This window comes from Microbacterium sp. M4A5_1d, assembly GCF_053345465.1.
On sequence record NZ_JBKFAD010000003.1, the window covers coordinates 615187 to 730153 of the forward strand.

Annotated in this window: 103 protein-coding genes, 1 tRNA gene, 1 pseudogene and 1 riboswitch (1 of these 106 cut by a window edge); of the genes and pseudogenes, 37 read left to right on the forward strand and 68 right to left on the reverse strand. The window is 70.8% G+C overall.

Annotated elements, in window-relative coordinates:
• Positions 1 to 109: 109 nt before the first annotated feature.
• Positions 110 to 1384: a serine hydroxymethyltransferase gene (gene glyA / locus ACLBWJ_RS14805; protein ID WP_447660635.1), complete on the reverse strand. Its 1275-nt coding sequence runs from the start codon at positions 1382 to 1384 to the stop codon at positions 110 to 112.
• Positions 1385 to 1437: 53 nt separating this feature from the next.
• Positions 1438 to 1521, reverse strand: a riboswitch (ZMP/ZTP riboswitch).
• Between the two features lie 68 nt (positions 1522 to 1589).
• Here glyA and ACLBWJ_RS14810 point away from each other — a divergent pair.
• From ACLBWJ_RS14810 to ACLBWJ_RS14830, 5 genes are all read left to right on the forward strand, one after another.
• Positions 1590 to 3173, forward strand: a complete 1584-nt coding sequence (locus tag ACLBWJ_RS14810) for a family 20 glycosylhydrolase (RefSeq protein WP_447660636.1) — start codon at positions 1590 to 1592, stop codon at positions 3171 to 3173.
• Positions 3161 to 4321 carry an N-acetylglucosamine-6-phosphate deacetylase gene (gene nagA / locus ACLBWJ_RS14815; RefSeq protein ID WP_282501410.1) on the forward strand — a complete coding sequence of 387 codons (1161 nt, stop codon included), beginning with the start codon at positions 3161 to 3163 and terminating at the stop codon, positions 4319 to 4321. The genes ACLBWJ_RS14810 and nagA overlap by 13 nt, the downstream gene beginning before the upstream one ends.
• A 62-nt stretch (positions 4322 to 4383) precedes the next feature.
• Positions 4384 to 4782 carry a YrdB family protein gene (locus tag ACLBWJ_RS14820; protein WP_274178943.1) on the forward strand — a complete coding sequence of 133 codons (399 nt, stop codon included), beginning with the start codon at positions 4384 to 4386 and terminating at the stop codon, positions 4780 to 4782.
• Positions 4779 to 6146 carry an FAD-binding oxidoreductase gene (locus tag ACLBWJ_RS14825; protein WP_274178944.1) on the forward strand — a complete coding sequence of 456 codons (1368 nt, stop codon included), beginning with the start codon at positions 4779 to 4781 and terminating at the stop codon, positions 6144 to 6146. Before ACLBWJ_RS14820 ends, ACLBWJ_RS14825 begins: the two co-directional genes overlap by 4 nt.
• Positions 6143 to 6556, forward strand: coding sequence for an NUDIX hydrolase (locus ACLBWJ_RS14830; RefSeq protein WP_162815470.1), 414 nt, complete (start codon positions 6143 to 6145; stop codon positions 6554 to 6556). The genes ACLBWJ_RS14825 and ACLBWJ_RS14830 overlap by 4 nt, the downstream gene beginning before the upstream one ends.
• Positions 6557 to 6663: 107 nt before the next feature.
• Here ACLBWJ_RS14830 and ACLBWJ_RS14835 read toward each other — a convergent pair.
• From ACLBWJ_RS14835 to ACLBWJ_RS14855, 5 genes and pseudogenes are all read right to left on the reverse strand, one after another.
• A pseudogene (locus ACLBWJ_RS14835) lies at positions 6664 to 7428 on the reverse strand (ROK family protein); the annotation flags it as partial.
• Positions 7425 to 8390, reverse strand: coding sequence for a carbohydrate ABC transporter permease (locus ACLBWJ_RS14840; protein WP_282501411.1), 966 nt, complete (start codon positions 8388 to 8390; stop codon positions 7425 to 7427). The gene ACLBWJ_RS14840 and the pseudogene ACLBWJ_RS14835, both read right to left, overlap by 4 nt.
• Entirely contained in the window at positions 8387 to 9364 is a 978-nt protein-coding gene (locus ACLBWJ_RS14845) for a carbohydrate ABC transporter permease (RefSeq protein ID WP_274178946.1), read from the reverse strand. The genes ACLBWJ_RS14840 and ACLBWJ_RS14845 overlap by 4 nt, the downstream gene beginning before the upstream one ends.
• A 59-nt stretch (positions 9365 to 9423) precedes the next feature.
• Positions 9424 to 10683, reverse strand: coding sequence for a sugar ABC transporter substrate-binding protein (locus ACLBWJ_RS14850; RefSeq protein WP_274178947.1), 1260 nt, complete (start codon positions 10681 to 10683; stop codon positions 9424 to 9426).
• A gap of 94 nt (positions 10684 to 10777) precedes the next feature.
• On the reverse strand, positions 10778 to 11926 hold the full coding sequence (locus tag ACLBWJ_RS14855; protein ID WP_274178948.1) for an ROK family transcriptional regulator: 1149 nt from the start codon (positions 11924 to 11926) through the stop codon (positions 10778 to 10780).
• A 172-nt stretch (positions 11927 to 12098) separates the two neighbouring features.
• On the opposite strand from ACLBWJ_RS14855, the gene ACLBWJ_RS14860 reads away from it, so the two are divergent.
• The 3 genes from ACLBWJ_RS14860 (at position 12099) to ACLBWJ_RS14870 (ending at position 14620) form a co-directional block, all read left to right on the forward strand.
• Complete coding sequence (locus ACLBWJ_RS14860) at positions 12099 to 12536, forward strand: hypothetical protein (RefSeq protein WP_269267931.1); 438 nt, start codon at positions 12099 to 12101, stop codon at positions 12534 to 12536.
• Between the two features lie 123 nt (positions 12537 to 12659).
• Positions 12660 to 14099 (forward strand): L,D-transpeptidase family protein, encoded by a 1440-nt coding sequence (locus tag ACLBWJ_RS14865; RefSeq protein WP_447660637.1) that lies wholly within the window; start codon positions 12660 to 12662, stop codon positions 14097 to 14099.
• Between the two features lie 68 nt (positions 14100 to 14167).
• On the forward strand, positions 14168 to 14620 hold the full coding sequence (locus ACLBWJ_RS14870) for a GNAT family N-acetyltransferase (protein ID WP_274178950.1): 453 nt from the start codon (positions 14168 to 14170) through the stop codon (positions 14618 to 14620).
• Positions 14621 to 14695: 75 nt separating this feature from the next.
• Here the strand turns inward: ACLBWJ_RS14870 and ACLBWJ_RS14875 are convergent, their stop codons facing one another.
• Positions 14696 to 16912: an NADP-dependent isocitrate dehydrogenase gene (locus ACLBWJ_RS14875; protein ID WP_447660638.1), complete on the reverse strand. Its 2217-nt coding sequence runs from the start codon at positions 16910 to 16912 to the stop codon at positions 14696 to 14698.
• Positions 16913 to 17027: 115 nt separating this feature from the next.
• Between ACLBWJ_RS14875 and ACLBWJ_RS14880 the strand changes: the two genes are divergently transcribed.
• Together ACLBWJ_RS14880 and ACLBWJ_RS14885 are read left to right on the forward strand one after the other, a co-directional pair.
• Positions 17028 to 18008: an acetylxylan esterase gene (locus ACLBWJ_RS14880; protein WP_354449981.1), complete on the forward strand. Its 981-nt coding sequence runs from the start codon at positions 17028 to 17030 to the stop codon at positions 18006 to 18008.
• Positions 18005 to 18931: an N-acetylglucosamine kinase gene (locus ACLBWJ_RS14885; protein ID WP_282501414.1), complete on the forward strand. Its 927-nt coding sequence runs from the start codon at positions 18005 to 18007 to the stop codon at positions 18929 to 18931. The genes ACLBWJ_RS14880 and ACLBWJ_RS14885 overlap by 4 nt, the downstream gene beginning before the upstream one ends.
• An 83-nt stretch (positions 18932 to 19014) precedes the next feature.
• On the opposite strand, the gene ACLBWJ_RS14890 is transcribed toward ACLBWJ_RS14885, so the two are convergent.
• From ACLBWJ_RS14890 to ACLBWJ_RS14925, 8 genes are all read right to left on the reverse strand, one after another.
• Positions 19015 to 20826 carry an ABC transporter ATP-binding protein gene (locus tag ACLBWJ_RS14890; protein ID WP_274178954.1) on the reverse strand — a complete coding sequence of 604 codons (1812 nt, stop codon included), beginning with the start codon at positions 20824 to 20826 and terminating at the stop codon, positions 19015 to 19017.
• Positions 20823 to 22658, reverse strand: a complete 1836-nt coding sequence (locus ACLBWJ_RS14895) for an ABC transporter ATP-binding protein (protein WP_274178955.1) — start codon at positions 22656 to 22658, stop codon at positions 20823 to 20825. Before ACLBWJ_RS14895 ends, ACLBWJ_RS14890 begins: the two co-directional genes overlap by 4 nt.
• 308 nt (positions 22659 to 22966) lie before the next feature.
• On the reverse strand, positions 22967 to 23512 hold the full coding sequence (locus ACLBWJ_RS14900; protein ID WP_282501416.1) for a methylated-DNA--[protein]-cysteine S-methyltransferase: 546 nt from the start codon (positions 23510 to 23512) through the stop codon (positions 22967 to 22969).
• Positions 23509 to 25023, reverse strand: a complete 1515-nt coding sequence (locus tag ACLBWJ_RS14905; RefSeq protein ID WP_274178957.1) for an AlkA N-terminal domain-containing protein — start codon at positions 25021 to 25023, stop codon at positions 23509 to 23511. Before ACLBWJ_RS14905 ends, ACLBWJ_RS14900 begins: the two co-directional genes overlap by 4 nt.
• Before the next feature lie 141 nt (positions 25024 to 25164).
• Positions 25165 to 25821, reverse strand: coding sequence for a hypothetical protein (locus ACLBWJ_RS14910; RefSeq protein WP_274178958.1), 657 nt, complete (start codon positions 25819 to 25821; stop codon positions 25165 to 25167).
• Between the two features lie 4 nt (positions 25822 to 25825).
• Entirely contained in the window at positions 25826 to 26527 is a 702-nt protein-coding gene (locus ACLBWJ_RS14915; protein WP_274178959.1) for a hypothetical protein, read from the reverse strand.
• A gap of 3 nt (positions 26528 to 26530) precedes the next feature.
• Positions 26531 to 28222, reverse strand: a complete 1692-nt coding sequence (locus ACLBWJ_RS14920) for an alpha/beta hydrolase (protein WP_447660639.1) — start codon at positions 28220 to 28222, stop codon at positions 26531 to 26533.
• The gene (locus tag ACLBWJ_RS14925) at positions 28219 to 28512 is read right to left on the reverse strand and encodes a hypothetical protein (RefSeq protein ID WP_112617461.1); all 294 of its coding nucleotides are present in this window, start codon (positions 28510 to 28512) and stop codon (positions 28219 to 28221) included. The genes ACLBWJ_RS14920 and ACLBWJ_RS14925 overlap by 4 nt, the downstream gene beginning before the upstream one ends.
• 251 nt (positions 28513 to 28763) lie before the next feature.
• Between ACLBWJ_RS14925 and ACLBWJ_RS14930 the strand changes: the two genes are divergently transcribed.
• Positions 28764 to 30191, forward strand: a complete 1428-nt coding sequence (locus ACLBWJ_RS14930; RefSeq protein WP_447660640.1) for a dihydrolipoyl dehydrogenase family protein — start codon at positions 28764 to 28766, stop codon at positions 30189 to 30191.
• A gap of 27 nt (positions 30192 to 30218) precedes the next feature.
• Here ACLBWJ_RS14930 and ACLBWJ_RS14935 read toward each other — a convergent pair whose 3' ends face one another.
• From ACLBWJ_RS14935 to ACLBWJ_RS14970, 8 genes are all read right to left on the reverse strand, one after another.
• Entirely contained in the window at positions 30219 to 30944 is a 726-nt protein-coding gene (locus ACLBWJ_RS14935) for a hypothetical protein (protein WP_274178963.1), read from the reverse strand.
• Between the two features lie 80 nt (positions 30945 to 31024).
• On the reverse strand, positions 31025 to 31675 hold the full coding sequence (locus ACLBWJ_RS14940) for a hypothetical protein (protein ID WP_274178964.1): 651 nt from the start codon (positions 31673 to 31675) through the stop codon (positions 31025 to 31027).
• Between the two features lie 107 nt (positions 31676 to 31782).
• Entirely contained in the window at positions 31783 to 32331 is a 549-nt protein-coding gene (locus tag ACLBWJ_RS14945) for a hypothetical protein (RefSeq protein WP_447660641.1), read from the reverse strand.
• A complete protein-coding gene (locus tag ACLBWJ_RS14950) occupies positions 32301 to 32975 on the reverse strand; it encodes a hypothetical protein (protein ID WP_274178966.1) in 675 nt (224 codons plus the stop codon). Before ACLBWJ_RS14950 ends, ACLBWJ_RS14945 begins: the two co-directional genes overlap by 31 nt.
• Before the next feature lie 10 nt (positions 32976 to 32985).
• A complete protein-coding gene (locus ACLBWJ_RS14955; protein ID WP_274178967.1) occupies positions 32986 to 33627 on the reverse strand; it encodes a hypothetical protein in 642 nt (213 codons plus the stop codon).
• Complete coding sequence (locus tag ACLBWJ_RS14960; protein WP_088380581.1) at positions 33627 to 34754, reverse strand: hypothetical protein; 1128 nt, start codon at positions 34752 to 34754, stop codon at positions 33627 to 33629. The genes ACLBWJ_RS14955 and ACLBWJ_RS14960 overlap by 1 nt, the downstream gene beginning before the upstream one ends.
• Positions 34751 to 35053, reverse strand: a complete 303-nt coding sequence (locus tag ACLBWJ_RS14965; protein WP_447660642.1) for a hypothetical protein — start codon at positions 35051 to 35053, stop codon at positions 34751 to 34753. Before ACLBWJ_RS14965 ends, ACLBWJ_RS14960 begins: the two co-directional genes overlap by 4 nt.
• A gap of 64 nt (positions 35054 to 35117) precedes the next feature.
• The gene (locus ACLBWJ_RS14970) at positions 35118 to 35405 is read right to left on the reverse strand and encodes a WXG100 family type VII secretion target (protein WP_112617469.1); all 288 of its coding nucleotides are present in this window, start codon (positions 35403 to 35405) and stop codon (positions 35118 to 35120) included.
• 589 nt (positions 35406 to 35994) lie between these two features.
• Between ACLBWJ_RS14970 and ACLBWJ_RS14975 the strand changes: the two genes are divergently transcribed.
• Positions 35995 to 37494, forward strand: a complete 1500-nt coding sequence (locus ACLBWJ_RS14975; RefSeq protein WP_354449966.1) for an HNH endonuclease signature motif containing protein — start codon at positions 35995 to 35997, stop codon at positions 37492 to 37494.
• A 240-nt stretch (positions 37495 to 37734) separates the two neighbouring features.
• On the opposite strand, the gene ACLBWJ_RS14980 is transcribed toward ACLBWJ_RS14975, so the two are convergent.
• The 7 genes from ACLBWJ_RS14980 to ACLBWJ_RS15010 form a co-directional block, all read right to left on the reverse strand.
• Positions 37735 to 37974: a hypothetical protein gene (locus tag ACLBWJ_RS14980; protein WP_274178969.1), complete on the reverse strand. Its 240-nt coding sequence runs from the start codon at positions 37972 to 37974 to the stop codon at positions 37735 to 37737.
• Positions 37975 to 38178: 204 nt separating this feature from the next.
• Positions 38179 to 38619, reverse strand: coding sequence for a hypothetical protein (locus tag ACLBWJ_RS14985; RefSeq protein WP_447660643.1), 441 nt, complete (start codon positions 38617 to 38619; stop codon positions 38179 to 38181).
• Positions 38620 to 38624: 5 nt separating this feature from the next.
• A complete protein-coding gene (locus ACLBWJ_RS14990; RefSeq protein WP_447660644.1) occupies positions 38625 to 43202 on the reverse strand; it encodes an FtsK/SpoIIIE domain-containing protein in 4578 nt (1525 codons plus the stop codon).
• Positions 43203 to 43243: 41 nt separating this feature from the next.
• Positions 43244 to 44668 (reverse strand): RDD family protein, encoded by a 1425-nt coding sequence (locus ACLBWJ_RS14995; RefSeq protein WP_447660645.1) that lies wholly within the window; start codon positions 44666 to 44668, stop codon positions 43244 to 43246.
• Between the two features lie 94 nt (positions 44669 to 44762).
• Entirely contained in the window at positions 44763 to 46367 is a 1605-nt protein-coding gene (purH, locus tag ACLBWJ_RS15000) for a bifunctional phosphoribosylaminoimidazolecarboxamide formyltransferase/IMP cyclohydrolase (RefSeq protein WP_112617475.1), read from the reverse strand.
• A 39-nt stretch (positions 46368 to 46406) separates the two neighbouring features.
• A complete protein-coding gene (purN, locus tag ACLBWJ_RS15005) occupies positions 46407 to 47021 on the reverse strand; it encodes a phosphoribosylglycinamide formyltransferase (RefSeq protein ID WP_354449960.1) in 615 nt (204 codons plus the stop codon).
• 4 nt (positions 47022 to 47025) lie between these two features.
• Positions 47026 to 48312, reverse strand: coding sequence for a cell division protein PerM (locus ACLBWJ_RS15010; protein ID WP_447660646.1), 1287 nt, complete (start codon positions 48310 to 48312; stop codon positions 47026 to 47028).
• Between the two features lie 79 nt (positions 48313 to 48391).
• On the opposite strand from ACLBWJ_RS15010, the gene ACLBWJ_RS15015 reads away from it, so the two are divergent.
• Complete coding sequence (locus ACLBWJ_RS15015; protein ID WP_269267966.1) at positions 48392 to 49828, forward strand: NCS2 family permease; 1437 nt, start codon at positions 48392 to 48394, stop codon at positions 49826 to 49828.
• A 93-nt stretch (positions 49829 to 49921) separates the two neighbouring features.
• Here ACLBWJ_RS15015 and sucD read toward each other — a convergent pair whose 3' ends face one another.
• The 4 genes from sucD to ACLBWJ_RS15035 all read right to left on the reverse strand — a co-directional run bounded on the left by sucD (position 49922) and on the right by ACLBWJ_RS15035 (position 53995).
• Positions 49922 to 50824: a succinate--CoA ligase subunit alpha gene (gene sucD, locus ACLBWJ_RS15020; protein WP_447660647.1), complete on the reverse strand. Its 903-nt coding sequence runs from the start codon at positions 50822 to 50824 to the stop codon at positions 49922 to 49924.
• A 27-nt stretch (positions 50825 to 50851) separates the two neighbouring features.
• Positions 50852 to 52018: an ADP-forming succinate--CoA ligase subunit beta gene (gene sucC / locus ACLBWJ_RS15025; protein WP_269267968.1), complete on the reverse strand. Its 1167-nt coding sequence runs from the start codon at positions 52016 to 52018 to the stop codon at positions 50852 to 50854.
• Between the two features lie 133 nt (positions 52019 to 52151).
• A complete protein-coding gene (locus tag ACLBWJ_RS15030; protein ID WP_274178975.1) occupies positions 52152 to 52754 on the reverse strand; it encodes a response regulator transcription factor in 603 nt (200 codons plus the stop codon).
• Complete coding sequence (locus ACLBWJ_RS15035) at positions 52751 to 53995, reverse strand: sensor histidine kinase (RefSeq protein WP_274178976.1); 1245 nt, start codon at positions 53993 to 53995, stop codon at positions 52751 to 52753. Before ACLBWJ_RS15035 ends, ACLBWJ_RS15030 begins: the two co-directional genes overlap by 4 nt.
• Positions 53996 to 54107: 112 nt before the next feature.
• Between ACLBWJ_RS15035 and ACLBWJ_RS15040 the strand changes: the two genes are divergently transcribed.
• Together ACLBWJ_RS15040 and ACLBWJ_RS15045 are read left to right on the forward strand one after the other, a co-directional pair.
• Positions 54108 to 54608 carry a small multidrug efflux protein gene (locus ACLBWJ_RS15040; protein ID WP_274178977.1) on the forward strand — a complete coding sequence of 167 codons (501 nt, stop codon included), beginning with the start codon at positions 54108 to 54110 and terminating at the stop codon, positions 54606 to 54608.
• A 62-nt stretch (positions 54609 to 54670) separates the two neighbouring features.
• On the forward strand, positions 54671 to 56365 hold the full coding sequence (locus ACLBWJ_RS15045; RefSeq protein WP_447660648.1) for a long-chain-fatty-acid--CoA ligase: 1695 nt from the start codon (positions 54671 to 54673) through the stop codon (positions 56363 to 56365).
• A 9-nt stretch (positions 56366 to 56374) separates the two neighbouring features.
• Here the strand turns inward: ACLBWJ_RS15045 and ACLBWJ_RS15050 are convergent, their stop codons facing one another.
• The gene (locus ACLBWJ_RS15050; protein ID WP_323986479.1) at positions 56375 to 57895 is read right to left on the reverse strand and encodes an FAD-dependent oxidoreductase; all 1521 of its coding nucleotides are present in this window, start codon (positions 57893 to 57895) and stop codon (positions 56375 to 56377) included.
• Between the two features lie 61 nt (positions 57896 to 57956).
• On the opposite strand from ACLBWJ_RS15050, the gene ACLBWJ_RS15055 reads away from it, so the two are divergent.
• The gene (locus ACLBWJ_RS15055) at positions 57957 to 58622 is read left to right on the forward strand and encodes a TetR/AcrR family transcriptional regulator (RefSeq protein WP_447660649.1); all 666 of its coding nucleotides are present in this window, start codon (positions 57957 to 57959) and stop codon (positions 58620 to 58622) included.
• Positions 58623 to 58668: 46 nt separating this feature from the next.
• Positions 58669 to 59916, forward strand: coding sequence for an acyl-CoA dehydrogenase family protein (locus ACLBWJ_RS15060; RefSeq protein WP_447660650.1), 1248 nt, complete (start codon positions 58669 to 58671; stop codon positions 59914 to 59916).
• Positions 59917 to 59934: 18 nt separating this feature from the next.
• On the opposite strand, the gene ACLBWJ_RS15065 is transcribed toward ACLBWJ_RS15060, so the two are convergent.
• The gene (locus ACLBWJ_RS15065; RefSeq protein ID WP_404568828.1) at positions 59935 to 60915 is read right to left on the reverse strand and encodes a COG1470 family protein; all 981 of its coding nucleotides are present in this window, start codon (positions 60913 to 60915) and stop codon (positions 59935 to 59937) included.
• A gap of 74 nt (positions 60916 to 60989) precedes the next feature.
• Positions 60990 to 62861, reverse strand: coding sequence for an alkaline phosphatase (locus tag ACLBWJ_RS15070; protein ID WP_404568829.1), 1872 nt, complete (start codon positions 62859 to 62861; stop codon positions 60990 to 60992).
• Positions 62862 to 63080: 219 nt separating this feature from the next.
• On the opposite strand from ACLBWJ_RS15070, the gene ACLBWJ_RS15075 reads away from it, so the two are divergent.
• From ACLBWJ_RS15075 to ACLBWJ_RS15090, 4 genes are all read left to right on the forward strand, one after another.
• On the forward strand, positions 63081 to 64238 hold the full coding sequence (locus ACLBWJ_RS15075; protein WP_447660670.1) for an AI-2E family transporter: 1158 nt from the start codon (positions 63081 to 63083) through the stop codon (positions 64236 to 64238).
• A gap of 9 nt (positions 64239 to 64247) precedes the next feature.
• Complete coding sequence (locus ACLBWJ_RS15080) at positions 64248 to 65291, forward strand: ATP-dependent DNA ligase (protein ID WP_112617487.1); 1044 nt, start codon at positions 64248 to 64250, stop codon at positions 65289 to 65291.
• A 143-nt stretch (positions 65292 to 65434) separates the two neighbouring features.
• A complete protein-coding gene (locus tag ACLBWJ_RS15085) occupies positions 65435 to 67534 on the forward strand; it encodes a phosphatase PAP2 family protein (protein ID WP_274178984.1) in 2100 nt (699 codons plus the stop codon).
• Positions 67535 to 67614: 80 nt separating this feature from the next.
• Positions 67615 to 68913, forward strand: a complete 1299-nt coding sequence (locus ACLBWJ_RS15090) for a threonine/serine exporter family protein (RefSeq protein WP_274178985.1) — start codon at positions 67615 to 67617, stop codon at positions 68911 to 68913.
• A 15-nt stretch (positions 68914 to 68928) separates the two neighbouring features.
• On the opposite strand, the gene ligD is transcribed toward ACLBWJ_RS15090, so the two are convergent.
• From ligD to ACLBWJ_RS15115, 5 genes are all read right to left on the reverse strand, one after another.
• A complete protein-coding gene (gene ligD, locus ACLBWJ_RS15095; RefSeq protein ID WP_447660651.1) occupies positions 68929 to 69960 on the reverse strand; it encodes a non-homologous end-joining DNA ligase in 1032 nt (343 codons plus the stop codon).
• Between the two features lie 186 nt (positions 69961 to 70146).
• On the reverse strand, positions 70147 to 71229 hold the full coding sequence (locus tag ACLBWJ_RS15100; RefSeq protein ID WP_274178987.1) for an SseB family protein: 1083 nt from the start codon (positions 71227 to 71229) through the stop codon (positions 70147 to 70149).
• Positions 71230 to 71274: 45 nt separating this feature from the next.
• Positions 71275 to 73743 carry an ATP-dependent helicase gene (locus ACLBWJ_RS15105; RefSeq protein WP_274178988.1) on the reverse strand — a complete coding sequence of 823 codons (2469 nt, stop codon included), beginning with the start codon at positions 73741 to 73743 and terminating at the stop codon, positions 71275 to 71277.
• A 44-nt stretch (positions 73744 to 73787) separates the two neighbouring features.
• A complete protein-coding gene (locus tag ACLBWJ_RS15110; RefSeq protein WP_274178989.1) occupies positions 73788 to 74471 on the reverse strand; it encodes a LuxR C-terminal-related transcriptional regulator in 684 nt (227 codons plus the stop codon).
• Positions 74440 to 75681 carry an ATP-binding protein gene (locus ACLBWJ_RS15115; RefSeq protein WP_274178990.1) on the reverse strand — a complete coding sequence of 414 codons (1242 nt, stop codon included), beginning with the start codon at positions 75679 to 75681 and terminating at the stop codon, positions 74440 to 74442. Before ACLBWJ_RS15115 ends, ACLBWJ_RS15110 begins: the two co-directional genes overlap by 32 nt.
• A gap of 114 nt (positions 75682 to 75795) precedes the next feature.
• Between ACLBWJ_RS15115 and ACLBWJ_RS15120 the strand changes: the two genes are divergently transcribed.
• From ACLBWJ_RS15120 to ACLBWJ_RS15130, 3 genes are all read left to right on the forward strand, one after another.
• Entirely contained in the window at positions 75796 to 77295 is a 1500-nt protein-coding gene (locus ACLBWJ_RS15120; RefSeq protein WP_274178991.1) for a PspC domain-containing protein, read from the forward strand.
• Positions 77292 to 77636, forward strand: a complete 345-nt coding sequence (locus tag ACLBWJ_RS15125; RefSeq protein ID WP_274178992.1) for a hypothetical protein — start codon at positions 77292 to 77294, stop codon at positions 77634 to 77636. The genes ACLBWJ_RS15120 and ACLBWJ_RS15125 overlap by 4 nt, the downstream gene beginning before the upstream one ends.
• Positions 77637 to 77699: 63 nt before the next feature.
• Positions 77700 to 77775 (forward strand) — tRNA-Met (locus tag ACLBWJ_RS15130).
• Positions 77776 to 77783: 8 nt separating this feature from the next.
• Here ACLBWJ_RS15130 and ACLBWJ_RS15135 read toward each other — a convergent pair.
• The 3 genes from ACLBWJ_RS15135 to ACLBWJ_RS15145 all read right to left on the reverse strand — a co-directional run bounded on the left by ACLBWJ_RS15135 (position 77784) and on the right by ACLBWJ_RS15145 (position 79738).
• Entirely contained in the window at positions 77784 to 78089 is a 306-nt protein-coding gene (locus ACLBWJ_RS15135) for a biopolymer transporter Tol (protein WP_274178993.1), read from the reverse strand.
• A gap of 43 nt (positions 78090 to 78132) precedes the next feature.
• Positions 78133 to 79239, reverse strand: a complete 1107-nt coding sequence (locus ACLBWJ_RS15140) for a fatty acid desaturase family protein (protein WP_269268047.1) — start codon at positions 79237 to 79239, stop codon at positions 78133 to 78135.
• A gap of 163 nt (positions 79240 to 79402) precedes the next feature.
• Entirely contained in the window at positions 79403 to 79738 is a 336-nt protein-coding gene (locus ACLBWJ_RS15145; protein ID WP_269267985.1) for a DUF7882 family protein, read from the reverse strand.
• A gap of 134 nt (positions 79739 to 79872) precedes the next feature.
• Between ACLBWJ_RS15145 and ACLBWJ_RS15150 the strand changes: the two genes are divergently transcribed.
• From ACLBWJ_RS15150 to ACLBWJ_RS15160, 3 genes are all read left to right on the forward strand, one after another.
• On the forward strand, positions 79873 to 80082 hold the full coding sequence (locus tag ACLBWJ_RS15150) for a hypothetical protein (RefSeq protein WP_274178994.1): 210 nt from the start codon (positions 79873 to 79875) through the stop codon (positions 80080 to 80082).
• Between the two features lie 187 nt (positions 80083 to 80269).
• A complete protein-coding gene (locus ACLBWJ_RS15155) occupies positions 80270 to 80596 on the forward strand; it encodes a DUF7882 family protein (protein ID WP_112617498.1) in 327 nt (108 codons plus the stop codon).
• A 19-nt stretch (positions 80597 to 80615) separates the two neighbouring features.
• A complete protein-coding gene (locus ACLBWJ_RS15160) occupies positions 80616 to 81533 on the forward strand; it encodes a helix-turn-helix domain-containing protein (protein WP_274178995.1) in 918 nt (305 codons plus the stop codon).
• A 10-nt stretch (positions 81534 to 81543) separates the two neighbouring features.
• Here ACLBWJ_RS15160 and ACLBWJ_RS15165 read toward each other — a convergent pair whose 3' ends face one another.
• From ACLBWJ_RS15165 to ACLBWJ_RS15185, 5 genes are read right to left on the reverse strand one after another with little or no spacing between them, the layout of a single operon-like run.
• Positions 81544 to 82728, reverse strand: a complete 1185-nt coding sequence (locus tag ACLBWJ_RS15165; protein ID WP_274178996.1) for a sensor histidine kinase — start codon at positions 82726 to 82728, stop codon at positions 81544 to 81546.
• A gap of 7 nt (positions 82729 to 82735) precedes the next feature.
• A complete protein-coding gene (locus tag ACLBWJ_RS15170) occupies positions 82736 to 83827 on the reverse strand; it encodes an ABC transporter permease (RefSeq protein ID WP_112617501.1) in 1092 nt (363 codons plus the stop codon).
• Positions 83824 to 84783: an ABC transporter ATP-binding protein gene (locus ACLBWJ_RS15175; RefSeq protein WP_404568834.1), complete on the reverse strand. Its 960-nt coding sequence runs from the start codon at positions 84781 to 84783 to the stop codon at positions 83824 to 83826. The genes ACLBWJ_RS15170 and ACLBWJ_RS15175 overlap by 4 nt, the downstream gene beginning before the upstream one ends.
• Positions 84784 to 84793: 10 nt before the next feature.
• On the reverse strand, positions 84794 to 86416 hold the full coding sequence (locus ACLBWJ_RS15180; protein WP_447660652.1) for a sensor histidine kinase: 1623 nt from the start codon (positions 86414 to 86416) through the stop codon (positions 84794 to 84796).
• 6 nt (positions 86417 to 86422) lie between these two features.
• On the reverse strand, positions 86423 to 87421 hold the full coding sequence (locus ACLBWJ_RS15185) for a glycerophosphodiester phosphodiesterase family protein (RefSeq protein WP_447660653.1): 999 nt from the start codon (positions 87419 to 87421) through the stop codon (positions 86423 to 86425).
• A 158-nt stretch (positions 87422 to 87579) separates the two neighbouring features.
• Here ACLBWJ_RS15185 and ACLBWJ_RS15190 point away from each other — a divergent pair, with 158 nt between their 5' ends.
• The 8 genes from ACLBWJ_RS15190 (at position 87580) to ACLBWJ_RS15225 (ending at position 98767) form a co-directional block, all read left to right on the forward strand.
• A complete protein-coding gene (locus tag ACLBWJ_RS15190) occupies positions 87580 to 88476 on the forward strand; it encodes a Bax inhibitor-1/YccA family protein (protein WP_282502596.1) in 897 nt (298 codons plus the stop codon).
• 88 nt (positions 88477 to 88564) lie between these two features.
• Positions 88565 to 89794 (forward strand): ROK family transcriptional regulator, encoded by a 1230-nt coding sequence (locus ACLBWJ_RS15195; RefSeq protein WP_323986492.1) that lies wholly within the window; start codon positions 88565 to 88567, stop codon positions 89792 to 89794.
• A gap of 107 nt (positions 89795 to 89901) precedes the next feature.
• Positions 89902 to 91263 (forward strand): extracellular solute-binding protein, encoded by a 1362-nt coding sequence (locus ACLBWJ_RS15200; protein ID WP_282501453.1) that lies wholly within the window; start codon positions 89902 to 89904, stop codon positions 91261 to 91263.
• 7 nt (positions 91264 to 91270) lie between these two features.
• Entirely contained in the window at positions 91271 to 92215 is a 945-nt protein-coding gene (locus tag ACLBWJ_RS15205; RefSeq protein ID WP_112617506.1) for a carbohydrate ABC transporter permease, read from the forward strand.
• A gap of 1 nt (position 92216) precedes the next feature.
• Entirely contained in the window at positions 92217 to 93068 is an 852-nt protein-coding gene (locus ACLBWJ_RS15210; protein ID WP_112617507.1) for a carbohydrate ABC transporter permease, read from the forward strand.
• 27 nt (positions 93069 to 93095) lie between these two features.
• Positions 93096 to 96122 (forward strand): alpha-mannosidase, encoded by a 3027-nt coding sequence (locus tag ACLBWJ_RS15215; protein WP_447660654.1) that lies wholly within the window; start codon positions 93096 to 93098, stop codon positions 96120 to 96122.
• Positions 96123 to 96243: 121 nt separating this feature from the next.
• Positions 96244 to 98040 (forward strand): ribonucleoside triphosphate reductase, encoded by a 1797-nt coding sequence (locus ACLBWJ_RS15220; RefSeq protein WP_447660655.1) that lies wholly within the window; start codon positions 96244 to 96246, stop codon positions 98038 to 98040.
• Positions 98041 to 98050: 10 nt separating this feature from the next.
• A complete protein-coding gene (locus ACLBWJ_RS15225; RefSeq protein ID WP_274179004.1) occupies positions 98051 to 98767 on the forward strand; it encodes an anaerobic ribonucleoside-triphosphate reductase activating protein in 717 nt (238 codons plus the stop codon).
• A 30-nt stretch (positions 98768 to 98797) separates the two neighbouring features.
• Here the strand turns inward: ACLBWJ_RS15225 and ACLBWJ_RS15230 are convergent, their stop codons facing one another.
• Genes ACLBWJ_RS15230 through ACLBWJ_RS15240 form a run of 3 tightly spaced genes read right to left on the reverse strand, consistent with a single transcriptional unit; the run spans position 98798 to position 100744 of the window.
• Positions 98798 to 99394: a CbiQ family ECF transporter T component gene (locus ACLBWJ_RS15230; RefSeq protein WP_274179005.1), complete on the reverse strand. Its 597-nt coding sequence runs from the start codon at positions 99392 to 99394 to the stop codon at positions 98798 to 98800.
• A 25-nt stretch (positions 99395 to 99419) separates the two neighbouring features.
• Complete coding sequence (locus tag ACLBWJ_RS15235) at positions 99420 to 100106, reverse strand: energy-coupling factor ABC transporter ATP-binding protein (RefSeq protein WP_274179006.1); 687 nt, start codon at positions 100104 to 100106, stop codon at positions 99420 to 99422.
• On the reverse strand, positions 100103 to 100744 hold the full coding sequence (locus tag ACLBWJ_RS15240) for a biotin transporter BioY (RefSeq protein WP_274179007.1): 642 nt from the start codon (positions 100742 to 100744) through the stop codon (positions 100103 to 100105). Before ACLBWJ_RS15240 ends, ACLBWJ_RS15235 begins: the two co-directional genes overlap by 4 nt.
• 51 nt (positions 100745 to 100795) lie before the next feature.
• Between ACLBWJ_RS15240 and ACLBWJ_RS15245 the strand changes: the two genes are divergently transcribed.
• Complete coding sequence (locus ACLBWJ_RS15245) at positions 100796 to 101443, forward strand: TetR family transcriptional regulator (protein ID WP_447660656.1); 648 nt, start codon at positions 100796 to 100798, stop codon at positions 101441 to 101443.
• Here ACLBWJ_RS15245 and ACLBWJ_RS15250 read toward each other — a convergent pair.
• A complete protein-coding gene (locus tag ACLBWJ_RS15250) occupies positions 101382 to 101789 on the reverse strand; it encodes a DUF2809 domain-containing protein (RefSeq protein WP_447660657.1) in 408 nt (135 codons plus the stop codon). The genes ACLBWJ_RS15245 and ACLBWJ_RS15250 overlap by 62 nt on opposite strands.
• Positions 101786 to 102676 (reverse strand): NUDIX domain-containing protein, encoded by an 891-nt coding sequence (locus ACLBWJ_RS15255; RefSeq protein WP_447660658.1) that lies wholly within the window; start codon positions 102674 to 102676, stop codon positions 101786 to 101788. Before ACLBWJ_RS15255 ends, ACLBWJ_RS15250 begins: the two co-directional genes overlap by 4 nt.
• A gap of 93 nt (positions 102677 to 102769) precedes the next feature.
• On the opposite strand from ACLBWJ_RS15255, the gene ACLBWJ_RS15260 reads away from it, so the two are divergent.
• Positions 102770 to 103249, forward strand: coding sequence for a GNAT family N-acetyltransferase (locus tag ACLBWJ_RS15260; RefSeq protein WP_274179011.1), 480 nt, complete (start codon positions 102770 to 102772; stop codon positions 103247 to 103249).
• A gap of 15 nt (positions 103250 to 103264) precedes the next feature.
• Here the strand turns inward: ACLBWJ_RS15260 and der are convergent, their stop codons facing one another.
• The 13 genes from der to recN all read right to left on the reverse strand — a co-directional run.
• Complete coding sequence (der, locus tag ACLBWJ_RS15265; protein ID WP_112617517.1) at positions 103265 to 104791, reverse strand: ribosome biogenesis GTPase Der; 1527 nt, start codon at positions 104789 to 104791, stop codon at positions 103265 to 103267.
• Positions 104791 to 105489, reverse strand: coding sequence for a (d)CMP kinase (gene cmk / locus ACLBWJ_RS15270; RefSeq protein WP_447660659.1), 699 nt, complete (start codon positions 105487 to 105489; stop codon positions 104791 to 104793). Before cmk ends, der begins: the two co-directional genes overlap by 1 nt.
• Positions 105482 to 106609, reverse strand: a complete 1128-nt coding sequence (locus tag ACLBWJ_RS15275; protein WP_378719890.1) for a prephenate dehydrogenase — start codon at positions 106607 to 106609, stop codon at positions 105482 to 105484. Before ACLBWJ_RS15275 ends, cmk begins: the two co-directional genes overlap by 8 nt.
• Positions 106606 to 107382: a pseudouridine synthase gene (locus tag ACLBWJ_RS15280; RefSeq protein WP_274179014.1), complete on the reverse strand. Its 777-nt coding sequence runs from the start codon at positions 107380 to 107382 to the stop codon at positions 106606 to 106608. Before ACLBWJ_RS15280 ends, ACLBWJ_RS15275 begins: the two co-directional genes overlap by 4 nt.
• Positions 107379 to 107972, reverse strand: coding sequence for an SMC-Scp complex subunit ScpB (gene scpB / locus ACLBWJ_RS15285; RefSeq protein WP_112617521.1), 594 nt, complete (start codon positions 107970 to 107972; stop codon positions 107379 to 107381). The genes ACLBWJ_RS15280 and scpB overlap by 4 nt, the downstream gene beginning before the upstream one ends.
• The gene (locus ACLBWJ_RS15290) at positions 107962 to 108810 is read right to left on the reverse strand and encodes a segregation and condensation protein A (RefSeq protein WP_269268015.1); all 849 of its coding nucleotides are present in this window, start codon (positions 108808 to 108810) and stop codon (positions 107962 to 107964) included. The genes scpB and ACLBWJ_RS15290 overlap by 11 nt, the downstream gene beginning before the upstream one ends.
• The gene (locus ACLBWJ_RS15295; protein WP_404568840.1) at positions 108794 to 109678 is read right to left on the reverse strand and encodes a ParA family protein; all 885 of its coding nucleotides are present in this window, start codon (positions 109676 to 109678) and stop codon (positions 108794 to 108796) included. The genes ACLBWJ_RS15290 and ACLBWJ_RS15295 overlap by 17 nt, the downstream gene beginning before the upstream one ends.
• A 161-nt stretch (positions 109679 to 109839) precedes the next feature.
• A complete protein-coding gene (locus ACLBWJ_RS15300; RefSeq protein WP_447660660.1) occupies positions 109840 to 110463 on the reverse strand; it encodes a vitamin K epoxide reductase family protein in 624 nt (207 codons plus the stop codon).
• 93 nt (positions 110464 to 110556) lie between these two features.
• Positions 110557 to 111633: a hypothetical protein gene (locus tag ACLBWJ_RS15305; RefSeq protein ID WP_447660661.1), complete on the reverse strand. Its 1077-nt coding sequence runs from the start codon at positions 111631 to 111633 to the stop codon at positions 110557 to 110559.
• 51 nt (positions 111634 to 111684) lie between these two features.
• Positions 111685 to 112608: a site-specific tyrosine recombinase XerD gene (xerD, locus tag ACLBWJ_RS15310; protein ID WP_274179017.1), complete on the reverse strand. Its 924-nt coding sequence runs from the start codon at positions 112606 to 112608 to the stop codon at positions 111685 to 111687.
• 5 nt (positions 112609 to 112613) lie between these two features.
• A complete protein-coding gene (locus ACLBWJ_RS15315) occupies positions 112614 to 113180 on the reverse strand; it encodes an NUDIX domain-containing protein (protein WP_112617526.1) in 567 nt (188 codons plus the stop codon).
• On the reverse strand, positions 113173 to 114867 hold the full coding sequence (locus ACLBWJ_RS15320) for a CTP synthase (protein ID WP_094262415.1): 1695 nt from the start codon (positions 114865 to 114867) through the stop codon (positions 113173 to 113175). The genes ACLBWJ_RS15315 and ACLBWJ_RS15320 overlap by 8 nt, the downstream gene beginning before the upstream one ends.
• Before the next feature lie 18 nt (positions 114868 to 114885).
• A protein-coding gene (gene recN / locus ACLBWJ_RS15325; RefSeq protein WP_447660662.1) for a DNA repair protein RecN crosses the window boundary here: on the reverse strand, positions 114886 to 114967 show its 3' portion. The gene runs 1610 nt beyond the window's last position; only the last 82 of its 1692 coding nucleotides appear in the window; its start codon lies off the right edge, out of view; its stop codon occupies positions 114886 to 114888.

A 114967-nucleotide genomic window follows, 5' to 3' on the forward strand; every position in this document is an offset into this window, starting at 1 on the left:
GGGCGCGGTCGCCGAGAACATACGCTCCGGGCGAGAACGTACCGTGCGGGGTGCGTTCTCGCGGGGAGGGTGCGTTCTCGGCGACCGGCCGGCGACCGGCGACGCCGGGTTACTGCTGCAGGCCGGGGTACAGCGGGAAGGCGTCGGCGAGCGTCGCCACGCGAGCACGCAGGGCCTCGAGTTCAGCGCCGGGCTGCAGCGCGAGCGCGATGATGTCGGCGACCTCGGTGAACTCGGCGTCGCCGAAGCCGCGGGTCGCGAGAGCCGGCGTTCCGATTCGCAGGCCCGAGGTCACCATCGGCGGGCGCGGGTCGTTGGGCACCGCGTTGCGGTTGACGGTGATGTGGATCTCGTGCAGCAGGTCTTCGGCCTGCTTGCCGTCGATCGCCGCGTCGCGCAGGTCGACGAGCACGAGGTGCACGTCGGTGCCGCCCGAGCGGACGGCGATGCCGGCACCCGCGACATCCTGCTGCGTCAGACGGTCGGCGATGATCGCGGCGCCGCGCACGGTGCGCTCCTGGCGCTCCTTGAACTCCGGCGTCGCGGCGAGCTTGAACGCCGTCGCCTTCGCGGCGATGACGTGCATGAGCGGGCCGCCCTGCTGGCCCGGGAAGACCGCGGTGTTGATCTTCTTCGCCAGGTCGGCGTCGTTGGTGAGGATGATGCCCGAGCGGGGGCCGCCGATGGTCTTGTGCACCGTCGACGAGACGACGTGGGCGTGCGGCACCGGCGACGGGTGCACACCGGCGGCGACGAGACCGGCGAAGTGCGCCATGTCGACCCAGAGGTACGCGCCGACCTCGTCCGCGATCGCACGGAAGGCGGCGAAGTCGAGCTGGCGGGGGTAGGCCGACCAGCCGGCGATGATCACCTTCGGCTTGTGCTCGAGGGCGAGGCGACGGACCTCGTCCATGTCGATCAGCGAGGTGTCGGGGTTCACGCCGTAGGCGACGATGTCGTAGAGCCGGCCCGAGAAGTTGATCTTCATGCCGTGGGTGAGGTGGCCGCCGTGGTCGAGCGAGAGGCCGAGGAGCGTGTCACCGGGGCGCGCGATCGCGTGCAGGACGGCGGCGTTGGCCGTCGCGCCCGAGTGGGGCTGGACGTTGGCGAACTCGGCGCCGAAGAGCGCCTTGGCCCGCTCGATCGCGAGCTCTTCGGCGACGTCGACCTCTTCGCAGCCGCCGTAGTAGCGGCGACCCGGGTAACCCTCGGCGTACTTGTTGGTGAGCACGGAACCCTGCGACTGCAGCACCGAGACGGGCACGAAGTTCTCGGACGCGATCATCTCGAGGTAGCCGCGCTGGCGGTCGAGCTCGCGCTCGAGCACCTGGGCGATCTCGGGGTCGACCTCGGCGAGCGGGGCGTTGAAGTACGAATCGGTCATGACGATCTCCAGACGACGGCTTTCGGGACGGAGCTTACGAGCAGTGAAGGTTCCACATCGGCCCAGGCGTGCGGTCGAATGCCGTGTCGGTCGCTCCCCGGTGGTGGCCCACCTCAACGCCAGTCGCGACGCGTCGAGCATAACGGATGCCGCGCTGATACGCTGGCTCGAAAGTTTGTTAGGCACCCTTACAGATAGGGGCGCGATGACGTCGCTGCCGCTGGTCCCGTTGCCCTCCTCCGTCACGCCCGCGGCGGGGGTGATGTTCGCCCTGACCGGCGCCGTCTCCGTGACGGGAGAGCCGGATGCCGCGGGCGTCCTGCACCGGCTCGTCCTGACCCGGACCGGCGTGCACCTCACCGCGGCCGCCGGCACCGCGGAGCCCGACAGCACCGCGGAGCCCGACAGCGCCGCGGAGCCCGACAGCGCCGCGGAGCCCGACAGCGCCGCGGAGCTCGACGGCGCCGCCATCGACGTCGCCGTCGACGGGGACGGGCCGCCCGAGTCGTACCGGCTGTCGGTCGACCACCGCCGCATCTCGATCCGGGGCGCCGACTCCGCGGGCCTCTTCTACGGCGTGCAGACTCTCGGCCAGCTGATCACCCGCTCCTCCGACGGCTGGGTGATTCCGGGGGTCGACATCGACGACGCCCCCCGCTTCGGGTATCGCGGCGTGATGCTCGATGTCGCCCGCCACTTCCACGACGTCGCGACCGTCACCGCCTACCTCGAGCGGGCGGCGAGCCTCAAGTTCAACGTCCTGCACCTGCACCTCAGCGACGACCAGGGATGGCGGCTCGCGCTGACCCGCCGCCCGGAGCTCACCGCCCGTGCGGCGGCGAGCGCGGTGGGCGGCGGTGCCGGCGGCTTCTTCACGGCCGACGACTACCGCGCGATCATCGCCCATGCCGCGGCGAACCACATGACCGTCGTGCCCGAGTTCGACATGCCCGGCCACACCCACGCCGTCGGGCTCGCCTACCTCGAGGTCGCCGCGCCACCGGCGCTGGCCGGGTGGGATGCCGCGGGCGGCCCCGCTCCCGTCGCCGGCGAGGCGTACACGGGCATGGGCGTCGGCTTCTCGTCGCTGCGCATCGGCGCACCCGAGACCGATGCCTTCGTCGACGACGTCCTGACGGAGCTGGCGGAGCTGACCCCCGGCCCCTACCTGCACTTCGGCGGTGACGAGGCGCACGGCACCCCGGCGGAGGACTTCGCGGCCTTCGTGGCCCGCACCTCGCGGGTCATCGCCGACCTCGGCAAGACGCCGATCGCCTGGCACGAGGCCGGCGCCGCCGCGGATCTCGCGCCCGGCACGATCGGCCAGTACTGGGGCCTCGTCTCGCCGACCGACGGTGCCGACGAACGTGCGCGGGCCTTCGTCGCGCGCGGCGGCCGCGTCATCCTCTCGCCCGCCGACGCCGTGTACCTCGACATGAAACCGACGGCCGATGCTCCCCTCGGCCTGACCTGGGCGAACGGTCCGACGAGCCTCGAACGGGCCTACTCGTGGGAGCCCGGCGAGGTCGTGTCCGGCATCTCGGACGACGACATCCTCGGGGTCGAAGCGCCGCTGTGGACCGAGACCGTCCGCGACCTGGACGACATCGATGCACTCACCTTCCCTCGCATCGCGGCGGCCGCTGAAGCCGCCTGGTCGGCTGCGACCGGCAGCGCAGACAACCGCACGTGGGAGTCCTTCCGCGAACGCGTCGGCGCGCTCGGACCGCTGTGGACGACCCTCGGCATCCGCTTCCCCGCTTCCCCGGAGGTCGCATGGACGGTCTGAACCGCGTCATCCATTCCGTTCGGCTCGTCGACGGGGGCCGCGAGATGCCCGACTCCTGGCTCGTCGTGCGCGACGGGCGGGTCGCCGCGCAGGGCACCGGCGGCGCGTGGCGCGATGCCGTCGCCGAAGAACCGGTCGACGAGGTCGTCGATGCCACCGATGCCGCCGGCCCCGGCGCGATCCTCACTCCCGGCTTCATCGACATCCACGGCCACGGCGGCGGCGGCGCGGCATACGACGACGGTGCCGAGGCGATCCGCACCGCGCGCGCGCTGCACCGGGCGCACGGCACGACCCGAGCGGTCATCTCGCTCGTCACGGCATCCGTCGACGACCTCGTCCGACGGGTCGCCGCCATCGCCGACCTCGCCGAGACGGATGCCACGGTGCTCGGCTCGCACCTCGAGGGGCCGTTCCTCGATCCCGGACACCACGGCGCCCACGATCCGGATCTGCTGATCGGACCCGCCGCCGACGCCGTGGCGCGGCTGCTCGAGGCCGGCCGCGGCACCGTCCGCCAGGTCACGATCGCTCCGGAGCTGCCGGGCGCGCTCACCGCGATCGAGCGCATCGTCGCCGCGGGCGCGGCCGCCGCCGTCGGTCACACCGACGCCGACGCCGAGACCGCTCGACGGGCCTTCGACGCCGGCGCCACGATCCTCACCCACGCCTTCAACGCCATGCCGGGCCTCCACCACCGTGAGCCCGGTCCGATCGGCGCGGCCACCGCCGACCCACGCGTCACGCTCGAGGTCATCGCCGACGGCGTGCACCTCGCCCCCGAGGTGGTGCGGATCGCCTTCGCCGCCGCACCGGGGCGCATCGCGCTCGTCACCGACGCGATGGCGGCCGCCGGATCGGCCGACGGAGACTACGTGCTCGGGGCGCTCGCGGTGCGCGTCGAGAACTCCGTGGCGCGGCTCGCCGACGACACGATCGCCGGATCCACCCTGACGCAGGATGCCGCGCTGCGGACGGCCGTCGCCGCGGGCGTGGCGCTGCCGACAGCTGTGACGGCGCTGACGGCTACTCCGGCCCGCGCGATCGGACGTCCCGACCTCGGCAGGCTCGAGATCGGGAGCCCGGCCGATGCCGTCCTGCTCGACGCCGACCTGCGCGTCCGCCGCGTCTGGACCGGGCGCGCGTGACCCGTTCGCCCGAGGTCCCTCCCGAGGTCGGCGACGTGAGGCCGGCGCCTAGAATCGGAGGCATGTCCGAACTGCCGAACGTCCGTCCCGCCACCCCCGAGGCGCCGCAGCAGGCGGCCGGCACGCGACGGGCTCTCTCGGCGATCGACCTCCTCGCCTTCGCCTGCCAGCTCTTCGCCTTCGTCACCTTCGCGATCTGGGGCTTCGCGGCGTGGGACTTCCCCCTCAACCTGGTCTTCGGCATCGGCGCTCCGGTCGCCGCGATCCTCCTGTGGGCCCTGTTCGTCTCGCCGCGTGCCGTGCTCATGGTGCACCCGTTCGTGCGCGCCCTCGTCGAGCTGTTCGTCTACGCCTCGGCCACCATCGCGTGGTGGAGCATGGACCAGGCCTGGGTCGGTCTCGTCTTCGGGGTCATCGCGGTGACCTGCGGTGTGATCGCCGGTCGCCGGCGCCTGTCATGACCGCTCCCGACGTCGTCGCCCGGCTCGTCGCCGAGCTCGGCGACCGCGTCGACGTCTCGGATGCCGGTCGGGCCGCCGCTCGGGCGGACAAGTCGGGCCAGGCGGCATCCGGATCGCCCCTCGCCGTCGTTCACGCCCGCACCGTCGAGGACGTCCAGGCGACGATGCGCATCGCCTCCGCGACCGGCACCCCGGTCGTGCCGCGGGGCGCCGGCACCGGCCTCGCGGGCGGCGCCAACACGGGCGCGGGTGAGATCGGGCTCTCGCTGCGTTCGATGGACCGCATCCTCGAGGTCCGCCCCGACGACCTCATCGCCGTCGTCGAGCCCGGCATCCTCAACGGGCAGCTGAACACGGCGCTCGCGGAGCACGGCCTCTGGTGGGCGCCCGATCCCGCGAGCCGCGACATCTCGACCGTCGGCGGCAACATCGCCACCGGCGCGGGCGGCCTGCTCTGCGCGAAGTACGGGGTGGTGCGAGACGCGGTCCTCGGCCTCGATCTCGTGCTGGCAGACGGTCGCCTGATGCGTCTCGGACATCGCACCGTCAAAGGCGTGACCGGCCTCGACCTGACCTCGCTCGTCATCGGGTCGGAGGGCATCCTGGGCGTCGTCGTCGCGGCGACGCTGAAGCTCCGCCGCCTCGTCCCCGGCCAGGCCCGGACGATCGCCGCGACGTTCTCCGATGTGCGTTCCGCCGCGGTCGCGGCATCGGCGGTCACGGCGGCCGGGATCCAGCCGGCGATCATGGAGCTGATGGACGCGACCTCCCTCGCCGCCTCGCACCGCCTGCTCGGGCTTCCCGCCCCCACGCCCGGTGCCTCGCAGCTGACGGTCCAGACCGACGGCCCGGGCGCGACGGCCGAGGCGGAGGCCGTCGTCGCGGTGCTCGCGGCCGCCGGCGGCACCGTGCGCCTTGCCGCCGATGACGCCGAGGCCCAGCAACTGTGGACGGTGCGGCGGTCGATGCATCCCGCGATGGAGACCCTCGGAACCGCGCTCATCGAGGACGTCTCGGTGCCGCGCAGCGCCCTGCCCGCGATGTTCGACGAGATCGCCCGCATCGAGGAGCGCTTCGGTCTGACGATCCCGACCGTGTGCCACGCGGGCGACGGCAACCTGCACCCGAACTTCATCTTCGACGGCGACGAGGTCCCGGAGGTCATCTGGGAGGCGGCGGAAGACCTCTTCCAGTCGGCGCTGCGCCTCGGCGGAACGCTCACCGGCGAGCACGGCGTCGGCGTCCTCAAGCGGCGCTGGCTCGCGGACGAGCTCGGCGACGACCAGTGGGAGCTCCAGCGGCGCATCGCGCGGGTCTTCGACCCCGCCGGCATCCTGAACCCCGGAAAGGTGTTCGCGCCGTGAGCGACTCCGTCCCGGCCGGGGAGGTCCACGTGAGTGCGGCGGTCGTGACCGACGGCGACGGGCGTACCCTGCTCGTCCGGAAGCGCGGCACCGAGCGGTTCATGGCGCCCGGTGGCAAGCCCGAGCCGGGCGAGTCCGCCGGCGCGGCCCTCGTCCGCGAGCTGCACGAGGAGCTCGGCGTCGTCGTGGCCGAGCCCGACCTCGTCTACCTCGGCCGGTTCGAGTCGGATGCCGCGAACGAGCCGGGCTTCCGCGTCGTCGCCGAGGCGTTCGCGATCACGCTCGACCCCGCGTCGGTCAGCGCCGCCGCCGAGATCGCGGAGGCGCGCTGGCTCACCGCTCCCGAAGCCGCGGCGTTGCCGCTCGCACCGCTCAGCACCGAGCACCTGCTTCCGCTCGCCTGGGCCTGAACGGCGGCACCCAGCGCCCCCACGGGCACGTCCCGGGGCGCGAGCTCGACCCGCTCGTCCAACCGCAGCGACCGCAGGAACGGCGACGCGCCGGCGGATGCGGCGAGAGCGGCCCGCACCGGGACGAGCAGCCGATCGGAGAGCGCGGCGACGCCCCCGCCCAAGACGACCACGTCGACGTCGGTCGTGAGCACCAGCAGCCGGACCGCCGCCTCGACGCCGCGCACCACGTCCGCTCTGATGCCGTCGGCGCGCTCGTCCCCCGCATCCGCAGCATCGAAGACCGCGAGCACGGGCAGCGGCGAGGAACCGCCCCAGCGCTCGGCGACGGCTCCCCCGCCGGCGAACGCCTCGATGCATCCGCGCTGTCCGCAGCGGCAACGGGGCCCATTCGGGTCGATGGGGATGTGCCCGACCTCACCGGCCGCGCCGCGCCCGCCGCGGCGCGGGCCCGTCTCGTCGACGATGCCCGCGGCGATGCCGGTTCCGAGGTTCAGGAAAGCGAGCGATCCTCCCCCGGCACGGAGTGCCCGGGCACCCACCGCCGCGTACCGCACGTCGTTGTCGATCACCGGTCGAATGCCGATCCGCGCCGCGACGGCTCCCGCGAGGTCGTACCGGTCGATTCCGAGGTTCAGGGCATGCTCGACGACGCCGCTGCCCGGCAGGATCTGCCCGGGCACGCCCACGCCGACCGCGACGACCGATTCAGCCCCCGCGAGGTCGGCGACGACCGCCGCGACGCCGTCGGCGACGACATCGCCGCCCCACCCGGTCGGCCGACGCAGCCGGGCGATCTCGTTGCCGTCGCCATCCACGGACACGGCGAGGATCTTCGTGCCGCCCACGTCGACACCGATGCGCAGCGTCATCCCTTCACGGCCCCCGACACGAGCCCGCCCGACATCCGCCCCTGCACGATGAGGAAGAAAATCACGACGGGGATCGAGATGAGGGTGGATGCCGCCATCACGGCGCCCCAGTTGGTCGCTGCCGTCGCCGACTGGAACGACAGCAGCCACGGCGGGAGCGTCAGGTTGTAGCCCTTCATGAGCAGCAACGCCATGGTGAACTCGTTCCACGACTGGATGAAGGCGAAGATGCCCGTGGCGACGAGTCCGGGCGCCAGCAGGGGGAACGTCACCTTCCAGAACGCCTGGGTGCGGGTGCACCCGTCGATCATGGCCGCCTCTTCGAGATCGGCCGGAACACCCGCGACGAATCCGCGCAGTGTCCAGATCGTGAAGGGGATGACGGCGGCGACGTAGACGATGCCGAGGCCGACGAGGGTGTTCATCAGGCGCCAGTCGTCGATCATGCCGTAGATCGTGAACATCATCGCCTCGCCCGGGATCATCTGCACGATGAGGACGGCGACGATGAACGAGCGCCGCCCACGGAAGCGGATGCGGGCCACGGCGATCGAGGCGAGGAAGGCCAGCACCAGCGTGATGACGAGCACGCCGACCGTCACCAGGGTCGACGAGAGGAGCCCGTGCACGAAGTCGGTCTGCCCCGGGGCCGCCTCGCGCGTCCATGCCGTGGCGTAGTTGCCGAGCGTGAAGTCGAAGGGGAGGAAGCTCGGGGTGCGGCTGATGATGCTCTCGCCGCGCGTGAACGACATGTTCAGCATCCAGTAGACGGGGAACACCGAGCACACGAACACGACGAGCGCGGCGAGGTTCAGTCCTGCGCGCGAGAGGATGCGGCGGCGCGGCGGTCGTCGCACGGCGAGCGAGCGCGGCCGGGGGCGCTTCGCCCGGCCCACCTCGCCGACGACCTCATCGACCCCGATCGTGCCGAGCTGGGTCGCCGGGGTGACCTGGGTGCTCACAGCTCCTCCTCCTTGAGCGTGGTGCGGATGTATCCCCACGAGAGGGTGAGGAGCAGCACGACCATGAGCACGCCGATCGCGCTCGTGACGCCGAACTCCCCCGGGCCCTGCCGGAAGATGTAGGTGCCGAGCACGTTGGTCTCGGAGATGAGGCCGCCACGCTGCTGCAGCGCGTAGACCTGCGTGAAGATACGGAGGTTCCAGATGACCTGCAGCACCACGACGACCGTCACGACGTTGCGCAGATACGGGAACACGACGAGTCGGAAGCGCTGCCACCCGACCGCGCCGTCGAGGGATGCCGCCTCGAGCACCTCGGCGGGGACCTGCCCGAGCGCCGCGTACAGGGTGAAGGCCGCGAAGGGCACGCCCTGCCAGACCACGATCACCGTCAGGACGAAGAAGAACGACCACGGGTTCGCCAGCCACGAGTGGTTGGTCCAGTCGGTCGAGCCGGTCATCGTGTTCAGCGCCCAGTTGACGATGCCGTACTGCGAGTCGAAGATCCATCCCCAGACCGTGGTCGCCGCCAGCGGCGGCATCGCCCAGGCGAGGAGGAGACCGAGCGAGACGAGGATGCGCCACCCGCGCCGCAGGCGCGTCATGAGCACCGCCACGAGGGCGCCGAGCCCCACGATCAGCACGGTCATGGCCACCATCAGCCCGAGACTGCGGACGAGGACGGCCGGGAAGTCGGACTGCGTGAAGACCTCGAGGTAGTTCTCGAACCCGATGAAGTCGGGAAGCGTGCCCTGCACCTTGTTGCGGATGGCGTAGTCGGTGAACGACTGCACGAGCATCAGTACGGCGGGGTACCCGACCATCACCCCGAGGATGATGAGCGAGGGGCCGAGGAGCGTCAGCGCGCCGACGTTGTCGCGGCGACGCCGAGACCGTTGCCGCGCGGTAGGCGGCGGCCCGTGCTTCGCCCGCGGCTCGGGCCGTCGCGGCGTTCGGGTGAGCACGTTAGTCATCGTGCTGTCCTCTCTGCGGTGTTCGTGGGGCGCGGACTCCCGCGCCCCACGACTCACGACTACTTGTTGAGGATGGCTTCGATCTGACCGTCGAGCTCGGTCGCGATCGCCGTGACGTCGCCGCCCTGCGCGATCTTGACGAGAGCGTCCTTGATCACACCGGAAGACTCGACCTCGGACCAGTTGGGGCTCGCCGGAACGGCCTTCGACGATGCGACGGCCTTCGCCGCCTCGACCGTGATCTCGTCATCGGGCAGGAAGTCGGCGAACGAGGTCAGCGCGGGGATGAGCCCGTTCTCGGCGAGGATCTTCTGGTACCCCTCCGAGAGGATGATCTTGAGTGCGGCCTCGGCCTTGTCGGGAGCGTCCGACTTCGCCGCGATAGCGATGTTCGAGCCTCCGGCGAAGACCGGAGCGACCTCACCGGCGGTCATGCCCGGAAGAGCGAACGCCTTCAGATCGGCGCCGACCGTCTCGGGGCAGCCCGGGGCCTTCGCGTCGTCGGCGGGCGCGAGGATCGACCACTTCACCCACGCCGGAGCCGAGAGGAAGCCGATCTCGCCGGCGCAGAACGGAACCTGCGGATCGGTCTCGTCCGCGTCAGCCGGCGCGGTCGTCGCGTTCTGGTAGACGTCCTGGAGCATCGTCAGACCGGCGATGCCGCCCGAGCTGGAGAAGCCGCCCTTCCAGGTGTCGCCGTCCTGCGTCGCGATCTCGCCGCCGTTCGCCCAGACGTAGGGCAGCGCGTTGTACCAGTCCTTGCCGGGGGCGTAGATGCCCGACTTGGTGGCGGTCGTCGCAGCGATGCCGTCGGCGACGTACTCCTCGAGCGTCGTCGGCACCTCGCCGCTGTACGAAGAGGGCGAGTAGAAGACGATGCGCGACCCCGCGTAGTAGGGAGCGGCGTACAGGCTGCCGTCCGCCGACCCGAGCTCGACGAAGCTCTGCAGCAGTTCGTCGCCGCCGAGGTCCGCCTGGAGGTCGGAGATGTCGAGGAACAGACCCTGATCGATGAAGCCGGGCGACTGCGTGTTGCCGACCTCGACGAGATCGGGCGCGTCGTTCGACGACAGCGCGGCGACGTAGTTGTCCGCGGTGTCGGCCCAGGTCTTCTCCTCGATCGTCAGCGTCCAGCCCTCGTTCTCTGCTTCGAACGTCTTCTTGAGGTAGTCGCGGGCGTCCTGAGGCGTGTCGGTGCCGACCAGCCATACGGTCAGGTCGCCGGTCTCGGCGCTCTGTCCCGCGTCGCCGCTCGCGCAACCGGCGAGCAGCAGGGCGGAGACACCGAGGAGCGACAGTGCTCCGAGGCTCTTCTTCATGGTGATTCCTTCTTCTCTGGTGTCGACGAGTCGGATGGCTCGCCCGGGTGTGGAGCTGGTGGTGCAGGTGGGGCTATGGAGCTGTGGAGCGAAGTCAGGAGACGCCGAGACGCCCTGACAGGACCATGACGGCAGCACCGCGCAGGACGATGTCCTGGCCCTGCTCCGTCATCCGCACCTGCAGCTCGTCGTGGAACGTGGCGAGCGTGCGTGTGCGCACCGTCTCGGCGGCGGCGCTCGCAAGCGTGCCGTCGAGAAGTTCCGCGGGGCCGGAGAGGACGATCTCCGACAGGTCGAGAGCACCCACGATGGGGGCCAGGGCGATGCCGAGACGTTCGCCCGCGTCTCGCAGCAGACCGTCGCGGTCGCTCGCGGCGCCGGCAGCGATACGCGCGGAGAGCGACGGAACCGAGATCCAGGCCTCGAGACATCCCACCTTCCCGCACGCGCAATCGGGGCCGCCGTCGGTGCCCACCGTCACGTGGCCGATCTCGCCGGCGGCCGAGCGCGCGCCGCGCAGCGGTTCGCCACCCGTGAGCAGGCCCGCACCGACACCGCGGCCGACCTTCACGAGGATGATGTCGTCGCCGGCACCGCCGAACGTGTGCTCGGCGAGCACTGCGGCGTTGGCGTCGTTGGCAACGAGCACCGGGGCGCCGACCGCCTCGCTCAGGATGCCGGTGAGGTCGAGGCGATCCCAGCCGAGGCCGGGTGCCGCGAGGACGACTCCGGTGTCATCGACGACACCGGGGGTGCCGACGCCGACGCCGAGCACCGGCGCGTGCGCGTCGTCCACCAGTGTTCGCGCGAGGTGCACGACCGCCGGCAGGATGTCGTCGCGGCCTCGGGGCACGGCGACCTCGTGACGAGCGACGATCTCGCCGTCGAGGGTCATCACCGCACCGAGGAAACGGTCGCTCCCCGAGAGGTCGAGGCCGACGATGCGGTGGCCGTCGCGAGCGAGGTCGACGAGGATCGCGGGCTTGCCCGGTCCGGCGGCCTCGCGGGTGCCTCGCTCACTGACGAAGCCGTCGCCGATGAGCTCGGCGACGAGGTCGGAGATCGTCACCCGGGTCAAGCCGGTCTGGCGAGCGAGGTCAGCACGGCTCATCGCTCCGCCGTGGAAGAGCCGTTCGAGCACGAGCGCGCGGTTATGCGCCCGAGCGTGCTCGGGCAGGATCTTCGCGCCCGGGCGCCGGGTGCGCGTCGTGCGCCGCGGGGCCTCGGTATCGGTGCTCGCCATGTTTGTTAGTAGACCTTACGAATGTGGCGGACACAAGAGTTGCGTCCAGGTTTGCTAGCGATGTTTACAAACCCGTTACATCCGCACATTGCCTCCCCTGCAGATGTCAAGGGGAACGTTCGATCGTCGCGCCTCCGTAGGGTGGAGAGATCGCTGCATCGAGGAGAACCCCATGAACCGTCGCCTGACCGCCCTCACCGTCACCGCGCTGGCGCTCGTCGCCCTGACCGGGTGCACCGGCGGAGACGGCTCCGCTGCTGGGGGCTCGACCCCCGCAAGCACCCAGTCGGTCGAGGAGGCGTGCACCCAGGTCAACGACGTCATGACCGAGGCGACGCAGGGAATCCAGGAGATCGACCCCTCCGATCCCGCCGCCGCCGCCGGCGCGCTGCGCACGATCTCGGACGGCATGGGCGACGCCGCCGCCCAAGTGACGAACGAAGAGGTGTCCGGCATCCTGCCCGACCTGCAGACGGCGTTCTCCTCGGCCGCCGAATCGATGGAGGCTGTGGCCGCCGGTGACACCGATCGTGCGACGGAGCTCACCACGGCGCTGAGCGACGTGCAGGGCAGCATCGACACCTACACCGAGCTCTGCGGCACGGAATGACGCATCGGCGCGATCCGGATCGCGCCGCCAGATAACGCTCTGGTTTCACTCAGGCCGCTCTCCGAGTGCCTTCGCGTACCATAAGAACCGAGTGCGCTTTCACGCGCAGACGGGGGTACAGCGGTGACGGATGTCGCGTCGAAGCATGATCACGAGAGCACGGCCGAGCGAGGCACGCCCTCGGACGATGCCGGGCAGCGCGTCGAATGGGCGCCCGTGGAGCCGGCGCCCAAGAAGCGGCACCTCGGCTTGTGGATCGGCATTCCCGTCGGCGTCGTCGCGCTCGGCGGCGCCGCCGCATCGCTCTTCTTGATCGCCCCCGGCACCTCGATCGGCGGTGTTCCCGTCGGTTTCATGACGCCGGGCGCCGCTGCGGCCGCCGTACAGGACCGCCTCGATCAGACCACTGTCACGCTCGGCGAGGGCGGAGACAGCGTCTCCGGTGCGGATCTCGGAGCACAGGTCGACGGCACGCAGCTCGCTTCCTCCGCCTTCGACGCGCGGCCCGCCTGGAACATCACCCAGTGGTTCGGCGAGCCCATCGCTGCTCCCGTGGCCCTCGATGAAGCGACGGCCACCACCGCCCTGCGAGGCGCCGCGGGCGACCTGTACGTCGAGCCTACGGCGGCATCCGTCTCCTTCGACGGCTCGTCGTATGTCGTCAGTCCCGACGTCCCCGGTGCGGGCGTCGACCCCGAGGCGGCCCGTGCGGGCCTGCAGAGCGCCTTCGACTCCGGCACGACCGACGCGGTCATCGACCCCGAGCTCACGCCCGTGACGGCGCTGACCACCACCGCCGCGGCGGAGGAGGCCGCCGCTTCGCTGAACAGCATGCTCGACGGCGTCGGCTTCTACGTCGGCGACGAGCGCACGGTCCCCGTCGACCGCGCGACGGCCGCGAGCTGGCTCACGGTCAGCACGAAAGACGACGGCTCGTTCGAGATCACGGCCGACCCCGCCGCCATCCAGCCCGTGGTCGACACCCTTCCGGGGCTCGTCGATCGGGCGCCCGTCAACGGCGTGGTGTTCGCCAACGCCGCGGGTGAGGTCATCGACGACTCCGACGCCGGCCTCGACGGTCGCACGCTGAGCTCGACGGACGGCATCGCCGCCGGATTCGCGGAGCAGCTCGCGACGGGTGATGCCGCCTACCGCCTGCCCGTCGAGGTCGTCCCCGTCACGACGGAGACCATCACACGGCTGCTCGAGGTCGACCTGAGCGAACAGCGCCTCTACCTCAAGGAGAACGGCGCCGTGGTCGACTCGTGGCTCGTCTCCACCGGCCGCCCCGGCGCTGACACCCAGACCGGCTACTACACGATCGGGTGGAAGACTCCGCGCCAGGACATGCGCGGCACCGCGGCCGACTCGGGCGTGAGCTACGTCCAGCCCGATGTGAAGTGGGCGATGTACTTCAACGGCGACCAGGCGTTCCACGGCGTCTACTGGCACAGCAACTGGGGCAACCGGATGAGCGCCGGCTGCGTCGGGATGCCCGACTCGCGCGCCGCCCAGATCTACGAGTGGGCTGTCGCCGGAACCGACGTCTACGTCCACGCCTGATCGACGCATCCGGGCCCATCCCCCGATCGACCGATGCGCGGTCGATCGATCACCGTTAGCCTGTGACCATGGCTGACCTCCGAGTGGAAGAACTGTCGGCGTCGACGATCGTCGCGGTGAACAACCTGTCGCTGAAGCCCGGGCAGGAGCGATTCGTCGTGCCCGAGAGCTACGCGATCGCGGCGACCGTGGTCGACCCGGCGACCTCGTGGCAGCGCGTGATCCTGGACGGTGACGAGGTCGTCGGCTTCGTCAGCGCGGGCTTCGACCCCGACGCGCCGCACGAGCACTTCCGCTCGGTGCTGTGGCGCATCAACGTCGACGCCGACGACCAGGGCCGCGGTGTCGGACGGTTCGCCGTCGAACAGCTCGTCGACGAGGCGCGCAAGCGAGGCTTCGACTGCCTCAACGTGATCTACGAGGCCGGAGAGGGCGGGCCCGAAGCGTTCTTCACCCGTGTCGGCTTCACGCCGGTCAACGAGACCGAGTACGGCGAGGTCGTCGCCGAGATCCGCTTCTGACGGACTCCCCCACGCACGACGCGAAACGCCCCGGGCGCCGAAGCGGCCGGGGCGTTTCGCTGTGTCAGAGCGGAGTCAAAGCCCGTCGATGATGCCGTTCAGCGTCGCCGAAGGCCGCATGACGGCCGCGACCAGCTCGGCGTCGGGACGGTAGTAGCCACCGATCTCGGCCGGCGAACCCTGCACCGCGATCAGCTCCTCCACGATCGCCGTTTCGTTCGCGGCGAGGGTCTCGGCGACCGGCGCGAAGGCGGCGGCGAGTTCGGCGTCGACCGTCTGAGCCGCCAGCTCCTGCGCCCAGTACAGCGCGAGGTAGAAGTGGCTGCCGCGGTTGTCGATCGTGCCGAGTGCGCGACCCGGCGACTTGTCCTGCTCGAGGAACGTGCCGGTGGCGGCATCCAGCGTGTCGGCGAGCACCTTCGCGTGAGCGTTGCCGGTGTACTCGGCGAGGTGCTCGAACGACGCCGCGAGGGCGAAGAACTCACCCAGCGAGTCCCACCGGAGGTAGTTCTCGGCGACGAGCTGCTGCACGTGCTTCGGAGCCGAACCGCCCGCGCCGGTCTCGAACAGACCACCGCCGGCCAGCAGCGGGACGATCGAGAGCATCTTGGCGCTCGTGCCCACCTCGAGGATCGGGAAGAGGTCGGTCAGGTAGTCGCGGAGCACATTGCCGGTGACCGAGATGGTGTCCTCGCCGCGGCGGATGCGTTCGAGCGAGTAGCGCGTCGCGTCGGCGGGAGCGAGGATCTCGATCGTGAGCCCGTCCGTGTCGTGCTCGGCGAGGTAGGTCTTCACCTTCGCGATGAGGTTCGCGTCGTGGGCACGGTTCTCGTCGAGCCAGAACACGGCGGGCACGCCCGTCGCACGCGCGCGGGTGACGGCGAGCTTGACCCAGTCGCGCACCGCGACATCCTTCGTCTGCGTCGCGCGCCAGATGTCGCCCGCCTGAACCTCGTGCGACAGCAGGACCGACCCGGACGAGTCGACGACCTCGACGGTTCCGGCGGCCGGGATCTCGAAGGTCTTGTCGTGCGAGCCGTACTCTTCGGCCGCCTGCGCCATCAGGCCGACATTGGGCACCGAGCCGATCGTGGCCGGGTCGAGCGGGCCGTGTTCGATGACGTCCTCGATCGTCGCCTGGTAGACGCCGGCGTAGGAGGAGTCGGGGATGACGGCGATCGTGTCGTCCTCGCCGCCGTCGGCGCCCCAGAGCTTGCCGCCGTTGCGGATGAGGGCCGGCATCGAGGCGTCGACGATCACGTCGGAGGGCACGTGCAGGTTCGTGATGCCCTTGTCGGAGTTGACGTACGACAGACGGGGCCCGGAGGCGATGGCGGCCTCGAAGGCGGCACGGATCTCGTCGCCGTTCGCGAGCTGCGAGAGGCCCGCGAGGATGGCGCCGAGGCCGTCGTTGGGGGTGAGGCCGGCAGCGGCGAGGTCATCGCCGTAGCGAGCGAACACGTCGGCGAAGAAGGCGCGGACGACGTGGCCGAAGATGATCGGGTCGCTGACCTTCATCATCGTCGCCTTCAGGTGCACCGAGTACAGCACGTCGTCCGACGCGGCCTGCGCGACCGTGTCGGCGAGGAAGGCGTCGAGGGCTGCGGCCGAGAGGAAGGTCGCGTCGACGACCTCGCCCGGCAGCACCTTCAGGCCCGACTTCAGCTCGGTGACGGTGCCGTCCTGAGCCGTGAAGCGGATGGCGAGGACGTCGTCGCCCTCGATGACCGTCGAGGTCTCGTTCGACTTGAAGTCGTCGTGGCCCAGCGTCGCGACGCGAGTCTTCGACCCGTCGGCGATCGGCTTGTTGCGGTGCGGGTGCTTGCGGGCGTAGTTCTTGACCGAGAGCGGGGCCCGGCGGTCGCTGTTGCCCTCGCGCAGCACGGGGTTCACGGCGGAGCCCTTGATGCGGTCGTAGCGTGCGCGCACGTCCTTCTCGTCGACGTTCTGCGGCTCGTCCGGGTAGTTCGGGATGTCGTATCCCGCGGCCTGAAGCTCGGCGATGGCCGCCTTCAGCTGCGGGATCGAGGCCGAGATGTTCGGCAGCTTGATGATGTTGGCCTCGGGCAGCGTCGCCAGGCCGCCGAGCTCGGCGAGGGCGTCGCCGACCTGCTGCTCGGGCGTGAGGTTCTGCGGGAAGGCGGCGAGGATGCGACCCGCGAGCGAGATGTCGCGGGTTTCGATGGCCACGCCGGCCGCACCGGCGAAGGCCTCGACGATGGGCAGGAAGGAGGCGGTGGCCAGTGCCGGCGCCTCGTCGGTGTACGTGTAGATGATGGTCGAGTCGGGCACGTGTCGTCTCTCCAAAAAGCGCGTCGAGGGTCGTTCCTCAGCGTATCGCACGGGGGTGGTTCTCTCGATGTCGAGATATCTCTCACGGCTCCGGGCTTCGCGCTAGGGTGAGCGCGTGCCGCGCTTCGATCTCTCGCTCGCCGAACTCCAGGACTACCGCCCGGAGGTGAGCGAGCCCAGCGATTTCGACGATTTCTGGTCGGCGACGCTCGCGGGCTCGCGTGAGGCCGGCGGTGAGGTGACCGTGTCCGCGGCATCCGAGCTGTACGCGACGGTCGACGTGCACGACGTCACCTTCCCCGGGTACGGCGGTGATCCCGTGAAGGCCTGGCTGATCCTCCCCGCGCATCGCGAGGGCCCGCTGCCGGCGGTCGTGGAGTTCGTCGGCTACGGCGGCGGACGCGGCCTGCCGACCGAGCGGCTCGCCTGGGCCACTGCCGGGTACGCCTCGTTCGTCATGGACACCCGCGGACAGGGCAGTGTGTGGGGCAGCGGCGGCGAGACTCCCGACCCCCACGGCTCCGGCCCCGCCGTGCCCGGCTTCATGACGCGCGGCATCGAGTCGCCCGAGACCTACTACTACCGGCGCGTGTTCACCGACGCCGTGCGCGCGGTCGACGCGGTGCGGTCGCTGCCGGAGGTCGACGCCTCACGGGTGTCGGTCACGGGCGGCAGCCAGGGCGGCGGCATCGCCATCGCGGCCGCCGGCCTGAGCGACGGACTCGTCGCGGCGATGCCCGACGTTCCCTTCCTCTGCCACTTCGAGCGCGCCATCGGTTTCACCGGCAGCGACCCCTACCAGGAGGTCGGGCGCTGGCTCGCCGTGCACCGCGGCGCCGAGGCGCGGGTCTTCGAGACGCTGTCGTACTTCGACGGCGTGAACTTCGCCCGCCGCGCCGACGCGGCGACCCTATTCTCGGTCGGACTGCTCGATCCGGTGTGCCCGCCCTCGACGGTCTACGCCGCGTTCAACGCCTACGGCGGCGCGCACAAGGAGATGTCGGTCTTCCCCTTCAACGAGCACGAGGGCGGCCAGGGATACCAGTGGGAGGCGCAGGCGGGCTTCCTGCGCCGCGTGCTCGGGGGCACCCCGTGAGCGAACGACGCGTGCTCGCGATCGACGCGGGGCAGAGCGGCATCAAGGTGCGCGCGACTGCGGCATCCGGTGAAGACCTGCTCTTCCCCGGCATCCGGACCGGTGAGCCGCTGCTCCCCCAGCTCGCCGCCGTCGTCGCCGAGACCGCGGCGCGCACAGGCTCGCCCGCTGACATCGTGGTCGCGGGCATCTCGGGGCTGACCGACGCGAACGCCGACGCCGACGCGATGCTCGCGCTCACGGCGGCGCAGGGCGTGCGCGGCGTCGTGCTCGCCCACGACTCGACGACCTCGTTCCTCGGCGCGCTCGGTGACCGACGCGGAGCCGTCGTCGCGGCCGGAACCGGAGTCGTCACGCTCGCCGTCGGCGCGGAGACCACTGCGCGCGTCGACGGGTGGGGGTGGATCATGGGCGACGCCGGCAGCGGCTACTGGATCGGCCGCCAGGCCCTGGATGCCGTGATGCGCGCCTACGACGGCCGGGGGCCGACGACCGAGCTGACGGCGACGGTGTCGGACCGGTGGCCTGACCTGTCGCAGGCGTACATGAGCCTGCAGGCCGATCCCGATCGGGTCCGCGTCGTCGCGAGCTTCGCCGCCGTCGTCGCGCGCGCCGCCGTCGCCGGTGACACCGTCGCGCAGGACATCTCGGTCCGCGCCGCGCACGAGCTCGCGCAGAGCGTGCGCGCGGCGATCGCCCAGGTGCGCACCGACGAGGAGACCTTCCCGGTGTGCGCGATCGGCGGCGTCTTCGGTTCGATCCCGCTGCTCGAGGCCTTCACCGCCGACCTGCACACGGGCGACGCATCGGTGCGCCTGGTGGCGCCCGTCGGTGTCGGCATCGACGGCGTGATGGCCCTCGCCGATCTCGACACCTCTCACCCCCTCGCCGCGGTCACCCACCGCGCTGGCGACATCCGCTGACCGGCACCGAAAACGCACCGTTACGCCGAGAACGCACCACCCCCGGTACGTTCTCGCGGGGGCGGTGCGTTCTCGGCGTGAGCTCAGACGAGCGACTCGCGCCAGGCGCTGTGCAGCTGGGCGAACTTGCCCGTGCCGGCGATGAGCGCGGCGGGGGTGTCGTCCTCGATGATGCGGCCGTGCTCCATCACGAGCACCCGGTCGGCGATGGCCACCGTCGACAGGCGGTGCGCGATGATGATCGCCGTACGGTCGGCCAGCAGCGTGCCCAGGGCCTCCTGGATCTGCCGCTCGCTCGGGATGTCGAGCGACGCCGTCGCCTCGTCGAGGATTAGCACCGCCGGGTCGGCGAGGAAGGCTCGCGCGAACGAGATCAGCTGACGCTGCCCGGCCGACACGCGCCCGCCGCGCTTGTTGACGTCGGTTGCGTATCCGTCGGGCAGCCGCTCGATGAACTCGTGCGCCCCGACGGCCTTCGCCGCCGCCTGGATCTCATCCATCGTCGCGTCGGGCTTGCCGAGCGCGATGTTGTCGGCGACCGTCCCGCTGAACAGGTAGGCCTCCTGCGTGACCATGACGATCGCGCGGCGCAGATCTTTCGGATGCAGCCGGCGCAGGTCGACGCCGTCGAGCGTGACCCGCCCCTTCGTGGGGTCGTAGAACCGCGCGACGAGCTTGGCGAGCGTCGACTTGCCCGCACCGGTCGTGCCGACGAGCGCGATCGTCTGCCCCGCGGGCATGTCGAGCGCGAAGTCGGGCAGGATAGTCACGGCATCCGAGTAGCCGAACGTCACGTCCTCGAACCGCAGGTGCCCGCGGGCCTCCCGCAGCTCGACGGGATCGGTCGGGTCGGGGACCGTCGGGTCCTCCTCGAGCACACCCGAGACCTTCTCGAGCGCCGCCGTCGCCGACTGGTACGAGTTGAGGAAGAAGGCGACCTCCTGCATGGGCGCGAAGAAGTTCCGCACGTACAGCACGGCCGACAGCAGGAACCCGAGACTCAGCGTGCCGTCGACGACCCGGAATCCTCCCCAGGCGAGCACGAGGGCGAGCGAGACGGATGCCACGGCCATGAGCGCCGGCTCGAACGTTCCGAACAGGCGGATCGAGCGCATGTTGACATCGCGGTAGTCGCTCGAGAGCCCCCCGAACTCTGCGTCGTTCGCGGGCTCCTTGCGGAAGGCCTTGACGGCCCGGATGCCGGTCATCGACTCGACGAACTTCACGATCACCTTCGCGCTGATGACGCGCGACTCGCGGTAGACGACCTGCGACCGCAGGTAGAACCAGCGCATGAGCAGGAACAGCGGGATGCCCATGACCGCGAGGATGACGCCCGATTGCCAGTCGAGCAGCAGCAGCGCAATGAGCGTGAACCCGCCGTAGAGCAGACCCGAGACGAGCTCATTCAGGCCGCCGTCGAGCAGCTCACGGATGGTGTCGAGGTCGCTCGTCTGGCGCGAGATGATGCGCCCCGACGTGTACGACTCGTGGAACTCGAGGCTGAGGCGCTGCGTGTGGCGGAAGATGCGCTTGCGCAGGTCGATCATGACCGCCTGGGTCAGACGTGCCGCGACCACGGCGTACCAGCCGATGAGCGCTGCGCCGCCGACGGCGGTGATGAGGAAGACGACGACGACCGCGATGGTCGGCATCCAGTCAGCCTGCTCCTGCACGGCCGGCAGCGCGTTGGCGATGCCCCAGCCGACGAGCGCGGGGCCCGCGACGCGCAGCGCGGTCGAGATGACGAGCACGACCGCCGCCAGCGCCAGCTGCATGCGCAGCGGGGAGACCAGCGACCCGAGCAGACGCAGCGAGCGTCGCCGGATCTCTCGGCTCTCCTCGCGGGTGTAATCGGAGCGGTCCTCGCCGCTCGTCCCGGTGACGGTGCTCACAGGGTCACCTCCGTTTCATCCTGTCGTTCCTGCTCGTGTCGGTCCTGCTCGTCCTCGAGGCTCGAGATCACGTGCCGGTAGTGCTCGCTCGTGCGCAGCAGCTCGGAGTGGGTGCCGACCGCGGTCACCCGCCCCTCCTCGAGCAGCGCCACACGATCGGCAAGGGTCACGGTCGAGGGGCGGTGCGCGACGATGAGTGCCGTCGTGTCGGCCAGCACCTCGCGCAGCGCATCTTCGACGAGCGCCTCGGTGTCGACGTCGAGCGCCGACAGCGGGTCGTCGAGCACGAGCACGGCCGGGCGCGCGGCCACGGCTCGGGCGAGCGCCAGGCGCTGCCGCTGTCCGCCCGACAGGCTCAGCCCCTCTTCGCCGATGACCGTGTCGACGCCGTTCGGAAGGGAGTCGACGAAGTTCGCCTGCGCGACCGAGAGAGCCTCGCGCATGACGCGCTCGGCCTCCTCGCTGCCGCGTTCGAGGTCCTCGCGACCGAGCAGCACGTTCTCTCGGACGGTCTGCGAGAACAGCGTCGCGTCCTCGAACGCCATGCCGACGTGACGGCGCAGCTCGTCGAGCCGCAGGTCGCGCACGTCGACGCCGTCGAGCAGCACGCGGCCTCCCGTGACGTCGTACAGGCGCCCCGGCAGGGTCGTGAGCGTCGTCTTGCCCGAGCCGGTGAGTCCGACGAGCGCCATCGTCTCCCCCGGCCGCAGCGCGAGGTCGATGCCGTCGAGCAGGTCGCGCTCGCTCTCGGGGGCGTCCTGGTACCGGAAATGAGCGCCCTCGAAGACGAGCTCGCCGCGCGGCTGCGCGATGGTCGCGGGGTTCTCGGGGTCGACGATGGTGTTCTGCTCGTCGAACACCTCGAAGATGCGGTCGGTGGCCGTCCGTGCGTCGACGAGGAACGAAAAGAGGAACCCGATCGACTCGACGGGCCAGCGCAGGATCGTCGCCATCGCGAAGAACGCGATCAGCGAGTCGACGCCGAGCTCGCCCGCCTGCACGAGGTAGATGCCCGCGCCGAGGCACAGGGCGAAGGCGATGTCGGGCAGCAGCACGAGCCAGAACCAGATCCAGCCGACCGCCTTGGCCTTCTTGACCTCGGTCTCGCGCAGGGTCTCGGCCTGGCGCGTGAACTTCTGCAGGGCGTGTCCGCCGCGGCCGAACGCCTTCAGCACGCGGATGCCGTGGACCGACTCCTCGACGGCTGTGGCGAGGTCGCCCGCCTGGTCCTGGCTCTGCCGGGAGAGCAGGCCGTAGCGGTTCTCGAAGATGAATCCCGCGATCCACAGCGGCGCCGAGACCACGACGAAGATCGTGCCGAGCAGCCAGTGCCACCGGAACAGGATGATCGAGCCGACGACGATCGTGAGCATGTTCACGACGAGCAGGACGATGCCGAAGGCGAGCCAGCGACGGATGAGGCTGATGTCCTGCATCATCCGGCTGAGCAGCTGACCCGACTGCCAGCGGTCGTGGAAGGCGACCGGCAGCCGCTGCAGGCGCGCGAAGAAGTCGGTGCGCAGTTCGTACTCGACCTTGGTCGCCGGGGCGAGGACGAACCAGCGGCGCGCCCAGACCATGAGGGCCTCGAGCAGACCGAGGGCGAGCACGGCGCCGGCGCCGAGGACGATGAGCCACGGGTCGCCCGAGTTGATCGGGCCGTCAGGGCCGACGATCACCTCGAGGACGAGCGGGATGCCGAGAGCCAGCAGGCTCGCGATGAGCGCGCTGGCGAAGCCGAGGCTCAGCCGGGGCAGCACCGGTTTGGCGAAGGGGAGCAGACGCGCGAGCGCGCGCGGCGTGGACAGACGAGGGGGCGTCGAGGAAGTCATGATCCTGAGGTGTGTCGAGCGGATGCCGAAGACGGCGAGGGGCGCGCGCGAGCGCGGCGAAGCGGGACCGGGGCCCCGCGGGAGGAAACGTCGGAAGCGGCGAAGCGCTTCCCGGAGCTACCGGGCGATTCCTCCGCGTGCGGGGCGTCCGTCAACCATGATGAGGAGAGCGACGGACTTCGTGATGACGATGGCCGGGGACATGGCTTCCTCCTGAGGTCGAGCGGACAGAGCACCCGCTGCACACACGGGAGCCCTCCAGGCTATACCTGAGTATTCGCTGAGTGCAAGGAAAAACTGGCGCCGGCTCAGCCGCTCAGCCGCGCCTCGCGCGTCAGGAGACTCTGCTTGACCTCGACGCCCCAGGCGAACCCGCCGAGCGCCCCACCGGTGCGGAGTACGCGGTGGCACGGCACGAAGAGGGCCGCGGCGTTGCGCGCGCAGACGGATGCCGCGGCACGCACGGCTCCGGGAGAACCGAGCGCCGCCGCGAAGCCGGTGTAGGTCAGCGGCTCGCCCGGCGTGATCCGCCGGAGCGCCTGCCAGCCGGCGCTTTGCATCGCCGTGCCCGACTGGCGCACCGGCACCGCGTCGATCGCCGCGAGGTCGCCGGCGTAGTACGCGGCGACCGCGGCGGCGGCATCCGTGCGGGCCTCGACGACCCGCATGGGGCGGGCGGCGGGCCGGAGCCGATCGACGATCGCGACCGGGTCGGCCGTCCACCCCGACGCGAGCACCTCGCCGCGCGCCTCGAGGATCGTGAAGGGACCGTCGGGCGTCTCGACCGTCTGGATCGAAGCGGTCTCGACCCGGGTGGCGTCGATCGGGGCGGGGGCGTGGGAGACGGCGGTCATGCTCGGGCCTTTCGGGACGGCGGGAGGGTCGGCTCGGTCGCGCTTTCGCGCCACGCCTGCGTGACGGGGGCGGCGTACCAGAGGTGGGCCATGAGGTAGCTGCGCCAGGGGGCGGCGCGTTCGGCCCAGGCGACCAGCTCGGACGGGCCGGCGGGGATACCGGCGGCGGCCGCCCCCGCGCGTGCCGCGACGTCGCCGGGCAGCAGGATGTCGGGGTCGCCGAGCACCCGCATCCGCACATAGTCGGCGGTCCAGGGGCCGATGCCGGGCAAGGCGAGGAGCGCCGCGCGCTGCTCGTGCGTGTCGTCACCGGGAGACAGCCGCAGCGAGCCGTCGGCGAGCGCGGTGGCGGCGCCGACGATCGCCCGGATGCGCGCCCCGGGCCCGCGCAGCACCTCAGCGCCGCGCTCGGCGATCGCCGCCATCGTCGGGAAGAGTGTCGCGGGGCCGGCGGCGGTCTGGACGGGCTCGCCGAGCTCGGCGGTCAGGCGCCCCTGCACGGTGCGGGCGGAGGCGACGCTGATCTGCTGGCCGATCATCGCGCGGATGAGCATCTCGTCGGGGTCCATCGCCGCGGGCAGGCGGACGCCCGGGATCCTCGCCACGAGAGGCGCGAGTGCGGGATGCCGCGCGAGGGCCTCGTCGATCGCCGTCGGATCGGCGTCGAGGTCGAACAGCCGCCGGACCCGCGCGATGAGGGTGGACAGGTCGGCCAGCGAGGCCAGCTCGGCGCGCAGGCGCACGCGCCCCGCGTCATCCTGGCGCACCTCGAACCACGCCGGTCCCCCGGCGAGACGGATCACGCGGGCGAACGAGCGTTCGTCGCCCGACTCGACCCCGGGGATGGCGTGGGCCCGCATCCATCCGAAGAGGCCCGCGGCGTCGAACGGCTCGCGCACCGGGAGGACGAGGTCGATGCGGCCCGGCATCCGCTCCCCCGCCTGCCGGCGCGCGCGCAGCTGGCCGGGAGGCATTGCGAAGACCTCACCGACCGTCTCGTTGAACTGCCGCACGCTCGCGAACCCCGCGGCGAAGGCGACATCGGCGATGGCGAGGTCGGTGTCGACGAGCAGGGCACGTGCGGTGTGGGCACGGTGCGCGCGGGCCAGCGCGAGCGGGCCGGCCCCCAGCTCCGCGGTGAGCAGTCGGGTGAGGTGACGCGACGAGTAACCGAGGCGCGATGCGAGCCCCGGAACGCCCTCGCGGTCGACGACCCCGTCGGCGATGAGACGCATCGCTCGCGCGGCGAGGTCGCCGCGCAGGTTCCACTGCGGCGACCCGGGCGTGGCCTCGGGCAGGCAGCGTTTGCACGCGCGGTATCCGGCCTCGTGAGCGGCGGCGCTCGTCGGGTAGAAGGTCACGTTGGCGGGCTGAGGTGTGCGCGCGGGGCAGCTCGGGCGGCAGTAGATGCCCGTCGAGCGCACCGCCGTGACGAACTGGCCGTCGAAGCGGCGGTCGCGCGCGTCGATGGCGCGATACCGCTCGTCGAAGGTCATCCCGTCACTGGTCATGCCCCCAGCCTGACACGCTCCGCCGACACCGGCTCGCGGAAATCGGACACGACCGTTCCGAGGTTTTGCTGCGTCGACTCGCCACAGAATGCGGATGCCGCCCCTCCCGCACCCGCACTTTCTGGCGAGTCGACGAGGAGGTCAGCGGGGCGGGGGCAGGATGGGCGCGCCGGTGGCGTCGTAGTGGAGGGGGCTGCCGGGCGGAAAGGAGAACTGCGGCACCGATGACGGCCCCTCCGTCGCGGGAAGCCGACGCCAGACGTCGTCGGGATACTGCTCCTCCCCGAAGATCGCAGTGAGGATCTCCGAGCTCGACCCGGGCGTGCAGGCGGTCTCGCTGGAGACGAGCACACGGCCATCGACCGGACGGATCACCACCACGGTGCGCGCGGCATCGCTCTCGCCCACCACCGTCACTTCCCGCGCATCCCCTGAACCCCGCTCGACGGTCTCCGCGTCGACACCGAGCTCGGCGAAGCCCTCGGATGCCGCCGCCGCGATCTCCGCGGCTTCCCGGCCCGGCAGATCGAGCGCGCGCACCGCCGTGAACGAATATCCCGTGTCCGAGCTGACGCCCAGCTGACATCCGCTCGGGCGGGCTCCGTACTGTCCCTGGTCGACTCGCCAATCGGTCGGCTCGATGGCCATGATCACCGTATGCAGCTCGTCGGCCATCGCCGTGAACTGCTCGCGCGCCCGGGGGTACGGATCCGCGTCGGGCGTACCGGCGCACGCACCGGTCAGGCCCGCAACGGCGACGATCGTCGCGACGACGGCGAGACGCTGACGAGCGCGCACGCGATCAGTCGCCGCTGGGCTGCGGCTGCACGGGGTTGCCGGACTCGTCGTAGTACAGCGGCCCGTCGGGCGGGAACGAGAACGACGGCTCGGATGTCGGACCGTCGAAGGCCGGGAGCCGGCGCCAGACATCCGCGGGCAGCCGTTCTTCGCCGAAGACCTGCGTCGCGAGGTCGTGCGCTGATCCGGGCGCGCACTCCGTCTCGGCCGACACCCTCACCTGGCCCGTTGCCGGGCGAATGGTGACCACAGTCCGCTCGGCGATGCCGCCTGTCGCGACGACGGTCACCTCGCGCGCATCTCCCTGCCCACGGTCGGCGGTGTCGCTGTCGATACCGAGAGCATCGAAAGCTCCCGTGGCCGCCTGAGCGACCTCCAGCGGGTCACGGCCGGGAAGCTCGATCCCGCGGACCGCCACGAGACGATACCCGCCCTCTTCGCTGAGGCCCGACTGGCACCCGGTCGGGTGAGCACCATACGCGCCGTCGACCACACTCCACTCGGTCGGCTCGATGGCCATGATGACCGAGTGCACGCCGGTCGCGAGCGCCGTGAACCGCTGCTCGGCTTGGGCGTACGTCTCACCGGACTCGCCGCCACCGGCGCCTCCGGTCGATCCGGGATCGCCCTGCCCACCGCATCCGGTCATCGTCAACACCAATCCGACGGCGAGCGCCGTCATCGTCATCCGCGAGGTCGATCTCATCAGTCACGTCCGGTAAGGGTCAACGGGCAGCCACTCCAGCCAGTCGGGCAGATCCCAGAAGCCGCTCTCGCTGCCTTCGCCGTCCATCTCCGTCCCGGGCTCACCGGTCAGGATGATCTGCTGGATGTTGTAGAACGACTCCGATCCTTCCACGAGGTATCCCTCGCCGTCCCCGGAGGGAAGCGGCCCGTTCCCACCCGAATGCGCGGCATGCCCAGGTGTCGGGGCGAGGTCCTCGCCGTCGGCGCGGCCACCGTCGCTGCCGAACTCCGTCATTCCCGGAAGAGTCTCCGGTACGGTGCCGTGCGCGCCAGCCCAGCTCGTGTCGCGGCCGATCCGCGCCCAGGCGTCGTTCTCGGACAGCGTCGCGTACATCCTCAGGCCCTCGGCGTTCTGAAGGTTCGACAAGATCTGCGGGTCGCTCGGGAATCCGGCCGATCCCACGGCGATGAACTGGTCGACGCCGAGAGCGTCCGGGCGTGACCCGATCGCGAGGGCGGCGGTGGTGCTGCCATAAGAGTGCGCGATGACGGCCTTCTCTGCCGCGGGGTGCACTGCGTCAAGACCGAGCAGAAAGGCACGAAGAGCCGGAGCGCCGTCGTTCGCCCGCTGCATGGACGGCTCCTCTGCGACGGTGGGCGAGTCGTACCCGAACCACACGACACTCGCGATGTTCGACCCGGCGGCGTTGAGCGCACGCGCAGAATCGCCCCATTCGCCCATCCCCGTCACGTTCGACAGCATCCCGGGCACGAGCACGTTGATGTCGGTCGCGGTCGCGAGGTCGCCGTACGCGAGAGCGGCCGTCACCTGAGCCGAGCCGTCCGGATCGAACGAAACCAGAAGTGGCGGCGGTGCACCTTGCACGAGGGTGTTCCAGAGCGCGTCGATCTGGTCGCCGAACTCTCCGGTCAGGTTGGAGTTGTACAACGCCTCCAGGCGCTCTCGGTTGACCCGCCCGCGGACGTCGTACGGGATGCCGTCGAGGTTGCCGATGATGTCGGGATGCGCTCGGGCGATCTCGTCCTGCAGCTCGGGGTGTGCGAGCCACAGCTCGAGCACCGCCTGCGGGGTGTCCGCCGCGAGCAGCTGGTCGAGCAGGTTCTGCGCCTGCGACGTCATCGCCGGCCCCGCACCGCCGGCGAGCTCGGCGAGCGCCGCGTCGTAGGCCGCATCCCAGGCGGAGTAGTGGCTCTCGAACTGCTCCCACAGATCGGCCAGATCGCGCGCCGCGGCATCCCGGGCGGCGACGGCATCCTGCGCCGCATCGTTCGCGCGCCGGACGTCGGCCGGCTCGCCGGAGCGCGAGGTCCACAGCGCGTTCAGCCCCGCTTCATCGGCTGCGGCTGATGCCGATGCCAACGAAGCGTGGGCGGACTCGATGTCGTCGATGAGCCGGTTCGCCGCCTCCGCCGACGACGAGAACGCGTCCGCGTACCGCTGCAGCACCCCCGCGAGAAGCTCCGCCTCGGCGATCTCCGCGGCCAAGGCGCTGGCGACCTCCTGCGCTTTGGAGCGAGCCGACCGGATCGATGCACCGACACCGTCGAGATCGGTCGCGGACTGGACGGTCGTACGGAGTTCACCGAGCGAGCCGGCGACACGGCTGAACGCGCTGCTCCACCAGCTCATCGACCCGGGATTGCCCTCGAGGCGTTCGAGCGGGTAGCCGCGGTTCGGAGAGGTGAGGGTCACGGCTGCTCCTGCCCGGTGAGCTCGACGTCGAGGTCGGAGTAGCGCGTCGCGATCGCGGTCAGCAACGCGCCGACCTCGGATGCCGCGGTCGTGCGCTCGAGCACGGCGCGATTCAGTCCGCTCAGCCGCCGGTTCATCTCGAGACGGAGCGCGACCCGGTGCGCGGGGTTCTCGACACCGGTGTCGTCGCCTTGGATGTCGGCGTTGTCCATCACCGCGCTCGAGACCCGCGTCTGGATCGCATCCGCGGCGCTCGTGAGCGCGTGATAGTAGATCTCGACGTCTGACATCGGGCCCCCTCCGCCGGCTCGGTCCGGCCGACGCTCACACGCTATCGGGGGCCTGGACGCCGCGTCGATGGGGAGAACTCCCCTGCGTCGCCGGCCGACGAATCGCCGCCCGACCGGACCGCGCACAGGCTCAACCCCCTGCCATCCCCGCTCACGGGTCGGATCGAGCCGCTCAGCCCGTTGGCGGCACGCGCGACCCCGCTGAGCGCAAGTGCTGGCGCACAGCCCGCAACCGGGGTTAGCGTCGCGACATGAGCGAACGCACCTACGACCTCGTCGTCATCGGAGCCGGTCCCGTCGGAGAGAACGTCGCCGACCGCGCCGTGCAGGGCGGCCTGAGCGTCGCCATCGTCGAGAGCGAACTCGTCGGCGGCGAGTGCTCGTACTGGGCGTGCATGCCGTCGAAAGGTCTGCTGCGAGCCGGCGCCGCCCTCCGCGCGGCGCGCGCGGTCGACGGTGCGAAGCAGGCTGTGACGGGCGAGATCGACGTCGCCGGGGTGCTTCGCCGCCGCGACTCGCTGACCTCCGACTGGAACGACGCGTCGCAGGTCGAGTGGCTCCAGGGGGCCGGCGTCGACCTCGTCCGCGGGCACGGCCGCCTCTCCGGCGAGAAGCGCGTCGAGGTCGCCGGACCCGACGGCTCGCTCACCACCCTCATCGCACGTCACGCCGTCGCGGTGTGCACCGGTTCGGCGGCTCTCCTCCCCGATATCCCCGGCCTGGCCGATGTCTCTCCGTGGACGAGTCGCGAAGCGACCGCCGTGCAGGAGATCCCGGGCTCGCTCGCGATCGTCGGCGGCGGTGTCGTCGCCGCGGAGATGGCCACGGCGTTCGTCGACCTCGGCAGCGAGGTGACGCTCATCGCGCGCAGCCGGCTGCTCGGACCGATGGAGCCCTTCGCGGGCGACCTCGTCGCGCAGTCGCTGACCGACCGCGGCGCGCGGGTGCTGCTGCACACCGACCTCGTCTCCGCCCAGCGCGTCGACGACGGTCAGGTCGAGCTCGAGCTGTCGAACGGCACGCGCGTCCGCGCCGACGAGGTGCTCGTCGCGACCGGTCGCGTCCCGCGTACCGACGATCTCGGGCTGGATGCCGTCGACCTCCAGCCCGGCTCGTGGCTGGAGGTCGACGACACGATGCTCGTCCGCGGATCCGACTGGCTCTACGCGGTCGGCGACGTCAACCACCGCGCCCTCCTCACCCACCAGGGCAAGTACCAGGCCCGCGCCGCGGGCGACGTGATCGTCGCGCGGGCGACCGGGGGCACCATCGACGACGCCCCATGGGGCGCGCACGTCGCGACCGCCGACCACGGCGCCGTGCCGCAGGTGACGTTCACCGACCCCGAGGTGGCATCGATCGGCGAGACCGAGGCATCCGCGCGTGCTGCGGGACGCAACATCCGTGTGCTGGACTACGACCTCTCGTGGATCGCGGGCGCGTCGACGCGGTCTGACGCCTACTCCGGTCAGGCACGGGCGATCGTCGACGAGGACCGCGGCGTTCTCATCGGAGCGACGTTCGTCGGGGCGGATGTCGGCGAGCTGCTGCAGGCTGCGACGATCGCGGTCGTCGGCGAGGTTCCGCTCGCGCGATTGTGGCACGCCGTGCCGGCGTACCCGACGCTCAGCGAGGTGTGGCTGCGCTTCCTCGAGACCTACGGTCGCCCGAACATCTGACCCGGTCGGCCCGCCGCAGCCACCGGCTCACGCGGGCCGCTCGGCGTCGAGGAGGAACAGCGTTCCCGGCTCGCACCCGAGGGCCCGCTCGAGGGTTTCGGCATCGATCAGGCCACGCTCGTGCAGCACGGCGAGCGCGGCGTTCCGGTCGTCGACGATGGCCTGACGCTCACCCGCCGGCAGCGCCGCGATGCGGGCGCGGATGTCGCCGACGCTGAGGCCTGTCTCGGGCGCGCCCTCGCCGTCGCCATCGGGCTCGCGGACGCGGAAGCGCACCAGCATCACGAGGGCTGCCAGCCCGGCGACGCCGAGCGCGATGAGGACCGGAACCCGCCACTGCTGCCACCCCGTGTAGTCGTCGAGCTCGGCGACGCCGGGCATCGTGCCCAGCGCGAGAAGTGCCATCGCCGCCGCCACGAGGTGGATGGAGAACTCCGGCCACGAGAACCGGGCGCCCCGGACCAGCCAGATGACCAGGAGGGTGGCCTGGCTGACCGCCGCGACGGTGAACATCGCGCCCGCGATCGGCATCGCCCGCTGGGCCTCGATGCGGTGGAAGTCGAAGCGGTCGCCCATGAGCACGGCGAGGCCCGCGATCGGTGCGAAGAACGCGCCGATCACGAGGGCCCACAGCACGACGTCGAGGATGCGATGTAACGATGACCTCTTCGCGTTCGCGTGCAGGCGGTGCGCCATCGCGGCGCCGTCGGCGCCGAAGTGCTGGAAGATCTCCGGATGCCGCTGGTAGGCCACAGCCTCGAGTTGCGCGAATCGGACGTCAGCGGCGAGCGAGTGGCCTTCTGCCCAGCCGCGAGCCGTGGTGTGGAGGAAGCCTATGAGTCACCACCGTACGGGGCGACGGGAAAGTCGGTGGACGCGGGCGGAGGTTCGATCGGCGTTCCGTCCTCGTTCCAGTACACCGGGCTGCCGTCCTCGGGGAAATAGAACCGGGGTTGCCAATCGGGCCCCTCGAAGGCCGGCACGCGCAGGGCGAGTCCGGGGTAGGAGATGCCGGCGAAAACCATGTCATACAGCTTCGCGGCGTCACCGGGGAAGCACCCGGGTTCCGCGGTCACTCGGATCGTACCCAGGGCAGGGCGGATGGTCACGACGCCACGAACGACGGGACCACCCGTCGCGATCACGTTGACTTCCTGGCGGTCTCCCTCGCCGTAGGTCGTGGTGGTCGCCGACATGTCTGCGGCCTCGAAGGCAGCGGATGATGCCGCCACGATCGCGTCGACATCCGGGGCATCCTGCTCCAGCAGTCGGGCCCACGAGAAGGCATACCCGTCGGAGCCGCCCTCTGTCCGGCACGGGATAGGCGAGGCGCCCCACGACCCCTGATCCACCTTCCACTCACCATCGTGGATCGCCATGATCACCGAATGCATGGTCGTCGCGTACGAGAGGTATCGATCCTCGCCGTCGCGGTAGAGCGCATCTCCCGTCGGTGCTTCGGCTGCGGAACTGCATCCCGTCATGATCACTACCATTCCCGTGGCCAGGGCCATGGCAAACGTGCGTCGCGCTCGCCCTGTCGCGCGGTGGCGGTATGAGCTGCTCCGCGAGTGCCTCAGCCGGCCCGCCGTCATCGCTCACCAATCGAGGAACGTCGGGAGAGCACGGCGATGCCCACGACCAGGATGACGACCGCGAGAGCCGAGATCGGGGCCGCGGTCCATTGGGCACCCCACACCATGTCCCCCGCACGCACGCCGCGCTCCGGCGTCATACCGGCGAACAGGACCGCAGCGATCGCGGCGGCAATGCCAGGCCCGATAAGTCCGCGCAGACCCGGCACATCGTCGCGACGCGCGGTCGCCACCGAGACGACGGCCAAGACCACGAATGCACCGGCTAGCGCGATCAGGACTCCGGCGGGCATGACGAAGAGCGGATACGGCGCCGCGACGGCCCACTTGGCCCTTGTGGACTCGCTGACCTGCCCGCCCGAGAGGATCAGCGACCCCACGAGGAATACGATCAGCGCAACGGACGGAATCACGGCAACGATCGCAAAGGCACGTGTGGCGAACGCGTGCACGCGGCTCGGCGGCGACGACGGCAGGATCACGGGGCCAGCGTACGCGGCAGGTGAAGCGTGCCTCAGCGCGCGCGCACCGAGCGCGTCAGCCACGCCCACAGCGGGTCGCCCGCACTCAGGCCGTTGACGATACGCAATACGCCGCTGATCTGACCGATGCCGCTGAGGGCGCCGCAGATGCCGACCAGCAGGACCGGCACCGTGAAAACCGAGACGCCGGCGCCGAGGTCACGCACGAAGACCGCGACACCGCCGATGGCGACGAGCAGCGCCAAGGTCGCCGTGCTCAGACGGACCAGGATGCGCGGCTCGAGGTTGACGGTACGCGCCTGTACCCATCCGGCGGCGCGCGGCGCGCGCTGGCCGTTCACGTACGGCGCACGCAGCCAATACGAGGCTGCGCGAGTAAGTGCACGGCCGCTGCGCCACAGCGCCACGAGCAGCGCTGCCCCGGCGAGGGCGACCCCGGCTGAGATCGCGATGGCGATGACGGTGTCCGGTGTCACGACGCCCATGGCCACGACGGTCGCGACCAGCCCGCCCGCGAAGAACACGCCGCCCGCGGCAGCGACGAATCCGACGATTCCGAGCGCCCAGCGCGACCATCGCTCGTAGTCGGCACGCAGGACGGCGACAGCACGATCGGCTTCGGACGGCCCCGCGGATGCCGCAGGCTCCCCCGCCTCGCCTGTCTCGAGGAGCGGGCGGGATGCTGCCTGGATGAAAGCGAACGCCATGGACAGAATGCTACGTGGCGACGGGCTCGGGCTCCGCGGGCTCGGCGCCCTCGGGCAGAGCCTGCGTCGTCGTGAGCGCGAACGCGACGTGCAGCGCCAGCTCGGCCGACTGCTGCGGGTCGGAGCACAACCCCATGACGACGGCTGTGCCCGCGCCGCCGGGAAGACGGATCTCGCCGACCGCGGTGAGGTGCGGCATCCCGCCGTCCGTCGACGCACCGAGGGTGATCGTGCCGACGCGACCGTCCGGGGTGGTGAAGCTCTCGCTGCGCCCGCCCTCGCCGAACCGCGCGAGCGGGAGCAGCCGGTGGAAGGCCGTCGCGGCGGCGTCGGTCTCGGCCGCCCCCGGCACCACATTCGTGCAGAGGAAGAACGCCGCCGGGCGCTCGCCCAACGTCAGGGAGACACCGGCGAAGGCGAAGGCGGTGTCGGCGAACAGCTCGACGCCGGCGCGGAAGCCGGCGACGATCGCCTCACGCGCGGCATCCGGGAGCCAGCCCTCGGCACTCACGAGGTACCAGTCGAGCCACTCCTGCGGCGAACGATCGCCGAACGAGCGGAACTCGATCCACCCCTGGGGCACGCGCTGCCAGACCCGCAGCGGCGCACCCTCAGCCGCGATCGGGTCGAGCGTCGCCTCCTGCTCGGTCATCAGACCTCCTCGTCGGTGCGCGGACCGTTGCCACGCAGGGTGTTGTTGAACCGCTCGGAGAGGTTCTGCCACGGCCCGGTCAGACTGTCGACGAAGTCCGTCCCCTTGCTGTGGGCGTCCATCGCACTGTTCACGGTCCAGTAGGTGTTCGCGACCATGTTGGGCAGATTGACGTTGAGCGCCACGGCGACGCTTCCCGCCGCGGCTCCACCGCCGGCCATGGCCGGCGTCATGCCCTGGATCGACGGGATGAGCACCTGTCCACCGGGGCCGATCAGCGCCTTTGCAGCCTGCCCGAGCGCACCACCCGCCAGCAGTCCGAGGGCGCCGGTGGCGAACTCGGCGAACGTTCCGCGACCGGTCGCCCATTGCAGGCCGTCGATCGCGACGAGCGCGATGGACATGATGAGCGCCACCGTGCCGAGGACGGGGATGAAGAGCGAGAGGATCGCGATGATCGGCAGCGCCGCCCGGAGGATGTCCTCCAGGATCGGCACCACGTTGTCCATGAGCCAGTTGCCTGCGTCGGCGAGCCAGTCGCCGGCCGAGCCAAGGAAGTTCATGACCGGGTTGCCGGCGTAGGAGTTCAGCGTGTCGCTCGCGGACAGCAGCGCTCCGGCCGCGGCGGCGGCATCGGCGTCGACCTCGTCCTTGAGCTGACGAGCACGCGCGCGGATCGACTCCAGCTCGCCCTGCGCGTTCGCCAGCGCCGTCGACGCGTTCGACACGGCATCCGGGTCGGCGTCCTCGGCGTCCTTGTTCGCCTGCGCCTGCGCATGGGCCGATTCCGATGAGGCGACGCTCGCGGATGCCGCTGAGGCCTCCTCCGCGAGCGCTGCGGCACGCCGCTGGTAGTTGGTGAGCTGATCGGTCCAGGTCGCGAGGGCCGTCCGCGATGTGCGCAACGCCTCGCCGGTGTCACTGAGGTGCGGTCGGAAGTCCTCGCTGAGTGCGGCGCGGAACGCCGTCGCCGACTTCCCGATCCAGGCGGCGTCGTCGGAGCCGTCCATCATCGACAGCGCGTCATCGACGCCGTCGCAGCTGGTGGTGAGCGCATCCACATATCCGGAGAGCGTCGCGACATCGCCAGGGGCGGGGTCGAAGCCGAGAGCGGAGAAGTCGGTCACGACGCCGATCCTTCCTGCGGAACCATGCTGTTGCCGAGCTCGGTGTCGAGCTGCTGGAATGCCTCGAGAATGCCCTCGAGTCCCGTGCCCGCGTCTTCCGCATAGCGGGCGAGTTTGTCGATACCGCCACCCCACGAATCGTGGAGATCCTCGAGACGCCGCCGCAGCACGTCTTGGGGCACGGCCGCGCCCGACACGTTCGACATCGCCCGTGTCGCCCCGTCGAGAACATCCCGCATGTTCGCGTAAGCGTTGCGGCTGGTGCGCATCGCGCCGTAGTCGATCCGCACGTCGACCATGGTCACCTCCGAGAATCGAGCGGAGCCGAGGCGCCCAGGACGCCTCGGCTCCGAGAAGACGAGATCAGCTGCCGGCGAGCTGCTGGTCGAGGTCCTGGATCGCGCGCATCATGCCCAGCAGCGACTCGGACATGTCGTTGATGCCATCGACCGCGTTCTTCAGACCCGTGGTGAGCTCCGAGTAGCCCTCACCGAACTTGCCCGACGCGTGCTGCGTCTTGAAGTCATCGCCCAGAAGCGTGTCGACCTGCGACTTCAGGGTGTCCAGCTGACCCTGAATGTCATCACGAGCCTGCGCCAGCGAACTCGCAACCTGCTCCATCTCGCCATAAGACGCACCGAAATCAGCCATGACGGCCCTCCTGAAAGTAGATGTCCCGACCCCCCTCCGGAGCCGACACCCAAAACCTATCGGCAGCCCAGGCCCGAGGTCGATGGGGAGAACTCCCCATCTCGGAATGTGCTAGGCAATCGCTTTCCTCTGACAGCCCGTGGCGCAGTTCCGCCCTTCATGCCGAGAGGACGCGCCGTGATACCGCGGTCTTTTCCATCCCGCCCGTCGGTGGGCTCAGGTGAGGTGGCCGACACCCGCGAGCGCGGCCTTCGTGCGAGGCGACATGGCCTCCGGCGCCATCGTCATCTCGAGCTTCTCGACATCGGACCACCCCCGCGGAATCGGACGACGCGCGAGAGGAAGACGTGCAGGGCGATGTGAGCCGCGGCCGCGGCCAGCCAGAACGATCGCGGCGGGAACGATGTTGACGACGGCGATGATGATGAGCGGAACCCAGGCGCTCGGGAGGCTCCACCGCGGTCCGAACGTGCGTGACGCGTCAGGTTCGGACGGCTGCGCTGCGGCATGTTCCGACGGTCGATCGCGCGGATGCCGCAGCCTGTGGACAGTTCGGATGAATGTCGGAGGTCGGTGCCATGATTAGAACATGCATTCGAACCACGCATCCGACAGCGGGATGGGCAGCGACGCCGACGTCGCCGCGCTCGCGGCGCTGGTCGCGGATGCCGAGGCGGCTGCGGATGTGGTGCGGGCCGGGCAGGTCCGGGAGGTGCGGGTTCTGGCGGCGGCGGGGGTGCTGGCTGAGCAGCAGTCGGCGGGCGCGTCCGAGCGGGTGAAGGCGCGGGAGATGGCACTGCGTGGGATCGCCGCCGAGCTTGCCGGGGTGTTCGTCGCGACCGACCGGACGTTGCAGCGTCGCATCGACGAAGCCCGAGACCTCGTCGACAACTACCCGTTGACGATGGCGGCATGGGAGGCCGGGCGGATCGTCCGCGGGCACGTGCGGGTCATCCAGGACGTCGGATGCGTCATCCCGGCGGGTGACCGTGCGGAGTTCGAACGCCTCGCGATCGAGAAGTGCGAACGCGACGCCCCGAACCGGGTGCGCGACGCGCTCCAGATGGTCGCCGAACGGGTGCACCCGCGATCGTTCACGGAACGCCACGAGGAGGTCGCGGCGGGGAGGTGCGTCTCGGTCAAGCCCGGCCCGGACGGGATGTCGGATTTGATCGCGACGCTGCCGACCGTGATCGCCGACGGAATCATCGACCGACTTACGCGACAGGCGCGGGAGATCATCAACGCACGACCTGCGCGCGACGCCGCGGGCGTTCCTGACGAGCGAGCCGACGCGAATGGCCGCGCACCCGACGCCGAAACGACGCTTGATGTCGGGTCGTCGTTCATCGACGACGGCCGGAGCATCGACCAGGTTCGAGCCGACGTGTTCTCCGACCTCCTGCTGGCCGGAACACCGACCCTCGATCCCACCGCGACCGGTGACGGCAACGGAACCCTCGGCGCGATCCGCGCACACGTGCAGGTCGCGGTATCCGCGCTGACGCTGATGGGTCAGGACGAGGGGCCGGCCGATCTAGCCGGGCGCTCCCCCATCGACGCCGCCACCGCCCGCGAGCTCGCGGGCAACGCCACCTCGTGGGACCGGCTGCTCACCCACCCCGTCACCGGAACCGTGCTGGAATGCGACGCGTACCGGCCCACCGCGGCGATGATCCGGTTGCTGCGAGCCCGGGACCGGCACTGCCGGTTCCCCGGATGCCGACAACCCGCCATCCGATGCGAACTCGACCACACCATCGCCGCATCCGACGGCGGCAAGACACACGTGTGCAACCTCGCCGACCTCTGCAAGCGCCACCACGACGTCAAACACCACACCAGATGGCACGTGGTACAACTCGCGGGTGGAACCCTCGTCTGGACCTCACCGACCGGGCGGGTCTATCGCGAAGACGCACCACCACCACTGGTCACCTTCACGATCCCAGAACCACACGGCACGGCTGAGCCACCACCCGACGTACCACCACCGTTCTGGCGCGCATCTCCGCCGTTCCGACGCGCAGCGCCAGGGTATGAAAGATCTCGGAATGCCGCTGGAAAGCGACCGTTTCGAGGCGACTGAACCGCGTCTCCGCGCTCAAGGAATGATCGTCGGCCCAGTCGGTGGCACTGTCGTTGAAGAACGTCATCCCACGTTCACGCTCTGCGGGCGGTCATCGTCCAGGTGCGCGGCGGACGGGCTCATGCGTCTGCGCCTCGGCGACGACGACTCTTCGCGGACGAGGCAGCCACGCCGAAGAGCAGCACGACGAACGCGCCGGCGCAAACGGCTGCTGCCACCCATTGCTCACCGAAGACGGTGTCACCCCACCGGGTGCCCCGTCGGGGACGAGGAGGAGAAAGCGAAAGCACTGACCATGGCCGGCGCCGTGGGGCCCAGTGGACCCCGCTGCCCTGACTCGTCGCCGGCTCGCGCACTGAGGGCGACCACCAGCGCGAGAACCCCGGAGAGGGCAGCGAGGCCGACCAGGATCGCCGTCGGCGCGAGGAAGAGCGGATAGGGGATGACGGGGTCCCACTTCGTGTCCATCGGTGCGCTCACTTGGCCACCCGATCGGTGAGACGACGGTGATCACCACATGGAGCGTTCGGCTCGCGGAGTGCGCTCGTCGTGGTGAGGCGGTCGCTGCGGCACGGCGCCCGGAGCGACAGAGACGCTCAGTGCGTCACCGTGACGACCGACGCGAACAGCTGCTCGAGGTCGGCCTGGACGTAGGCGATGACCGCCGCATCGTCGCTCGCATGCTCAACGCCGCACCTCATCGGCGCGCCGGGTGCGGGGCGATTGCACCGCGATGATGACGAGGAGCACGACCTGCGCCACGGCGAGTGCGAACCACAGCCGCAGTTGCGCTTCCGAGAACGACGTGCCCGCAGACGTTCCCACCACAGCGCGGTATCCGATCGCCGCGACCATTGCCACCGCGACGATCGTGGCGATGATCGCGGCATCCGTTCGCCTTGCCGCGGGCCGGACGACGGCCGCCGCGCCGAGAGCGAGAACCGCGACCACGGATGCCGTCACCATGATCGGAAGGGCGAGGCCGGGGTCGAGCCGGATACGCCGGAGCGGTGGATACATCACGGCAGCCGAGACGACCGCGGACGTCATCCCGGCGCCCGCGATCCACGCCCACCACCGCCCGCCCGCAGTGGCTGGCGACGCGCGGACCCGCCCCGACGACATCCGACTCAGCGGATGGTCTCGGTGACGGTGTCGGTCGACACGGCCTCCCCCGCGCCCGCCGCGACCGGACGAGACGCCGCGACGGTCTCGGACTCCACCAGCGGCATCTGCACCGTGACGGCACGACCGGCCTGCACGAAGATGCCGCGGCCCTCGGGGAAGTCGCTGCGCTTGACCTTCGGGAACGGCACCTTGAACACGGCGTCGCCGTCGAAGGCATCCGGTTTGAGGATGACGCCCTTGCGCCCGCCCTTGAAGTCGCCGACGAGGCCGAATCCGCTGGTCACCTGCGTGACGTCGGCGTCGCCGATGAGCAGGTGGTCGCTGCGGTTGACCGCCTGGAACAGGGCCTTCAGCGGGCGCTCCGCCGGCGAGTCGGCGAACTGCGGCACGTCTTCGACGACGATGAGGATGCGGCGCCCGAGGGTCTCGTCGGCGACGAGCTCGGCCAGCTCGGTGGCGAGCTCCTTCGCGTCGTCGGGCGTCGTGGCACTGCGCACCCACGGCGCGAAGTCGCGCAGCTGCGAGCGCCGGCCGCCGAAGTGGAACAGCGTCACCTCGGGGTCGAGGCGCGTCATCGACGTGATGATGGCCTTCATCGCGGTCGTCTTGCCCGCCATCGGCGGGCCGGCCACGACGAACGTTCCCACGGGGTCGAACTCGCGCGCAGCCAGGGTGTCTTCCGCGACGCCGAGCACCGGGAACTCGCCGATGCGGTCGGGAAGGTCCGCGGGCGCGAGACGCGTCGGCAGCGACCCGATCTCCGCGACCTCGCGCACGCCGCGCGATCGCAGCTCGTCGGCGAGCTGACCGAGCAGCTTCGTCTGCTCCGCGACGTTCGGCGTGCCGCCGAGGACGGCGATCTGCGTCTCGAAGCCGTCGACGATCGCCCGCCCGGGCGCGGAGCGCTCGTCGAGGACGTCCTTCGGCGCGTTCAGCAGCGCGTAGGCGTTCTCGTCCGAGAGTCGCAGCACGACGCGGCGCGAGATGTTCGAGCTGACCGCCGTCGGCACCGAGCCGGAACGGTCGGCGGTGGCCACGACGTGGACGCCGAGCGGACGTCCCTCGCCGAGGATCCGCATGAACGCCTGGTAGAACGGCATCCGCGCCGTGGTGGACTCCCACTCCGCCCGGAACTGCGGCAGCCCGTCGAGGAGCAGCACGATGCGCGCCTCGTCACGGCCGGTGAGCTCGCGGTACTCCGCGATGGTCGACGCGTTGGCGGCGCTGAACCGCTTGCCGCGATCGTCGAGCACCTTCCCGAGCGAGCGCATGATGCGCTGCACACGCTCGGCGTCGTCGCCGGGGATCACCGACCCGACATGGGGCAGAATCTCGAGGCTCTTGAGCGACCCCGAGCCGAAGTCGAGACCGTAGACCTCGATGTTCTCGGCACGGCGGCCCGTCGTCGCGGCGGCGATGGCGATCGTGCGGAGGACCGTCGACTTGCCCGAGCCGCTGGTGCCGTACACGAGCATCGAGCCGTCGCGGTCGGGATCGAAGTACACCGCCTCTTGCAGCTGGCGTTCGGGGATGTCGCTCTTGCCGATCAGGATCGACCCGGCGCGACCCGCGGGCAGCGAACGGATGTCGACGGTGGTCTCGAGGTCGTCGAGCCAGGGCCGACGGGGTGCCGGGATCGCCGCTCGGTTCGCGGCGGCGACGAGGGTGGCGACGATGCGCTTCTGGTCGTTGGGTCCGGGATCGACCTCGGCGGCCGGGTCTTCGGGCTTCTCGTCGACCTCCCAGCGCTGCACCGACCCGAAGCGGAGCTCCGCGACGCTGACGTCGGCGGCGACGACCTCATCGGTGCTCCAGCCACCGGCATAGGCCGACTGGAAGGGAACGAGACGGCCGGGGCCGGTCTTGGCGATACCGCGGCCGGGGATGCTGGGGTCGAATCGGGCCGCCACGGGGTCGTCGACGACGTCCTTGGAATCCGACTCGTCGGCCATGCGCAGGGCGACGCGGAGGTTCGTGTTGGCGCGGAGGTTGTCCTTGATGACGCCGGCGGGACGCTGCGTCGCCATGATGAGGTGGATGCCGAGCGAGCGACCGCGCTGGGCGATGTCGACGACGCCGTCGACGAACTCCGGCACCTCGCCCGCGAGCGCGGCGAACTCGTCGATCACGAGCACGAGTGCGGGCGGCGTCTCGGGGTCGCGACGCTTCTCGAGCTCGAGCAGGTCCTTCGCCTTCTTGCGGTTGAACAGGTGCTCGCGGTGGTGCAGCTCGGCCCGGAGGCTCGTCAGGGCGCGACGGACCAGGTGCGGGCTCAGGTCGGTGACGAGGCCGACGGTGTGCGGCAGCTCGACGCAGTCGGCGAAGGCCGATCCGCCCTTGTAGTCGACGAAGAGGAAGGTGACGCGGTCGGGGCTGTGGGCCGCGGCCATGCCGAGCACCCACGCCTGCAGGAACTCCGACTTGCCGGCGCCCGTCGTACCGCCGACGAGGGCGTGCGGCCCCTGCGTCCGCAGGTCGAGCGTCATGGCGTCGGTCGCACCCTGGCCCACGATGGCGCGCAGGTTGCCGGCCTTCTTCAGCCGCGGCAGCGCTCCCCCGCTGCGGTCGAGGATCGTGTTGTTCTCGCGCCAGCGCTCGACAGCGAATGTCGGGTCGGAGGCGAGCTCGGAACCGACGAGCGAGAGGAACATCACCGAGTTCGGGATGTCGGAGGAGTCCTCGATGATCGTGCTGGCATCGGCCACCGGAGCGAGTCGCTTCGCGAGCACCGTCATGAGCTCGTTCGAGACGCCCTCGACCTCTGTGACGGGGTACTCGACGCCGCTGCGGACGGTTCCCACACGCGCCGCGCCGAGTCCCGCCGACACGTCGACGAACGTGCGGCACACGGCGGGCAGTGCGTCGACGACGGGCGCGACGAAGATGCCGTAGACACCGACGTCGGCGCCGCGCTCCAGCACCTGCGTGAGACGGGCACGATCGACCGGCGCGTCGGAGGTGACGATGACGAGCACCGCGGTCTGCCCCGGGAAGGTCGCCTCTTCGGCGGCGCGACGGACATCGGTGCCGTAACGCATCGGGTCCCAGTCGTCGTCGAACGGCAGACGGGGCGCGGCTGCCGCCTTCGATCGCCGCATCACGAGCTCCTCGAGCCCGGACAGCAGTGCGGCGCCGGTGGAGGCGGAATCCGACAGCGGCATGTCGCGGAACGGGCTGCGCTCGCTCGAGGTGTGCGGCAGCCACTTGAGCCACTCGAGCTCCTTCGCCCACTCGGGCTCGGTCAGCGCGACGGCGGCGAGATCGTTCGGGGAGTGCAGCCCGAACAGCTGCACGGCCAGCCCGCGGAGGGCATCCGCGGCCTCGCGTGCGCCGCCGGCGACGCCGAGCACGCCGACGCTCTGCAGCGACTCAAGGACGGGGACGCCGTCGATCATCCGGTAGCGCTCGCGCAGCCGGTCGACGCGCTCGACGTACTCCTGCAGCGCATCGGGGTTCTCAGCACGCTTGACGCTCGTGCGTGAAGGAGCCTCGGAGGTGCCCATCCGCACCGAGAGGAAGTTCCAGTGCTCGGGGCGCCGCGTCCACAGCATCGGGCCGAGCTGCATCGACTGCTCGAAGACCACGGCGACGGGCGGGACCTCGGCGTTGCGCACCTCGCGCTCACGCGGCCGCAGCCGGTACAGCTTCTCCTCGAGCTCCTCGAAGGTGCGCTCGAAGATCTCGACCTCTTTGCGCTGACGCTGGCCCAGCTGCGTCCGCTGCGAGATGAAGTTTCCGAGCAGCATCATCGGCGTCATGAAGACGATGAGCAGCGTGCGCGGCTGGTTGGTGATCGAGAACATCGCGATGCCCAGGATGAGGGGCGCGATGAGCATCGGCCATGGGAAGAGGCGCGACACCGGATCTTTCGGCATCCGCGGCTCTTCGAGCTCTTCGCCGACGTAGCGCGCCTCGACCCGCGGGCTGCGGTTGAACAGGAGGCTGCCGCCCCGCTCGAGCACGGGATCCTGCTCGACGGGGGCGAAGCTCTCGACCATCGAGATGACGAGCTCGGTGTCGCCGAGCTGGAACCGCTGGCCGGGGATCACGCGCAGGCGCTGCACGAGACCGCCGTCGATGACGATTCCATTGGCGGAGTTCAGATCGACGAGCTCGACGGATGCCCCGATCTCGATGCGCGCGTGACGCTTGGACACCAGCCGGTCATCGAGCACGATGTCGTTGCCCTGCGAGCGGCCGATCGTGAAGTGGCCCTGCGGGAGCGAGAACTCGCGTCCCGCAAGCGGCCCGCCGACCACGTGGAGGATCGCGGCGACGGGGCCGCCGGCACCGCGGGTGGCGACGTAGTCCGCTCCGAGGTTCGTCACGGTGGCAACGAACCCCGAGCCGATCGGAGCATCGCTGACGAGCATGTTCGGGTCGAGCATGACGAAATCGGGCGACGTCGGCGGCGCCACCGTCAACGTCAGGACATCCGAGTCGCCCGCAACGACTTCACGTCGCGGGTCGCTGTCGACGATCCGACGCGCGACGTCGTGCACGGTGGCGGTCGAGTCGGACGTGACGACGATGTCCGTCCCGGTGTGATCGCGGCGCTGCAGAGTCAGCTTGAGTCTCATCGAGGTTTCCTGTCAGCCGTGCGACGTCGGTCGGCGGGGAGTCAGCGGATCGCGACGACCGCGGAGCGGTCGCCGAAGCGGATGGTGTCGCCGTCGCGCAGCTCGACGGGCTGGCCGGGGACGAGGACCTGCTCTCGGGCGCCGCGCACGAGAACGCTTCCGTTGGTCGAGCCGCGCTCGACAGCCACGACTCGGCCGCCGGAGCGAAGGAGCGCCCAATGGGTCTTCGAGATCGAACGCGTGTGGTCCACGACCGGAACGGGTGAGACGTCCACATCGTCGGGACCGGTTGCCGGGGCCCGGCCCAGAACGACGCCCCCGCCCGGCACCGCGATCGTGTCGCCCGAGTCGAGCGTGAGCTCGACGACCGCGGACGGCGCGGCGACCCGCTCGGCGGCGGGAACGGGTGCCGGGGCCGACACAGCGGGCGCAGCCGGGGCAGGGGCAGCCGGGGCAGGCGGCGCAACGGGCTCTTCGAGCAGCGACGGCGGCGTCCACGGCGCCGCACCGGCGGCGGGAGCGACGATCGCCCCCGGAGCAATAGCACCGGGCGTGGGTGCGCCGGCAGGCACTCCCGGCGCTGCGGGTGGCGGCGACGCCGCGGGCATGCCCGGTGCGGGTGCAACGAACGGCGCCGGCGCGACCGTGGTGGGGATGCCGGGGCGTTCCTCCTCCTCGACGGCATCCGTCTCGCCGATGATTCCGCTGCCGGGTGCGGAGCGAACGGCTCCGAGCACACCGCCCTTGTTTCGCGCGAGCGGAACGTACGACCCGGTGCCCGCCGAGGCGACGGGTGTCGCGAGCGACGGCAGCTCCGTCTTCACATCGAGCAGGTCCGTCGCGACCGTCTTCCTCGCGATGCGCATGCGCTTGTCGTCGTACGGGTTGAGCCCGCGCTTGATGTCGACGAGCCAGACGGCGGCCGCGAGATCGGGCCAGCTGCGGCCTCGCCGGTTGGGGTCGAACAAGGGCGAGAGCGCGATGACGAGCAGGGGGCCGAGAATCGGGACGATCATGCTCGCGCAGAGGACGAGGTAGCGCACGACAGCGCCTCGCCAGAAGCCGGGACGCTCCAGCGTGCGGACGTTCACGGCGCGCAAGCCCGTCAGCGCCTTGCCCAGAGTGACTCCACGGCGGCCGAGCAGGATGAGCTGGGTGAGGACGAAAGCCGTCGACAGACCCGAGCTCACGGCCGCGAGGATGATCAGCAGCAGCAGATCGTCACGGGCGGCGAGCGCCTCGACCGGCTCGGCCGTCAGAGCGATGCCGCTCAGCGCCGGAACCACGAAGACGAGCAGCGGCGACTGGATCAGGAGCAGGACCAGCGCTTCGATGGCCGTGGCCAGCACGCGCCGGCCGAACGGTGCTCGGCGCAGTCCGAGAGACGCGGCGTACTCCGGCCTCGGTCGGCCGTCCGCATCGAGCCCCTCGATCGTCCGAGCGCGCTCATCGATCTCCCAGATCACTCGTTCCTCCCCGAAACGATCCACACCCGAAGCGACCCTATCGCCCGTTCCGGGCCTGCCGATCACCTCTTGACTCGGCCGGCCCCGCTCGGCGTCAGTGGAAGAAGTGGCGCTCGCCCGTGAAGAACATCGTCACGCCCGCGGCCTGGGCCGCATCGATGACCTCCTGGTCGCGCACCGAACCGCCGGGCTGGATGATCGTCTTGATCCCCGCGTCGATGAGGACCTGCGGGCCGTCGGCGAAGGGGAAGAAGGCATCGGATGCCGCGACCGAGCCGGCCGCCCGCTCTCCGGCGCGCTCGACGGCGAGGCGGCACGAGTCCACGCGGTTGACCTGTCCCATGCCGATGCCGACCGTCGCAGACCCCTGAGCGAGCACGATGGCGTTCGACTTGACGGCACGGCACGCCTTCCACGCGAAGATCATCCCCTCGAGCTCGGAGGGGTCGGGACGCTCCCCCGACACCAGCTGCCAGTCCGTGGCGACCGACTCGATGTCATCGGGGAAGCGGTCGGCGTCCTGCAGCAGCAGCCCGCCCGAGACGAGCCGGACGTCCATGCGCTCCTGACGCCAGTCGGCGGGGAGCCGCAGCACGCGGAGATTCTTCTTCAGCTTGAACACCTCGAGCGCGGCGGGCTCGAAGTCGGGAGCGACGATCACCTCGGTGAAGATGTCGCGCAGGTTCTCGGCCATCTTGAGCGTGACGGTCCGGTTGGCGGCGATCACCCCGCCGAATGCGGACACGGGGTCGCACTCGTGCGCGCGCAAGTGCGCGGATGCGATGGGGTCGAGCGCCTGCGGTGCGGTGACGGCGATGCCGCACGGGTTCGCGTGCTTGATGATCGCGACGGCGGGCTTGACCATGTCGAACGCGGCGCGCAGTGCGGCATCCGCGTCGACGTAGTTGTTGTACGACATCTCCTTGCCCTGCAGCTGCTCGGCCTGAGCGATGCCGTGGCCTCCCGCGCGCGTGTAGATGGCGGCGCGCTGATGCGAGTTCTCTCCGTAGCGCAACGTGGCCAGACGCTCGGCGCGGATCGTGAGGTGCTGCGGCAGCTCGTCGCCCTCGAGGGTCGACTCGGCGAACCACGTCGCGACGGCCCGGTCGTACTCCGCCGTGTGCGCGAAAGCGCGGGCAGCCAGGTCGCGGCGCTGCGCGAGGCTCGTGCCGCCGGCGGAGACCGACTCGATGATGGCCGGGTACGACGAGGGCGAGACGACGATCGCGACGTTGGCGAAGTTCTTCGCCGACGCGCGCACCATCGCGGGCCCGCCGATGTCGATCTGCTCGACGACGTCGTCGGGCGCAGCGCCCGAGGCCACCGTCTCGACGAAGGGGTACAGGTTCACGACGACGAGGTCGAACGCCGAGATGCCGAGCTCTCCGAGCTGGGCCTCATGGCTCTCGAGTCGCAGGTCGGCGAGAAGACCGGCGTGAACGCCCGGGTGCAGCGTCTTCACTCGCCCGTCGAGCGACTCCGGGAACCCGGTGACCTCGGCGACATCGGTCACGGTCAGGCCCGCATCGCGGAGCAGCGCGGCCGATCCACCGGTTGAGACGATCTCGACACCGGCATCGGCGAGAGCCTGTGCGAGCGGCAGAAGATCGGTCTTGTCGCTCACCGAGATGAGCGCTCGGCGGACGGCGACGAGGTCGCGCGCGCGGTAGAGGGCGGGGTCGTGGCTCGGTCCGGCCATGGCGGTTCTCCTCGGGTGCGGTGTGGGGCCTGCGGTGCGTCAGGCGGTCGGAGCGGTCGGGTTCGGGGATGCGGGCGCGGCGAGGTCGATCTCGCCGGTGGCGATGCGCCGCACGACGTCGATGAGCAGTCGGCGTTCGACGGGCTTGATGCGCTCGTGCAGCGACGACTCGTCGTCGGAGGGGAGCACGGGCACGCGCTCCTGGGCCAGGATCGGCCCGGTGTCGACGCCCGCATCGACGACGATGACGCTTGCCCCCGTCAGCTCGGCACCGGCTGCGAGCGCATCGCGTACGCCGTGAGCGCCCGGGAACTCGGGCAGATACGCCGGGTGGGTGTTGATGATGCGGGGCGACCACGCGTCGACGACCGCGGCAGGCAGCAGTCGCATCAGCCCGCTGAGCACGATGAGGTCGGGGGCCCAGGCCGCCAGCTGGCGAGCGAGCTCGTCACCCCACTCCTCACGCGTCGCGTACTCGCGGAACGGGACCGCGAAGGTCGGGATGTTGTACGCGTCGGCATGAGCGAGACCGTCGGCGGGCCGGTCGGCTCCGACGACCACCACGCGGGCGGGGAAGTCGGGCTCGGCCGCGGCGTCCAGGAGGGCCCGCAGGTTCGACCCGCCACCGGAGATGAGGACCGCGACCGTCAGCACCGTCCTACTCTACCCACGCCTTTCCGGCGGTCTGAGCCGGGTGTTCGGCATCGGCTGCCGAGGGGGCGTCGCGCCCGGGTTCGCGATGCGATGACCGCGGGCCGAGGAGGGCGATCGCGGCACCGATGCCGACCTCAACCGCGAAGGCGAGGCCGACGGCGCCCGCGGACGGGCCGATCTGGTCGAGCCGGTCAGGACCGAACGCGCCGGATGCCGACATCGACAGCACCGCGACGGCGAGACCGCCTCCGACCGCCAGGATCGCGGCGGCGATGAGCCGGGGCGCGACGGGCTCGGCGGCGAGAGCGGATGCCGGCGCCGGAAGCCTGCGCCGTGCCGCCGCCCCGGCGACGAATCCCACCGCGACGAACAGCAGCGCCGCGAGCAGCAGCATCGGCGGCGTCGCCGGCGGGACGGCTCCCAGCACGGGGATACCGGGGATCACACCCAGCTGCGTGCCGGAGGCGGCGACCGTCGAGCCGGCGCCGAGCGAGAACCCGGGGCCGGCCGCGAACGCGCCGCCCCACACGAAGAAGGTCGGCAGGTACGCCGCCTGGCCGATGGTGATGACCGTCGCGCCGATCGCGTCGACGTTGGCCGCCTGGAAGAGCGCCACGATGTCGCCGCCGCGGACGAGCATGGCGACGCCGACGAGGAGGGCACCGACCGCGACGAAGCCGAGAACGGCGATCGCGAGGCCGCGAGCCCCCGCCGATACCGCGGCGGCATGACCGCTGCGGTCGAGCCGCACGAAGAGCGAATCGACGGGGCCGTCGTCGCCGTCGCGCCACGCGCGGGTCACGGAGCCGACCAGGGCCGGCACCGCGAAGACGGCGGTGGGCAGCAGGACGGCCTGCCAGGTCTCGACGACGGCGTACGGAGTCGAGGCTGTCGCGGCGAGGATGGCCGAAACGACGGCGACGGTCGATGCCCCCGTGAGCACGCCCGTGAACCCAGCTCCCGCGCCGGCAGCGCGCGATCCCGACCGCGCGGCGAAAAGCGCGATGAGCAGCGCCACGGCGAGGGGCGCGAGCGAGAGCGAGAACGACATCGCGTCGGCGCCGATACCGGTTCCCACCGTGTACTCCTGCGGCAGCGTCACCTGCAGCGGCACCAGGTTCCCGAACTGCCAGAGGCGCACCGACGCGGGCCAGAGCGACGACCAGTCGGCTCCACCACCGAAAGCGACGGCCCAGAGGACGGTCAGCGGCGCCAGGGCCGCGGCAACGCCGACGGCCACCGCGACGAGGGCGTCGAAGGCGGAGAGGAGGGCGACGAGCAGGCGATTCATGCCTGATCGACCCTACCCAGCGAGCCTGTGCGTGTCGGGCGGACGCGCGCGGGGCGCTACCGTCTTCTCGGAGGATTTTGTGAACACTACGCAATCGCGCGCGCCCCAGGGTGCCATCGACCGCTTCTTCGACATCAGCCGACGCGGCTCGACGATCGGCACGGAGGTCCGCGGCGGCCTCGTGACCTTCGTCACGATGGCCTACATCGTGATCCTGAACCCGATCATCCTGTCGGGCAAGCCGGATGTCGCGGGGACCACCCTCGACTTCGCGGCGGTCAGTGCCGCGACCGCTCTGACCGCGGGTGTCATGACCATCCTGTTCGGTCTCATCACGCGTCTGCCCTTCGCCTTCGCCGCCGGCCTGGGCATCAACGCCTTCGTCGCGTTCGGGGTCGTCGGCGAGGTCACGTGGGCAGAGGCGATGGCGCTCGTCATGATCAACGGCGTCATCATCGTGCTGCTGGCGGCCACCGGCCTGCGCAAGCTCATCTTCGACGCGGTGCCCGTGCAGCTGAAGCTCGCGATCACGGTGGCCATCGGCCTGTTCATCGCGTTCATCGGCTTCGTCAACTCCGGGTTCGTGACCTCGACCGGACAGGCCTCTCCCCCGGTCGGTCTCGGCGTCGGCGGGTCCGTCGCGTCGGTGCCGACCCTGATGTTCGTCATCACCCTCCTGCTGACCGGCATCCTCGTCGCTCGCAAGGTCAAGGGCGGCATGCTCATCGGCATCGTCACGGGCACGGTCCTGTCGATCGTCGTCGAGGCGATCTGGCACCTCGGCGCGGCCACCGAGAACCCCGGCGGGTGGGGACTGACCGTCCCGGCCCTCTCCGGCTCGCCCGTCAGCGTCCCCGACCTGAGCCTCATCGGCGCAGTCGACTTCGGGTTCGACCTCGGCAAGGTGAGCATCGTGACCCTCGTCATGCTCGTCTTCACCCTCGTCTTCTCCAACTTCTTCGACGCGATGGGCACCATGACCGGACTCGCGAAGGAGGCGAACCTCGCCGACGCGAAGGGCGACTTCCCGCGCATCAAGTCGGCGCTGATCGTCGAGGGCGTCGGTGCGATCGCGGGTGGCGCGACGAGCTCGTCGTCGGCCACGGTCTTCGTCGAGTCCGGCTCGGGCATCGGCGAGGGCGCGCGCACGGGCCTCGCCAACGTCGTGACGGGCCTCGTCTTCCTGCTGGCGATGTTCTTCACGCCGCTGACCTCGATCGTGCCCACCGAGGTCGCCGCGGCGGCACTGGTCATCGTCGGAGCCATGATGCTGTCGCAGATCGCGCACATCGACCTGACCGACTTCCGCGTCCTGCTGCCGGTGTTCCTCACGGCGACCGTCATGCCGCTCACCTACTCGATCGCCAACGGCATCGGTGCGGGCTTCATCTCGTGGGTGCTCGTCAACGCTCTCTCGGGCCGCGTCAAGCAGATCAGCCCGCTGCTGTGGGTCGTCGCCGGCGGATTCGTGATCTTCTTCGCCCGCGGGCCCCTCGAGGCGCTCCTCGGAGTCTGACCCGACCGCGGCACGCCGCCGCCGGGCGCAGCTCCGGAGAACAGCGAAGGGGCGGATGCCGCAGCATCCGCCCCTTCGTCGTATCCCGAAGCGTCAGAGCTTCTCGATGATCTCCCGCATGAGCGCGGCGGTCTCGGAAGGCGTCTTGCCGACCTTGACTCCGGCGGCCTCGAGGGCCTCCTTCTTCGCCTGCGCCGTGCCCGCGGAGCCGGAGACGATGGCGCCGGCGTGGCCCATGGTCTTGCCCTCGGGCGCGGTGAAGCCCGCGACATAGCCGACGACCGGCTTGGAGACGTGCGCCTTGATGTACTCGGCCGCGCGCTCTTCGGCGTCGCCGCCGATCTCGCCGATCATGACGATGGCCTTCGTCTCGGGGTCGGCTTCGAACGCCGCGAGGGCGTCGATGTGCGTGGTGCCGATGATCGGGTCGCCGCCGATGCCGATGGCGGTCGAGAAGCCGAGGTCGCGCAGCTCGAACATCATCTGGTAGGTCAGGGTGCCCGACTTCGACACGAGACCGATCGGGCCCTTGCCCGTGATGTTCGCCGGCGTGATGCCCGCGAGAGCCTCGCCGGGCGTGATGATGCCGGGGCAGTTCGGCCCGATGATGCGGGTCTTGTTGCCCTTCGACTTCACGTAGGCCCAGGCCTCGGCCGACTCGCCGACGGGCACGCCCTCGGTGATGACGACGAGGAGGGGGATCTCGGCGTCGATGGCCTCGACCATGGCGTCCTTGGTGAACGCGGGCGGCACGAACGCGACCGAGACGTCGGCGCCGGTCTTCTCGATCGCCTCGGCGACCGATCCGAACACGGGCAGCTCGACGGCGTTTCCGTCGGCATCGGTGTGCGAGACGGTGGTGCCGGCCTTGCGGGCGTTGACGCCGCCGACGATGTTGGTGCCCGCCTTGAGCATCAGCGCGGTGTGCTTGGTGCCCTCACCGCCCGTGATGCCCTGGACGATGACCTTGGAGTCCTTGTTGAGGTAGATAGACATGTCGTTGGTCCTTTTCGCGTCCGGAGCTCAGGCGTTCGCCAGCTCGGCGGCCTTGTCGGCGCCCTCGTCCATACCGGCGGCGAGGGTCACGAGCGGGTGGTTCGCGTCGGCGAGGATCGCGCGGCCCTCGTCGACCTGGTTGCCGTCGAGACGCACGACGAGCGGCTTGGTCGCCGAGTCGCCCAGGATCTCGAGGGCCTTGACGATGCCCTCCGCGACGGCGACGCACGACGTGATGCCGCCGAAGACGTTGACGAAGACGCTCTTGACCTGCTCGTCGCCGAGGATGACGTCGAGACCCGAGGCCATGACCTGGGCGTTCGCGCCGCCGCCGATGTCGAGGAAGTTCGCGGGCTTGACGCCGCCGTGCTTCTCGCCGGCGTAGGCGACGACGTCGAGGGTCGACATGACCAGACCCGCACCGTTGCCGATGACCCCGACCTGACCATCGAGCTTGACGTAGTTCAGGCCCGATTCCTTGGCCTTGGCCTCGAGCGGGTCTGCGGCGCCCTTGTCCTCGAGCTCCTCGTGCTCGGGGTGGCGCACTTCGCTGGCGTTCTCGTCGAGCGAGACCTTGCCGTCGAGGGCGACGATGTCACCGGCGCCCGTGCGGACGAGCGGGTTCACCTCGACGAGGGTCGCGCCCTCGCCCTTATAGACGTCGTAGAGCTTGACGAACACGTCCGAGACCTTCTCGACGAGGTCGTCGGGGAAGTTCGCGGCCCGGGCGATCTCGACCGCCTTGTCCTTGTCGATGCCCTGCAGCGGGTCGACCTCGATGCGCGCGAGCGCCTCGGGACGCTCGACGGCGAGCTCCTCGATCTCCATGCCGCCCTCGACCGAGCACAGGCTCAGGTACGAGCGGTTGGCGCGGTCGAGCAGCACCGAGAAGTAGAACTCCTCGGCGATGTCGGCGCCCTGCGCGATCATGACGCGCTGGACCACGTGGCCCTTGATGTCGAGGCCCAGGATGGCCTCGGCTGCGGCGTATGCCTCGTCGGGGGTCTTGGCGACCTTGACGCCGCCGGCCTTGCCGCGACCTCCGGTCTTGACCTGAGCCTTGACGACGACGACACCGCCGATCTTCTCGGCCGCCGCCTTCGCCTCCTCAGGGGTGTCGGCGATGATGCCGGCGAGCACCGGCACCTCGTACTTCTCGAACAGGTCTCGGGCCTGGTACTCGTAAAGGTCCACTGCAATCCTTCGCTGGGCGACGGTGGGTGATGGGCGTGAAGAATCTCGATGTCGAGAGATCGCCCGATCGGAAAGCCTACTACCCGCGCCTGACGGCCCCGTGCCCGCGCCCCGCCGAACGGAGGGGGCTGTGTCAGATCCAGCCGCGCTCGCGCGCCATGATCGCCGCCTGCTGCCGGGTGGCGAGATGGAGCTTGCCCAGCACCGACGAGACGTGGTTGCGGACCGTGCCCGCCGACAGATGCAGCGTCGCCGCGATCTCGGCGATCGTCTCGCCTCGGGCGCCTGCCCGCAGCACGTCGAGTTCCCGATCGGTGAGGGGGCTCCGCTCGTCACTGAGGGCGTCGGCGGCGATCTCGGGGTCGACGTAGCGTCGCCCCGCAGCGACCTCGCGGATGACGGCGGCGACGTCGTCGGCGCGGCGGGATTTCGGCACGAAGCCGTCGACGCCGGCGCTCAGCGCGCGCCGCAGCACACCCGGCCGCGCGTGCCGGGTGACGACGACGCAGCGCGCCGGAACCCGCTGCCGGATGCGGGCCGCCGCCTCGACCCCGTCGATGCCGGGCATCTCGAGGTCGAGCAGGCAGACGTCGGGACGCAGCTCCAGCGCCTGTTCGACCGCGCTCTCGCCGTCGCGGCATTCGGCGATCACCTCGAGGTCGTCCTCGAGCCGGAGCAGCGCGGCGAGGGCCGAACGGATCATGTCCTCGTCGTCGGCGATGAGCACCCGGATCACCGCGGCATCCCCTCGCCCGCTTGCTCCCGCCTCGCGGCGGCCGCGGGGGCTTCCGCGGGTACCGAGACGACGACCTCGAAGCGGTCGTGCTCGCGGCGGGTCCGCAGATCGCCGCCGGCCACCCCGACCCGGTGCGAGATGCCCGCGAGGCCCGAACCAGCGCCGAGCGACGACGTCGGGCCCGGGTCGTTGGCGAAGACGACACGCCAGAATCCGCCGTCGCGATCGAGCCGCACCTCCGCCCATCGCCCACCGCCGTGCTTGAGCACGTTCGTCGTGCACTCCCGGACCACCGGCCCCAGGAGGTCAGCGGGGGCGAGGACGGCGTCGGCGGCCACGTCCGACCGCACCGCGAGTCCGGCCGCGCGCAGCAGATCGGCGGCGTTGGCCAGCTCATCGGGCAGGGGCACGCCGCGGAAGCGTCCGGCGAGCTCTCGGGTGCCCGTTCGCGCCGCGTCGACGGAGGCGCGGGCCAGGCGGATCTGTTCCCCCGCGGCATCCGGATCCCGGGCGAGCATCCGCTCGGCGAGCTCCAGCTGCAGCGCGATCACCTGCAGGTGGTGCCCCTGCAGGTCGTGCAGCTCCCCCGCCAGGCGCAGCCGCTCCTGCGTCGCGGCGAGGCGCGACTCGGTCGCACGCGCACGATCGAGCTCGAGCACCACGTCCCAGGACCACAGCGACAGAGCGATGGATGCCGGCAGAGCGACACCGAAGACGAGGAGAGCGAATGTCAGCGAGCCCGCACCCTCGAGACGGGCACGCTCGGCGAACCAGAGCGCCACGAGCGCCGCCTCCACCAGGATCACTCCACGCCATCGGATGCCGGGCCCCCAGCGCACCAGGCACAGGATCGTCGCCAGGACCGAGGCGCCGAACAGCACCGACACGGTCGCCGCGCCGAGCAGCACCGATCCACCCACACCCAGCAGAACCGGCCACGACAGGAAGCGGCGCAGGCGAGGCGGGCGATCGGCCTCCCCCACATCGCCGTCGGTGCGGTATCGAACGAGCAGCACGACCGTCGAGACCAGGACGGCGATCGAGCCGACCGCGTACCCGACGATCACTGCCGGATCCTCCAAGCGGGTGCGGACCAGCAGCGCCCAGAGGCTCCAGATGCCGAGCGCCGAGATCATGAAGAAGACGATGGACACGGCGATGTACCACGAGGTGGCCACGACCTCGCGGGCGAGCGTCGTGCTGCGCGGCGCGGCTGCCGGGCGAGGGTCGCGGTCGTTCACGAGGCCCACAGTACGGCCATGACGTTTGTCACGGTCCGGGTCGCGGAACCTCCCGGACTCCGGTGACGCCCCGGCACTCCCGTGAGCGTCGGGCCGCCGCTGGGATGGATCCATGACCAATCCCTTCGCAGACCTCATCCTCGGCTTCCAGGACCTCGTGGCCCGGATGCCCGACATCCTTCAGCCCGTCATCGTCGCCCTCGCGGGCGCTGTGCCCTTCATCGAGGGCGAAGGCGCCGCGGGCATCGGCATCATCGGCGGCATCCACCCCGTCGTCGCCGCGCTGGCCGGCACCATCGGCAACTTCGTCTGCGTCGCGGTCGTCGTGCTCGTGGCCGCTCGTGTCCGCACGGCCGTGACGACGCGCGGCGGGGCACCCGAGAAGCCGAAGTCGGCCCGAAGCGAGAAGTTCCAGAAGGCGTACCACCGCTACGGCACCCCGGGCGTGAGCCTGCTCGGTCCGCTTCTGCTGCCCACGCAGTTCACCGCCGCCGCCCTGACCGCCACCGGAGTGCCCCCGCGCACCGTCCTGCTCTGGCAGGGAGCGGCGATCGTGATGTGGACGACGATCATCACGCTGTTCATCACCGGAGTGCTCTACGTCGCCACCTGACGCGCACGCAACCCCCAGGCCGTATTCAGCGGCGGGCATGCCGCGGAATGCAGGATGGGGACATGACCGCCCTCGAGTCCCGCCCGTGGCTGTCGGCCTACGCCGACGGCGTCCCCGCCGAGATCGACGAGGTGACGCAGACCCTGCCGGAGATGCTCGCCGCGACCGTCGAACGGCACGGCAACCGGACCGCTCTGGAGTTCTTCGGCGCCACCATGACGTATCGCGAGCTCGGCGCGAACGTCGACCGGGCCGCCGAGGGGCTGCGCCGGCTCGGGGTGACCGCGGGCGACCGGGTGGCGATCGTGCTGCCCAACTGCCCGCAGCACGTCGTCGCGTTCTACGCGGCGCTGCGCCTCGGCGCGATCGTCGTCGAGCACAACCCGCTCTACACGGCCCGCGAGCTGCGCCACCAGTTCGAGGACCACGGCGCGCGCTTCGCCATCGTGTGGGACAAGACCGTCGACACCATCGCCGACTTCCCGACCGATCTGCGCGTCGAGCGCATCATCAGCGTCGACGTCACCGAGGCGCTCCCCCGCGGCAAGCGGATGCTGCTCCGACTGCCGATCGCGAAAGCACGGGAGTCGCGCGCCCAGCTGACCGCGAAGCCGCGGACCAAGGATGCACTGCCCTGGTCGAAGCTCGTCGACCACCGCCCCCTGTCGCGTCGTGTGGCGGGACCGACCCTCGACGACACGGCGTTGCTGCAGTACACCAGCGGCACGACCGGCATCCCCAAGGGCGCCGTCCTGAGCCACCGCAACCTGCGGGCCAACGCGATGCAGGGGCGCGCGTGGGTTCCCGGGCTCGTCGAGGGCGAGGAGACGTTCTACGGCGTCCTGCCGCTCTTCCACGCCTACGGCATGACGCTCTGCCTGACCTTCGCGATGAGCATCGGAGCGAAGCTCGTGCTCTTTCCGAAGTTCGACGTCGGCCTCATGGCGGATGCCGCGAAGAAGAGCCCGCCGACGTTCCTCCCCGCCGTGCCGCCGATCTACGACCAGCTCGCCCGCGCAGCATCCCGCGGCACCATCGACCTCTCGCGCGTGCGGTTCGCGATCTCGGGAGCGATGAGCCTGCCGGTCGCCACCGTCCGCCGCTGGGAGGACACCACGGGCGGGCTCCTCGTCGAGGGCTACGGCATGACCGAGTCCTCCCCCGTCGCGCTCGGCAATCCCATGGGTCCCTCGCGCCGCCCCGGCACGGTGGGGGTGCCGTTCCCGAGCACGGACATCCGCATCGTCGACCCCGACGACCCGTCGGTCGACCGCGAACCGGGCGAGGAGGGCGAGCTGCTCCTGCGCGGTCCCCAGGTGTTCTCGGGCTACTGGCGCCGCCCCGCCGAGACCGCCGACGCGCTGCTGCCCGGCGGCTGGCTGCGCACCGGAGACATCGCCGTCGTCTCGCCCGACGGTTTCGTCACGATCGTCGACCGGCTCAAGGAGCTGATCATCACCGGCGGGTTCAACGTCTCGCCCAGCGAGGTCGAAGACACCCTGCACGCGCACCCCGACGTGGAGGCGGCGGCCGTCGTCGCGGCTCCCCGCTCATCCGGTGGCGAGGAGGTGGTGGCCGCGGTCGTGTTGCGCGAGGGCGCTTCGCTGGACGTCGAGGGGCTCCGCGACTTCTGCCGGACGCGTCTGGCCGCGTACAAGGTCCCGCGCCGCATCGTCGCGGTCGACGACCTGCCCCGGTCGCTCATCGGCAAGGTGCTGCGACGTCAGGTGCGCGAACAGCTGCTCGCGCGGGACTGACCTCTCGGGTCAGCGCAGACGTCGCAGGCCCGTCGAGGCGGGACCCTCGATGCGCTCGCCGTCGGGGGTGAAGCGCGACGCGTGCAGCGGGCAGTCCCACGTGCACTCGAGGTCGTTCCACTCGAGCACACCGCCCATGTGCGGGCAGATCGCGCTGACCGCCCGCGTCTGACCGTCGACCGTCGAGACGCCCACCGGCCGGGCGTGGTGCTGCGCGACGGTCCCTTCGCCTTCCGCAGGCTGCGCGACCGGGGTGGACCGGGCCAGCGCCGCGGTCCAGCCCTGCGCGGCGACGGCTCCGACCTTCGCGTTCTCGGAGACCCCGCGCGCCAGGTCTGCGGGCACCGTCAATCGCGTTCCGATGACCGTCATCCAGGTCGGCCGCTCGCGCATCTTCTCGCCGCGCAGTTCGCTGGCGATCCGCAGGGCCGCTGCCGGCGCGTTCGTGAGCCCCCACTTGGCGTAGCCGGTCGCGAAGCGCACGCGACCGAGCGAGCGCGGCATCGAGCCGATGAACGGCACGAGGTTGTGCGAGGTGTAGTCCTGCGCCGACCAGCGGTGGGTCTCCGCGCCCACCGGGAACGTGTCCCGGGCCCACGCGATGAGCTCGTCGAGTTTCGCGAGCTCGCTGTCGGTCCGGCCGACCGGGTGTCCGGCGCCGCCGACGATGAGCTGCGGTGACCGCTCCGGGCCGGCACCGTCGGCGGCCGTCGCGGTGCGCACCGACCGGGTGGGGCTGTCGGCCGACAGGTACATGCCGTCGGGCACCTCGCCCTCGAGGTCGAACGACACGCACGCCGACCGCATCCCGCTCACCTTGGCGAAGTAGAGCCCCCGATCGGTGATGGGGGCACCCGTGGCGAGCACGATCTTCCCGGCGAACAGCGGGCCCGCCTCGGTGTCGACCCGCGGCCTCGGCACGACCCGCACCCGGCTCACCGCCGTGCCCAGGTGGAGCCGACCTCCGGCCGCGACGAACGCGGTCGCCAGTGCCGCCAACAGGCTCATGGGGTCGATCGCGCGCTGACCATCCAGAGCGACGGCGCTGGCCATGTGGACGGGACTGGCTGCGAGCTCGTCGGCGCCCGCGAGCCGCACGTCGAGGCCCGCCTCCCGGGCCGCCCGGTACTCCTCGGTCACGGCCGCCACGCCTTCGGCCCCCTGCGCATGCGTGTACGCGGTTCGGGTCGTGGTCGAGACCCCGAGCTCGTCCGCGGCGCGGGTGATCCACTCGAAGCCGTCGCGGTTCGCGTCGAGATAGGCCCGGACGAGGGATGCCGGGTGGTGCCGGCGGAGCGATGACAGCGTCGTGCCCTGCAGAAGCGAGATCTTGCCGGTGTTCGAGCCCGAGGCGAGCTCGCCGATGCCGCCGCGCTCGACGATCGCGACATCCATGCCGCTCCGGACCAGCTCGAGGGCGGTGGCGAGGCCGGTCAGCCCCGCGCCCACGATGATCACGTCGTGGCGTCGACCGGGTTCGAACGGCGTTCCGGCGGGCACGGTGACGTCGGACTTCCAGAGCGCGGTCATCTTCGCAGTCAACGCCGAGCGCCGGACGGCGGCAAGCGACTTGACACTAGGCTCGGTGCCCATGACCGAGGCCTCCCGCACCCCCGGCGACCCTCTGGTGGCCGCGGCCGTCGCGATGTTCGACGAGCAGGGGTACGAGCGCACCTCGGTCGACGACATCGCGCGGGCGGCGGGTCTGTCGCGGTCGACGTTCTTCCGGCAGTACGGCGGCAAGGACGATGTGGTCTTCGCCGACCACGACGTGGCGATCACGACGCTGCGCGAGCTGCTCGAGACGCCGCACGAGAGCCCCTGGCGGGCCGTGTGCGACGCCGCCCTCGCGGCCTTCGACCATTTCGCCGCCGATGTCGAGCTGGCGCGACGCCGGTATCGCGTGGTGCGGGGTGTCCCGGCGCTGCGCGAGCGCGAGATCGTCATGGTCTTCCGTTACGAGCGGCTCTTCGGCGACCACCTGCGCGAACGCCTGCCCGACCTCGATGCCGCTGAGGCCGTCGCCTTCAGCGCTGCCGTGACCGCGGTGCACAACCATGTCCTGCGCCGCCTCCTGCGCGGCGACGACGCCGTCACGCGAGCCACGGTGGAAGCCGCGCTGGACGACCTGCTGCATCGCTTCGGCGTGCACCCCGACGGTCAGGCGCCCGCCGCCGACGACGTCGTGGTGGCCGTCTTCCCCCGCCGCATGCCGCTCGCCGAGGTCACCCGCCGTCTCCGCGCCGATCTCTCCTGAGTGCAACCGGTGACACTCAGTGCCATTCGGGGCGATACTGGATGTCATGTGCGATGAAGCCGACCGTGATCTCGACGCGCTCCCCGGCGAGCGCGTCGCCTCGTATGTCCTGACGGGACGCCGCGACACCGACTACTACGGCGTCTTCGCCGACGTCGACGACGAGGACCGGGCCGCCTGGAACCGCGCCCGCGCCTTCGTCGACGAGGTGGGCGACCGGATGCAGCAGGCCTGGGACTCCGCGATCTACCCGCTCGACCTCGTCCGGCGGATGGGTGAGCTCGATCTCTTCGTCGACGGCATCGAGCATGCGGACCTGACGCGCATCACACCGCTCGGGGCGGGCTTGGTGACGATGGAGATCTCACGCGGCGACGGCTCGCTCGGCACGGCGCACGCGGTGCAGGGCGGGCTCGCGCTGCGCACCCTCGCGCTGTTCGGCTCGCCCGCCCAGCAGGAACGCTGGCTGCGCCCCCTCGCGACGGGCGAGGTGCTGGGCAGCTTCGCCCTCACCGAGCCCGACCACGGCTCCGACTCGGTCTCGCTCGAGACCGTCGCCCGCCGCGAGGGCGACGAGTGGGTGCTCCGCGGCGCCAAGAAGTGGATCGGCAACGGCGCCTCGGGCGGCATCACGTTCGTGTGGGCACGCGTCGACGATGAGGGCGATGATCTGCACGGCTCGGTGCGCTGCTTCCTGGTCGAGCAGGACCGCCCGGGCTACACCGGCACCGTCATCGCGGGCAAGGCTTCACTGCGCGGCATCCACCAGGCTCACGTGGCCCTGCGCGACGTGCGGGTTCCGGCCGACGCGGTGCTGGAGGGCACGAGGTCGTTCCGGGATGCCTCGACCGTCCTCTACGCCACCCGTTCGGGGGTCGCGTGGTCGGCGCTCGGCCACGCGACCGCCTGCTACGAGGCTGCGGTCACCTATGCCGGGGAGCGCATCCAGTTCGGGCGGCCGCTCGCCCGCTCGCAGATGGTGCAGGAGCGCCTCGCGCAGATGCTCGACGAGCTCACCGCGATGCAGCTCTACTGCCGCCGCCTCGCCGACCTCGAGACCGCCGGCGGCCTGCGCCCGACCCAGGCCTCCCTGGCGAAGTACCACAACACCCGCGCCGCACGGCGGATCGCCCAGGTCGCGCGCGACCTGCTCGGCGGCAACGGCATCCTGCTCGAGAACGGGGTCATGCAGCACATGGCCGACATCGAGGCGATCCACACCTACGAGGGGACCGAGAGCGTGCAAGCGCTGTTGCTCGGCCGCGACATCACCGGCGTCGGCGCGTTCACCTGATCCGCGGTGGGCGGCGGCTCAGCGCGCGCGCCGGCGCAACACGATGACCGCCACGAGCGCGATGATTCCCGCGCCCAGCGCGACGACCGCGATCGACGACCAGGGCACGGCCGGCGTCGAGAACCCCGAGGATGCCGCTTCGGGCAGCGGCACGCGATCGTCGCCGAGCGAGATCGGGGTCACCGCGACCTCGCCGGCGGCGAAGAACAGCGGCGTAATCGGCAGCTCGATGCGCTGCGTCGCCGATCCGCCGGGCAGCACCTCGAGCGCTTCACCGGCACCCCTGCCCGGCATGAGCCCCAGCGGCCCCGCGGCCTCGGCGGCGGCGCTCGCCCCGAACCGGACGTTGCCGGTATTGGTCACCTGATACTCGACCGTCAGGGTCCCGGGCGCGAACGGAATCCACGACGGTGTGAAGCTCGCCGTGGCGGCGTCGATCCGCAGCGCGGGGGCGATCTCGCCGGCAACCTGCAGGTGCACGCGCACGCCGACGCGGTGCGTCACCGTCACACCCGTCTCGTCGGTGCTGAGTCCGACGACGATCCCCGCGGGATGATCGCCCGGCGTCGCGTCCGCCGGAACGGTGATCGTCACCGGCAGCACCCGAGTCTCGCCCGCCGCCAGGGCCAGCGACCCGCCGTCGAGCCCGCCGACATCGATCCACGCGCCGCCCGCCTCCGGCTCATCGGTGCGGACGTCGTAAGCACCGTCGGTGCCGACGAGCCCGTCACCGGCGGAGACGGCGAAGACGGCGGGTTCGGCGGAGTGGTTGGTGACCGCGACGGCGTCGGTGATCGCGGCGCCCGGGTCGATGGTGTGCCGCAGCGACACCCGGCCGTCGGGTCCCGCAGCGTCGGCGGGGACGACCCCCCACTCGATCGCGGGGGACTCCGGCGCGGCAGCCGATGCCGGGACGACGGTGAGCGAAGCGGACGCCGTGAGCGCGACGAGGACGCCGGTCGCCAGCAGCACGGCACGGACGAGAGGAATGCGGGGCATGGTGTCTCCGGTGAGCGTGGGCGGGGACGGGCGGGAGCCCGCCCCCGCCGATGGGGGTGTGCTGCGCGGGACGCTCAGTCCTGCGCGAACAGGGTGAGCGTGATCTCGCTGCCGTACCGACCGCCCGCTGCCTCGGCGGGGATCGACAGGTCGAGATCAGCGCCCACGACCGTCGCGCCCAGGCGCGAGGTGCGGTCCGCAGCCGCCAGAGTCGCGGGAGCCTCGAGGGTCGCGCGCCCGCCCGCGGCGGCGCCCGACTCCGACCGGATCACGCGCGGCGTCCAGGCGAGGTTCTCCGCCGCGAGCGTGCGGTTGCCCGCGACGAAATCGGTCGCGGAGCCCGCGAGCGTCCAACCGCGTCCCTGAGCGCGGACCTCATTGCGCGTATCGGCGACCGTCACGAGCGGCAGAGTGGCGTCGAGCCCCTCCCCCGAACCGCTGAACGACACCCGCTCGCCGTGGCCGGCGACGCTCAGGCTCAGGGCCCCCTCCGCCTGACGCCCCGCGACCGTGGCCTCGAGCGCCACCGCATCCGCCGAGCTGCGCTCGCCGTGTCCGAGGAAGTCGAAGATCGTCTCGCCGATCGCGGTGTTGTCGAGATAGGCGCCGCGGACGACGTCCCACTGATCGGCGCGCGCCTCGAGCACCTCGGCCCCGGCGCCCTTGGCGAAGAGCGGAACGAGCGCGTTGGTGTGTCCACCCGAGTGCCAGGTGAGGTCCGGCAGCTGACCCGCCGTTCCCGTCATCGGCGTCCATCCGGCCTCGGGACCGGCGCCCGCACCCGCGAGGTAGCCGGTCTCGTGGTCTGCGGTGACGACGACGAGCGTCTCGTCCCAGCTGCTGTTCTCCTCGACCCACGCCTCGACGGCCTCGACGGCGTCGTTGAAGGCGATCTGCTCCTCGATCAGGCGCGTGGTCTGGTTCGCGTGGCCGGCCCAGTCGACCGCCCCGCCCTCGACCATGAGGAAGAAGCCCTCGTCGCCCGTGTCGAGCACGTTGAGCGCGCCGCGAGCGAGCGTGTCCAGGTCGGGGACGTCGTTCGCGGGATCGGTGTACGGCAGCACGGCATCGTTGGCGAGACCGGGACGGTTGTACTGCAGCGTCTCGGCCACCTGCGCGAGGCCGAACACCTTCTCGGGGACGGCGGTGCCTGCGGCGAGAGCTTCGAAGTCGGCTCTGTCGTCGATGAAGCTGTAGGGCGTGGCGCCCGTCGACACCCGCTCGTAGTCGTTCTGCGCGATCCAGGTCCAGTCGGCCGCACGCGACTGGTGTCCGTCGGTGTACATCGGGTGTCCGCCGCCCATGAGGACGTCCACGCCGCTGTCGATCATCTCCGCCGCCAGGCCCTGGTAGTCGTTGCGGTCGGCGTTATGGGCGATGAAGCCCGCGGGGGTGGCGTGGTTGAAGGGCACGGAGGTGACGAGCCCGACCTTCTTGCCGACCTCCTGCGCCTGCTCGCCGACGGTGAGCAGGCGGTCCCCGCCCGGCTCGAAGCCGAGGGTCCCGTTGTTCGTCTTCACACCGGTTCCGAGCGCCGTGCCCGCTGCCGCGGAGTCGGTGGCGCCCGAAGCGACCCAGTCGAAGTCCCCCCAGGCCTTCTCGGTGACGTACTCCGCCCGACCCGAGGCCGAGTAGTGCGACTGGGCGACCTGAACGGGCCAGGTCTCGTAGGCCTGACCGGGCGTGGCCGCCTCGTGCGCGATCGCGCCGGTCGCGGGATCGACGGTGACCTGGTGCGCGCTCGTTCCGTGCTCGTAGAGGCTCGCGGCGTCGAACTGGTTGTAGCCCGCGCCGTCCGAGATCATCAGGATGACGTTCTTCGGAAGGGATGCCGGGTCGGCCTCGGTCGCGCCCGCGGCGATGGCGGGTGCCGACGCGAGGGCGAGGCCGGTGACGATGCTCGTCGCCGTCAATGTGCAGGCGCGCGTGTGCGCTCTCCGTTGCATGGAGATCCTCTTTCGTATCTGGGGGGAGGTGCGAAAGCCGCCGCGTGCGGGCGGCCCTTCAACGGTGGTCGGCGCAGGTGTCCACCCGCCGACACCTGAGCGACGGGTCGGTGAACGGGAGGAGCCGCGGACGTGACCGCCGTCGCCGCTGCCCTGCCCCGCGAGCGCCTCGAGCGCAACCCCGCGTCAGGGGCGTCGCGGTCCGCTAGCGTCGTCGTCATGAGCCTGTTCCGACGGAGACCGCGGCCCGAGATCGTGCTGGCGGATGCCATCGACTGCGACGCCGAGCGACCTCCCGCAGGCCTGTGGGCCGACGGCTTCGGGCGGCTGGCCATCCGCGGAGTGCAGATCATCGTCCTGGTGATCCTCGCGATCGGCGTCGTCTACGTGCTGCGCCAGGTGTCGGTCGTCGCGATCCCCCTGATCCTCGCGCTCATCTTCGCGTGCGCGTTCGCGCCGGCCATGAGCTGGATGCGTCGTCACGGGGTGCCGTCGCTGCTGGCGACGATCATCACCCTGCTCACGATCGTGCTGCTGCTCAGCGGCCTCTCGTGGCTCATCGTGTGGGCCGTCCGCGACCAGTGGGACGACCTGTACTCCCAGGCCGAGGAAGGATTCCAGCAGCTCGTCGCGTGGGCGCAGACCCTTCCCTTCTCGATCGATCAGAAGCAGATCGACGAGTGGCTGGGCGCCCTCGGCGACTTCGTCACCAGCGCTCAGTTCGGCTCGGGCGCCATCGCCGGCGTGAGCGCGGTCGCGACCTTCATCACCGGCGCGGTGCTGATGGTGGTGATCCTGTTCTTCTTCCTCAAGGACGGCCCGCGCATGTGGGAGTTCCTGCTGCGCCCGTTCCGCGGGGCGAACGAGCAGCGGGCTCGCCGTATCGGCGACAAGACGGTCGTGGTGCTCGGCTCCTACATCCGCGGCACCGCCGCCGTCGCCTTCGTCGACGCGGTCGGCATCTTCATCGCGCTGCTCGCCCTCCAGGTTCCGCTCGCCATCCCCCTGGCCGTGCTCGTCTTCCTCCTGGCCTTCATCCCGATCGTCGGTGCGACGCTCGCCGGCATCCTGGCCGCGCTCGTCGCACTCGTCGCGAACGGCCCGCTCAACGCGGTCCTCGTCGTCGGTGCCGTCGTGCTCGTCAACCAGCTCGAGGGCAACTTCCTGCAGCCGGTCCTCATGGGCCGCACGATGAAGCTGCACTCGTTCGTCGTGCTCGTCGCTCTGACCGCCGGCACCGCGATCGGCGGCATCCTGGGCACCCTGCTCGCCGTGCCCATCACCGCCGTCGTCTGGGGGATCGTGCAGGTGTGGGACGGGCCGAACCTGCCCGCCCGCTGGGCCCGACCGAAGCCGCGCGAGCAGCTGCGCGCCTGAGGAACCGCGATGACCTACGACATCCCCGCGCCGATGCTGGCCAAAGCGGTGCCCGCCATTCCGGATGCCGGGCCCCGCGGCGCGGGGCTGTCGTTCGAGCCGAAGTGGGACGGGTTCCGCGCGATCGTCTCCTGGGACGGCGAGAGGGTCGAGATCGGAAGCCGCGGTTCGAAGCCGCTCACCCGGTACTTCCCCGAGCTCGTCGACGCCTTCTCGAGGCTGCTCCCCGAGCCGTGCCTCATCGACGGTGAGATCGTCGTGGCCACCGACACCGGTGCCGGCCGGCGGCTGCAGTGGGAGGCTCTGTCCCAGCGGATCCACCCCGCTGCCTCGCGCGTGGCGCTGCTGAGCGAGCAGACACCTGCCATGTTCATCGCGTTCGATCTCCTGGCCCGCGGCGAGCGAGACCTGCAGGCCGAGCCCTTCTCGCGGCGGCGTGAGGAACTCGTCGAGCTGCTGCGCGACGTGCCCGATCCGATCCACGTGACGCGCGCGACCGACGACGTGCGCACCGCGCGTCGCTGGCTCGCGGAGTTCGAAGGCGCCGGCCTCGACGGCGTCGTCGCCAAGCCCGTGGATCAGCCCTACGCCCCGGGCAAGCGCACGATGCTCAAGATCAAGCATGCCCGCACGGCGGACGTCGTCGCGATCGGATACCGCATCCACAAGTCCGGCACCGGGGTCGGCTCACTGCTCGTCGGGCTGTACGGCGATGACGGCGAGCTGCACGGGGTCGGCGGGGTGTCCGCGTGGAGCGACAAGCGGCGCCGTGAGCTGATCGACGAGCTCGAGCCGCTGGTCGAGCGGGATGCCGCCGGGGCGGCGGTCACCGGCGAATCCGACCGCTCGCGCTTCGCATCGTCGAAGGATGTCTCATTCGTGAGGCTGCGACCCGAGCTCGTGCTCGAGGTGCGCTACGACCAGCTCGAGGGTCGGCGGTTCCGGCACACGGTCCAGTTCGAGCGCTGGCGCCACGACCGGGACGCCCGCTCGTGCACGTTCGACCAGCTCGAGACCGTCGCCGCCTACGACCTTGCCGACGTTCTGGACTGACGGCGGGCGAGGGGGCGACACCGGCCGTTCACGCCGCGGCCACCGATCGTTGCGCGCCGCTTCCTAGCGTGCGAGAGTCGCCCGCAACCCCCGCCCGCCCGGGCTGGGGGCGCGATTCTCCCCCCGCATCCGAAGGACGCTGCATGCACCTCGCTCCCTCTGCTTCCGATCCATCCCGGCGCCGCACGGGCATCCCCCTGGCCGTGGCGGCGCTCGCCGTCACGACCCTCGCTCTCGGCGTCGCCGCGCCCGCGAACGCGGCCGCCGGCGATCTGCTCGACGAGAACGCGATCGCACCGCACGCCGCTCCCTACGGCACGTTCGTCGACGTCTACACCGCGAACAGCTCCGCCAACACCACGCCCGAGACGAACCCCGCGATCGGTGTGCTCTCGGGAATGCTCGACCTCTGGCAGCCGGGAGCCACCTGGGACACCGGCCGGGCGACGGATGCCGGCGCGGCGGTGCTCGACGCCAACATCGCGCGCAACGTGGAGGTCGCGCGCACCCGTACCGCAGCGGACGAGACCGCCGCGTGGATCTTCGACCGCCGTCATCAGAGCTACAGCGCCATCGACGGACTCGGCCCGGCAGCCTCCGCGTTCCGCCAGGCGATGAATGCCGGCACCACGATCCCCGACGCCATCCCCGCCGACGCCACGACGGTGCGCTACGACGACGCCGGCAACGCGTCGGGCCGCTGGGCAGACCCGAACTCCGAGCTCGGCTCGGTCGTCGCGCTCGTCGACACGGTGCGCGGTCCCTCGGCCTCGTCGAACCCGTCGAAGAACTTCTTCAGCTACAAGCGACCCTTCCGCTGGGTGGACGACTCGATCATCGTCCCCGCGCTGATGCCGGTGCGAAAGCCCGACAGCGAGGCGGCGAGCGACGGCGGCTTTCCGAGCGGTCACACCAACGCCGCCTACCTCGCCTCGTTCGCCCTCGCCGACGCGGCGCCGCAGTACCAGGACCTCCTGATCGCGAACGCCGCCGAGATCGGCGACAGCCGCATCGTTGCCGGGATGCACTCCTCGCTCGACGTCATCGGCGGTCGCGTGCTGGCGACCGCCCTCGCCGCCGCAAGCCTGAACGATCCCGCGAACGCCGAGCTGCGCGCCGCCGCGTCGGCCGAGGCGCAGGGTCTGATCGACACGCTGCCCGCCCCGGCATCCACATCCACGCTCGACGATGCCGACTACGACGCGCTCGCGCAGCAGTACCGCGATCGCATGACCTACGGGCTGCCGAGCACGGGCATCGCCGGCCTGCCCGCACGCGTCCCGGCCGGCGCCGAAGTGCTGCTCGAGCACCGGCTGCCCTACCTCGACGCCGAGCAGCGCCGCTGGGTGCTCCACTCCACCGCCATCGACTCCGGCCACGCCGTGCTCGACGACCCCGAGGGCTGGGGACGACTCAACCTGTTCGAGGCGTCGAACGGCTACGGCGCCTTCGACACCGATGTCACGGTGACGATGGATGCCGGCTCCGGCGGCTTCGCCGCAGCCGACGAGTGGCGCAACGACATCGACGGTGCCGGGTCGCTGACGAAGGACGGCTCCGGCACCCTCGTCCTGTCGGGCGAGAACACCTACACCGGCGGCACCATCGTCGACGACGGCATCGTGCAGGCGACCTCCCCGACGGCCCTCGGCACGGGCGACCTCTCGGTCACCGGCGGATCGCTCGTCGAGGCGACCTCCGGGCTCGCCGTGGGCGGCGACTTCACGCAGGCGAAGGATGCCGCGCTCGAGCTGTCGGTCGAGAACGCAGCGCCGGCCCTCTCGATCGCGGGCACCGCCACGCTCGGAGGCACCCTGCGCGTCGACCTTCCCGCGGAGGCTCCGACCTCTCCCCTGCGGCTGATCGCGTACGGCGCGCGTGCCGCCGACACGACGTTCGACGCGGTGGAGCTCACCGGCGCCGGGGCGGGATTCGACGGCGCACTCGACTACCGTGCCGACGGGGTGTACCTCGTCGACGTCGCCGCTCCCGGGGAGACGCCCGGCACCCCGGCGCCCGGCATCCCGGCGCCCGGCGTTCCGATGCCCGGAGCTTCCGACACCGCTGCCGGAGGCGACTCCGCTGCGGCCATCGGAACGAGCGCGGCGCGGCCCACCACCGACCGCATCGCGCGGACCGGCGGCGAGGGCTCGCCGATCGGTCTCCTGATCGGCGGAGTCCTCCTGGTCTCCGCCGGAGGCGTCGTGCTGCTCTCGCGGCTCCGTCGCCTCGCGCGCCGCTGACAGCGCGGCGACCCGATCGACCCGATTGGTCCGGCCGATCCTCCCACCCGAGCAGCCTCCTCGGGTGGGAGGATCGAACCATGCGGGATGACCAGCGCGACGACGTCCCCGACGGCACCGCCGAACTGCACCTCGAGCCCCTGCGGTTCATCGCGCGGACGGATGCGGTCCTCCGCCTCGGCACGCTGATGCTCGGCGCGGGCGCTTCCTCGGCCCGTGTGCGCGACACGATGGACCGCACCGCTCACGGACTCGGCCTCGATCGCCTCGAGTCGCGCGTCGGGATGACCGACATCGTCATCACCGCGCAGCGGGGACAGCTCTTCCGCACGAGGGTGGCCGACGTGCGGCATCCGGTCGTCAACTCCGAGCGGATCGCCGAGGTCATGCACCTCTCCCATCGCGTCGCCGGCGGCGTCACCGCGGACGACCTGCAGCGCGAGCTCGACCGGATCGAACGGATGCCGCCGCGTTACCCGACCGCGGTGCGGGTGCTGGCCGCCGCGGCGGCCTGCACGGCCTTCGCGTTCCTCAACAACGGCGGATGGGCCGAGTGCCTGAGCGTGGCGCTGGCCGTCGCGCTCGGCCAGTACGTGCGCGTTCGCGGAGCCCGGCTGCAGGTCAACGAGTTCTTGCTGGTGTTCCTGTCGGCTTCGGCCGCGCTGCTCACCTTCCTGGGCGTCTCGCATCTGATCGAGCTGCTCGGTGCGCCCTCGCCGCAGTACGGCGCCGCGCTGACGAGCGCCGTGCTCTACCTGGTGCCCGGATTCCCCCTTGTCACGGGCGCGCTCGATCTCGCCCGCCTCGATCTCAACGCGGGAGTGAACCGCGTCGTGTACGCCTGCCTCGTGCTGCTCTCGACAGGGTGCGCCGTGTGGGCCGTGGCCGCCGTGTTCCAGACGAGTGCCGTCGCCATCGCCGCCCCGGAACTGGGCGAGCCGCTGCTGTCGCTGGGACGCCTCGTCGCGGGGTTCGTCGGCGTCATGGGCTTCGCGCTGCTGTTCTCGACGCCCTGGCGCATCGCTCTCGCGGCGGCGGCGATCGGCACGGTCGCCAACGTGGGCCGCCTCCTCATGATCGACCACGGCACGATGCAGCCGGTCGCGGCCGCCGCAGCCGGTGTCGCGGTCGGATTCGGAGCGTTCGCCGTGTCGCGCTTCGTCCGGGCGCCGCGCATCACCCTCACCGTGCCCGCCGTGCTGATCATGGTGCCGGGGGCCTCCGCCTACCGGGCCATCGTCGGGACCATCGAGAGCGACACCATCAGCGCGGTGCAGTACGGGGTGACGGCGGTGTTCGTCGTCGTCGCTCTGGCGGTGGGCCTCACCGTTGCGCGCGTGGTCACCGAGCGCGAATGGCAGCGACCCTCCGCACGGTGAGCGGCGCGATCCCGGCTAGTCGGCGCCGGGCTGTCGAGCACGGCTCGGCTGCACGCGCGGCGGCTCTCCCGGCATCTTGGGGAACTCCGGCGGGAAGGGCAGCTCGCCGAGACCGGCGTCGAGGTCGCGCTGCCACCACTCCAGCAGGGTGTCGATGCGGCCGGGGTCGGCCTGCAGCTCGGCCCAGGGATCGCCGATGTCCGCCAGCCGCTGCGGCACGGTGCGGACCGTGAACGAGGACGGTTCGACTCCGGCCTCGAGCTCCTCCCAGGTGATCGGGGTCGCCACCGTCGCCGCCGGCAGCGCCCGTGCGCTGTAGGCGCCCGCCATCGTGCGGTCGCGGTTCGCCTGGTTGAAGTCGACGAAGACGCGCTCGCCTCGCTCCTCCTTCCACCAGTTGGTGGTCACCCGGTCGGGCATCCGGCGTTCGAGCTCGCGCCCGGCGGCGATGACCGCGTGCCGCACATCGAGGAACTCGTGCGTCGGCTCGATCGGACAGAAGACGTGCAGGCCGCGATTGCCGCTCGTTTTGAGGAACGCCGTCAGGCCGGCCTCGGCGAGGACTTCACGCAGAGCCGGCGCGACGGATGCGGCATCCGCGAAGTCCGTGCCCGGCTGCGGGTCGAGGTCGATCCGCAGCTCGACCGGGTTGTCCGTGTCGGCGGCGAGCGAGGCCCACGGATGGAAGACGACCGTGTTCATCTGCACCGCCCACACGACGGCGGCGGTCTCGTTCAGCACGACCTGCCGATGCCGCCGCCCGCTGTTGTAGGTGCACACGACCTGATCGACGTAGCCCGGGGCGCCTTTCGGCGGATTCTTCGAGAAGAATCGCTCGCCGCCGATCGAGTCGGGGAAGCGCTCGAGCGAGACGGGCCGATGACCGTTCGCACGGAGGAACGGCTCGGAGACGGCGATCGCGTACTCGGCGTACTCGTGCTTGGTGATGCCGAGCTCGGGCCACAGCACGCGATTGGGGCTCGAGAGGCCGACCTCACGGTCGCCCTCGGGGCCGGGCACGGTCAGGGTGATGCGCTCGCTCGCCATGGCCCGACCCTAGGGCGTCGGGAACGGATGACGTAGCCCCTGGACAATCCCGTCGGCGAAATGCTCGGCGACGGAGCGAGCGGATTGATACACCTGCCGGACCGGCGGTGCTGGTGAGCCCTCGCACGCGGCGTGTGGGCTCACCTGCACCGGCGGCCCGACGGATGTATCAGCGCGACGGCGTCGTCAGGACGCCGGCGGCTCGGGGGCCGGCTCAGCCGGCGCGCCCGGAGCGGGCTCGGGGTCGGGCTCGTCGGCCCGCGCGAGGACGGGACCGAGGTCGGCGCGGTCGACATGGATCCAAGGCCCACCCGGGTCGACGATCACGCCGTTGAGCGCGGGGTTGGACTGGAGGGCACGCGCCAGCTGGGGCGCGGTCACCGGCACGGGGCGGTCGCCGCGCTGGAGCACGAGCACCTCGAGCGGGTGCGAGTAGACCTCGAGGCGCCGCTCGCCCGATACGGTGCGCGACTCGGCGAGACCGAGCTGGCCGCTGTCGCCCGCGGGACCCGCGGCCACCCACAACGGTGCCTGCGCGAGAGCCTCGCCGACCGCAGCCGCCGTCTCGGCGCTGCGCGGTCCGGCGAGCAGGTTCTTGATCGTGAAGGCGGGATCGCCCTCTTCGAACGCCTTCGTGATGAGCTGCACGGGCAGGACGATGCGCGATCCGGCGACCGCGTGATCGATGATGAGGCCCTCGTACGGACCCTCGATCGCGTTGCGGAACACGTTCGCGACGGGAAGCCCCAGCGCCGAGGTGTCGCGGTCGCCGTCGGCCTCGACGCTCGCCCGCAGCGATGCGCCGCCGGTGAAGGCGAGGAGGAAGCGGGCACCGTCGATCTGCGAGACCGCGAGCGTGATCGGCTTGCCTTCGGCCGTCAGGGCCCGCGCGTCTCCGCGCACGCGAACGTACATCGTGCCCTGCATGCTCTGACGCATGACGTTCATGACGTCGACGTTGCCGGGCTTCTCCGGCAGCGACGCCAGGGCCGCCTGCACGAGGGTGTTGTCGGGCATGCCCGTCACCGTCTCGGTGCGGGCGGGGGCCTCAGCCGGCGGGCGCGTGACCGTCCGCTCGGGCTGCGCCGGGGCTGCGGCCTGAGCGGGAGCACCGAAAGTCGACACCGAGATGCCCACGTGGGGCACCACCTCGGCAGGTGTCTCGGCGTCGGGGGTGACGGCGGAGTCGCCGTCGACGTCGGCAGCGACCTCGTCGGCGTTCGCGGGCTGGCTCGTGGTGTCTCGCGCGGAGCGCTTGAAGATCGCCATGTCCCCGAGCCTAACCCGCGCCCCCGCGCCGCGCGGGGGGTTGCGTCACAGCTTGACGATCGGTGCGATCTTGATGAGCAGCTTCTTCGGGCCGGCCGAATCGAAGCGGACGTGCGCGACGCGCTTCGCCCCCTCGCCCGTGACCGCGTCGACCCGCCCCTCGCCGAAGTCGTCGTGTCTGATGCGGTCGCCGGGGCCGAGCTCGAGGTCGCCGTTGTCACGGACCTTGGCCGGGATGCGGTTGGCGAACTTCGCGATATCGCCGCTCTTCTCCTTGCGCGGAAGCGGCACGAGGTCGTCGCCGTATCGCTTGCCCGATCCGCCGAAGCCGCCGCCGGATCCGCCGGAACGCCGACCATTGAGGGCTCGTGACTGCATGCCCCCGCGCGAGTTGACGTCACCGGGCGACTGCCGCCAGTCGATCAGGTCGTGCGGGATCTCCTGCAGGAACCGGCTCGGCATCGCGGCGGACACCTCGCCGAACTGCGCACGCGTCATGGCGAGCGAGAGATGCAGGCGCTTGCGGGCACGGGTGAGCGCGACGTAGAAGAGCCGCCGCTCTTCCTGCGGGCCGCCGGGCTCGTTCGCCGAGATGCGGTGCGGGATGAGGTCCTCTTCCACGCCCGTGACGAACACGGCGTCGTACTCGAGACCCTTCGCCGTGTGCATGGTCATGAGCGACACCGTGCCGGATGCGTCGTCGAGGTCGTCGGCATCGGCGACGAGGGCGACCTCGGTGAGGAAGTCGAGGATGGTTCCCTCGGGGTTGTTACGGGCGAACTCGCGAGTCACCGCGATGAGCTCGTCGAGGTTCTCGAGGCGCGCTTCGTCTTGCGGGTCGCGACTCGCCCGGAGGGCGTCCATGTACCCCGACTTGTTCAGCAGCACCGTCAGGCCCTCGGTCACGGACGTCGGCGGGGCGATCTCGCCCGAGCTCGGCAGCATGATCTCGGACGCTTCGGCGAGAACGGCATCGAGCTGCGCGATCGCGGCCTGGATCTTCGGACCCACGCCGAGCGCCGAGGCGTTGGCGAGCGCATCGCGGAAGGTGATCTGGTGGTCGGCCGCGTACCGGGCGATGGACGTCTCGGTGACGTCGCCGATGCCGCGGCGCGGGCGGTTCAGGATGCGGCGCACCGCGAGCTCGTCGGCGGGGTTCGCCACCGCGACGACGTAGGCCAGCGCATCCTTGATCTCGGCACGGTCGTAGAACTTCGTGCCGCCCATGATCTTGTACGGGATCGCCGCGCGGATGAAGATCTCCTCCAGCGCTCGCGACTGCGAGTTCGTGCGATAGAAGACCGCCATCTGCGAGTAAGGCACCGACGAGCGGTGCAGCGCTTCGATCTCGTCGGCGACGAACTGCGCCTCGTCGTGCTGCGAGTAGCCGGTGAAGCCGACGATCGCGTCGCCCGCGCCGACATCCGTCCAGAGCTTCTTGTCTTTGCGGTCGAAGTTATGGGAGATGACGGCGTTGGCGGCAGAGAGGATGTTCTGCGTCGAGCGGTAGTTCTGTTCGAGCAGCACGACCTTCGCGCCGGGATAGTCGCGCTCGAACTCGGTGATGTTGCGGATGTCGGCGCCGCGGAACGCGTAGATGGACTGGTCGGAGTCGCCGACGACGGTCAGCGACGCAGCCTCGACCTCGGGGGCCGACTCGGGCTCGAAGATCATCATGCCGCCCGACGAGAACGCGTCGCCGCCCTGCCCCTGGACGGGGCGCGTGAGCTCGTGGATCAGCGCGTACTGGGCGTGGTTGGTGTCCTGGTACTCGTCGACGAGGATGTGCCGGAACCGCTTGCGGTACACGTCGGCCACATGCGGGAACGCCCGGAACAGGTAGACCGTCTGGGCGATGAGGTCGTCGAAGTCGAAGGCGTTGGCCCGCTGCAGGGCGGACTGGTAGGCGCCGAAGAGCTCGACGAAGACGCGCTCGGCGGGATCGGACATGTTCGCCTGGCGCGCGTACGAGTCGGCGTCGGCGAGCTCGTTCTTGAGCTTCGAGATGCGGCTCTGGACAGCCGCCGGCGTGAGTCCGAAGGCGTCGGCCTCGTGCTCTTTCACGAGACGCTTGATGAGCGCGCGCGAATCGCCCGAGTCGTAGATCGTGAAGTTCTTGGTGAAGCCGAACTGCTGCGCCTCGCGCCGGAGGATCCGCACGCACGCCGAGTGGAACGTCGAGATCCACATGCCCTGTGCGCTGTCGCCGATCAGCTGCTGCACGCGCTCGCGCATCTCGCCGGCGGCCTTGTTGGTGAAGGTGATGGCGAGGATCTGGCTCGGCCACGCCTCGCGGCCTCGGAGCAGCGACGCGATGCGATGTGTGAGCACCCGGGTCTTGCCCGAGCCGGCGCCCGCGACGATCAGCAGCGCCGGACCGCGATAGGTCACCGCCTCGCGCTGGGGCGGGTTGAGTCCCTCGAGGAGGTCGGCGTCGGGACGCTCGCCCGAGGAGGCGCCGGGGCGCACGGATGCGGCGGACCCGACGATGACGGGCTTGATGGGCTCTGGCATGACCACTCGATTCTACGTTCGGCCACCGACACCCGCCCGGCGACTCAGAGCAGGCGTCGGGCCGTCGCCCAGGCGGTCAGCTCGTGCCGCGACGACAGCTGCAGTTTGCGCAGCACCGCCGAGACGTGCGTCTCGACCGTCTTCACGGAGATGAACAGGTCGGCCGCGACCTCCTTGTATGCGTAGCCGCGGGCGATGAGCCGCATGACCTCCTGCTCGCGCGAAGACAGCCGGTCGAGCTCCTCCACCGCCGTCGCCGTCTCACCGGCCACGGCCCCGAACGCGTCGAGGACGAATCCCGCGAGCCTCGGCGAGAAGACGGCGTCTCCGCCCGCCACCGCAGCGACGGCGCGGCTCACCTCGTCGCCCGATGAGCCCTTGGTGATGTATCCGCGTGCGCCAGCGCGGATGACCCGCACGACGTCGTCGGCGGCATCCGAGACGCTCAGCGCGAGGAACCGCGCCGGTGTCGGGGCGGCCCGGGCGATCACCTCCGCTCCCCCGGCACGGTCCTCGCCCGCTCCGCCGGGCAGGTGCACGTCCAGCAGCACGACGTCGGGCTCCGTTCGCGCGATGACCTCGACGGCGGATTCGACGTCCGCGGCCTCCCCGACGACGGCGATCCCCGTGCCCAGATCAGCCCGGAGCCCCGACCGGAAGATGGAGTGGTCGTCGACGATGACGACGCGCAGCGCGTCAGCCACGTGCGTCCCCGGGGCCGCCGACATGGAGGTGGACCTCGGTGCCGCCCGAGGCCGCCGTGCGGACCGATGCCGATCCCCCGGCGCGCCGCATCCGGCCGATGACCGACTCCCGGACGCCCAGCCGGTCATCCGGGATCGCGGTCACGTCGAACCCGGGCCCTCGGTCGCGCACATAGACGTCGACCCCGTGGGCTCCACCTTCGATGTAGACCGAGACGTCGCCGCCGGCGTGCCGGGCGGCGTTGAGCATCGCCTCGCGCGCCGCCGCCGCCAGTTCACCGCTGGCCTGCTCGGCCGACAGCCCGGCGGAGACCACGTCGATCCGCACCGCATAATCGAGCTCGAGCGCGGCGGCGTAGTCGCGCAGGTCGCTGACGAGGTCGCTGTCGGGGTGCGCCTCGCCGTCGAAGAGCCAGGCGCGAAGCTCGCGCTCCTGTGCCCGAGCGATGCGCGCGGCCTCGCTCGAGGCGCCCGCCGTGTTCTGGATGAGCGCGAGAGTCTGCAGCACCGAATCGTGCAGATGCGCTGCCATCGCGCTTCGCTGCTCCTCGCGGATGCGCCGGACGCGTTCCCCCGACAGGTCGCGCCACCGACCGGCGAGGAATGCCCCGCCGAGCGCGAGCACCCCCGCGACGGGAAGGGCCAGGTCAGGAAGCGCCACGAGACCGTCGGAGTCGACGCGCGGCAGCATCGCGAGGAGCACCACGATCAGGATGCCGGCCGCGACCGTCCGAACGGTGACGGTATGCCGGCCCCCGCGATCGATGTCTCGGCGGTCGACGAGCTCGGCCCAACACCCTGCGGTCGTCGCGAGGACGGTCACGAACGCGACGACCGCCAGGAGAGTGGGCGAGAAGGATCGCGACATCCAGGCATCACGGGCCTCGATGGCGAGGACCGCGAACAGGATCGGCAGCGCGGCGGTCGCGGCTGCGGCGAGGATCCAGGCGACCGGCGCCTGCCGGGTCGGCGCCGCAGGCCCGGGTCGGCGGGGCACGAGGGCCCAGAACCAGAGGTACAGGAGCGGACCGGCTCCCGCGACGAGCGTCAGGACGACGAACAGCGCACGGATGCTGCCCACCCCGACGCCGAGGTGCTGGGCGAGCCCCGCGCTGACGCCCGAGACCACGCTGTCGCGAGCGCGATCGAGCGGCGGTCGCGTGCCCGGGCCGATGACCGGTCGCGGAGGCGGAGGTCCCGGGTGCGCGGCGGGAGTCGCGAGAGCGGAGGACATGGCCACATCCAATCACTCCGGACGCGGCCGCACACCAGCGCCGGCGCAGGATCAGGGAAGCCTCAGGGCGATCCCCCATATCGCCCGCTGCCGCGCACCGCGGAGGATCGGATCATGACTTCCGCACCGCCTCTCGCCGCCCCACCGCGACCCGATCCCGCGTCACCGACGGAGGGCCGGTTCTTCCGCTGGGTCGACGCCCTCGGCGCCGCCCGCCGAGACGGGTGGATCGGCGGCGTGTGTGCGGGAGTGGCCGCGCGCTGGGGTGTCGACCCGGTCATCGTGCGCGGGCTCGCCGTCGTCGCGACCGTGATCGGCCTCCCCGCCATCGTCGCCTACGCCACCGCCTGGGCGATCCTGCCCGATGCCTCGGGGCGGTCGCACGCCGCCGACCTCGAGCGCGGCCGGTTCTCGTACGCCCAGGGTGCGATCCTCGCCGTCGCGATCATCGGGGTCGTGCAGATCCTCGGTCTCCTGATCACTCTCGCCGGCCTCGCGACGAATTCGAGCGCTGCAGCGGTCACGGCTGTCCTCGGGGCACTCGCTCTCATGGGCGGGGTGGTGGTGGCGGCCGGCGTGATCGCGCTGCTGGTCCGAGCAGCGCGTCGGGTCCCGGGCGCCGTGGAGGACGAGCGGCGATGGGCTTCCGCAGCGTCCGAGACGGTCCCGGCCGCATCCGCCGACGGCTCCGACTCGGGTACCGGCGCGGGCGGAGCGGAGGGCGCCCCTGCGCCTACCCCGCCCCCACCCCCGAGCAACGACGCCGACGCCGACGCCGACGAGCTAACCGCCTGGCGCGCTCAGCACTCGGCCTGGAGGGAGCGAGATCGCGCCTGGCGTCGCGAGCAGGGCGACGCTGATCGCGCGGCTCGAACCGCCGCGCGGGAAGAGCGCCGCGCCGCAGCGGCGGCGTTCGCGCGCGAGGCGGCGGAGCGCCGACGCGTACGGCGCGCTGCGCACCCCCGCACGAGCATCGCTTTCGTCGCCGTGACCGCGGGGGCCGCCGCCATCGCCGGCACGATCGCCGGCCTGGCCGCTCCAGGCCCCCTCTCCGTCGCGCTCGGTGTCTTCATCGCTGCCCTGGTCACGGCTCTCGCCATGATCGTCGCCGGAGCCATCCGCCGCCGCAGCGGCTTCCTCGCCTTCGCAACCGCATGCCTGCTCATGGGCGGGGGCGTCGCGGTCGCTGTCTCCGTCGTCGAGGAACTGCACATCGGCGTCTACGGGATCTCGAACGTCTCATCCGAGGCCGGGGCGGAGACCTACCGGCAGACGTTCGGCGAACTCCGCGTCGCGCTCGTCGACGCGTCCGATGCGGCGCCGCTGACCATCGAGAAGGGATCCGGCTCGACCTACGTGACCGTCGCACCCGGTGTCGAAGTGACGCTGCATGCATCTGTCGGCGACGATGCATCACTGATCCTCTCGGAGGGCGACGAATGGACCGTACTCACCGACAGCCCCGACGCACGAGATCTCGGTGCGGACCGAACCGCGGTCGATACGACGATCCCCTCTCGAGGGGAGACGACGACGCGTCAGTCGCTCACCCTCGACCAGGAGAGGGGCTACATCGAGATCCGCATCCTCGACCCGAAGGAGACCAACCGATGACCGACCTGACCTCCACCGAAGACACAGCGTTCCCCTCGCCTCCTCCTCCTCCCCGCGTGCGGTGGGCCGGCATCGTGTGGGGTCTCGCCTTCGCGACGCTCGCCGTCGCGGGCGTCGTGCTCACCCGGTCACCCGACGCCTACGGCGGACTGCTCGAGCGGGTGGCGGCGATCTCGATTCCGACGCTCGTCGCCACGGGCCTGTTGACCGTGGGCGCCGCGGTCCTCGTCACGGGAATCGTCGGCATGCTCAGGCACGCTCAGCGCTCGCTGGCGCCCCGCCACGCTGCCGCGCCCAGCACGGACCACGTCACCGAGACACCGGAGCGTCACACGACGTAGCTCGGCGTCTCCGGCCTTCACACCCCTGGCGACCCGGCGGACGCCCACGTAGCGTGAAGGCATCGCGGCGATCCGGGTGGTCCCGGGCATCGGCTCATAACCGATCGCGTTGCGGGTTCGACTCCCGCCGTCGCGTCCATTCGGGTCTCAGCCCTCATCGAGCGCATCGAGCCGCTGCAGCGCGTCCCGCGCCCGCGCGAGGCGATCGCCCTCGGGCTCGTCCCACCAGTACGGTCCGCGCTCTCCCAGGCCATGCTTGGCCAGGCCCACGCGCTCGCGTGCTGCGGCGACCGCCTCGTCGTCTCCGCGCCGCTTCGCGGCTCCCACCGCCGATCGGCCGCGTCCGAGGTGGGACTTCAGCGCAGCGACGAGATCATCGGGCAGCGAGGGGTCGGTGCGCCGCCAGCGTCTCCCGTCGATGACGAGCCAGCGTTCGGAATCGACTTCGGCCACGGACTCAGTATGAGCCGTGGCCGACGTCGAGGGATGCTGCGCCTCAGGCGCGACGGAACTCCGCGCGCATGGGGCAGTCGAACGGGTCGCGGGCGGCGAGTCCGACGCGGTTGAGGTAGTCGATGACGATGGCGTAGGAGCGCCAGAGTGTGGTCTCGGTGTACGGCACGTTCAGGGCGTCGCACTGGTCCTTCACGATCTCGCGAGCGCGGGCGAGTGCCGGCCGCGGCATGTTCGGGAAGAGGTGGTGCTCGATCTGGTAGTTGAGGCCGCCCATGAGCCACGTCGCCCACCAGCCGCCGCCGATGTTGCGCGAGGTGCGCACCTGCTTGCTGAAGAAGTCGAGCTTCGCGTCGGGCGCGATGATCGCCATGCCCTTGTGGTTCGGCGCGAAGGAGGCGCCCATGTACAGCCCGAAGACGGCGACCTGCACGCCGAAGAAGGCGAAGGCCATACCGATCGGCAGGAAGATGAAGATCGGAGCGACGAAGACCGCGAACCGCGCGATGATCAGCGTGATCTCGACCGCACGCTTCTTCACCGGGCCTCGGCTGAAGAGGTGGCGCATCGACAGCGCGTGGAGGTTCAGGCCTTCGAGCAGCAGCAGCGGGAAGAAGAACCAGCCCTGGCGCTGCGTGATGAATCGGCGGATGCCGCGCGCGGTGGCCGCGTCCTCTTCGATGAACGAGATCGTGTCGATCTCGATGTCGGGATCCTTGCCCACCTTGTTCGGGTTCGAGTGGTGCCGGGCGTGCTTGGACGTCCACCACGACAGGCTCATGCCGACGACGCCGACGGCGAGGAAGCGGGCCAGGCGGTCGTTCGCGGGGCCGGAGGCGAGAACCTGCCGGTGGTCGGCCTCGTGTGCGAGGAAAGCCACCTGGGTGAAGACGATGCCGAGGGCTGCCGCGATGAGCAGCTGGAACCAGCTGTCGCCGAGCAGGACGAATCCGGTCACGCAGCCGCCGATCGCGAGGATCAGGGCGAGGCCGACGAGGCCGTAGAACCAGGGCGTGCGCCGCAGCAGACCCGATTCCCGAACGACGCGGGAGACATCGGTGAAGGCCTTGGCCATCGGCGGGAAATCGGCGGTTCCGGCGTAAGTGGTGCGGATGGGGCCGAGACGCGACTCGACGACGGATGAAGCGATGAGAGCACCTGCTGACTCGTTCGTGACCGGGAAGGTCGGGAGCAGAAGGCGGATGCCGACGGCTGTGGCTCACACTACGGAGCGCTGGATCGCCGGAGCGGTATATGCCCCGGTCTCACCGGCGATGCACGGCGGTCGCACAGGCGGGACGCTCGGCGCCCCGCTACTCCGCGCCGTCGAGGAATGCGCCGTTACGGGGCGATTCCGGCGGCTCGGGAACGACGTACAGGCCCGTCGGCGAGTTCGCCGTGTACGTCAGCGCCTCGAGCCATGCGCGATTCAGCGACGGCGTCCGGCTGCCGTAGTACTTGAAGACGAGGCCGCAGCCCGGGTGCAGCCATACCGTCGTGCGGCCGTCGCCGATGCTCACGTCGTCCTTCCAGGTGAGCGTGAAGGCTTCGCCCCGGCGGAGCTTCGTCGTGATCACGGCCTGGAGGTGCGCGAGCGTCCGATCCTCGAAATCTGCGCGGATCTGGTTCTCGTAGATGAATCTGCCCATCGCACTTCCTTCCCGTGCTCGACCTGACAATAGTGATCAGCGCGGTCCTGCCGCATCCCCTTGTGATTCCTCAGCTGATCGGTAGTCTCGCCTGACACGGCGGACTCGACGCCGGTGGAGCGAAGGGCGAAAGCGTGTCGAAGAGAGTCGATGTGTTCTATGGCGGTCGCCCGTACAGCATCGGCGGTCGCGACATCGAAGACGTCCGCGCCGAGATCGCGGCGGCACTCGCGCTCGGTCACGGCTGGCTGACCGTGAACGATGGCGAAGGCGTGGCGCAGACCACCGATCTGCTCATCACCTCCGGGGTGGACGTCACACTCGCCGCCATCCCCGGTGATTAACGTGTTACGTAATCGTCCGTAAAAGTCAACCCCCTCCCGCTCCCTGACGACTGCCTGAAATCTGCGGTGGCACAGCACGGCTGTGCGCGTCGCGGACAGAGCGCGCGCGGAACGGACTCTTCCGCGCGGCGTCGTGACCCGATCGCGGAAGCTGATGATCGCGCCGAATGGCGCGCGAGGAGGAATATTGGGCAGGTTTGTTTACGACGGCAACAATCGCGTCGAGATCGAGGACCGCACGCTCGCACACCTCCAGATGACCATCGGTGCGAAGCTTCGTCGCGGTGAGGCGTTCTTCTTCACTTGGAAGGACGACGTCAGCGTCGGCAAGGGGCGGACGACCGTCTGGATGCACGCCGGAGCCTCTCTCGTCTTCACGTTCCACGGCAGCCGGACCCCCGCGATCAACCGTGCCTGGCTCGAGGCGCTGATGTACACGGCCAACTCCCCCAGCGGACTTTACGTCGTCCCCGAACCGGCAGAGTCCGCATCCGACAAGCTCGTTGTTGAATAGCGAGCCCGTTCGGCGGGGGTTGCAGACCGACGACCCCGGTCGGGCACAGGAATCGGTCAGCTCGCTGTACGAGACGCCGGTGGCGCTCGCGGTCGACGGGTCCGCGCCATTCCGATACGAGATGGCGGCGCTCGCCCACCCGGCCGCAGCCGCCGCCGCTGTGCGGTTCACGGGGACGATGCGCACCACGACGCGAGCTTTTCCGCGTCTCATCGTGGCGCACGCGGCGCATGGCAGCCACCGGTGGCAGGTCGGAGGCGAGTCCGGCGACGGCCGGACCCCCTTCATCGTGCCGCCGGACACCGAGTTCACCGCCGAGTTCGGTCAGCTGCACCTGCGCACGTTCAGCGTCACCACGGAGACGCTCGACCACGTGCTGCGCGGCATGATCGGCGACGACCCTCACCATCTGCAGTTCTCCGGACTGAACCGCCGGGCTGAGAATCCACGGCTCGTCGCCGAGACCCTGCGCTTTCTCGAGGCGACCATGCTGGCCGACGAGAAGGTCGCCGCCTCGCCTCTCATGCGCACTCAGCTCATGCACCAGGCAGTCGCATCGCTCGTGACGGCGTTCCCCGTCATCGACCCCGAAGAGGGGGAACGCCGACGCCCGACCGCGCGAGCCGTGCGCCGCGCTGTGGCGTTCATGGAGGAGAACGTCAGCAACCCCATCAGCATCAGCGACATCGCGGTGGCCTCCGGAACATCGGTCCGCGCACTCCAGAGCGCCTTCCACAAGGCGTTCGAGATCCCGCCGAGCACCTACCTTCGCCGCCTGCGCATCGAGGGCGCCCACCGCGAGCTCCGCGCTGCGCCTCCCGGGTCGACGACCGTGCGGGATGTCGCTCTGCGCTGGGGGTTCGCGCACACGGGACGCTTCGCGCAGCTCTACGCCGCGATGTACGGCGAGCACCCCTCGCACACGCTGCGCCGCTGAGGCGCGCGACTCAGGCGGCGGTCGCCGCGGGGTCCGGCAGGAGGATCCAGACGCGGGTGCCGCCGAGCGGTGAGTCGTCGAGACCGATGCGCCCACCGTGCGCCTGGATCACCCGTCGACAGGTAGACAGGCCGATGCCGAGGCCCTCGGCCTCGGAGTCCCCCCGCTCCATCAGCGCGAAGACGCGTTCGCGGTCCGCCGGGGGCACCCCGGGACCGTTGTCGTCGACGGTGATGCGCCAGCCGCCGTGCACCGTGTGCGCCTCGACACGCACCTGCGGGACCTTTCCCGCAGCCGCGGTGAACTTCACCGCGTTCGCCACGACATTCTGGAGCACCGCGCGCAGGAGCGTGGGATCACCGGCGGGCTCGACCTCGATGTCCTGACGGATGTCGGCGCCGGAGGCCGAGATGGACGCGTCGAGATCCTCGACGACGGCGTGCATCACGGCACCGAGATCGACGCGCGCCCGTTGGGGGCTCGCACCGCCGATGCGGGCGTAGGCGAGGATGTCGGAGATCATGGCGTTCATGCGGTCGGCCGCCGACTCCGCACGGGCGAGCACGCGCGCCGCCTCGGGCGCGTTGTCCATGTCGGGGCTGTCGATCGCGAGCTCGAGGAAGCCGGTGAGGGCCGTCAGCGGATTGCGGAGGTCGTGACTGATCTGCCCCGCGAAACGCGAGAGCTGATCGTTCGACTCGCTCAAAGCGCGGCTGATCCGGCGCAGCTCGAGCAGGTCGACCACCTGATGAGCCAGCAGATCGAGCGCCTCGCGAGCCGATTCGTCGAGGTCGCCCACGGAGTCGTTGAAGACGCAGAGGGTGCCGATGGCGACGCCCGCCGGCGTGACGAGCGGACTCGATGCGTAGAAGCGCACGTGGGCGATCTCACCGGTGACGAAGGGGTTGTGTGCGAACCGCTCGTCGAGCCGCGCGTCGGGCACGATGACCCGACCGGGACGCGCGATGACGGCGGCGCACATCGAGTCTTCGCGTGAGCAGACCGCGGGTTCGAAACCGACCGCGGCGATCTGATGCTGCGAGCGGTCGTCGATGATGTTGATGACGGCCGTGTCGACGCCGCAAACGGTGGCTGCGAGACGGACGATCCCCTGCAGGTCGGGCGCGGGGGCCTCGCCGATCACGTGATAGGCGTCGATCGCCTCGCGGCGGGTGATGTCGAGTTCGGTGACCATGGCACTCTTACGCTATCCGCGTTCCGGGCGGCAGGGCTCGGGCCGGGGTCCTCGTCCGCGACCACGCTCCCGCCACGAGCAGACCCGCGACCACGATCTGCCCGGCCAGTCCGACGAACCAGCTCGGCGCCGTTCGTTCTCGGATCTCCGCCGCGGTCGGCACGGCGCCGTCTGCGGCTGGCCGGCACTCGTCGTACCCCGTCTCGAGATCAGGTGCGACCTGTGCCTGCCGGACACCGGATGCGATCTGACCGAACAGGTCGACGGGGTAGCCGAACCGGTCGTACTCGGCAGGCGTCGCGTCGGCGAGGATGACGAAGGGGTTGGCCGCGAGCACCCACCACACACGATCGAACCGCGGCACGGTGTAGGTCGATGTCTCCGGCTCGCCGCAGACCATGCGAGCGGGATCGTTCCAGCAGTCGTCCGCCCCGTCGATGCACTGCGGCGACCCGTCGGCGTTGTACTGCGCCGGCCGGTAGGTCGCGGTCGCCTCGCTCGAGAACGCCGTCGCGCCGAGGCCGAAGGCGATGAGCGTTCCGAAGACGAGCGCAGAGACGACGAGGTAGGTCGCGGCGACCGAGAAGAGAGGCCGGGCGATGAGGCCGCTCAGCCCGACGCCGATCGCAGCGATGATGCCGATCTCGATCACGAGGACGACCAGCGACACCACGACGACGACGGGGTCCACTCCCCCGGCCAGGGTCGCGATGACGAGGAACGGGGCGGCCACCGCGGCGAACGCGAGACCCGTGACCCATGCCGCGAGCACTTTGCCGAGCAGGATCTCGGAGGTTCGCGCGAGCGTCACCTGGACCGGTGCGAGGGTCGCGGCATCCCGGTCGCCGTTGACGGAGTTGCCGCTGAGTGTGGGCGAGACGAGGACGACGAGCAGCAACGTGATGATGACGATCGTCGAGTAGATGCCGGCGCCGCGCTGCTCGCCCTCCGCGATGCCCCCGCCGAAGGCCAGGAACGACAGCGCGGTGACACCGATCAGCAGCACGGCGAAGATGCCGAGCAGGACGTACCACGACACCGTTCGCACCCGCTGGAGCAGCTCGAGCCGAGCGACCGTCCACAGCCGGGCGACGCTCATGACGCCTCCTTCCCCTCGGTGCCCAGATCCCGGCCGGCGCCGAGATCGAGGAAGGTGTGCTCGAGCATCCCGGTCGCGGCCGAGAACTCGGCGACCGCGATGCCCGCGCCCAGCAGCGCCCGCAGACCGGCGGCAGCCTCGACCTCGGACGAGAACGGGACCAGGACGTCGCGGCGGTCTGTCGGCACGCGCGCGACGTCGAGTCCGAGGGCCGTCGCGATCGGGAGCACGGCAGCCTGCGCATCGAGATCGGCGACGCGGACGCGCCAGGTGCGGGTGCGGCGAGCCGCCGCCGCGACCCGGTCGGGACTCACGGTCGCGCCATCGAGCAGGAACACCGCGTCGTCGACGACCTCCTCGAGCTCGGAGAGGATGTGGCTGGAGATCAGCACGGTCTTCCCTGCAGCGGCGAACGCGCGCAGGAGTCCGCGCAGGTCCACCCGCGCCTGGGGGTCGAGGCCCGAGGCAGGCTCGTCGAGGAGGAGGACGGACGGGTCGTGCACGAGAGCTCGGGCGAGACCGAGGCGCTGCTTCTGCCCGCGCGAGAGCACACGGGCGGGCGACTCGGCGAGATCGACCAGACCGACCTGATCGAGAAGCTCCCGCGCGCGGCGGGCCGCTGCGGCTCTGTCGAGGTCGTAGAGCCGGGCGGTCATCTCCAGCGTCTCCCGCACGGTGAGCGAGCCCCACGCGCCCAGCGCGTCGGGCATCCATCCGAGCCGCGCGCGGGCTTGGGCGGGATCAGTCACCGGGTCGACGCCGGCGATCCGGATGCTGCCCGCGTCCGGCTGCAGAAGCGACGCGAGCATCAGGAGCAGCGTCGTCTTACCGGCGCCGTTGGGGCCGACGAGTCCGGTCACCGCTCCCGCGCGAGCGTCGAGATCCACTCCGCGAACGGCTTCGACGCGCCCGAACGATCGACGGACATCGCGGACGGTGATCCCGGCGGTGAGCATGTCCGACACCCTAGGGGACGGCGGAGACGTGATCGAGTGGGGGAGGGGCGTCCGGCGGGCTGGCCCGCGGCAGCCTCACGACGGCGACGGTACCGCCCACCCGCCCGGGCGTCAGCCGCACCTCGCCCCCGTGGGCGCGCGCCAGCCCGCGCGCGAGGGCGAGCCCGAGCCCGAGCCCCTGCGCAGCGCTCCGACGCGAGCGCGTGGTGCGATAGAACCGCTCGAACGCCTGACGGCGCTCGGCAGGGGTCATGCCGGGGCCCTCGTCGGTCACCGAGATCTCGACCTCGTCCGGTCTCATCGCGATCGAGATCTCGACGACACCGGCGGAAGGCGACACCTGCCGGGCATTGTGCAGCAGCTCGGTCATGATCGCCTGAAGGTCGCGGGCTGCGATGCGCGCGTGCACCGTGGCTCCAGTCACGGTCACGGCCACGCCGGAGTCGCCGTCGGCCGATTCGGCGACGACCCTGTCGACGACGGCACGAGCCTCGCACGCCGCTGTCCCGGGCGTCGCGTCCGCTCGACCCGTCGCGAGGATCAGTTCGACGGTGTGCTCCAGTCTCTCGGCGGCGCGGTGGATGGTCTCCCAGCGGTCGCGATGCTCCGGCATCGCTCCGGCGAGCGCGAGCTCGGCATTGCCGAGGATGACCGTGAGCGGCGTCCGAAGTTCATGGCCCACCGTGTCGAGGAATCGATCGCGGACGTCGACGGCTTCGACGAGCTCGGTCACGTCCTGGGCGACCACGAGCACGCCGATGGGCTCGCCGTCGAGCGCGATGGGGCGGGCGACGAAGCGCAGCGCTACCTGATCGCCCGGCTCACCGACCCACACGCGACGCGCCTCGGCGAGTTCACCCGAAAGGATGATGTCGCGCAGGTCCGCCCCCACCACGACCGGGGTGATCCGGTCTTCCTCGTAGACGGACGTGCGCCCGTCCTGGTCGAGCGAGATCGCGATCCGCGCACGCTGGGCCAGCGCATGCGCGGGGGCGTTCGCGACCAGCACCGCGCCGTCATCGCCGAAGAGCACGATCGCGTCCGGGCTCGTGTCGAGCAGCTGGCGCAGCGCGGCGTCGGCCCGGTTCGAGGAGTCGAGCGCCTCGGCCAATCGATGCGTGGCGCGTCGGGCCCTGGTGCGGTGGCGGCCGAGGTCGGTGGAGACGAAACGACTTCCCATCGCAAACATGCCGAGCAGCGCCGGCACCGTCGCGAGCGCCAGCCACTCCGCGAGCCCGGCGGGCGGCTCGGTCGCCGCCGCGAGAGGCAGCAGCCCCGCGAGGAGGACTCCCAGCGCCGCAACGGGCGGTGGGAACGCGAAGGCGAGCCAGGCGATCGGGAAGATGACGAGCATTCCGGTCACCGGCAGCAGATCGATGGCACCGTTGCGCAGCGGGGCGCAGGCGAGAATCGAGACGAGCGGGACGATGCACACCCAGACGGTTCCGCGAGTCGGCTTGTCGCGCCAGACGAACCCCATCGCGACACAGGCCGCGACGATGACGCTCACGCCGACGACGTAAGCCACGGTGATGCGCTCGGGAGCGACGACCGCGACGGTCGTGGAGATCATCACCGTCGACGCCCCCATCAGATACTGGGCGTAGGGCTGGATCCGGGGTCTGCTGAGCATCGGGGATCAGCGCCCGAACACGTCGACGCCGAGATCCGGGTGGTCGACGAAGACGCCGTCGACGCCGGATGCCGCGAGCTCGGCCCACTCGCCCGCGTAGTCTCCCCAGGCGGACCGACCGCCACCGCGTCGGTGCCGCCGGACGAGGAAGGCGTTCTCGGGACGCGCCGTCCACGTGAAGACGGCCAGCTCGCGCTCGTGCGCTGCGGCAACGAGCACCCGACCGCCGTCCGTGCCCCGCGCGGGGTCGAGGATCATCCGCTTGTCCAGGCTCACACCGGCGACCCGCCCGCGGAGGTCGTCGAGCCCCGCGGGCGACGACCACTCCCGGTAGCTGCGTGCCCCCGCGCCCTCGGTCGCGACCGAGTCGTACGGCTCACCGTCGGCCTCGAGGAGGAAGATCCGCGCGCCCCGGACGCCGGCGTCTGCCAGGCGGTCGAGGATCGTGAGCTCGAACGACTCGATCCACAGCGGCAGGTCGCCGTCGGTCCAGCCAGCCGCGTCGAGCTCTGCCGCGATGAGCCCGGCCACGTCGAAGCCGGCGGCCTCCAGGAAGGTGGCGTGCTTGATCTCGAGCACGACGCCGGGCCGCCGCCCGGAGGTCTTCGCGGCATCCGTGACGAGGTCGAGGAGATCGCGCAGCCGCAGCATCGGCTCCGCGCCGTCATGACGAGCGCTGTCGGGCCGCAGCGCCGGGAGCCGCTCGCGGCAGCGCAGCCGTGACAGCTCGTCCCAGGTGAAGTCCTCCGCGAACCAGCCGGTGAGCGACGCGCCGTCGACGGTCTTCGTGGTGCGGCGCGAAGCGAACTCGGGATGGTCGGCGACGTCGGTGGTCGAGCCGATCTCGTTCTCATGCCGGATCACGGCGACCCCGTCCCGACTGAAGACCACGTCCGGCTCGACGGCATCGACCCCGCTCTCGAGCGCGAGGTGATAGGAGGAGCGGGTGTGCTCGGGACGATACCCGGGCGCACCGCGGTGGCCGATCACGAGCGGGCGGGACACGACCCCAGCGTACGGGCCGATGACGCGTGATTTCGCTCAGGGCGATCGGCTTCATGGCCTGCTCACAGCGCCGCGCATATCCGGGAGGAACCGGTTCCCGTAGGCTGGGTATACACGGCATCCAGCTGTGTCGACCCTCGACTTGGAGTGTGAGAGCAGTGGCCCTCAATAACCCCGCATTCGACAATCCCGCGTTCAAGGAGCAGCGGCCGGGTCTGACGCCGCCCGCCGCCCCCGGCATGCAGACCGCCTCGGCGCAGCACGCCGGCGTGAACGCCGCTACGCAGGCCCACCTCGAAGGCATGTACGCCGCACCCGCCGCCGGTGCCCGCGAGACCTCCCGCATGACGGTCGAAGACACCGTCGTCAAGACGCTCGGGCTCTTCGCGATCCTGCTGGCCACGGCGGTCGTCGGTTGGGTCTGGACGCTCTCGCCGGTGACGCGCGACAACCCCGCCCCCACGATGATGCCCTGGATCATCGGTGCGCTCGGCGGCTTCGTCCTGGCGATGGTCGTCACCTTCACCTCGCGCAAGAAGGTCCGGCCCGGCCTGATCTTCGGGTATGCCGCGTTCGAGGGCCTCTTCGTCGGCGGTATCTCCGCCTACCTCGAGTTCATCTTCCCGGGCATCGTCATGCAGGCGACCCTCGCGACCCTCGCGGTCGTCGGCGTGACCCTCGCCCTCTTCGCCAGCGGCAAGGTCCGCGCGTCGGCCAAGGCGACGAAGATCTTCATGATCGCGATGCTCGGCTACCTCGTCTTCTCGCTGCTGAACGTCGGCCTGATGCTCTTCGGGGTAATCCCGGGCGGCATGATGTTCGGCCTCCACAGCATGAAGATCGCTGGCATCCCGCTCGGCCTCATCATCGGTGTGCTCGTGGTCATCATGGCGGCGTACTCGCTCGTGCTCGACTTCGACAACATCCAGCGGGGCGTCCGCAACGGCGCACCCCGTCAGTACGGCTGGGTCGGCGCATTCGGCATCATGGTGACGGTCGTCTGGCTGTACGTCGAGATCCTCCGCATCATCGCGATCCTGCGCGGCAACAACTGACGCTCCCCCGCGATCCCCGAAGGCCCGTCCGGTTCGCCGGGCGGGCCTTCGTCATGCGCGTGCGCAGTATGGTTCGACGGGAGGAACCATGAGACGCGGCTCGAACCTGCCGGCCGTCGGCACGTACAACCAGACGCTCGTGCTCGACCTGATCCGGCGCTCCCCCGACGGCATCAGCCGCATCGAGCTCGCCGCCCGCACGGGGCTGTCCGCCCAGACGCTCAGCAACGTCGCCCGCCGTCTCGTCGCCGAGGGCTGGGTGCGCGAGGGAACCCCGATCGTCACCGGCCCCGGCAAGCCCCGGACCCCGCTCCAGCTCGACCCGACGGCCCGGTGCGCCGTCGGCATCCATCTCGATCCGGCAGTCGAGACGGTCGTCGTGGTCGACCTTCTGGGCAAGGTCGTCGCTCAGACCGAGCGCACCCCGCGACCCGACGCGACCCGCGAGCAGATCCTCGACGACCTCGTCGGCACCGTCGAGTCGCTGCTCGCGGAGGGCGGCCGTTCCCGGGCATCCGTGCTCGGCATCGGCGTCGCCGCTCCTGGCCCCCTCGACGCGGACGCGGGGGTCCTGTTCGAGCCGCCGCTCCTGCCGCCGGTCTGGCACGACCTCGCCCTCGGGCCGTTGCTGCGCGAGGCGACGGGACTGCCGACCACGGTCGAGAAGGATGTCGTCGCGGCGATGGTCGGCGAGCTCTGGCGGGATGCCGCGCAAGAGCTGCAGGACTCCATCTTCGTTTACTACGGAGCGGGCGTCGGCGCGGGCCTCGCCGTCGACGGCGCACCGATCCGGGGCCGCACGGGAAACGCCGGAGACGTCGCCCACCTCGTCGTCGAACCGGGCGGGCCGGCATGCGGATGCGGTCAGCGCGGATGCCTCGGCGCCGCCATCGCCCCCGAACGGCTGCTCGTCGACGGAGGCGTGATCGACGGCAGTGTGCCCGTGGCCGCACCCGCGCTCCGGGAACGCCTCCGCGAGCTCGCCGCCCGGGCGCGCGCCGGCGACGAGCGCGCCGCGTCGGCGGTGCGGCGAGCCGGGTCGAGCCTCGCCCGCGCCGTCGTGCAGATCAACAACCTCCTCGACGCGGATGTCGTCGTGGTCGGGGGGCCGCTGTGGAAGCTCCTCTCGACGACGGCCGGGCCCGCCCTCTCCGACGCCGTGGCGGCGAGCACCGAGACCGCCACGGTGCGCGGCATCCGCGTGCTCGAAAGCGGACTGGCCACGGATGCCGCCGCCGTGGGCGCCGCGTGCCTCGTGCTCGATGCCGCGATGACCGCCCGCCCGACCGACCTCATGATTGCGGGCGCCCCGGACTGAACCCACCGGGAAACGTCGAGGCAAAGCCTTGTTCTTTTATTCCATTTGTTTTATAAAAGACGTGCGCACGCACCAGCGCCCCTCGTCAAAGCAAAGGAGCTTCGACCATGAAGAGACCCATCACGACCGTGGCCGTCGTCGGCATCGCAGCGTTCTCGCTCGCTCTCACGAGCTGCGGCAGCGGCGGCGGGGGCGGAGACGAAGCGTCGTCCGACACGATCCGCGTCGCCTATCAGAAGACGACGTCGTTCACCGCGATGGACGAGCTCATGAAGAAGACGAAGGAGGAGTACGAGGCCGCGCACGAGGGGATGACGGTCGAGCTCGTGCCGATCGAGGCGGAGCAGGACCAGTACTTCACCAAGCTCGCCCTCATGAACGGGTCGGCGGGGACGGCGCCCGATGTGATCTACGAGGACACCTTCCAGATCCGATCGGATGCCGCCGCCGGATACCTGCAGCCGATCGACGACTATCTCGCCGACTGGGACCAGTGGGAGCAGTACGACGACGGCGCCAAGCAGGCCGGGCTCGGCGACGACGGCAAGACGTACGGCGTCTCGCTCGGCACCGACACCCGGGGCCTCTACTTCAACAAGCAGCTGTTCGCGGCGGCGGGGCTTCCCGAGGACTGGGCGCCGGAGAGCTGGGACGACGTGCTCGAGGCTGCGCGCACCATCAAGGAGAGCAACCCCGACGTCATCCCGTTCAACATCTACGCGTCGCAGGCCCTGGGCGAGGCGACGTCGATGCAGGGCTTCGAGATGCTGCTCTACGGCACCGAGGATGAGCTCCTCGACACCGACACGAACAAGTGGGTCACCGGCTCGGCGGGGTTCCTCGACGCACTCGAGTTCTATCAGACGGTCGCGGAGGAGAAGCTCGGCCCCGACCCCGCGCTGGCTCTCGACGCCGGCTGGGGAACCAAAGTCAGCACGGAACTCCTTCCCCAGGGCGGGATCGCCATCGCGCTCGACGGTTCGTGGCTGCCGAGCAACTGGATCGACGGCGAGAACGCCTGGCCGGAGTGGGAGCAGACGATGGGCTTCGCCGCGATGCCGACGCAGGACGGCGGCGGTGACGGCTTCACCTCGATGTCGGGCGGCTGGACGCTCGCGATGGGCGCCAACGCGAAGAACCCGCAGGCTGCCTTCGACTTCATCGCCCAGGCGCTGACGTTCGAGAACGCGCTGATGTACCACCAGGAGGCCGGACAGATCGCCGTGCGCAAGGACGTCGCCGCCAGCCAGGAGTACCTCGACTACAACCCGTCGTTCGAGTTCTTCTCATCGCTCGTGCCGTACACCCACTTCCGGCCGGCGACGCCCGACTACTCGCAGATCTCGGCGAACATCCCGCGCGCGACGGAGTCGATCTTCACCGGTCAGGCGACCCCGCAGGATGCACAGGCCGCGTACGACTCCGCTCTCGTCGGCATCGTCGGCGAGGAGAACACGCAGGCGGGCTGATCCAGCGATGACCGCCACCGCCACCGTCACCACCGGCGGTCGGCACCGCCCGGGCCGGGAGATCACCTCCCGGTCCGGCCGGTCGGCCGGCCGTGCCGCCGCACGACTTCTCCCGCTCCTGCCCGCGGTGCTCCTGCTGCTGGCGTTCATGCTCGGACCGATCGTCTACGCGCTCTACGGGTCACTGACCGACCGCGCCATGACCGGGCCCCGCGCCGCGAACCCGCAGTTCATCGGACTCGACAACTACACGGCCCTGTTCGCCTCGGGAGAGTTCTGGCTCTCGCTCGGGCTCACCGTGGTGTTCGTGCTGGCGTCCGCCGTGATCGGCCAGAACGTCCTCGGGATGCTGCTCGCGGTCCTCATCCGGAACTCGGTGAAGCCGCTGCGTTCGCTCGTCGGCGGACTCGTGGTGCTGGCGTGGGTGCTGCCCGAGATCGTCGCCGCCTTCGCCCTCTACGCCTTCTTCCAGACCGACGGCACCCTCAACACCTTCCTCGGCTGGTTCGGGCTGGAGGGCACGAGCTGGCTGTACTACTTCCCGATGCTGGCGGTGATCCTGGCGAACATCTGGCGCGGCACGGCCTTCTCGATGATGGTCTACAACGCGGCGCTGTCCGAGGTGCCGCCCGAGCTGATCGAGGCCGCGACGATCGACGGCGCCGGCGCCTGGCAGCGCTTCATCCGCGTCACCCTCCCCGTCATCCGGCGGTCGATCTCGACCAATCTGCTGCTGACGACGTTGCAGACGCTCGGCGTGTTCACGCTCATCTGGGTGATGACCGGCGGCGGTCCGGGAACACAGTCGTCGACGCTCCCCGTGCTGGCGTTCCAGGAGGCGTTCAAGTTCGCCCAGGTCGGATACGGCACCGCGATCGCCGTCGTGACGCTCCTGATCGGCGCCGTCTTCTCCGCCGTCTACATCCGCATCCTCAAGCCGGAGGTCGACTGACATGGCCACCATCGCCACCTCGGTCTCGGCACCGCGGAAGCGGGCTCAGACCGTGCTGTCGTCGATCATCCTCGCGGCGATCGGCGTGCTCTTCCTCGTGCCGCTGCTGTGGATCGTCTTCGCTTCCTTCGACGGCGACGCGAAGGTCACGATGAAGGTCCCCGAGACCTGGACCCTCGAGAACTACACGCAGGTGATGACGTGGGAGCTCACGTTCCAGCCTCTCCTGAACTCGATCCTCGTCTCGCTGGGCACCGCCGTCATCACCGTCGTCGTCGGTGTGCTCGCGGCCTACCCGCTGTCGCGCTACGCGATGCGGTTCCAGAAGACGTTCATGTACGCGATCCTCTTCGGCACCGGGCTGCCGATCACCGCGATGATGGTGCCGGTCTACGCGCTGTTCGTCTCGTTCGGGCTGCTCGACTCGGTGTGGGGCGTCATCGTCTTCATGGCCGCGACATCTCTGCCGATGGCGATCTGGATGCTGAAGAACTTCATGGACTCGGTGCCGATCTCTCTCGAAGAGGCCGCCTGGGTCGACGGGGCCGGGTCGATGCAGGCTCTCGCGCGCATCGTCATCCCGCTCATGCGCTCAGGCATCGGCGTCGTGTTCATCTTCGTCTTCACGACCGCCTGGGGGAACTTCTTCGTCCCCTTCGTGCTGCTCTTCACGTCGTCGAAGTTCCCGGCGGCGGTGTCGATCTTCAACTTCTTCGGTCAGTACGGCTCGATCGCCTACGGACAGCTCGCCGCCTACTCGGTGCTCTACGCCGCACCGATGGTGGTGCTGTACGTCCTCGTTCAGCGATTCTCGGGCGGCTCGTTCGCCCTCGCCGGCTCCGTCAAGGGCTGACCCGCTTCCTCCTCGAAAGGCTCCTCCATGCACGACCGCTCCACTCTCGCGCTGCTGCGCATCGACCGATTCGTCCGGGAACGTCTGGCCCCGGCGATCCACCGCGACTCCCGCCCGCTCGCGGTCAGCTGCTGGGAGGCGCCGGCCGAGCCGGTCGCCTTCGACGAGGCCCGCGACGGCGCCTACCGTCCGATCACGGTCGGTGAACCGTGGGGACGCCCGTGGGGGACGACCTGGTTCCGCGTCACGGGCGAGGCGCCGGACGAGTGGTTCGACGGGGGCGAGCCGATCGCCGGGACGCGACCCGAGCTCGTCGTCGACCTCGGATTCACGACCGGACAGGCGGGCTTCCAATGCGAGGCGATGGTGTGGTCGGTCGACGGCCGGCCGCTGCGCGGCATCGCGCCGTTCAACAACGCGGTGACCGAGGCGGTGTCGCCGGGCGGTGAGATCGACGTCTTCGTGGAGGGCGCCTCCAACCCCGACGTCGGGAGCATCTTCACCTTCGCGCCCACACCGGTCGGCGACCGGGCGACCGCCGGGGACGATCCCGTCTACGTGCTGCGGACGGTCGATGTGCGACTGCGCGACCTCGAGGTCACCGCTCTCCTGGACGACACCTCGGCGCTTCGGGGACTTGCGGCGCAGCTCGACCCGGCGTCGGCCCGCCGTGCCGACCTCCTTCTCGCCTTGGAGCGGATGATCGACGTCGTCGACCCGCACGACGTCGCCGGTACCGCCGCCGCGGGCCGCGCCGTCCTCGCTCCCGTGCTGGCCGCGCCGGCCTCGGCGAGCGCACACACCCTGCATGCCGTCGGGCACGCCCATATCGACTCGGCGTGGCTGTGGCCGGTGCGCGAGACGGTGCGGAAGGTCGCTCGCACGTTCTCGAACGTCCTCTCGCTCATGGACGAAGACCCCGACTTCGTCTTCGCCGCGTCGTCGGCGCAGCAGTACGCATGGGTGAAGGAGTACTACCCCGACCTGTTCGAGCGCATCCGCGCGCGTGTGGCGGAGGGCCGGTTCGTGCCGGTCGGCAGCATGTGGGTCGAATCCGACACGAACCTGCCCGGCGCGGAGGCCCTGGCGCGGCAGTTCATCGCGGGCAAAGGCTTCTTCGAGCGCGAGTTCGGCATCGACACCCCCGAGGTGTGGCTTCCCGATTCGTTCGGTTACAGCGGGGCTCTTCCGCAGATCGCGAAGGCCGCGGGCGCCCGCTGGTTCCTCACGCAGAAGATCTCGTGGAACGAGACGAACCGGATGCCGCACCACACCTTCCGGTGGGAAGGCATCGACGGCACCCGCCTTTTCACCCACTTCCCGCCGGTCGACTCGTACAACTCGATCGTGTCGGCAGCCGAGCTCGCGCACGCCGAACGCAACTACGCCGACAAGGGGCGCGGCACGGTGTCGCTGCTCCCCTATGGATTCGGTGACGGCGGGGGCGGCCCCACGCGCGAGATGACGGCGGCGATCGCGCGGACGACCTCGCTGGAGGGCTCACCCCGTGTCGTTCACTCGACACCGCAGCGGTTCTTCGAGACCGCCGAAGCGGAGTACCCCGAGCCCGAGGTCTGGGTCGGCGAGCTCTATCTCGAGTTCCACCGCGGCACCTACACGAGCCAGCTCGCCACGAAGCAGGGCAACCGCCGCAGCGAGCACCTGCTGCGCGAGGCCGAGCTGTGGGCGACGACCGCGGCTGTGCGCACCGGCGCGCCGTATCCCGCCGAGAGGCTCGCGCGGGCGTGGGAGACGGTGCTGCTGCAGCAGTTCCACGACATCCTGCCGGGATCGTCGATCGCCTGGGTCTATCAGGACGCCGAGCGCAACTACGCCGCGGTCGCCCGCGAGCTCGAGGAGATCATCGGCGACGCGTTGACCGCTCTCGCGGGACCGCCCGAGTCGGGCGAGGCCACATCCGAGCTCAGGGTCAACGCCGCGCCGCACGCGCGCGGCGGGGTTCCGGCGCTCGGAGCCGTACCCGTTGCCCCGGCATCCCGCGTGCGCCCCGAACGCTCGCCCGAGGGCTGGGTGCTCGACAACGGCATCGTGCGCGTGGTGATCGACGATCGCGGCCTGATCGTCTCGGCGGTCGATGTGGCGAGTGGTCGCGAGAGTGTGCCGCCGGGCGCGGTATCCGCTCTTCTGCAACTGCACCGCGACACCCCGACGCAGTGGGATGCCTGGGATGTCGACGTGCACTATCGGAACACCGTCACCGACCTCACCGACATCGACGGCCTCGAGCTCGACGGCGACGAGGTCGTCGTCACCCGGTCGTTCGGCTCGTCGCGCGTGGTCGAGCGCATCGGACTCGATGCCGGGTCGCGCACCCTGTCGCTCGGGTTCGAACTCGACTGGCACGAGACGCAGAAACTGCTCAAGCTCGCGTTCCCCGTCGACGTGCACACCGACAGCGCGACCTCGGAGGTGCAGTTCGGCCACATCGAGCGGAAGACCCACACCAACACGTCATGGGATGCTGCTCGCTTCGAGACCGTTGCGCAGCGGTGGGTGCGCGTGGGCGAACCCGGCTTCGGCGTCGCGGTCGTGAACGACTCGACGTACGGTCACGACATCACGCGAGCCGAGCGCTCGGTCGGCGGCGGCACGGTCTCGGTCGTCCGACTGTCGCTCATCCGGTCGGCGCTGTTCCCCGATCCCACGCAGGATCAGGGCGCGTATGCACTGCGCGTCGGCCTGGTCGTCGGCGCGGACGTCGAGGATGCCGTCGTCGAGGGCTATCGGCTGAATCTGCCCGAACGGGTGGTGAGGGGGACCGCATCCGCGATCGAGCCGATCGTGACGGTGGCTGATCCGGGGGTCGTCGTCGAGGCGGTCAAGCTCGCCGAGGACGGCTCGGGCGACGTGGTCGTGCGGCTGTACGAGGCGCTCGGCCGCCGCGTCGACACCGTCGTGCACCCCGGCTTCGACGCCCGCGCGGTGACCCAGACCGATCTGCTCGAGCGCGAGGTCGCGGCATCCGCTCTGTCCGGCGATACCGCGCTGTCCCTCCGCCCGTTCGAGATCGTGACCCTTCGCTTCGCCCGCTGACGGCTGACGCGCGTGGTGCGCCGGGATTTGTTCCGGCGCGCCACGCGGATCAGGCACATCATGTAGTGGCTGAATCGAGACCCGACCCCCATATCTGGGGAATCTCGACGAAGGAGCTCACATGACCGCGCGATCCATCTCCGTCCAGGCGACCGTGGAGGAGTACCTCGAGAGACGCGACTGGCGCGTCAACGCGAACGCGAATCAGGGCTACAGCCTCGGCGGGCTCATCCTCAACGCGTCTGGCAAGCTGATCGCCAACTACTGGCTCGACGAGGTCTACGCGCCCGAGGCCGGAGCCGCGCACCGCGACGGCGACATCCACATCCACGATCTCGACGTGTTCGCCGGCTACTGCGCCGGGTGGTCGCTGCGCCAGCTCCTCGAGCAGGGGTTCAACGGGGTTCCGGGCGCGATCTCGTCGGCCCCGCCGAAGCACTTCTCGAGCGCCCTCGGCCAGATCGTCAACTTCCTCGGCACCCTTCAGAACGAGTGGGCCGGAGCGCAGGCGTTCAGCTCGTTCGACACCTATCTCGCACCCTTCGTGCGGCTCGACGGGCTCGACGAGCGAGCCGTGCGCCAGGGCATCCAGGAGCTCGTCTTCAACCTCAACGTCCCCTCGCGATGGGGCACCCAGACCCCGTTCACCAACCTGACCTTCGACTGGACCTGCCCCGACGACCTCGCCGACCAGCGCCCGCTCGTCGGCGGGCGCCTCGCCGACTTCACGTACGGCGATCTCGCGCCCGAGATGGCGATGATCAACCGCGCGTTCCTGTCGGTGATGACCGAGGGCGACGCCGACGGCCGGGCGTTCACCTTCCCCATCCCGACCTACAACATCACGAAGGACTTCGACTGGGACTCCCCCGAGGCCGACGCGCTGTTCCGGATGACGGCGAAGTACGGCCTGCCCTACTTCCAGAACTTCGTGAACTCCGACCTCGACCCCGGAATGATCCGCTCGATGTGCTGCCGCCTGCAGCTCGACCTCACGGAGCTCCTCAAGCGCGGCAACGGGCTGTTCGGCTCGGCCGAGCAGACCGGGTCGGTCGGGGTCGTCACGATCAACTGCGCGCGGCTCGGATTCGTGCACGCCGGCGACCGCGCGGGCCTGTACGCGCAGCTCGACCGGCTGCTGGAGATCGCGCGCGACAGCCTCGAGGCCAAGCGCACCGTCATCGGACGCAACCTCGACGCGGGCCTGTTCCCCTACAGCCGGCGCTACCTCGGCACCCTGGACAACCACTTCTCGACGATCGGCGTGAACGGGCTGAACGAGGCGGTGCGCAACTTCTCGGGCGACACGGATGACATCACGACCGAGGAGGGGATGCGGTTCGCCGCAGACCTGCTCGATCACGTGCGCGTACGCATGGTGGAGTTCCAGGAGCAGACCGGGCACCTCTACAACCTCGAGGCCACCCCGGCCGAGTCGGCGACCTACCGCTTCGCCCGCGCCGATATCGCGCGCTTCGCGGGCATCCGTCACGCCGGCACGACCGCCAACCCGTACTACACGAACTCGTCGCAGCTGCCGGTCGCGTTCACCGACGACCCATTCCTCGCGATGGAGCTCCAGGAGGGACTGCAGCAGAGGTACACCGGCGGCACCGTCCTGCACCTCTACATGGGCGAGGCCGCACCGACGGCGGCGGCGTGCAAGACCCTCGTCCGCCGTTCGCTCGAGCGGTTCCGCATCCCGTACATCACGATCACCCCCACGTTCTCGATCTGCCCCCAGCACGGGTACCTCTCGGGCGACCACGCGACGTGCCCTCAGTGCCTCGCCGAGTGCGAGGTCTGGACGCGGGTGATGGGCTACTTCCGCCCGGTCTCGTCGTTCAACATCGGCAAGAGAGGCGAGGCCGCCGAGCGTGTGGCGTTCTCGTACGAACGCGCCGCGGCGGTCGTGTGACGTGTCCGCTGTGGCGGGTCGCAGCGCTTCCGGGCTGCGCATCGCGGGACTCTCGCGGTTCTCGACGGTCGATTGGCCGGGGCACCTCGTGGCGACGGTGTTCCTGCAGGGGTGCCCGTGGGACTGCACCTACTGCCACAACCCCGATCTGATCGATCCGCGGACAAGCGGGGTGATGCCGTGGGCGGACGTCGCCGCCTTCCTCGGCGAGCGCCGCGGCCTGCTCGACGGGGTGGTCTTCTCGGGCGGTGAGCCGACGATGCAACGCGCCCTCCCCGACGCGATCGCACGGACCCGCGAACTCGGGTTCGACGTCGGACTGCATACGGGCGGCGCCTACCCGGACCTGCTCGAAGCCGTGCTGCCGGCCCTGTCGTGGATCGGCCTCGATATGAAAGCGGGGGCCGACGACTACGCCGGCGTGACGGGCCGGGGTCCGAGCGGACGCGCCGCACTGCGCTCGCTCGACCTCGTGGTCGCCGCTCAGCGCGAGCGCGCCGCCTCGCCGCATCCGCTCGATGTCGAGGTCCGCACGACCGTGCATCCCGACCTCATCGACGACGCCCGGCTCGGCGATCTCGGCGAGCTGCTGGCCGACCGCGGGGTGCGGCGGTGGGCGATCCAGCGATTCCGTGCGGCGGGCAGCCGGTGCGGCACGCCGGTCGCCGCCCCGCTGCGGCTCGACCGCGTGCCGCGAGAACGGTTCGAGCGCGTCGACGTGAGATGAGGCGCCGCGGTTGCGCGAACTCGGCACGAGTCAGCGCACGCCCCGCGCGGTGAGAGCGTCGCCGAGGTCGTCGGCGTGTTTCAGTGCCAGGACGATGAACGCCAGCGCGGAGGAACGGATGCCGCCTCCCGCGCCCCGCGCGCGGTGCGCGTCTCGCACCTCGCCTGCCAGGCGCGCGAGCGTCGGCACGGAGCCGAGCGCGACGACGAGGAGGAGGGAGATGCGCTCGGGGTCGGCGCCGATCGCCCGGGCGGGACGGAGGGCACGCTCGAAGAGGTCGAGCAGCGCGGCAACCGGCGTCGTCAGCGCCAGCAGGGCGGCGAGCAGGATCGCGGCCAGGATGCGCACGGTTCCGACCACGGCGGACTCGAGCCCCAGGAAGATGAGCTGGCCGGCGAGCGCGATGATCACGAGCCACCGCAGCGCCCGGATCTGTCGGACCAGCTCGCGCCAGCCCGTTCCGGGGACGGCGTAGCAGGCGAGGCACAGGGCGGCCGCACCGGCCGCAGTCGCCGGTGCAGCCGGGAGCAGCGACACCGTCATCACCAGGCCGAGGAGGAGCAGGGTCTTCGGCCCCGCCGGGAGCCGGTGCCACCCCCGCGCATCCGGACGATAGAGGGTCAGCATCGTGCCGCACCCGCCTCGGTAGACGTCATCGCCAGGTCCTCGCGTATGAATCGACGACCTCGGCCGCGTTTCCCACGTCGACGATGCGTCCCGCGGTGACGTGCACGCCGACCTCGCACCGCCGCGCGAGATCGAGGTCGTGGGTCACGAGCAGCAGTCGGTGGCCGGTGTCGCCGAGAAGATGACCGGCGATGCGGGCGGCGTTCCGCCCGTCGAGGAACGCGGTCGGCTCGTCCGCGACGACGAGCTCGGGGTCGCGGACGAAGGCTCCGCACAGGGCGAGCAACTGCTTCTGCCCGCCCGACAGCTCGTGCGCGGGGTGGTCACGGAGATCGGTCAGGTCGAACCGATCGAGCGCCCGGTCGACCCGTGCAACGCGGTCGGCGCGCGAGCCGCGATCGCCGCGAAGCGAGAAGGCGACGTCCTCGGCGACCGTGGGCATGACGATCTGCGCGTCCGGGTTGCTGAAGACGATCGCGACGCGGCGCCGCAGCTCGGCCGCATCCCGGACCGGGTCGCAGCCGAGCACCCGGACGGCTCCCGAGGTCGGCCGCACGAGTCCGCCGATGAGTCGGGCGAGCGTCGACTTGCCCGAACCGTTGTCGCCGACCACCGCGATCGTGCGCGCGTCGAGGCCGAGGGTGAGGGGTTCCAGCACCTGCACGTCCCCGAGGCGGACGGCCGCGGCCTCGAGACGGATGCCGACCGTCATGCCGGGGCGGCGGTCCGGGTCGGCGCATCATCGCCGGCCCGGGTGCTCGCACGCGGCGCCCACGTGCGCCGGAAGGCGCGAGGGTAGCCGCGCACGAGTGCTCCGACCACGAGCGTCGCGACGACGACCTTGACGATGTCGCCCGGGACGAAAGCGAGGTTCGCCAGCGCCGCCTGCTCGAGCGGCAGGCGCAGGACGAGGCTCTGGACCGGGATGCCGCACGCATACACGACGAGCACCCCGCCGATGAGGAGCCCGGCCGCGGTGCGCCACCACACGGGTCGCCGCCCGCCGGCGTGGACGATCAGCCCCACCACCACGGCGCCGACGAGCCAGCCGACGAGGTAGCCCGCCGTCGGGCCGGCGAAGACCGCGAGCCCGCCGCGGCCGCCCGCGAGGAGCGGAAGCCCCACGGCGACGAGAGCGAGGAAGGTGCCCACCGAGGCCGCGCCGACGACGGGCCCGAGAACGGCGCCGGCGAGCATCACGCCGAGGGTCTGCGCTGTGATCGGCACACCCCCGAACAGCGGGAACGAGCCGGGCAGCCCGAGCACGGCGATGAGGGCCGCGAACACCGCGGCGCGGGCGAGGTCGGTCGCATCGAGCGCGGCGCGCGACGCGGGGATCGACGGGGTCATGGCTCCTCCTGAACACCGTTCACGTGAACGGCGTTCAGGTAGAGTAGCGCCATGATCGCCGACGATTCAAACCGCGGAGGTCGCGCGCCCCGACGCTCGAGGGACGACGTGGTCGACGCCGCCCTCGAGCTGCTCGACCGGGTCGGCCTGCCCGATCTGTCGATGCGGCGCCTCGCCGAGCATCTCGGCGTGCAGCCGAGTGCCTTGTACTGGCACGTCGAGAACAAGCAGCAGCTGCTCGCGGCCGTGAGCGCGCGCATCCTCCGTCCGGTCAGCGCAGATGACGAGGCCGGCACGAGCCTCGACGTCGCCGCCCGAGAGGTCGCCGTGCGCCTGCACGACAGCCTGCTCGCCTACCGCGACGGGGCCGAGGTCGTCTCCAGCTCGCTCGCGCTCGGGCTCGTCGAGCCACCCGTGCACGCGCGGCTCCGGGCCGTCGCACTCGAGCGCGGCGAGTCGGCTTCTCTCGCCGACACGATCGCCGACACCGTCACCCATTTCGTCGTCGGTTTCACCTTCCACCAGCAGCAGCGCCGCAGCGCCGACGCGTGGGGCGCGGCCTCGGGCGACGTCGCCGCCTCGCCCGCGCGCATCGCCGCCGGCGACGATGACGGCTTCACCGCGGCGCTCGACCTGATCATCGCGGGGGCGACGACGGTGCTCGCCGGCGGCGCCACACAGCATCCAGCGCCCCGGTGATGACGATCGTCACGACGTAGACGAGCAGGTCGCGCGCGTCGAACACCGTCCCGAGCACCAGGACCGCCGGCGGGAAGACGGTGGCCGCCCGCGCGGGCAGATCGCTCAGCTGCAACAGCTCGACGGCGATGCACCAGATGCCGGCGACCGCCGCGACGACGACGGTTGCGGCACCGGGTGCGACGGCGACGACGAGAGCGTAGATCAACACGGCGTAGAGCGCGTCACCGGCGATGTCGGTCGCGGCGGTGTCGGGCAGGATGCCGTGGACCACGAGCCCTGCCGCGACGACAGCGACGGCCAGCGCGGCCGCGCCCCAGCGCCGGGCTGCGCGGCCGGTGGTCACAGCCGGTCGCGGAGCCACGACGTCGAGACCGCCCGGGCCCCCACCGCCGCGACGCGAGCGCGCAGCTCGCGATCCGACGTCACGACGCTGACCCGCTCACCCGCGGCCACGGCGGCGGTGGTCGCGTCGACGATCGCATCGTCACCGGCGGCCGGTGCGCGAGCGAGCTCGACCCCCGCGGGGGCGGTGACGTCGCGCGCCTGCCCCTCGACGACGGCGACCACGCGCGGGAACCAGATGTCTTCGGGGAGCTCCAGGTCCGCGGCATCCATTCCCCGCTCGGCCAACGCCGCCACCTGGGCGAGCAGCCGCTCGGCGGCACCGGCCCGATCGCGCCACCAGCCGTCGGGGACCGAACCGACCACGTTCGCGACGTCGACGATGACGGTCGGGCGTAGCGAGAGCAGGCCGCGCAGCCGGGGCCAGGATGCCGCGAACCCGGGATGCAGCGGGAAGGACTCGACCTCATCGATGGGAACCCACGCGAGCTCGCGACTCTCGGGATCGCTGATGACCGGGTGGAAGGGCGTCGTGACGTCGGCCACGAGGGTGCCGTAGGTCCACACGCCGACATCCAGCACGGACAGGAACCGCGGAGCAACGGCGTCCGCGGGAACGCCGGCCTCTTCGGCCGACTCGCGCAATGCTCCGTCGCGCGCGGACTCCCCCGCGTGACGCGCGCCGCCGGGAAGACCCCAGGTGTCGCCGAAGTGGCTCCACGACACCCGATGCTGCAGCAGCACGCCCCGCTCCGGATCGATGGCCAGCAGGCCCGCGGCACCGAAGCGCCCCCAGTAACGCTCGCCCGACGGCCCCACGACCCACGCGTCGCCGGGATCGCGCGGGCCGTGCGGCGGGCGCGGGGCGGCGGCGGGATCGTCGGTCATCCTCACAGCCTGACACAGCCGCGGTCCGCGGGCCCGTGATTGGCATCGTGTTACCAGCCGGGTCTCCCCGGTGCTGCAGCGCACAATGGGGACGTGGAGTACGAGATCGATGACTCACCCGCCCGCATCCAGCGTGACGTCGTATGGCGCTGGCTCTCGTCCGAGGCCTACTGGGGCCGCTGGCGCGAGCGCTCCGTGCTCGAGGCGCAGCTCGACGCGGCCTGGCGGGTCGTCGGGGCCTATCGCGCCGACACCGGAGAACAGATCGGCTTCGCCCGCGCGGCATCCGATGGCGCGAGCTTCGCTTATCTCGCCGATGTCTTCGTCGTCGCCGAGCACCAGGGCGCGGGCGTCGCGCACCGCATCCTCCGGCGCATGATCGACGAGGGCCCCGGGCACGACTTCCGCTGGACGCTGTTCACGCGCGACGCGCACAGCCTCTACGCCGAATTCGGCTTCGAGACCCCCGACGAGACCGCGATGGTGCGTCGCGCGTCACCCGCCCCGCCAAGCGCTTCACCTGGCAATTCGCGCCCCCAAAACTCGTGCGAGGGGGCGCGGACTGCCAGGTGAAGGGTACTCGAACGGTCAGCGCTGGCGCTTCTCCCGCACCCGCATGTTCGTCACGATCGGCGTGCCCTCGAAGCCGAAGATCTCGCGCAGCCGTCGCTGGATGAACCGGCGGTAGCCCGGGTCGAGGAACCCGGTCGTGAACAGCACGAATGTCGGCGGACGCGTCGACGCCTGGGTCCCGAACAGGATGCGGGGCTGCTTGCCGCCGCGCAGCGGGTGCGGGTGCTCAGCGACGAGCTCGGCGAGGAACGCGTTGAACTTGCCCGTCGGGATGCGCTGGTCCCACGACTGCAGCGCGGTCTCGAGAGCGGGAACCAGCTTGTCGAGGTGACGACCGGTACGGGCCGAGAGGTTGACGCGCGGCGCCCACGTGACGTGCGCGAGGTCCTGCTCGATCTCGCGCTCGAGGTAGCGGCGACGGTCGGCGTTGTCCATGTCGGCGTCGTTGAGGCGGTCCCACTTGTTGAACGCGAGCACGAGCGCTCGACCGGACTCGAGCACGAGGTCGATGATGTTGAGGTCCTGCACGCTGATCGACTCGGTCACGTCGAGCACGACGACGGCGACCTCGGCCTTCTCGAGAGCCGCTGACGTGCGCAGCGACGCGTAGAAGTCCGCACCCTGCTGCAGGTGCACCCGTCGACGGATGCCGGCCGTGTCGACGAGTCGCCACAGCTTGCCGCCGAGTTCGACGACCTCGTCGACGGGGTCGCGGGTCGTGCCCGCGAGGTCGTTCACGACGACGCGCTCCTCGCCCGCGGCCTTGTTGAGCAGCGACGACTTCCCGACGTTCGGGCGCCCCAGGATCGCGACGCGACGCGGTCCGCCCAGCTCGTTCTTCGCGACGGCCGAGACCTCGGGGAGCACCTTCATGATCTCGTCGAGAAGATCCGCGACTCCACGCCCGTGGATGGCCGAAACGGGGTGCGGCTCGCCCAGGCCGAGGTTCCACAGCGCCGCAGCCTCGGGCTCCTGGCGCGCGTCATCGATCTTGTTCGCGATGAGGAAGACCGGCTTGTCGCTCTTGCGCAGCAGACGGACGACGGCCTCGTCGGTGGCGGTGGCCCCGACCATCGCGTCGACGACGAACAGCACGACATCCGCGAGGTCGATCGCGACCTCGGCCTGCGCGGCCACCGAACGGTCGATGCCGCGGGCGTCGGGCTCCCACCCGCCGGTGTCGACGAGGGTGAAACGGCGGTCCATCCACTCGGCCTTGTAGCTGACGCGGTCACGCGTGACACCCGGGGTGTCCTCGACGACGGCTTCGCGCCGACCCAGGATGCGGTTGACCAGCGCCGACTTCCCGACGTTCGGACGCCCGACGATGGCGACCACCGGCAGCGCCGGGAGCACCTCGACGACCTCGCCACCCGCGGTGAGGCCTGCGAGCAGGTCAGCATCCTCATCATCGAGCTCGTAGTCGGCGAGGGTCGCCCGCAGCGCGGCGGCCCGCTGGTCGGCGAGCTCCTCGTCGAGGTTCGCGAGCTTCTCCTCGAGCTGGTCGGGACCGCCCTGATATTCGTCTTCGGTCGTAGCCATCAGTTCTCTCCTGTCGCGGTGCGAACGACGTCGATGACGGCGTCCACGGTCCGATCGAAGTCCAATTCGGTCGAGTCGACCACCACGACGCCGGGCGCCGCGGTGAGGAAGTCGACGACCTTCGAGTCCGACGCGTCACGCCGGTGGAGCGCCTCGGCGACAGCCGCGGCATCCTCCCCCGTGAGCTCGGCGCTGCGGCGCGCGGCGCGCACCTCGGGGCTGGCGGTCAGCAGGATGCGCACGGGCGCATCGGGGAAGACCACGGTGGTGATGTCCCGCCCCTCGACGATGACACCGGCCGATCCGGATGCCGCGACGAGCGCCCGGAACAGGACGTTCACGCGCTCGCGCACCTCGGGCACGCGTGCGACGCCGCTGACGGCCGCCGAGACGCGGGGCTCGCGGATCTCATCGGTGACGAAGACGTCGCCGACGCGGACCCAGTGGTCATCGGGGTCGAGCGAGATCGCGTAGTCGAAACCGTCGAGGGCGCGCACCACGGCGTCCGCGTCGGCGGTGTCGTCATCGCGCTCGAGCACGCGCCACGCCAGGGCACGGTAGGCGGCGCCGGTGTCGAGGAAGCCGTAGCCGAGCACGCGGGCCGCCTGCTTCGACACGCTCGACTTGCCGCTGCCGGCGGGACCGTCGATCGCGACGGTCACCGGGAACGATTGAGGCACCGGAGACGACTCAGGCATGGGGAACACTCGCGATCTTCCAGCCGCGCTTCTCGAGCCCGGCGACGGCTTCATGGACGGCGCTGGGGACGACGCTCAGCTCGGCCAGCCCGAACTGCGCGCCCGGGGAGTGCTCGAGGCGGAGGTCCTCGATGTTCACCCCGAGCTCGCCGAGGTCGCCGAACAGGCGCCCGAGCTGACCCGCGGTGTCGTCGACGCGCACGACGATCTGCTCGAACCGGCGGTTCTGGCCGTGCTTACCGGGCAGGCGCTCGACGCCCTCATTGCCACGACGGATGGTGTCGGCGAGCGCGCGGCGGGCACCGGGGGCCGCCGGGTCGCGCAGCGCGTCGGCCACTGCACGCAGGTCGCCCGCCAGCTCATCGAGCACGGCGACGACGGGGGCCGCGTTCGCGCCGAGGATCTGCACCCACAGTTCGGGAGCGGATGCCGCGATACGCGTCGTGTCGCGCACGCCCTGACCGGTCAAGCGCAGGGATCCCTCGGGAGCCGCGACGAAGCGTCCGGCGAGGAGGCTCGCCACCAGCTGCGGGACGTGCGAGGTGAGGGCGACCGCTTCGTCGTGCTCCTGCGGCGTCATCTCGAGCGGCATCGCGCCGAGGTCGAGCGCGAGCCCTTCGACGACCGCGAGATCGGAGGCGCGCGTCTCATCGTCACGGCATACGACCCACGGGCGACCGATGAAGATGTCCGCGCGCGCCGAGATCGCGCCGCCCCGCTCGCGGCCGGCGAGCGGGTGCGAGCCGATGTAGTGGGTGAGGTCGACCCCGCGCTTGCGCAGCTCGAGGTAGGGCTCGAGCTTGACGCTCGCGACATCCGTCACGACGACGCCGGGGTGGGCGCGCAGCTCGCGCTCGATCACATCCGCCGTGACGTCGGGCGGCACCGCGACCACGATGAGGACGGGGCGGTCGTCCGGGGCCGCGAGCCGGCCCGCGCCGTAGTCGACGGCGAGCCGCAGCTGAGCGGGCGAAGCGTCGTCGAGGACGACGTCGACGCCGAGCAGACGCAGGGCGTGACCGATGCTCGAGCCGAGCAGGCCCGCGCCGACGATGCGCACGGTGCCGGCCGTGCGCGCGGCACGGCCGGGGCGCACGGGATCGAGCGAGGAATCGGTCACGGGTTCTCCGGAGAAGTCGGGTGCTCGGGGGCACCGTCGGCGCTGCGCGAGAGCGTCAGCAGCGCACCGCGTTCCACTGTAGTCAACTCCCGGGCGCGTCCCGCCGGGAGGGTTCCCAGGTGAAGCGGCCCGAACTGTCGCCGCACGAGCTCGAGAACCGGATGCCCGACCTCGGCCATCATGCGCCGCACGATGCGATTGCGGCCCGAGTGGAGCGTCAGCTCGACGAGGCTCGTCTCACCCGACGTGTCGAGCAGCCGCGCCTTGTCGGCCGCGATCGGGCCGTCGTCGAGCTCGACGCCTTTCGTCAGCCGTGCGATCGTCTGCGGGGTCACGCGCCCGCGCACCTTCGCGATGTACACCTTCGTCACCCCGAACGAGGGGTGGGCCAGGACGTGGGCGAGCTCGCCGTCGTTCGTGAGCACGAGCAGACCGCTGGTCTCGGCATCCAGGCGGCCGACGTTGTACAGGCGCTCGTCCCAGTCCTTCGTGAACCGGCGCAGGTCGGCGCGGCCCTTCTCGTCCTTCATCGAGCTGACGACACCCGTCGGCTTGTTGAGCATGACGTAGCGCTTCGTCGTGTCGAGCTGCACGGCCGTGCCGTCGACGTCGACCCTGTCGGCAGCCGGGTCGATGCGGCTGCCGAGCTCGGTCACGACGACGCCGTTGACCCGGACGCGTCCCTCGACGATCAGCTGCTCGCACACGCGGCGCGACGCCACCCCGGCATTGGCCAGGACCTTCTGCAGGCGTACCCCTTCGGCATCCGTCATCGCGTCGCCTCTCCTTCGAAACCGTCGGCGCCGTCGTCGAGCAACGGCGAAATGGGCGGCAGCTCGTCGAGCGAGTTGATGCCGAGGTTGACCAGCAGCGCGTCGGTCGTGCCGTACAGGATGGCACCGGTCTCGGGGTCGTGACCGACCTCCGTCACCAGCCCGCGCGAGAGCAGGGTGCGCACGACCGAGTCGACGTTGACGGCGCGGATCGACGCCACCTGACTGCGCGACACCGGCTGCTTGTACGCGATGACCGCGAGGGTCTCGAGGGCTGCCTGCGAGAGCCGCGACGGCGCCTGCGTGTTGACGAACTCGCTCACGAGGGCGTCGTGCTCCGCTCGCACGTACATCCGCCACCCGCCGCCCACTTCGCGCAGCTCGAAGCCGCGACGCGGCCCGCCCGTCTCGCCGTCGTAATCGGCGACGAGCCCGGCGACCGCCTGCCGCACGGCTGCGACGGGCGCCCCGACGGCGGCGGCGAGGGAGACGAGGCTCTGCGGCTCGTCGACGATCAGCAGAACCGCCTCGAGCCGCCGCGCGACGTCCGCGATCGGGTTGGCCACGGTCGGTGTCGGGTCATCGGTCATAGTCGGCTCCCAGGGTGGCGAGGTTCTCCTCGGACCAGCGCTCCGCGGTCCAGCGCAGCGTCAGCTCGCCGAGCGGCTCGAGCTGCTCGAACGACAGCGCCGCGTGACGGTAGAGCTCGAGCACGGCGAGGAAACGGGCCACGACGACGCCGGGCTGCGCGACCCCGGCGACGAGTTCACGGAAGTTCAGGGTACCCGCGCCGCGCAGCAGCGTCACGACGATGGCCGCCTGCTCGCGGATCGACACGAGCGGAGCGTGCAAGTGGTCGAGCCCCACGACGGGGATCTCCTTCGGAGCGAACGCGAGCATCGCCAGTGCCGCGAAGTCGTCGGGGGTCAGCGTCCACACGAGCTCCGGCGCGGCCGCGCGGTACTTCTCGTCGAGGCGAACCGACCGGGTGTGACGACGGTCCTCGGCGACGACCCGCTCGGCGAACCAGCCGGCGACCTGCTTGAACGCGCGGTACTGCAGCAGACGGGCGAACAGCAGGTCGCGCGCTTCGAGCAGCGCCACCGACTCGGCGTCGATGAGCTCGCCCTGCGGCAGGAGCCCGGCGACCTTCATGTCCAGCAGCGTCGCGGCGACGACGAGGAACTCCGAGGCGGCGTCGAGCTCTGCGGGCTCGAGCCCGCGCAGGTAGCCGATGAACTCATCGGTGACCTTGCTGAGCGACACCTCGGTGATGTCGAGCTCGTGCTTGCCGATGAGGTTCAGCAGCAGGTCGAAGGGGCCGTCGAAGTTCGTCAGCGAGACCCGGAAGCCCGGACCGTTCGGATCGCCCGCGTCGGGTTCGGCCGGCCCGGCCGCATCGACGATCCCGTCAGGCGACGGCGCCACGGGCGACGAGCTCCCGCGCGAGACGCAGGTAGGCCTGCGCGGCCTGATGCTCCGGCGCGAAGGTGATGATCGGGACCCCCGCGACCGACGCATCGGGGAACTTCACGGTGCGCCCGATGACCGTCTCTAGCACGTCGTCGCCGAAGGCCTCCACGACGCGTTCGAGCACCTCGCGCGAGTGGAGGGTGCGCGGGTCGTACATCGTGGCGAGGACGCCGTCGAGCTCGATGGACGGGTTCAGCCGGTCGCGCACCTTGTCGATCGTCTCGATCAGCAGCGCGACGCCGCGCAGCGCGAAGAACTCGCACTCGAGCGGGATGAGCACGCCGTGGCTCGCTGTCAGCGCGTTGACCGTGAGCAGCCCGAGCGAGGGCTGGCAGTCGACGAGGATGACGTCGTACTCGGACGAGACCCCGCGCAGCACGCGCGCCAGGATCGTCTCGCGGGCGACCTCGTTGACGAGGTGCACCTCGGCCGCCGAGAGGTCGATGTTCGCGGGGATGACGTCGAGCCCGGGCACAGACGTCTCGACGATGACCTCGTGAGGGTCGCGCTTGGTGTCGAGCAGCAGGTCGTAGATCGTCGGCACGTCGTGCGTCGCGATTCCGAGGCCCGCCGACAGCGCCCCCTGCGGGTCGAAGTCGACGGCGAGCACTCTGCGACCGTACTCGGCGAGCGCGGCGGCGAGGTTGATCGTCGTCGTGGTCTTGCCGACGCCGCCCTTCTGGTTGCAGAGGGCGATGATGCGGGCCGGGCCGTGACCATCGAGCTTCGGCGGGGTCGGGAAACCTCGGTATGGCCGACCGGTGGGTCCGATCGGGGTGTCCTCCGTGGGGGCCTTCCCGGCCTTCCGCGACTTGTCCGTCACCGAGACTCCTGCTTTCCGTAGCGTGCGATCGATTCTCGCACAGGCACCCGGCGTGAGCCGATACGTTCGTCGGACGCGCGGGGCAGAAGTGGCCTGGGCCGACGCCCGAGGCGACACCAGCACCGCCGATCCGACGAACGTATCTCCGCAACGCCTCCGGGTCACAGGCTCCCGAGCACGTCGAGCCGTAGCTGGGCGGCGACGGCGATCAGCAGGTAGTCGACAACCACGACGAGGGGCGTCCACGCCAGCAGCAGCGCGCCGACGCGCTGCGGCGCGCGACCCCAGACGCCCTCGCGCAGCGTCCACCCGAGAGTCGACCAGAACAGCGGGATCGTCACGAGCCACACGACCATGCACCACGGGCAGAGCGAGCCGTACTCGAACACGCTGCGGTAGGCGAAGACGTGGACGAGCACGAACGCCGCCGCGACGAACCCCGCGTACACCCGCCAGTACCAGGGACGCAGCCCGCCCGGCGCCGCGAGCCCGGAGGCTCCCGCGTAGATGGCGCCCGGGAAGAGCACGATCCCGATGATCGAGTTGCTGAACCCGAGCAGGTTCCCGCCGGGGCTCAGCAGGTTGGGGCCGCACGTGACGATCGGGCTGATGTCGCACGAGATGAGGGCTTCGGCACCGGTGAGCTGGCCGACGTACTCGTGGTAGAGCAGGAACGACACGATCCAGCCCGCGACGCCGGCCACGATCCAGACGACGGCGAGCGCGGGGCCGGGACGGATGCCGCGCCTGTTCTCCGAAACGGCGGCGGATGCTGCGGTGGGCATGCTGTCATCCTGCGGCGCCGGTACCGCGCCCGCGGCCGCCCCGTGCCGGGAAAAAGCGGGTTCGACCGGATGCCGCGAGCGCCCGCCCGAGCTTCAGCGCCAGGTGGCGGTGAGGAGACCGGCGACGACCCCGAAGACGAGGGGCAGCAGGCAGCCGATGGCGACGGGGCGACCGACCGCGGGCCGGGTGAACAGGTGCGCTCGTGTCTCGGCCCGTTCCGCGTCGGTGCTGCGCAGCGCGCCGCCCGGCGACGGCTCCGGGTGAGCGGCCGCGGCATCCTCGATACGCGCGGCGATCGCGAGCAGGTCCTCGGTCCAGCGCCAGAACGGGGCGGTCCAGCGCGCCAGCGCGCCACGGGAGAGGAAGTACACGTGTCGGCCGACGGTCTCGACGTCGACGTCGGGCGCGACCGCCGCCAGGCCGGAGCGCACGGACGGCGTGAGCATCCGGCGAACACGGTCGCCGTCGGCGGGCGCGCACCAGACGCCGAAGTGCTCGTCGAACCCGCCACCGATCTCGATCCGCTCCTGCCCGAGGGGCGGACGCCAGGAGGGCGCGCCCGGCGCGTGCACCGCGACCAGGCTCGCCCGCGGCAGCTCGGCGGCGAGGCCTACGCGGAGATACGTCAGCGAGTGCGGCATCCGATAGCGGCCGATCCAGGTATCGAACGCGTAGTCCGCCGACCGGAACGGGCGCGGCTCGCTCCCCGTCACGACAGCGGTCGCCATCCGGCGCTTGCCGAGGCCGAAGACGGTCGCACTCTCCTGCGGGTCGTCCTCGCGGTGGCGCAGACCGAGCCGGTTCGCGGTCGCGAACCCTTCCAGACGGTACAACGCGGCGTCGGCCTCCTGCCGGGCGCGACGCATCCCGCCGAAGCGACTCACCGCGAGTGGCAGCACCATCACCGCCGCGATCACGATGTTCGACCACGACAGGCCCGAGCCGCCTGCCATCGATTGGATGAAGAGGACGAAGAGCAACGCGAGCACGCCCACCCCGAGCACCAGCACCGCCGAGACGAACACCGCTCGCACGGCGACCAGCCATGAGGCGCGCCGGCCCGCTTCGCCACGGAGCCCCTCTTCGCCAGGCTCGGGGAGCGGGGTCGTGAGCGCCTCGGTGCCGAACGGGGTGGCGCCGGCGTCGTCCCGGGGTGCGCCGCTGCTCATGCCCCTATCCTGCCGTGCCGGGGCTGCGACGCCGTCCGCTTGTACCCCGTCTCAGCGCGCGCGAGGATGCGACGTGGCGTAGATCTCCCGCAACGCGTCGACCGTGACATGCGTGTAGATCTGGGTGGTGGCGACCGACGCGTGCCCGAGCAGCTCCTGCACGACGCGGACGTCGGCCCCGCCCTGCAGCAGGTGCGTCGCGAACGAATGCCGCAGGGTGTGCGGCGACACATGCGCCGTCAGTTCCGCGCGCTCGGCCGCCTGCTGGATGATCAGCCACGCGCTCTGCCGCGACAGCGGAGCACCGCGTACCCCGAGGAAGAGTCGGGGCGTCGCGCGTCCGCGCCGGGAGAGCTCCGGCCGGCCCCGCGCCAGATAGGCCTCGACGGCAGCGCGCGCGTACGAGCCGACCGGGACGATCCGCTCCTTCGCGCCCTTGCCGCGAACGCGCAGCACGTCGCCGAGGGCGAGGTCGTCGACATCCAGCTGCACGATCTCGGACACGCGCGCGCCCGTCGCATAGAGCAGCTCGAGCAGCGCTCGATCCCGCAGCGCGGCGATGTCGGTCGCGGCGACATCGCCCGGAGCGGGACCCGCCGCGTCGAGCAGACTCTCGACCTGGTCGATCGTCAGAGCTTTCGGCAGGCGCCGCGGCGTCTTGGGCGGGCGCAGCCGCTGCGTGGGATCGGCATCGACGATGCCTTCACGGGCGAGGAAGCGGTGCCACCCGCGCAGCGACGACTGCAGCCGCGCCAGCGACGTGGCCGCCGGCGGCGGGTCGGCGGATGCCGCCTCCTCGGCGAACCGGGTCACGACCTCAGCCGTGATCTCGGACGTGTCACCGATCCCCTGCTCGGCGAGCCACGCGGTGTACGCGTCGAGATCGCGCCGGTAGGCCGCGACCGTGTGCGCCGACAGCCCGCGCTCGACCGAGATGTGGCGCAGGTACGCCGCGACGGCGCGGTCGAGCCGCACGTCCGTCAGCCCCGGCGCAGCCGTTCGGCCGCCGCCAGCACGCCCGTCGCCAGGATGCCGTTGCGGAACCGTCCCGCGAGCACGCCGTCGACGACCTCCGTGAGCGGTACGCGCTCGACGCGCATGTCGGCTTCCTCGTCCTCGCGCTCGTACGCGCTCGGCGCCGGGCTGAGGCCGCGCGCGAGGAAGACGTGGATGACCTCGTCGTTGCCCCCGGGCGTCGTGAAGATGCTGACGAGCGGCTCGAGCGACGCCGCCACCAGGTCGACCTCTTCGGCGAGTTCCCGCCGCGCGGTCTCGATCGGGGGCTCGCCGGCGACGTCGAGCAGCCCCGCGGGGATCTCCCAGTCGCGATGACGGATCGGATGCCGGTACTGCTGGATCAGCACGACGCGCTCTTCGTCGTCGATCGCGACGACCGCGGCCGCCCCGGGGTGGTCCACGAACTGGCGCGTGATCTCCCCGTCACCGAAACGCACCGTCTCGCTCCGCACGTCCCAGACGTGCCCCGAGTACACCAGCTCGCTCGAGATGACCTCCGGCTCGACGGGCTCGTCGCGCAGCTCAGGCATCCTCGACCTCGAACAGCTCGCTCGCGCGGTGCCGGTCGAGGGCGGCGGCGACCAGCCCACGGAACAGCGGGTTCGCCTCGGTCGGACGCGACCGGAGCTCGGGGTGGGCCTGCGTCGCGATGTAGTACGGGTGCACGTCGCGCGGCAGCTCGACGTACTCGACGAGGTTGCGGTCGGGTGACAGGCCCGAGAAGACCAGGCCGGCCTCGGCGATCTGGTCGCGGTACCGGTTGTTCACCTCGTAGCGGTGGCGGTGGCGCTCGGAGGCCTTCGTCGCCCCGTACACCTCGGCCGCGAGCGAGCCCTCGGCGAGGTCGGCCTCGTACAGGCCCAGGCGCATCGTGCCGCCGAGGTCGCCGCCGGCGATGATGTCGACCTGCTCGGCCATCGTCGCGATGACGGGGAACTCGGTCTCGGGGTCGAACTCGCTCGACGACGCACCGGCGAGGCCCGCCATGTTGCGGGCGTACTCGATCACCATGCACTGCAGACCCAGGCAGATGCCGAGGGTCGGGATGCCCTGCTCGCGCGCGAACTTCAGCGCGCCGAGCTTGCCCTCGATGCCCCGGATGCCGAAGCCGCCGGGCACGACGATGCCGTCGACGCTCGCGAGCGCCTTCTCGGCACCCTCGGGGGTCTCGCACAGATCGGAGGGGATCCAGGTGACGTTGACCTTGGTCTCCTGCGCGAAGCCGCCGGCCTTCAGCGCCTCGGTGACCGAGAGGTACGCGTCGGGAAGATCGATGTACTTGCCGACGAGACCGATCGTGACCTCGTGCTTGGGGTTGTGGACGGCGTCGAGCACCTTGCTCCACCGCGTCCAGTCGACGTCGTCGGCCTTCTCGGCCAGCCCGAGCCGGCGCGTGATGTACGCGTCGAGACCCTGATCGTTCAGGGTCGAGGGGATGTCGTAGATGCTCGGCAGGTCGACGGTGTTCACGACGCCCTCGACGTCGACATCGCACATGAGCGCGATCTTGTTGCGATTGCTCTCGCTGACCGGACGGTCGCTGCGCAGCACGAGGGCGTCGGGCTGGATGCCGACCTGGCGGAGAGCCGCGACGGAGTGCTGCGTCGGCTTCGTCTTCTGCTCGCCCGAGGCGCCCATGAACGGCACGAGCGAGACGTGCACGAAGAACACGTTGTCGCGGCCGAGCTCGTGGCGCAGCTGACGGGCCGCTTCGAGGAACGGCTGCGACTCGATGTCGCCGACGGTGCCGCCGACCTCGGTGATGATGACGTCGGGGCGGGGCTCCTCGGTCGCCTGCAGCCGCATCCGGCGCTTGATCTCGTCGGTGATGTGCGGGATGACCTGGACGGTGTCGCCGAGGTACTCGCCGCGGCGCTCCTTGGCGATGACCTGCGAATAGATCTGACCGGTCGTGACGTTCGCCGCCTGGCTCAGCTCGATGTCGAGGAACCGCTCGTAGTGTCCGATGTCGAGATCGGTCTCGGCGCCGTCATCGGTCACGAAGACCTCACCGTGCTGGAACGGGTTCATCGTGCCCGGGTCGACGTTCAGATAGGGGTCGAGCTTCTGCATCACGACGCGAAGACCGCGTGCGGTGAGAAGGTTGCCGAGACTCGCGGCGGTCAGTCCCTTACCGAGAGAAGAGACCACACCACCGGTCACGAAGATCTGCTTGGTGGTGTTCTGGGAAGAGGCCGCGCGATGAGTGTCCGTCACGGGCTTCTATTCTATCAGTCAGGAACGCGAGAGGTTCAGCAGTTCTCGGGCGTGCTCGATCGCGGCCCCCGAATCCGGCAGGCCTGACAGCAGACGCGCC

Excerpts from the sequence above, each read along its gene's own strand:
- ACLBWJ_RS15060 (WP_447660650.1), top strand. The coding sequence starts at position 58,669 with ATGTGCGATGAAGCCGACCGTGATCTCGACGCGCTCCCCGGCGAGCGC.
- ACLBWJ_RS15245 (WP_447660656.1), top strand. The coding sequence starts at position 100,796 with ATGATCGCCGACGATTCAAACCGCGGAGGTCGCGCGCCCCGACGCTCG.
- ACLBWJ_RS15300 (WP_447660660.1), bottom strand. The coding sequence starts at position 110,463 with ATGCCCACCGCAGCATCCGCCGCCGTTTCGGAGAACAGGCGCGGCATC.
- ACLBWJ_RS14925 (WP_112617461.1), bottom strand. The coding sequence starts at position 28,512 with ATGTCAGACGTCGAGATCTACTATCACGCGCTCACGAGCGCCGCGGAT.
- ACLBWJ_RS14850 (WP_274178947.1), bottom strand. The coding sequence starts at position 10,683 with ATGAAGAAGAGCCTCGGAGCACTGTCGCTCCTCGGTGTCTCCGCCCTG.
- ACLBWJ_RS15315 (WP_112617526.1), bottom strand. The coding sequence starts at position 113,180 with ATGCCTGAGCTGCGCGACGAGCCCGTCGAGCCGGAGGTCATCTCGAGC.
- ACLBWJ_RS15210 (WP_112617507.1), top strand. The coding sequence starts at position 92,217 with ATGGCCACCATCGCCACCTCGGTCTCGGCACCGCGGAAGCGGGCTCAG.
- ACLBWJ_RS15110 (WP_274178989.1), bottom strand. The coding sequence starts at position 74,471 with ATGTCGGCGGCCCCGGGGACGCACGTGGCTGACGCGCTGCGCGTCGTC.
- ACLBWJ_RS15065 (WP_404568828.1), bottom strand. The coding sequence starts at position 60,915 with ATGCCCCGCATTCCTCTCGTCCGTGCCGTGCTGCTGGCGACCGGCGTC.
- ACLBWJ_RS15230 (WP_274179005.1), bottom strand. The coding sequence starts at position 99,394 with ATGCTGACCCTCTATCGTCCGGATGCGCGGGGGTGGCACCGGCTCCCG.
- ACLBWJ_RS15040 (WP_274178977.1), top strand. The coding sequence starts at position 54,108 with ATGACCAATCCCTTCGCAGACCTCATCCTCGGCTTCCAGGACCTCGTG.
- ACLBWJ_RS15175 (WP_404568834.1), bottom strand. The coding sequence starts at position 84,783 with ATGCTCACCGCCGGGATCACCGTCCGCGATGTCCGTCGATCGTTCGGG.
- ACLBWJ_RS15145 (WP_269267985.1), bottom strand. The coding sequence starts at position 79,738 with ATGGGCAGATTCATCTACGAGAACCAGATCCGCGCAGATTTCGAGGAT.
- purH (WP_112617475.1), bottom strand. The coding sequence starts at position 46,367 with ATGGCCGGACCGAGCCACGACCCCGCCCTCTACCGCGCGCGCGACCTC.
- ACLBWJ_RS15090 (WP_274178985.1), top strand. The coding sequence starts at position 67,615 with ATGCGGGATGACCAGCGCGACGACGTCCCCGACGGCACCGCCGAACTG.
- ACLBWJ_RS15255 (WP_447660658.1), bottom strand. The coding sequence starts at position 102,676 with ATGACCGACGATCCCGCCGCCGCCCCGCGCCCGCCGCACGGCCCGCGC.
- ACLBWJ_RS15050 (WP_323986479.1), bottom strand. The coding sequence starts at position 57,895 with ATGACCGCGCTCTGGAAGTCCGACGTCACCGTGCCCGCCGGAACGCCG.
- ACLBWJ_RS14900 (WP_282501416.1), bottom strand. The coding sequence starts at position 23,512 with ATGACCGCCGTCTCCCACGCCCCCGCCCCGATCGACGCCACCCGGGTC.
- ACLBWJ_RS14870 (WP_274178950.1), top strand. The coding sequence starts at position 14,168 with ATGGCTGACCTCCGAGTGGAAGAACTGTCGGCGTCGACGATCGTCGCG.
- scpB (WP_112617521.1), bottom strand. The coding sequence starts at position 107,972 with ATGACCGATGACCCGACACCGACCGTGGCCAACCCGATCGCGGACGTC.
- cmk (WP_447660659.1), bottom strand. The coding sequence starts at position 105,489 with ATGCCTGAGTCGTCTCCGGTGCCTCAATCGTTCCCGGTGACCGTCGCG.
- ACLBWJ_RS14975 (WP_354449966.1), top strand. The coding sequence starts at position 35,995 with ATGCATTCGAACCACGCATCCGACAGCGGGATGGGCAGCGACGCCGAC.
- ACLBWJ_RS15105 (WP_274178988.1), bottom strand. The coding sequence starts at position 73,743 with ATGCCAGAGCCCATCAAGCCCGTCATCGTCGGGTCCGCCGCATCCGTG.
- ACLBWJ_RS14955 (WP_274178967.1), bottom strand. The coding sequence starts at position 33,627 with ATGACCGAGCAGGAGGCGACGCTCGACCCGATCGCGGCTGAGGGTGCG.
- ACLBWJ_RS15080 (WP_112617487.1), top strand. The coding sequence starts at position 64,248 with ATGACCTACGACATCCCCGCGCCGATGCTGGCCAAAGCGGTGCCCGCC.
- ACLBWJ_RS14990 (WP_447660644.1), bottom strand. The coding sequence starts at position 43,202 with ATGAGACTCAAGCTGACTCTGCAGCGCCGCGATCACACCGGGACGGAC.
- nagA (WP_282501410.1), top strand. The coding sequence starts at position 3,161 with ATGGACGGTCTGAACCGCGTCATCCATTCCGTTCGGCTCGTCGACGGG.
- ACLBWJ_RS14895 (WP_274178955.1), bottom strand. The coding sequence starts at position 22,658 with ATGACTTCCTCGACGCCCCCTCGTCTGTCCACGCCGCGCGCGCTCGCG.
- ACLBWJ_RS15280 (WP_274179014.1), bottom strand. The coding sequence starts at position 107,382 with ATGACGGATGCCGAAGGGGTACGCCTGCAGAAGGTCCTGGCCAATGCC.
- ACLBWJ_RS14860 (WP_269267931.1), top strand. The coding sequence starts at position 12,099 with ATGAACCGTCGCCTGACCGCCCTCACCGTCACCGCGCTGGCGCTCGTC.
- ligD (WP_447660651.1), bottom strand. The coding sequence starts at position 69,960 with ATGGCGAGCGAGCGCATCACCCTGACCGTGCCCGGCCCCGAGGGCGAC.
- ACLBWJ_RS15100 (WP_274178987.1), bottom strand. The coding sequence starts at position 71,229 with ATGGCGATCTTCAAGCGCTCCGCGCGAGACACCACGAGCCAGCCCGCG.
- ACLBWJ_RS15305 (WP_447660661.1), bottom strand. The coding sequence starts at position 111,633 with ATGAGCAGCGGCGCACCCCGGGACGACGCCGGCGCCACCCCGTTCGGC.
- ACLBWJ_RS15195 (WP_323986492.1), top strand. The coding sequence starts at position 88,565 with ATGAGACGCGGCTCGAACCTGCCGGCCGTCGGCACGTACAACCAGACG.
- ACLBWJ_RS14950 (WP_274178966.1), bottom strand. The coding sequence starts at position 32,975 with ATGGCGTTCGCTTTCATCCAGGCAGCATCCCGCCCGCTCCTCGAGACA.
- ACLBWJ_RS15180 (WP_447660652.1), bottom strand. The coding sequence starts at position 86,416 with ATGCTCAGCAGACCCCGGATCCAGCCCTACGCCCAGTATCTGATGGGG.
- ACLBWJ_RS15070 (WP_404568829.1), bottom strand. The coding sequence starts at position 62,861 with ATGCAACGGAGAGCGCACACGCGCGCCTGCACATTGACGGCGACGAGC.
- ACLBWJ_RS15240 (WP_274179007.1), bottom strand. The coding sequence starts at position 100,744 with ATGACCCCGTCGATCCCCGCGTCGCGCGCCGCGCTCGATGCGACCGAC.
- ACLBWJ_RS15010 (WP_447660646.1), bottom strand. The coding sequence starts at position 48,312 with ATGAATCGCCTGCTCGTCGCCCTCCTCTCCGCCTTCGACGCCCTCGTC.
- ACLBWJ_RS15200 (WP_282501453.1), top strand. The coding sequence starts at position 89,902 with ATGAAGAGACCCATCACGACCGTGGCCGTCGTCGGCATCGCAGCGTTC.
- ACLBWJ_RS15235 (WP_274179006.1), bottom strand. The coding sequence starts at position 100,106 with ATGACGGTCGGCATCCGTCTCGAGGCCGCGGCCGTCCGCCTCGGGGAC.
- ACLBWJ_RS15085 (WP_274178984.1), top strand. The coding sequence starts at position 65,435 with ATGCACCTCGCTCCCTCTGCTTCCGATCCATCCCGGCGCCGCACGGGC.
- ACLBWJ_RS15170 (WP_112617501.1), bottom strand. The coding sequence starts at position 83,827 with ATGAGCGTCGCCCGGCTGTGGACGGTCGCTCGGCTCGAGCTGCTCCAG.
- der (WP_112617517.1), bottom strand. The coding sequence starts at position 104,791 with ATGGCTACGACCGAAGACGAATATCAGGGCGGTCCCGACCAGCTCGAG.
- ACLBWJ_RS14930 (WP_447660640.1), top strand. The coding sequence starts at position 28,764 with ATGAGCGAACGCACCTACGACCTCGTCGTCATCGGAGCCGGTCCCGTC.
- sucD (WP_447660647.1), bottom strand. The coding sequence starts at position 50,824 with ATGTCTATCTACCTCAACAAGGACTCCAAGGTCATCGTCCAGGGCATC.
- ACLBWJ_RS14965 (WP_447660642.1), bottom strand. The coding sequence starts at position 35,053 with ATGGTCGACGTGCGGATCGACTACGGCGCGATGCGCACCAGCCGCAAC.
- ACLBWJ_RS14825 (WP_274178944.1), top strand. The coding sequence starts at position 4,779 with ATGACCGCTCCCGACGTCGTCGCCCGGCTCGTCGCCGAGCTCGGCGAC.
- ACLBWJ_RS15215 (WP_447660654.1), top strand. The coding sequence starts at position 93,096 with ATGCACGACCGCTCCACTCTCGCGCTGCTGCGCATCGACCGATTCGTC.
- ACLBWJ_RS14810 (WP_447660636.1), top strand. The coding sequence starts at position 1,590 with ATGACGTCGCTGCCGCTGGTCCCGTTGCCCTCCTCCGTCACGCCCGCG.
- ACLBWJ_RS14915 (WP_274178959.1), bottom strand. The coding sequence starts at position 26,527 with ATGAGATCGACCTCGCGGATGACGATGACGGCGCTCGCCGTCGGATTG.
- ACLBWJ_RS15075 (WP_447660670.1), top strand. The coding sequence starts at position 63,081 with ATGAGCCTGTTCCGACGGAGACCGCGGCCCGAGATCGTGCTGGCGGAT.
- ACLBWJ_RS15125 (WP_274178992.1), top strand. The coding sequence starts at position 77,292 with ATGACCGACCTGACCTCCACCGAAGACACAGCGTTCCCCTCGCCTCCT.
- ACLBWJ_RS14820 (WP_274178943.1), top strand. The coding sequence starts at position 4,384 with ATGTCCGAACTGCCGAACGTCCGTCCCGCCACCCCCGAGGCGCCGCAG.
- ACLBWJ_RS14970 (WP_112617469.1), bottom strand. The coding sequence starts at position 35,405 with ATGGCTGATTTCGGTGCGTCTTATGGCGAGATGGAGCAGGTTGCGAGT.
- glyA (WP_447660635.1), bottom strand. The coding sequence starts at position 1,384 with ATGACCGATTCGTACTTCAACGCCCCGCTCGCCGAGGTCGACCCCGAG.
- ACLBWJ_RS14845 (WP_274178946.1), bottom strand. The coding sequence starts at position 9,364 with ATGACTAACGTGCTCACCCGAACGCCGCGACGGCCCGAGCCGCGGGCG.
- ACLBWJ_RS15220 (WP_447660655.1), top strand. The coding sequence starts at position 96,244 with ATGACCGCGCGATCCATCTCCGTCCAGGCGACCGTGGAGGAGTACCTC.
- ACLBWJ_RS15115 (WP_274178990.1), bottom strand. The coding sequence starts at position 75,681 with ATGTCCTCCGCTCTCGCGACTCCCGCCGCGCACCCGGGACCTCCGCCT.
- ACLBWJ_RS15205 (WP_112617506.1), top strand. The coding sequence starts at position 91,271 with ATGACCGCCACCGCCACCGTCACCACCGGCGGTCGGCACCGCCCGGGC.
- ACLBWJ_RS14940 (WP_274178964.1), bottom strand. The coding sequence starts at position 31,675 with ATGACGGGATGCAGTTCCGCAGCCGAAGCACCGACGGGAGATGCGCTC.
- ACLBWJ_RS15045 (WP_447660648.1), top strand. The coding sequence starts at position 54,671 with ATGACCGCCCTCGAGTCCCGCCCGTGGCTGTCGGCCTACGCCGACGGC.
- ACLBWJ_RS14855 (WP_274178948.1), bottom strand. The coding sequence starts at position 11,926 with ATGGCGAGCACCGATACCGAGGCCCCGCGGCGCACGACGCGCACCCGG.
- ACLBWJ_RS15120 (WP_274178991.1), top strand. The coding sequence starts at position 75,796 with ATGACTTCCGCACCGCCTCTCGCCGCCCCACCGCGACCCGATCCCGCG.
- ACLBWJ_RS15055 (WP_447660649.1), top strand. The coding sequence starts at position 57,957 with ATGACCGAGGCCTCCCGCACCCCCGGCGACCCTCTGGTGGCCGCGGCC.
- ACLBWJ_RS15165 (WP_274178996.1), bottom strand. The coding sequence starts at position 82,728 with ATGGTCACCGAACTCGACATCACCCGCCGCGAGGCGATCGACGCCTAT.
- ACLBWJ_RS14985 (WP_447660643.1), bottom strand. The coding sequence starts at position 38,619 with ATGTCGTCGGGGCGGGTCCGCGCGTCGCCAGCCACTGCGGGCGGGCGG.
- ACLBWJ_RS14905 (WP_274178957.1), bottom strand. The coding sequence starts at position 25,023 with ATGACCAGTGACGGGATGACCTTCGACGAGCGGTATCGCGCCATCGAC.